Origin of the sequence: Paracoccus chinensis, from assembly GCF_900102885.1 — a bacterium.
GTDB classification, from domain to species: Bacteria; Pseudomonadota; Alphaproteobacteria; order Rhodobacterales; family Rhodobacteraceae; genus Paracoccus; species Paracoccus chinensis.
On sequence record NZ_FNGE01000003.1, the window covers coordinates 1 to 111,930 of the forward strand.

Consider the following 111,930-nt stretch of genomic DNA (forward strand, 5'->3'; position numbering starts at 1 on the left):
ACACTGGCGCCGCCGCCCTGCTGGAAGGTTTGCCCTCAGCGGAATGGTTGCTGGCAGACCGGGGCTACGATGCCAACTGGTTCAGAAATGCCCTGAAAGACAAAGGGATCACTCCCTGCATTCCGGGGCGAAAGTCCCGTGGACGGTCCGTAAAATATGACAAGCGCCGCTACAAACGCCGCAACAGGATCGAGATCATGTTTGGCCGCCTGAAAGACTGGCGGCGCATCGCCACGCGTTACGACAGATGCCCGAAGGTGTTCCTGTCCGCTATCGCACTCGCCGCAACCATCATCTTCTGGCTATGAAACTTAACGAGTCCTGACCCCAGTCGTAGCGAGCACAGGAACGCAAAAGGGCGCCGCTTACACGGGCGCCCTTTCGTTGCCCGTTTAGAACGGGCTGTCGGGGTAATAGAACTGCTCGGCGTTCTCGGGGGTGATCAGCTGGCTGCCGATGATGTAGCGGCCCGCCATCGGCGCGTTGGACATGAAGCGCAACGCGGTCATCTCGATCGCGGACGAGATCAGAGCCGGAGGATAGGTCACGTTCACCGGGAGTTGCGGGTCCTTGTCCATGATCCGCTTGACGATGTCCTTCATCCCCGCGCCGCCGACGACGACCATCTGGTCCTCGCGGCCCGCCTGGGCGATGGCTTCCAGCACGCCCACGGCCATGTCGTCGTCGGCCGCCCAGACGGCGTCGATCTCAGGATACTTGGCCAGATAGTCCTGCATCACCTTGAAGGCGTCGTCGCGGTTCCAGTTGCCGTGCTGCATGTCGAGGATTTCCTTGTCGGACCCCTGAAGCGCCGCCTGGAATGCCTCGACCCGCTCGTTGTCGAGCGTAGTGGGGATGCCGCGCAGCACGACGATCTTCGCGCCTGCGGGCAGGTTGTCGCGGAAATACTCGCCCGCGACGCGGCCGAAGGCGGTGTTGTCGCCCGCGACATAAAGATCCTCGATCCCTTCCTCGGACAGGCCCCGGTCCACGACGGTGACGAACTTGCCCGCAGCCTTGACCTGCTTGACCGGGTCGGTCAGGGGCTCGGACTCGAAGGGCAGCACCACGAGGCCGTCGATGTTGCGGGTGGCCAGCATGTCCTCGATGTCCGAAACCTGCTTGGCGGCGTCACCGGCGGTGGACAGCACGAACTCGATGTTCGGGTAGACTTTGCCCAGCCGCGCGATGGTGTCCTGGGCATGCCAGTTCAGCCCGCCCATGAAGCCGTGGGTGGCCGAGGGGATCGACACGCCGATCACCTTCTTCTCGGCCTCCTGCGCGAGGGCCACGCCCCCCGCTAGCGTCAGCGCGGCTGCGGCCAGCGGCAGCTTCAGCAGATTGCGACGTTCCATTCCCTTGTTTCCTCCCTAGGGCCGGCCCGTTACTCGGCGGACCTTTTTTCCCGCTGCAGCACCACAGCAAGCACGATGATGACGCCTTGGATCGCCCCGTTCAGATAGGGGCTGACCAGGTCCGCCAGGTTCAGGATGTTGTCGATCAGCGACAGGATCAGGACGCCCACGACGGTTCCCCAGACGCGTCCCCGCCCGCCCTTCAGCGCCGTGCCGCCGATGATGACGGCGGCGATGGCTTCCAGTTCCCACAGCACGCCGGTCGAGCCCGAGGCCGAGCCGAGGCGCGGGACATAAAGGATCGTGGCCAGCCCGACCAGCGCGCCCAGAAGGACATAGGTCATCAGCCGCACCCGCTCGACATCCACGGCCGAATAGCGCGCCACGCGGTCATTCGAGCCGATCGCCTCGACGTGGCGGCCGAAGCGCGTGTGGCGCATGGTCCATTCGCCAAGGATCGCGACAATGGCGAAGACGATGATCGGCCAGGTGATCCAGCCGATGCCGCTGAAATAGACGGGCCGGTAAAGCGTCCTGAGACCGCTGTCGAGGCTGAGCGTGCCGCCGTCCGCCAGCCAGGTGACGAGGCTGCGGAAGATGCCCATCGTGCCTAGCGTGACGATGAAGGCCTCGATCCGCGCGCGGGTGATCAGCGCGCCGTTGACGAAGCCCGCCAGCACTCCGCCCGCCATAGCGACGCCCATGCCGATCAGGATCGTGCCCCAGTTTTCGCCCGTGAAGGGGGCCAGCGCGTTCATCGCCATGATGGTGATGCCCGCGAGGAAGGCCGCCATCGAGCCGACCGACAGGTCCAGCCCGCCCTGGGTGATGACAAAGGTCATGCCGACCGCGATCAGCCCGATGAAGGCCGAGCGCGCCAGCACGTTCGACAGGTTCGCGGGCGCAAGGAAGGCCGGGTTCAGCAGCGCGCCTAGGATGAACAGCCCGACCAGAGCGACCAGGGGACCGAGAAGATGCAGGTCGATGCGTTTCATGCAGGCTCCGCCTCGCGGCCGAGGCCCATGGCCAGCCGGACGATGTTCTCCTCGGTGATCCGGGCGCCCTTGACCTCGCCCGCAAGGCTGCCCTGCCGCATGACCAGCACGCGGTCGGACAGGCCCATCACCTCGGGCAGTTCGGACGAGATCACGATCACCCCCTTGCCCGCGCGCGCCAGGGCCCGGACGAAATTGTAGATCTGCTGCTTGGTGCCGATGTCGATGCCCCGGGTCGGTTCGTCGATCAGGATGATCTCGGGCTCGGTCAGCATGGTCTTGGCCAGCAGCAGCTTCTGCTGGTTGCCGCCCGACAGCGCGCCCGCGGGCATCGCGGTTGAGGCGGCGCGGATGTCGAAGTCGCGCGTCGCATCGGCCATCGCCTGCCGTTCACGCGCGCGGTCGATGCGGAAGCCGAAGCGGTCCAGCGCGGCCAGCGTCAGGTTCTCGGTCAGGGGCTTGTCCAGCAGCAGCCCGGCTTCCTTCCGGTCCTCTGTCAGATAGGCGATCCCGGCCGCCGCAGCATCGCGAGCGTGGCGGATCGCCGTCGGCTGGCCCCGGACGGAGATGGTCCCGCTGGACGGACGAAGGCCGGCGATGGCCTCGGCCAGTTCCGTTCGCCCGGAACCCACAAGACCTGCGATCCCCAGTACCTCGCCCCGATGCAGAGTGAGCGAGACATTGCCCACTTGCACCGCGCCCGGCACGCTCAGCCCTTCGACGCGCAGCAGTTCCTCTCCGGCGGGCGTGTCCTTGGGCGGGAAGATGTCCCGAAGCTCGCGCCCGACCATGGCGGTGGCCATGCCGTCATCGGTCAGTTCCCCGCGCAGGGCCCGGCGCACCACCGCGCCGTCGCGCAGGACGGTGATGCGGTCGGCCAGCCGCGCGACCTCGTCCAGCCGGTGCGAACAGAACATCAGCGCCACGCCCTCGGCCCTGAGCCGGTCCACCTGCGCGTAAAGCGCATCCACCTCGCGGTGGGTCAGGGCGGCGGAAGGCTCGTCCATGATGAGAACGCGGGCCTTGCGGGACAGGGCCTTGGCGATCTCGACCATCTGGCGGTCGGGCACGGACAGATCGCGGATGCGTGCCTCGGGGCGGATCGCGGTGCCGAGACGGTCCAGCAGCTCGGCGGCCGCGGCACGCATGGCTGTGTGGTCCAGGCGCACGCCGCGACTGATCTCGCGCCCCAGAAAGATGTTGGCCGCGACCGACAGATCGGGGGCGAGGTTGAATTCCTGGTGGATGACAACGATCCCGGCCGCCTCGGCCTCCGGTCCGCTGCGGAAGGGGGCAGGGTGGCCGTCCAGCAGCACCTGTCCCGAGGTCGGGGTCAGAAAGCCGCCCAAGATCTTCATGATCGTGGACTTGCCAGCGCCGTTTTCGCCGATCAGCGCATGGACCTCGCCCGCGCTCAGCGCAAGGTCGATGCCGTGCAGCACCTCGACGGGCCCGAAGCTCTTCGTGACCTTGTCGAGCGCGAGCACCGGCGTCACGGGTGCACCTCGACCCATGCGCCGTCCCGCGCAGCCGAGGCCTGCGCCGCCGCGATGAAGGCCATGCCGGACAGCCCGTCGGCCAGCCCCGGCAACCGCGCGAGCGGTCCCTCGTTGCCCCGGATCACCGTCGCGATATCGGAGTACAGATTGGCGAAGGCCTCCAGATAGCCCTCGGGGTGGCCGGGCGGGGTGCGGAAGGACGCCGAGCGGTCCTGCGCGCGGGTCAGGATGCGCGGCGGCTCACCCTTCACTGTAAAGATCAGCCGCTCGGGGTCCTCCTGGTGCCATTCCAGCGCACCCTTGGTGCCGAAGATGCGCAGCGACAGGCCGTTCTCGCGCCCAACGGCGACCTGGCTGGCCCACAACCCGCCCCGCGCGCCCGAAGCATAGCGCAGCATCACCCGCACGTCGTCGTCCACGCGCCGTCCCGGCACCATGCTGGACAGCTCGGCGGCAAGCGCCACCGGCGTTTCGCCCGTCACGAAGGCGGCAAGCTGCCAGGCATGGGTGCCGATGTCGCCGATGGCGCCCGCGCCCGCCTGCGCCGGATCGGTGCGCCAGTCGGCCTGTTTGCTGTGCACCTCGTCCGCAAGCCAGCCCTGAAGGTATTCCGCCTGGACTAGCCGCAGATCGCCGATCCCGCCCTCGGCCACGATGGCCTTGGCCTCTCGCACCATCGGATTGGCGCAGTAGTTGTGGGTCAGGAAGAACCGCGCCCGGCTGCGCATGGCAGCCTCGGCGATGGCCTGCGCCTGCTCCGGCGTCGCGGCCAGGGGCTTGTCGCAGATGACGTGGATGCCCGCGTCGAGAAAGGCGACGGCGACGGGCGCGTGCAGGTGGTTGGGGGTCACGACCGACACTGCCCGGATGCCGTCAGGGCGCGCCGCCTCGGCCCGCGCCATCTCGCGGAAATCGACGTAGGCGCGGTCGAGCCCCAGGGCCCTGGCCGAAGCCTCGGCCCGTGCAGCATCCGAGGACAGCGCGCCTGCGACCAGCCGGAAGTGGCCGTCCATCCGCGCGGCGATGCGATGGACCGCGCCGATGAAGGCGCCTTCGCCGCCGCCCACCATGCCCAGCGGGATGGGGCAGGGCGCCTCAGCCATTGGCCGCCAGCCCCAGCGCACGGCGGTTCGCCGCCTCGTCCGTGCGCTGCGATGCGAAGTCGTCGAATGCATGCGGCGTCGTGCGGATGATGTGGCGGCGGACGAACTCCGCCCCCTCGCGCGCGCCATCCTCGGGATGCTTCAGCGCGCATTCCCATTCCACGACCGCCCAGCCGTCGAAGTCATATTGCGCGAGCTTCGAGAAGATCGCGCCGAAATCCACCTGTCCGTCGCCGAGGCTGCGGAACCGCCCGGCGCGCTCTACCCATGACTGATAGCCGCCATAGACGCCCTGCCGCCCGGTCGGCCGGAACTCGGCATCCTTGACGTGGAACATGCGGATGCGGTCGTGGTAGATGTCGATGTTGTCGAGATAATCGAGCTGCTGCAGCAGGTAGTGCGACGGGTCGTATAGCATGTTGGCCCGCGGATGCTGGCCGACGCGGTCGAGAAACATCTCGAAGCTCGCGCCGTCATGCAGGTCCTCGCCCGGGTGGATCTCGTAGCAGATGTCGACGCCGTTCTCGTCGGCCAGGTCGAGCAGGGGCCGCCAGCGGCGCGCGAGTTCGTCGAAGGCAAGGTCCACCAACCCCGGCGCCCGCTGCGGCCAAGGGTAAAGGTAGGGCCACGCCAGCGCGCCCGAAAAACTCGCCATGGCCTTCAGTCCCATCGCGGCGCTGGCGCGGATCGCCTTGCCGACCTGATCGGTCGCCCATGCCTGCCTCGCAGCCGGATTGCCGTGGACAGGGGACGGCGCAAAGGCGTCGAAGGCCACGTCATAAGCCGGATGCACGGCGACCAGCTGGCCCTGCAGATGGGCGGAAAGCTCGGTCACCTCGACGCCGTTCGCGCGTGCCGTGCCGAGGAACTCGTCCCGATAATCCTGCGACCCGGCGGCAAGGTCGAGGTCGATCAGCCGCGCGTCCAGGCTGGGCACCTGCACGCCCTCATAGCCGAGCGACGCGGCCCAGCGGGTGATGCCGTCCCAGCTGTCGAACGGCGCCTGATCCCCGGCGAACTGCGCCAGAAACAGCGCAGGCCCCTTGATGGTCCTCATTCGGATCCTCCCCCTGACAGGAAGGCTAGACCAGCGATGTAATCGTTTGCAACAGTTCTGTTGAAGCCGCCCGCGAATGCTTGCGCCCGGGTTCCCGCACCCCATAGTTCAGGTCATGGGCAATACGGAATCCGAGCGGACAAGACAGGGGGCAGCGCGGCTTGCGGACGTGGCGCGCCTTGCGGGGGTCTCGGTCGCCACCGTGTCGAGGGCGCTTTCCCGGCCCGATCTGCTTTCAACCGACACGCGCGATGCGGTGCAGCGGGCGATCACCGCCACCGGCTATCGCATGAATCACGCCGCGCGGAACCTGCGGAAGGGGCGGACCGGCGCGATCGTGGCGCTGGTCCCCAATCTGGGCAACCCGTTCTTCGCCAAGATCCTTGCCGGGATGGGCGCGGCGCTGAATGCCCAAGGGTACGACCTGCTGGTGGGGGACACGATGGCGCCGGGCGGGCGCCATCGCGCGCTGCGCCGTTTCCTCGACCCCTCGCGCGCGGACGGGATCATCCTTCTGGACGGGCAGGTGACGGCGGGCGACCTTGCGGCGCTTCCCGGCGCGCCGCCGGTGGTGATGGCCTGCGAATGGATCGAGGGCGCGCCCCTTCCGCGCGTCGTCCTGGACAACGCCGCCGGCACGGAACTGGCGGCCCGGCACCTGCTGGCCCTGGGCCATCGCCGCATCGGCTGGATCGGCGGCCCCGGAGACAACGTGCTGCACAAGGCCCGGGTCAAGGGCCTGGCCCGCGCACTGCCCGATCCGGGGTCGGGCTACGCGGGCGATTTCACACTCGAGTCGGGCGTCCGCGCAGCCGAAAGGTGGCTCGACACCCCCGCCGCCGACCGGCCCACAGCCGTGATCGGCTTCAGCGACGAATCCGCCGCCGGGTTCATGGGCGAGCTTCAACGTCGCGGCGTCTCGGTGCCCGAGCAGGTCTCGGTCGTCGGCTTCGACGGGATCGACTGGGTCGCGCATCTGCCGGTCCCGCTCACCACGATCCGGCAGCCCAAGCGAGACCTCGGCAGCACTGCGGCGCGCGTTCTCATGGCGCTGATCGCGGGGCAGCCTGTTGAGCCCTGCACCGTCCTTGCGCCCCAACTGGTGATGCGGAACTCTGCCGGTCCGGCGCCGTCATGAAGGATGCGGGGCAGGAGAGACAGGCTTCGGCATTCCCCGGCAGCAAGATGCGTTCAGCCGGAAAATTCTGTCCAGCTTTCAGGCCCGCAGTGGTCTGGCGAGAAGGGGAGGGTCGATGGACATGACTGTCCTTTTCGCCCGATCTCTGGCCGATCCGACTGCCCGAGGGCAGCCATCCGGCATCATGGTCCGCCGGCCAGTGAGCCGACGATCACGAATGTCAGGGCGTCGAGGTCTATCTCGCCGTTGACGGTAAGCCGGCTGTCAGCCTGGGAAACCTTGAGATTGCATTCGGGATCTTCGGACTGCCGCTTCAGTTCGGTCAGGATTGCGTCTCGAATCTGGTCTTCCATGCCGTCCTCCCTATGATTCCTGAAGGGCGAAGCGCTTCCGCCCGCTCTGAAGCTGAGCCGTCTCAGCCGCAGACGTTTGCTCAATCGGTCAGGCGCGTCCCGGGTTCCTGCGGGTGCGCGTCCCTTGCGGCTTTGTCGAAGGCGCTTCATCTCGGCGCTTGATGCCCGGATGGTCCGCCGCTCAAATCCTTGCCGCAAGGACGCATCGCGGCAAGGTGCGGGATCACGCCCAATAGGCTGCGACAGTGAAGCTCTTCCTGGCACGGCCGAGTTGCAGCAGGTGCTGGCGTGCCATGCGCGCCTGATCGGCGCTGCCCGCGAACCACAGGAAATCGTCACCCTGCAGGGCTTCATGCTGCCGGAAGGCCGACAGAAGATCCTCGCAGCGGGTGACCCGGGGATCGGTGCCCAAGCTGCCTAGATCGTCCGCAGGGCAGCGCAGGACGGCGCGCACCTGCCCCCGCGCAAGCTTCAGCATCCGCGCGATGGCGGGCAGGGCGGTCTCGTCCCCGAACAGGCACAGCCGATCGGCTTCGGGGCACCAGCCGCCACCCGGCCCGATCACTCCGACCTCCTGCCCCTCGGGACTTCCTTCGGCCCAGGCGCAGGTGGGGCTGCCGGGATGGCGGAAGATGTCGAACTCCAGCCAGTCATCCTGCTGATCGGTCACGGTATAGACCGGCCGGTGCAGCGCGTCCGGTCCCTTGGGCCAGGCGGTGCGTCCGCTTTCGGTGACCCTCGGCCATTGGGCGGCGCGGCCTGCGGGCGGCAGAAGCAGGCGAAAATGCAGGCTGCCGCTGCCGAAGCGTGCGGCCTCGGGTCCGGCCAGCCGCACCCGCAGGAAGTTCGGGCCGGGCCGCGAGACGCCGGCGACCCGCATCAGCGACAGCCCCGGCGCAAGCGCCCCCACATCGACATGATCCCAGACGACGCTCAGCCCGACCTCGGCGAACAGCTCGGTGGCGCTTTCGCGCAAGTTGCCGACCAGCCGCTGCTCGGGTCCGGACAGATCGATGCGCAGGCTGTCAGGCAGGGGCGTCAGGCGCAGTTCGCAGTCCCAGACCAGCAGGCTCAGCCGGTCGGCGCTTTCGATCAGCGGCACTTCCCAGGCGGCCGCCCGCGCCTTCAGCGCTGCCACGGCCGCGCCCGAAGGCTGGGGGATCACGCCTCCGCTACGAAAGCTTCGCAGGTCCGACATCAAGTCCTCGATGCTGATCGGCAACGTTGCCAGTGCGCACTTAGCACGGGCCGTTGACATAACCTAGTATTTCGATCAACCAACATCATCCCTGGTTTGAGTAGGCCGCTGCCATGTATCCCGGTTTTCGCACTGCCCTTCTTGCCAGCGCCAGCATCCTTGCGGTTTCGGCCGCGGGCGCTGCCGCTCAGGAAACAGAGGCAGTCACCCTTGACACCATCACCCTGACCGCCACGACCGATGCCTCGGTGCAGGCCGAGGGCTTTGTCAGCGATTATGCGCAGGCCTCCACCAAGTCGGACACGCCGGTCAGCGAGACCCAGCAGTCCGTGTCGGTCGTGACGACCGAGCAGGTCGAACAGCAGGGCGCCGAAAGCCTGGGCGAGGCGCTGACCTACTCGACCGGCGTGCTGGGCCAGCCCTTCGGCGCCGATCCCCGCTTCAACTCGCCGACGATCCGCGGCTTCACCTCGGACAACGCGCAATATGTGAACGGGCTGCGGCAGGGGCGGCTGTTCGGCGCCCAAGCTTATGAGATCTACGGCATGCAGCAGGTCGAGGTGATCCGCGGCCCGTCCTCGTCGCTGTACGGGTCAGGCTCGCCGGCGGGCGTCATCAACCAGGTGCAGAAACGCGCGCAGGCCGGCGACTTTGCCGAAGCCGGGGCAGGGCTGGACAGCAACAGTTCGGGGCAGCTGTTCTTCGACGTCAACCGCAGCCCCAGCGAGGTGTTGTCCTGGCGCCTGACGGGCATCGCCCGCGACGACCAGACCCAGCTTGACGAGCTGACGAACAGGCGCGGCTATCTTGGCGCAGCGATGCGCCTGAACACCGACGGCGCGACGACGATCGACCTTCTGGCCTCGATCACCGACGATTCGCCGATTAGTCCGGTGGGCATCCCCTATGCGCTGACCTCGCTGGGGGACAGCATCTCCCGGGCGACTACGAGGATCTGCGCGACATCTACACGGGCGAGCCGGGCTTCGACGACAGCAACCGCCGGATGTGGAACCTCGGGGTCGAGATCAGCCACGAACTCGACAACGGCTGGACCCTCGCCCAGGGCTTCCGCTACGAGAAGTTCGACTGGGATTACACCGGCACCTCGGTGCAGGGCTTCGAGCCGGTCATCAATCCCGACGGCACCTTCAACCGCACCACCATCGACCAGAGCGAGGAAAGCGAGACCATCAGCCTCGACACGCGGTTGAGCGGCGAGCTGACCACGGGGCAGGCGGTGCACCGGCTGCTGTTCGGCCTGGACGTGCAGAAATACGACGCCAGGGACTTCACCATCTTCGGCTCCGCCCCGGCCTTCGACCTGCGCGACCCGCAGTATGATTCCGACGCCGTCACCCTGAACGGCTTCCGCGGCGGCCGTGACGTCACCTTCAGGCAGATCGGCCTGTATGTTCAGGACGAGGTGGAATGGGGCAACTGGCGCGGCACCCTGGGGCTGCGCCACGACCGGGCCGAGCAGGACGGCCTGGCCTATGGTCAGGACTCCAGCTTCGACGACAGCCAGACCACGGGGCGCGTGGGCCTGTCCTACATCATGGACAACGGGCTGATGCCCTATCTCAGCTATGCGACCTCGTTCGAGCCGCTGCCGGGCAGCGACGTTACCGGCAACGCGCTGGAGCCGACCGAGGGCAAGCAGTGGGAAGCCGGGCTGAAATACAGTCCATCGGCCTTCGAGGGGCTGTTCACGCTGGCCCTTTATGACCTGCGCCAGACCAACCTGACCCGCCCGGTGTCCGAGGTGATCAATGGCGAAACCCGCAGCGGGCTGCGCCAGATCGGCGAAGTCAGGTCGCGCGGCGTCGAACTGTCGGGCCTTGCGTCGCTGACTGAGGCCTGGGACGTCCAGGCCAGCTATTCCTATAACGACACCGAGCAGCAGGAGGGCGCCAACGAGGGCAACGCCCTGCCGAACGCGCCCAGGCACCTCGCCAGCCTCTGGGTGATGCGCGACTTCGGTAACGGGCTGCAGGCGGGCGGCGGCATCCGCCATGTCGGCGAGCGCTTCGGGGACGATGCTAATGCCGATGAACTCGACAGCGTGACGCTTGTCGATCTCGCCGCCAGGTGGGAGCGCGAAAATGTCGAGGCCACGCTGAATGTCTCGAACCTGACCGACGAGGCCTATGTCGCCAGCTGCAGTGCGTTCGGCTGCTTCTATGGCGAGGGCCGCACGCTGTCCGCCAGGGTTGCCTATAAATGGTGAAACGCGGGGCCGCTTCCCTCCGGCCCACACGTCGCACCGTTTTGACCGCCGCCGGCATTATGCTGGCGGCGGGTTTGCCCTTGCAGGCGGCGCCTGCCGCACCGCGCCTTGCCGCCATCGACTGGGCGATGCTCGAAACCGCCGTGGCGCTGGGCCACATGCCGGTCGCCGCCTGCGAGCTGATCCGCTTTCGCGCCGACGCCGTCGAACCGGCGATTGCCGCCGAGGTCGTGGATCTCGGGCTGCGCGGGGCGCCGAACTTCGAGCTTCTGCAACTGACGCGGCCCGACCTGATCCTGACCTCGCCCTATTACACCCGCTACGAGGACCGGCTGGCGAGCCTCGCCCCGGTCCTGAACCTGCCTTTCTACATCCCGGGCGAGCCGCCGCTGCCCAAGGCTTTTGCCGCGCTGCGCGCCTTGGCCGAGGCGATCGGCGACCCGCACACCGCCGTCCGTGCCGAGGCGCGGGCCGAAGCAGAACTGGACCGCTGCGCCGCAGCCTTGGGCGGTTTCGCCGATCGGCCCTTCTGCCTGGTCAACATTGGTGACGCCCGGCATCTGCGCGCCTTCGGCTTCGACAGCCTGTTCGGCAGCACGCTGGTGCGGCTGGGTCTGCGCAATGCCTGGACCGAGGGCACGCAGTTCAGCTTTCTCGCCCCTGTCCCGGTCGAGCGGCTGGCCACCATGCCCGATGCGCGGCTGGTGATCGTCGGCGCCGTTCCCCCCGAGGCACGACGCGCCTTGTCCCGCAGCGTGCTGTGGCAGGCGCTGCCGCAGGTGGCGGAACGGCGAGTCCACCATCTGCCCGAGGTCAATGCCTTCGGCGGAGTCCCCGCCGCGCTGCGCTTTGCCCGGCTGCTGTCGCAGGCGCTCGCCGCCGGATCGGTCGCCGGCATATGACGCCCGCGCTGCGCCTCTGGCTGCCGCTTGCGGCAGTGCTGGCCGGCGGGCTGTGGCTGGGGGCGGCGTTGCAGGCCCTGCCCTGGGCCGAGTGGCCGGGTCTGCCGCTGCAGCCCGGCGCCATGAGCCTCGACCAGATTCTGATGGGCTTCGGGCTGATGCCGCGCGGGGTGATCGCGCTGCTGGCCGGGGCGGCGCTTGGCCTGTCCGGCGCGATCCTGCAGGCAGTGCTGCGCAACCCGGTGGCCGATCCGACGACGCTCGGGATTTCGTCGGGGGCGCAGCTTGCACTGGTGCTGGCGACGATCCTTGCGCCGGATCTGCTGGCGGGGGGGCGCTGGCCTGTCGCCATGACGGGTGCTGGGCTAGCTGCGGCGCTGGTGCTGGCGATCGGCGCGCGGCGGGCCTTCGCGCCGGTGACGATGGTGATCGCGGGGATGCTGGTCGGCATGACCGCCAGTGCCATCGCCGCCGCCGTCACGCTGGCTCAGGGGCAATACCTGCTGTCGCTGGTGATCTGGAACGGCGGCTCGCTGGTCCAGCAGGACTGGTCGGGCGCGCGCGCCCTTGCGCTGGTGCTGGTGCTCGGCGGGTTAGGGGCGGCCTCTCTGGCGCGCCCTCTGCGAGTGCTGTCGCTGGGCGCCGAGGGGGCTTCGGGCCTTGGCATGAACGTGGCCCTCGTGCGGCTGGCTGCCGTGGCGCTGGCCGTCTGGATCGCGGCCAGCGTGTCGGCCGAACTGGGGCTGGTCGGCTTCGTGGGCCTCGCCGCTCCCGCCCTGGCCCGCACCTTTGGCGCCCGCGACATGGTGCAGGTACTGACGCTGTCGCCGCTGATCGGCGCGGTGATCCTGTCGGTCTGCGACGGGCTCGTGCTGCTGGTCGCGGGAACCAGCGGCGAGATGTTCCCGACCGGCGCGCTGACCGGCCTTCTGGGCGGGCCGCTGCTGATCTGGCTGCTGCCGCGCCTGCGGGGCTCGACACCGCCCGGCACCGAGGCCGCCGAGGGTCCGGCGCCACGTCTGACCCGCCCCGGCCGCCTGTTGGGGGCGCTGGCGGCAGGGCTTCTCGCGGCCGTGGTGGTGCTTGTCTGGATCGGCCGGGTGCCCGGGGGCTGGGCGGTGCTGGACTGGCAGAGCTTCCGCGACTTCCTGCCGATGCGCCTGCCAAGGCTGGTCGCGGCGGCCTCGGCGGGGGCGGCGCTGGCGCTGGCGGGCGCGATCCTGCAACGGCTGACCGTGAACCCGCTCGCCTCGCCCGAGGTGCTGGGCGTCTCGGGCGGCGCATCGCTGGGTTTTGCGGCGGTGATCTTTGCCGTTCCCGCGCCCGGCGCGCTGATGCTGAACGCGGGCACCATCGCCGGAGCCATCCTTGCGCTGGCGCTGGTCGCGGCCTTCGTGAGCCGCCGCGAGATGCCTTCGGAACGTATCCTGCTGGCCGGGATTGCCGTGTCCGCACTGGCCTCGTCGGTGCTGTCGGCGATGATGGCCGCAGGCGACGCACGGGCCTGGGCGATCCTCGGCTGGCTCAGCGGATCGTCCTTCACCGTCAGGACAGGCGGCGCGCTGGCCCTGGCCGCCGTGGCCATGATGCTGTGGGCCTCGGCGCTGGCCGCGCGGCGCTGGCTTGGCGTCCTGCCGCTGGGCGCGGGCGTGGCCGGGGGTTTGGGCCTGCCTCTGCGGAACGCAAGGCTGGCGCTGATCCTGCTGGCGGGCGTGGCGACGGGGGCGGCCACGGTCTTCGTCGGGCCGCTGTCCTTTGTCGGCCTCATGGCCCCGCATCTGTCCCGCCGCCTGGGGCTCGCCCGGCCCGGGCATCACGTCACCGGCGCCGCCCTGATCGGCGCGGGGCTGATGCTGGCCGCCGATTTCGGCGCGCGCATGGCCGAGTTCCCCTATGAGTTGCCGCTGGGGCTGTTCGCCTTGTTGATCGGGGCACCGTGGCTGATCTGGCTGATGATGAGGTCCGGGCGATGACGCTGTTTGCCATCGGAAACCTGTCCGTGGACGTCCCCGGCCGCCGCCTGCTGGACGGGATCACGCTGGACCTGCCGGCAGGACAGGTGATCGCGCTGATCGGGCACAACGGGTCAGGCAAGTCCACGCTGCTGAAGGTACTGGCGCGGCAGGTCGCCGCCAGCGGCCGCATCGCCTTCGAGGGCCGACCCCTCTCCGACTGGCGCCCGCGCGACTATGCCCGCAGGCTTGCCTTCCTGCCGCAGACCACGCCCCCGGCCGAGGGGATGCTGGTCCGCGAACTGGTGGCCCTCGGTCGCTATCCCTGGCACGGCGCGCTGGGTCGCTTCGGCCCGCGCGATCATCAGGCCGTGGCCGCTGCGATGCAGGAATGCGGCGTCGCGCCCTTCGCCGACCGGTTGGTGGATACGCTGTCGGGGGGCGAGCGGCAGCGGGTGTGGCTGGCGATGATGGTCGCCCAGCAGGCCGGAACCCTGCTGCTGGACGAGCCGATCAGCGCCCTGGACATCGCCCATCAGGTCGAGGTGCTGGCGCTTATCCGCCGGATGTGCCACGAGCAGACCCGCAGCGCCGTGATCGTCCTGCATGACGTCAACATGGCGGCACGCTTCTGCGACCACATCGTCGCGCTGAAAGGCGGGCGGCTGGTGATGCAGGGCAGCCCCGCCGAACTGATCCGGACCGAGGCGCTTTACCGGATCTATGGCCTGCCGATGCAGGTCCTGACGAAAGACGATGGCACTCCCGTGGCCGTCCCCGCTTGAGAAAACCATGCTGCGCGACTTCTTTTCCTACTATCGCCCCTTCATGGGCCTGTTCTGGCTCGACTTCGGCTGCGCCGTGCTGTCCGGCCTGCTGGAACTGGCCTTCCCGGTGGCGATCACCGGCTTCATCGACCACCTGCTGCCGCAGGGGAACTGGACCCTGACGGTTCTGGCCGCCGCCGGGTTGCTGGTGCTTTACGCGGTCAACGCCGGGCTTTTGACGGTGGTGATCTACTGGGGCCACAAGCTGGGCATCAACATCGAGACCGAGATGCGCGCCCGCGCCTTCGACCACCTGACGCGGCTGTCCTGGCGCTGGTACGACCGCGCCCGCACCGGCAAGCTGGTCGCCCGCGTGACCCGCGATCTGGAAGAAATCGGCGAGGTCGCCCATCACGGCCCCGAGGATGCCTTCATCGCGCTGATGACCTTTGTCGGCGCCTTTGCCCTGATGTTCTGGATCAACCCGCAGCTTGCCCTGATCGTGGCGCTGATCGTGCCTGCGATGCTGGCTCTGGTGATCGTCTATGGCGGGCGGATGACCCGTACCTGGCGCGACATCTATTCCCGCGTCGGCAACTTCAATGTCCGGCTGGAGGAAGCCTTGGGCGGCATCCGCGTCGTGCAGGCCTTCGGCAACGAGGGCCACGAAACCCACCTGTTCGGCCATGACAACGCGCGATACCGGCAGGCCAAGCTCGACGCCTATCGCGTCATGGCGGCAAGCTCGGCCCTGCAGTACATGGGGCTGCGGCTGGTGCAGGTGATCGTCATGGTCGTGGGCGCGGGCTTCGTGCTGTCGGGCGACCTGACCACGGGCGGATTCGTGGGCTTCCTGCTGATGGTCGGCGTCTTCTACCGCCCACTGGAAAAGATCGCCGCCGTGATCGAGACCTACCCGCGCGGCATCGCGGGCTTCCGCCGTTATCAGGAACTGTTGGCAACCGACCCCGAGATCGCCGACGCCCCCGATGCCATCGAGGCCCCGGCGCTAAAGGGCCATATCCGCTTTGAAAACGTCAGCTTCGCCTATAGCGAGGACCGAACGATCCTGCGCGGCATCGACCTGCAGATCGCGGCGGGCGAGACCGTGGCCTTCGTCGGCCCCTCGGGCGCGGGCAAGACCACGCTTCTGGCGCTGCTGCCACGCTTCTACGAACCGACGTCGGGCCGCATCACCATCGACGGACTGCCCTTGGACCGGATGCGCCTGAACAGCCTGCGCCGCCAGATCGGCCTTGTCAGCCAGGACGTGTTCCTTTTCGGCGGCACCCTGCGCGAGAACATCGCCTATGGCCGCCTCGGTGCCACCGAAGCCGAGATCCGCGAGGCCGCCGCGCAGGCGCAGCTGACCTCCATGATCGAGGGCCTGCCCGAGGGGCTGGACACGATCGTCGGCGAGCGCGGCGTCATGTTGTCAGGGGGCCAGAAGCAGCGCGTCGCCATTGCGCGGGCCTTCCTGAAGAACCCGCCGATCCTGATCCTTGACGAGGCGACCAGCGCGCTGGACAGCCAGACCGAACGCGAGATCCAGTCTGCCCTGGACGCACTCGCGGTCGGCCGCACCACGCTGGTGATCGCCCATCGGCTGGGCACGATCCGCAGCGCCGACCGGATCGTGGTCATGAGCGAGGGCCGTATTGCCGAGATCGGCAGCCACGCGGAACTGCTGGCGCGCGAGGGCATCTATACCGCGCTGGCCGGATGATTTCGGCCGGCGCATTCGCCCTGCATGTGGCCTGATGGCGTGGCTGCCGCACAACCTGCGGCGAACCCGAAGCCCTGCAGGGTGACATCGCCATCCGTGACAGGGCCGGTCACCGCACCAGCAGCGCCGGCAGCTGGACCTTCTGCAGGATCGCCGTGGTGGTCGAGCCGACCATCAGGCTGCGGATGCGGGAATGGCCATAGGCGCCCATGATCAGGAAGTCCGAGCCGCTGTCCTGCAGATGGGTCAGGATCGCCTCCTCGGGGGCGCCGGACAGAAGCCGCGTGGTCGCGGCGATACCTGCCCTTGCCAGCACGGCCTGCGCTTCCGCCAGCGAGGCCTCGCCACCCGCACCCTCGCCCGCGCGCACGATCTCGATTTCCAGCCCCCGGTAGGCGGGCAGCCGGGTCACCCGCTCGACCGCCCGCCGTGCCGACGGGCTGCCATCATGGGCGATGGTGGCGCGCCTGATCTCGCGCATCCGACGCGGAGCCATCAGCACCGGCAGCGTCGCGGCCCGCACGATGCGTTCGAAGTTCGACCCGAGGTGTCCCGGCGCGCGGTCGGCGCTTTCGCCGCGCTTGCCGATGACGATCAGGCCCGCCTCGGCCTCTTGCCCCGCGACGCTTTCCAGCAGGACGCCCTGGCGCAGTTGCGCCGTCACGCTGCGGACCCCGGCGGTCTTCAGGACCGCCGTCGCGTCGTCCAGGATGGCGCGGCCCCGCACCATCGCCAGGCGGGCGCGCTGCTCGTCCAGCGCGGCCAGTTCGCTCAGCAGGGTCGAGCGGGCGCCGAGGCCGATCTCGCCCGACAGGTCCACCCTCGGCAGGGATTTCGGTGGCAGCACGTGCAGCAGCCGCACCGCCGCGCGGTTGCGCGTCGCGGCCCAGGCGGCAAGGTCGAGCACCGGACGCGAGAACTCCGACCCGTCGATCAGGGCGAGGATGGTGTTGGTCATGTCGTCCTCCTCAATGCGCCACGAGCCTGTCGGTGGCGCCCGGCTTGTCATGAACCGCCAGCCGGTCAACGATCGTTCCCGAGGCCGCGTTCATGCCGGTGACGTCCACCTCGGACCCGTCACGGCGGAACTTCAGCACCGCCATGTCCAACGCCTGGACCGAGGAAATGTCCCAGATATGGGCGCGGGACACGTCGATGGTCACGCGCTCGACTGCCTCTCGGAAGTCAAAGGCGGCCATGAAGTCCTCGACCGAGGCATAGAAGAGCTGTCCTTCGACGTGATAGGTGCGGTGCTGCCCGTCCTCGCTCAGCGCCGAGGTGACGCGGAACAGTTGCGCGATCTTGGCGGAAAAGAAGATCCCAGACAGCAGCACGCCCACCAGCACCCCGATGGCGAGGTTGTGCGTCCAGACCACTGTCACCACCGTTGCGACCATGACGATCGAGGATGAGCGGGGATGGGTCCGCAGATGGCCGATCGAGGACCACGAGAAGGTGCCGACCGACACCATGATCATGATCGCGACCAACGCGGGCATCGGGATTATGCGCACGAAATCGGACAGGAACACCACGAGGATCAACAGCACCGCGCCGGCCACGAAGGTCGAGAGCCGCCCCCGGCCCCCCGACTTCACGTTGATCATCGACTGCCCGATCATCGCGCAGCCCGCCATGCCGCCGATGAAGCCGGTGGCGGCATTGGCCAGTCCCTGACCGATGCACTCCTGATTGCGATCCGAAGGGGTGTCGGTCAGCTCGTCCACGAGGTTCTGGGTCATCAGGCTTTCCAGCAGCCCGACAATGGCCACGGCAAGCGAATAGGGGAAGATGATCGCCAGCGTCTCGAAACTCAGCGGCACGTCGGGGATCAGGAACACCGGCAGCGTGTCGGGCAGGGCGCCCATGTCGCCCACGGTGCGCACATCCCAGCCGGTCGCCCAGACAAGCGCGGTCAGGACGAAGATCGTGACCAGGGGCGAGGGAACGGCGCGGGTGATCTTCGGGAACAGGTAGATGATCGCCAACCCGGCTGCGACCAGCGCATAGGTGAGCGGGCCCACGCGGGCGGGATCAAGCTCGGGCAGTTGCGCCATGAAGATCAGGATCGCCAGCGCGTTGACGAAGCCGGTCATCACCGACTTCGAGACGAAGCGCATGAAGCGCCCCAGCTTGAGCAGCCCGGCGCCGATCTGGATCAACCCTGCCAGCACGGTCGCGGCCAGCAGGTATTGCAGCCCATGGTCGCGCACCAGCGTCACCATCAGCACCGCCGTTGCGGCGGTCGCCGCCGAGATCATGCCGGGCCGTCCGCCGACGATGGCGGTGATCACGGCGATGGAGAAGCTGGCATAAAGGCCGACCTTGGGATCGACGCCGGCGATGATCGAGAAGGCAATCGCCTCGGGGATCAGGGCCAGCGCGACAACGAGGCCTGACAGCAGATCGGCACGAACATTGCCGAACCACTGGTCGCGATAGTTGGAAAACAGCGTCATGAATTATCCTGTGGCGACACCGTCCGGTGTCGTCTCATGCGTCTTGCGGGAACAGGTTGTCCGGCGGATCGGCGGCCGGAAGAGCCACCCGGAATTGCACCGGGTCCATGCGGATATGCCCGCCTGTTAACGGCTGCAGGTGGCCTTGCCAAGCCGGCGAGCCCCGCAATGGCAAGCCCGTGGCTTACCGCGTCATCCGGCCCGTCACAATAAACGTTGACTAGTATGGTAGTAGAGAGCTAGCTGGCGACAGGGAGCAGGACGGATGGCGAATCCTTCACAGGGTCAGGTGCTGGAACACAGGACGGCAGTAGGGCCGCAGCTTTACCGCATTCTGCGTGACCGGATCATCCGGGGCGACTTCGCCCCCGGCGCGCGCCTGTCGGAAACCGAGATCGCCTCGATCTACGCCGTTTCGCGCCAGCCTGTGCGCGAGGCCTTCATCAAGCTGGCCGAGGAGATGCTGGTCGAGGTGCGCCCGCAGCGCGGCACCTTTGTCAGCCTGATCTCGGTTCCCGCGGTCACCACCGCGCGCTTCATCCGTGAGGCGGTCGAGGCGGATATCGTCCGCCGCGTGGCCCGGACCGCCGATGACGCCGCCATCGCGACCCTGGACGCGCAGATCCGCACGCAGAATGCCCTTGTCACGGCCGGGGGCGAGGCCTTCATGGCCGCCGACGAGCAGTTCCACCGGACGCTGGCCGAGATCGCGGGGCAGGGCGCAGTCGCGGATTACCTTGAGAACCTGAAGATCCAGATGAACCGCGTCCGCTATATCAGCGTCCGGCAGCCGTCCCGCAGCAGGCTGGTTGCGCAGCACACCGAGGTGGTCGAGGCGATCCGCGCCCGTGATCCTTCGCGCGCCGAGGCCGCCATGCGCGCCCACCTGCAGGAGATCCTCGTGGACCTGCCCGGCGTCGTTGCCGCCCATCCCGATTTCTTCACCTCGGCGGAGCTTGTCGGATGAACGCCCCCCCACGTTCCCGCATCGCGGATGAGGCCGCCCAGCGCGCCGACTGGTTCTGGACCGACTTCCTGCCGGTGTGGCTCGATCGTGTGCAGGACCCCGAAGGCGGCGTCCATGACGCGCTGGACCAGGACGGCGTTCCGCGGGCCGAGGGACCCAGGACGGTGCTCGCCCAGGCACGGACGCTGTTCGTGCTGTCGCATCTGGCGCTGCTGTCCGGGGACCCCGCCCTGACCGGGATGGCCGCGCGGCAGCGGCAGTTCCTCGCCCGGCTGCGGAAGGCGCCCGGCCTTTACCGTTTCGCAGCTGCGCCCTCGGGCGTGCCGACCGGCGAGCCCTTGGACGAGCGGGCGCGCAGCTATGACCAGACCTTCCTGATTCTGGCGCTGTCCACTTGGAACCGCCTCTCGCCCTCGGCCGAATGCGAGGCCGAGATAGAAGCCTGCTGGCAGGCCCTGGCGACCACCCTGACCGACCCCGCGACCGGCCTGCTGCTGGAAGATGACGGGCTGGCCGATCCCGCAGCGCCGGAGGCGCCGCCCCGCGCGCAGAACCCGCACATGCATTTATACGAGGCCTGCCTGCAGGCCTTCGAGATGTCGGGATGCAGGGAATGGCTGCACCGGGCGCAGGTCGTCCGGGCGACCGCATTGCGATATTTCCTCGATGAGGACAGCGGCACGGTCGCCGAGTTCCTGACGTCCGGCCTGCAGCCCCTGCCGGACCCGTCCGGCCTGCGCCGCGAGATCGGGCACCAGTGCGAATGGGCCTGGCTGCTGATGCGCGAGGTCGAACTGGGCGGCGACCCGGCGATGAACGGCATCGCCGCGAGGCTGCTTGGTTTTGCATCCCGGCACGGCTTCGCGGCATCGGGGCCGATGGAGGGCGCCTGCTTCGACGCGGTGTCGGCGGAAGGCGGCGTGATGGAGGAAAGCTTCCTTCTCTGGCCGCAGACCGAGGCGATCAAGGCCCATGCCGTGCGCCACATGGCAGGGGAACCCGGCGCGGGCGAAGCCGCGCAGCAGTTGCTGTGCCTCATGTTCCGCCGCTGGTTCGACGGCCGCCCGGCCTATGTGAACCAGCTTGGCGCCGATGCCGAGACGCTTCAGCCCCAGGCGCTGACGCGGCTCATGTATCACGTCGTTCTCGCACTGACGGAGGGAGTGCGGGCGCGGCTCTGGCCCGGAATGGACCGGGCCGGAAACAGACCAGGGGAGGAGAAACCATGATCAACCTGAAGACTACCGGCCTTGCGGCCGTCCTGCTGGCCTCGACCACGGTCGGGGCGCTGGCGGAAATCCAGTTCGCGCTGTCCACGTCGCAGAACGCGACCGATCCGCTGGCCATCGCGATGGACGCCGCGGCGGCCCGGATCGAGGAACGCTCGGGGGGCGAGATCGACGTGACGGTGTACCCGTCCTCGCAGCTCGGCTCGGACAACGACGTGCTTGAACAGATCCGCAACGGCGCGGCGATTGCCGTGCTGGTCGACGCGGGGCGGCTTGCGCCGTTCAAGAAGGAACTGGGCATCCTTTCGGCGCCCTACCTCGTCGAGGACTGGACGCAATACGCGGCCATCACCTCGTCCGAGCCCTACAAGCAGTGGGTCGAGGACATGGCGGCCAGCTCGGGCATCCGGCTTCTGAACTACAACTGGTTCCAGGGCACCCGGCAGATGTTCACCAACGCGCCCGTGACGAAGGCCGAGGATCTGAGCGGCGTCCGCGTCCGCACCATCGACGCGCCCGGCTGGCTTGCCACGGTCAACGCCATGGGCGCGACCGCCGTGCCGATGCCCTGGTCCGAGGTCTATTCGGCGCTTCAGATGGGGGCCATCGACGGGGCCGAAGCCCAGCTGACCGGCGCCTACGGCATCAAGCTGCACGAGGTGACGAAGAACCTGGCCTTCACCGGCCATGTCCAGCTGCTGACCGGGCTCGCGACGTCCGAGTCGTGGTTCAAGGGCCTGACGCCCGAACATCAGGCCATCCTGACCGAGGAACTGCAGAAGGCGGGCGACGAGGCCTCGGCCGCCACCGTCGCCAAGGGCGAGGAGGTCCTGGCCGAGATGAAGGCCGCGGGCGTGACTGTCAACGAGGTCGATCCGGCCGAGTTCAAGGCCCGGACCGAGGGCGTTTATGCCGAGATGGGACTGGTGGAAGCCCGCGCCGCCCTGCAGCCGTTCATCGACGCCGTCAAGCGCTGACACCATGCCCGGGCGCGGCCAATGGTGCCGCACCCGGGTCATGCGCGATCGGAGACATCCCATGTTGAAGAAGCTTGATCGCCTCGAGGAGGTGGTGGCCGTCATTGTCCTGTCGGGAACGGTACTGGCCGTGCTGGTCGGCGCCATCGGCCGCGCCATCGGCCGCCCTTACCCGGCCGCGCCCGAGGTCGCGCAGCTCCTGCTGATCTGGACGGTCATGCTGGGGGCCGACCTAGTGATGAAGCGGGGCGACCACATCCGCATTTCCGCCATCCCGGACGCGCTGCCGCCGGGCGCACGCCGCTTGGTGCACCTGTTCTGCGTCACCTGCATGCTGCTGTTCCTCGGCTATGCGGGCTGGCTCGGCTGGCATCTCGCAATGTCGAACTGGGCGCGCGAGATGGGGGCCTCGGGGCTGTCCTATGGCTGGGTCACGCTGGCGATGCCGGTGGGCTGCCTGCTGATGTCGATCTCGCTGATACGGCGGCTGCTCGGCCACGGCCTGCTTTATTCGATCGAGCCCGAGCATCACCAGCAGGAGTATCCGCTATGACCTCCTTCGTGCTTCTGTGCATCGCGCTCGGGTTCATGGCGATCGGGATGCCAGTGGGCTTTGCCATCGGGGTGGCGAGCCTGAGCTACTTCCTGCTGCCCGCGACCATCATGCCCGACATCACGGCAGTGCAGCGCATCGTCGCGGCCAGCCAATCCTTTCCGCTGCTGGCGGTGCCGCTGTTCATCCTGGTCGGGCACCTGATGAACGGCTCGGGGATCACGCCCAGGATGATGGTTCTGGCCACCACGCTGGCGGGCTGGATGCGCGGCGGGCTGGCGCAGGTCAGCCTGCTGCTGTCGGCGCTGATGGGCGGGATCTCGGGCTCGGCCGTGGCGGACGCGGCCATGCAGTCGCGCATTCTGGGCGGGCCGATGATGAAGGAGGGTTATTCCCCCGGCTTCACCGGCGCGCTGCTGTCCATCGGCGGGCTGATCACGGCCACGATCCCGCCGAGCCTTGGGCTGATCCTTTACGGCTTTCTGGGCGAGGTCTCGATCGGGCGGCTGTTCATCGCCGGGATCGTTCCGGGCGTGCTGCTGACCATCGCCTTGATGATCGCCACGGCTTGGGTGTCGAAGGCGCGCGACTACAAGCCGGTGAACGACCGGCTGCCGACCTTCGCCGAGGTCGTGGCGGCGGTGAAGACCAGCTTCTGGGCAATCCTGTTCCCCGTCTGGCTGATCGTCGGCATCCGCTTCGGTCTTTTCACCCCCTCCGAGGCCGGCGCCTTTGCCGTGGCCTATGCCGTGATCGTGGGCGGGCTGATCTACCGCGAATTGACCTGGGCCGCGATGGTCGAGGCGCTGCTGCTGTCGGTGCGCGACATCGGCATGATCATGATCATCATCCTGCTGTCCGGCGCCTTCGGCTATGTCATCACCTTCGAACGCGTGCCGAGCACACTGGCGGAACTCGCGCTGGGGCTCTTCTCGTCGCAGACGGCGCTTCTGTTCACGATATCGGGCTTCCTGCTGGTCTTCGGGATGCTGGTCGAGGCGACCGTGATCGTGATGCTGCTGACGCCGATCCTTGTGCCGGTGATCACGGCCGCGGGCATCGACCCGGTGCATTTCGGGCTGGTGATGATGACGCTGGTCACCTTCGGCGGCATGACCCCGCCCGTGGGCGTGTCCATGTTCACCGTCTGCGGCATCCTGAAATGCAGCTACAAGGACTATACGGTCGAGGCGATACCGCTGTTCGCGGCGGTTCTTGCGGTCGTGATCATCATGATCCTGTTCCCGGACGTGGTGATGTTCCTGCCCGACGCGATGATGGGGGGCTGATCCGGTGATCCTTCATCCCGACCGCCTGTTCCCGGCGGACCCCGCCACCCGCGCCATCGCCCGCGATCTCTACGCGGCCGTCGCGGAAAAGCCGATCGTCTCGCCGCACGGGCATACCGACCCGCGCTGGTGGGGCGAGAACCCCGCCTTCGCTGATCCCGCCGAGCTGTTCGTCATCCCCGACCACTACGTCGTGCGGATGCTGGTCAGCCAGGGCGTCTCCTACGAAGCGCTCGGCATCGGCGAGGGGGCCGAACGGGACGCGCGCGCCATCTGGCGGACCTTTGCCGCGCATTACCACCTGTTCCGCGGCACGCCTTCGCGCCTGTGGCTGGACCATGCGCTGTCCGAGGTCTTCGGCATGACCGAGCGCCTGTCGCCCGCCAATGCCGATGCGCAGTTCGACGCCATCGCGGAAAGGCTGGCCGACCCGACCTATCGCCCGCGCGCACTTTACGAGCGGTTCAACATCGAGGTGATCGCCACCACGGACTCGGCGCTGGACGACCTGCGCTGGCACCGCATGGCGCGCGACAGCGGCTGGAAGGGCCGTGTCCTGCCGACCTACCGCCCCGACAGCGTGATCGATCCCGAAAGCGACGGCTTCGCCGCCAATCTCGACCGCCTGGGCGAGATCACCGGCTGCGACACGGGCCGCTGGACCGGCTACCTTGACGCGCACCGTGCCCGCCGCGCCTTCTTCCGCGAGATGGGCGCGACCGCCACCGACCACGGCCATCCGACTCCGCAGACCGCCGACCTGCCCGCGGCCGAGGCCGAACGGCTGTTCGACCGCATCCGCAAGGGCACGGCCTCGCGCGGAGATGCCGAGCTTTTCCGCGCTCAGATGCTGACCGAGATGGCCCGCATGTCCGTCGAGGACGGGCTTGTCATGCAGCTTCACGCCGGATCGTTCCGCGCCCACAGCGCCGAAGTCTTGGCGCGCTATGGCCGGGACCGCGGCTTCGACATCCCGGTTCCGGTCAGCTTCACGGCCGCGCTGAAGCCGCTGCTGGATGCGGTCGGGCTGGACCGGAAGCTGCGGCTGATCCTGTTCACGCTGGACGAGACGACCTATTCGCGCGAACTGGCGCCCTTGGCTGGGGCCTATCCCTGCCTGCGTCTCGGCCCGCCCTGGTGGTTCCACGACAGCTTCGAGGGCATCCGCCGCTTCCGCGAGATGACGGTCGAGACGGCGGGCTTCCACAACACCGTGGGCTTCAACGACGACACCCGCGCCCTGTGCTCGATTCCCGCCCGCCATGACGTGAGCCGCCGTTCGGACGCGGCCTTTCTTGCCGGGTTGGTGGTGACGCACCGGCTGGACGAGGCCGAGGCCCATGAACTCGCCCCGTTGCTTGCCTGCGATCTCGCGCGCGAGGGATACCGGCTGGAGAGAGGCGCCCGGGGAGCGCGCCCTGGGGGCATCGACGACATCGGGACTCCGGTCCCGCCTGCCCGTGGTCGGACGGCCACGGCAACGCAGTTTGAAGGATAAGGGAAGTTCAATGCGACACACCTGGCGCTGGTTCGGTCCCAAGGACCGGGTTTCGATTGACGACATGCTGCAGGCCGGCGTGCAGGGCGTCGTCACCGCCCTGCACCACGTCCCGACCGGCGCCGTCTGGACGCCCGAAGAGATCGCCAGGCGCCAGGCCGAGCTTGCGGTCATGCGCGACGGGAGCCCCTCGGGGCTGAAATGGGAGGTGATCGAGAGCCTGCCCGTCAGCGAGGCGATCAAGACCCAGACCGGCGACTGGCGCGAGCATGTCGCGAACTGGATCACCTCGATGCGGCACCTGCGCGACGCGGGGATCGAGGTCTTGTGCTACAACTTCATGCCGGTGCTGGACTGGACCCGCACCGACCTCGCTTGGCGCCGTCCCAACGGGGCCCGCTGCATGCGTTTCGACTTCATCGACTTCGCCGCTTTCGACATCCACATCCTGCAGCGCAAGGGCGCGGCCGAGGACTTCCCCGAGGAGATCCGCGACGAGGCCGCCCGCCGCTTTGCCGCCATGGACGATGCCCGGCGCGAGGAACTGGCCGGCAACGTGGTCTTCGGCTTGCCGGGCGCGGCAGAAAGCTTCAGCCTTCAGGACGTGCGCGACCTTCTGGAAAGCTATGCGCCCGTGACCGACGCGGTGCTGCGCCGGCATTTCCACGATTTCCTCGAACAGGTGGCCCCTGTCGCGCAGGAGATCGGGATGCGGCTCTGCTGCCACCCGGACGACCCGCCCTTCGGCCTGCTGGGCCTGCCCCGCGTCATGTCCACCGAGGCTGACTATGCCGAGCGCATGGCGGCGGTGGACCTGCCCGCGAACGGCATCACGCTGTGCTCGGGCTCGCTGGGGGCGCGGCCGGACAACGACCTGCCCGGCATGATGGACCGGCTGGGCGACCGGGTGCATTTCCTGCACCTGCGGAACGTACGGCGCGACACGGACGCGATCCGGGGCTCGTTCTTCGAGGACGAGCATCTCGGCGGCCAGACCGACATGGTGGCGCTGATGGCTGCGATCCTGCGCGAGGAGGCCCGCCGCCGTGACGCCGGCCGCCCCGATGCCGTGATCCCGATGCGCCCCGACCACGGGCAGGACATCCTCGACGACATCGGCCGTGGCGGCCAGCCCGGCTATCCCGCCATCGGCCGCCTCAAGGGTCTGGCCGAACTGCGCGGGGTCGAGATGGCGCTGAGCCACAAGGGGGCGGCATGAGCAGTCTCCGGCTGACCTCGATCGCGGACCTGCCGCCCCGCGTCCGGCGGCCCGCCTATGACCCGGCGGCGCATGGGGCTGGTATCCTGCATCTCGGCCTCGGCGCCTTCCACCGGGCGCATCAGGCGGTCTGCACCGACGATGCGCTGGCGGCGGGCGGCGGCGACTGGCGCATCATCGGCGCGAACCTCCGCAGCCGCGACATCGCGCAGGCGCTGAACGACCAGAACGGGCTTTACACAGTGCTGGAGCGGTCCGAGCAGGACCGCGCCCGCGTGATCGCCGCCCATGCCCGCGCCATCGGCGGCGACGCGGTCGAGATCCTGCGTGCGGCCTGCGACCCGGCCATCCGTATCCTGTCGCTGACCGTGTCCGAAAAGGCCTATGGTATCGACCGGACAACGATGGATGCGGACACCGGCCATCCGGCGGTGGCCCATGACCTGACGCAGCCGCAGGCGCCACAGGGCGTGCTGGGGATCATCACCGCCGCCCTTGCGGCGCGGCGCGAGGCGGAAACGGCGCCCTTCACGGTCCTTTGCTGCGACAACCTGCCGGACAACGGGGCGCTGCTGCGTGCGGGCGTCACGGGCTTCGCCCGCCGCCTCGACCCCGGCCTTGCGGACTGGATCGCGGACAACGTGGCCTTCCCCGCGACCATGGTGGACCGCATCACCCCGGCCGTGACCGACAAGACGCTGGCCGATGTCGAGGCCCTGACCGGCCGCTGCGACCTCGCCTGCGTCGAGACCGAGCCCTTCAGCCAGTGGGTGATCGAGGACCATTTCCCGCAGGGCCGCCCCGATTGGGAAGCAGGCGGGGCCGAGTTCGTCCGCGACGTGCGTGCGCATGAGGCGATGAAGCTGCGGATGCTGAACGGCAGCCATTCGCTGATCGCCTATGCCGGGCAGATGCTCGGGCTGCCCTATGTCCGGGATGCCGTGGCCGATCCCGATCTCGCGCCGCTGATCCGCCGCCACATGCAGGCGGCCGGCACGACGCTGCCGCAGGGCGCGGGGCTCGACCCCGACAGCTATGCCGTGGCGCTGATGGCGCGTTTCGCCAACCCCGCCATCGCCCACCAGACCCGCCAGATCGCCATGGACGGGACCGAGAAGCTGCCGCAGCGCTGGTTCGCGCCCGCCGCCGAGGTGCTGCAGGCAGGCGCCAACGCCCGTCCCTTCGCGCTGGCCACCGCCATCTGGCTGGCCTGGCTTTCGCAGCTTGCCGCATCAGGTCAGGCCCCCGACGATCCGCGCGGGGCGGCGCTGCTGGATCTCGCCCGCCGGGCAGGGGGCGACGATGCGGCGCTGACGCGCTCGGTGCTGGCGCTGCCGGGGCTGGCGCCGGCGGCCGTGACGGGCAATCCTGCCTTCACCGAAACGGTGCAGGCGATGCTGAGCCGCATCCGCCGCGATGGCCTGCGCCCTGTCCTGAAGGCCGAGTTGACCGCATGAAAGACAGCAAGCTGATCCTGTCCATCGGCGAAGCCATGGTCGAACTGTCCGAGGCGGGGCAATCCAACCTCTGGCGGATGGGGATCGCCGGGGACACGCTGAACACCGCCTGGTACCTGCGGCGCCTGCTGCCCGCCGACTGGCGCGTCGCCTATTGCAGTCGGGTGGGCGAAAGCGAGTTCTCGGGGAAGATGCTCGACTTCCTCGATGCTGAGGGGATCGAAACGACCCACGTCACCCGCGACCCCCGGCGCGAGATCGGGCTTTACGCTATCTCGCTGAAGGACGGCGAGCGCAGCTTCAGCTACTGGCGCGAGACCTCGGCGGCAAAGGGGCTGGCCGACGATCCGCGGCGGCTTGCCGCCGCGCTGGACGGCGTGCGGATCGCCTATGTCTCGGGCATCACCCTCGCCATCCTGCCTGATCCCGGCCGCACCCGGCTGCTCGAGGCGTTGGCGGCGGCGCGGACAATGGGCACGCAGGTGGTCTTCGACCCGAACCTGCGGCCCCGGCTCTGGCCCGATGCCGCGACCATGCGGGACCGGATCGAGGCCGCGGCAGGGATCGCCGACCTCGTCATGCCCAGCTTCGACGACGAGCGCGACCATTTTGGCGACGCCGACCCGCAGGCGACGGTGGCGCGCTATCTCGGGTGCGGCGCCCGGCAGGTTGTCGTCAAGGCCGGGGGTGATCCGATCCGCCATGGCGGGTCCGAGGGCGAGGGGCTGATCGACGGACTGGAACGCGAGCAGCCCGTGGATACCACCGCAGCAGGCGACAGCTTCAACGCGGGCTACCTCGCCGCGCGGCTGCAAGGGGCCGGAATCCCCGACGCCATCCGGGCCGCCCATGACCTCAGCCGCCGGGTGATCCGCCATCGCGGCGCGCTGGTGCGCGAGGCCTTCACGCGGAACTGACGCGCCGATCCAACAACGGAAGCCGGGCAGCGCCGCCCCTTGCTCCACGCCGACTAGGAGACGCAGCATGACCGAGGCCTTTGCACGCATCGCCGTCATCGGGGTGGTTCCCGTCATCGCCATCGACAGCGTGGACCACGCCCTGCCTCTTGCCGACGCCCTGCTGGAAGCGGGGTTGCCGACGGCCGAGATCACATTCCGCACCCACGCTGCCGCTGACGTGCTGGCCCGGCTGCGCGACGAGCGGCCCGAACTGCTGATCGGCGCCGGCACGCTTCTGTCGCCCGCGCAGCTGCGCCAGGCGGTCGAGGCTGGCGCCGCCTACGGACTTGCCCCCGGCTACGATCCGGCGGTGGTGGACGCGGCCCGCCAGTCGGGCCTGCCTTTCATCCCCGGGGTGATGACGCCCTCGGACATCACCCTTGCCGTCGCCCAAGGCTGCCGCTTGATGAAGTTCTTTCCCGCCACCGCAGCAGGCGGCCCGTCCATGCTGAAGAACATCGCCGCGCCCTTTGCCCATCTTGACCTGAGCTTTATTCCGACCGGCGGAGTGAAGATGGAAACAATCGCCGACTGGCTGGCGCTTCCCGAGATCGCCGCTGTGGGTGGCACGTGGATCGCGACCACCCAGCAGATGCACGACGGCGACTGGTCGGGGATCCGCAGCCGCGCCTCTGCCGCCATCGCCAGAGTAAAAGAGCTTCGCGGATAGTCTCCGGGCTGTCGTGAAGGCGTGCGCGCTGCATCGAGGAAAAGGCGCCCTGACAGCCGCCTTCATGCACCGATAGATCCCGGCACGCTGAAGGCCATGCTTGACAGGTATGGCCCTCGTTGCGCTTGATGGCGGCAAACGGGGTGGGATGTGATCAGGCTCCTTGCCGCAGGTGGATTTTGGGCCGTCATGGCGGCCGCGGCCCTCGGGCAGGGCGGTGGCGCTTCCACCGATCTGCCTGCCGGAGGCCAGGCAACAGCAGCGCAAGTGACAGAGCCGGATCGCGGCCTCGATGTCGCGGCGGCCGAGACGCAAACGGCCGAGAGCGATATGCGGGCGCGCCTGGCCGAGTTGCGTGATCAGGCGGCCGAGGCCGAAGCGCGCCTGACGGACCTGAGGCAGCAGAGCGCGGAACTGGAACGGCAGGTCTCCGGCCTGACCGCGCAGCGCGACGCGGCGCGGGAGGAGATCGCCGCGCTGGAGGCGCGCCGGACCGAGGCCGAGGCCGCCCTGGCCCAGGCGCAGCAGCGCGAGGCGGAACTGCGGCAGGGACTCGAGAACGCGACAACCCGGCAGACGGCCGCCGAAGCCGCAGCCCTGGACGCCGAGCGCCGCCAGGCCGAGGCCGAGCAGGGCTTTGCCGAGGCGCAGGAACTGCGCGCCATCGCCGAGGCCGCGCTGGCCGAGACAACGGCGGAGGTTGAACGCGCCACCGCTGCCCGCACCGTGTCCCCGCAGGAGGCCGAGCCAGCGGTCGCGGAAGAACAGCAAGCGGATGCCAGCGTCCCACCGCCCGAGGACACGGTCACAGCGGACCCGCCCCAACAACAGCGCCCGGCCGCCACGGTCGATGCGGCGCTGGCGCGGGCTCCGGCGCTCGGCTCGGGTCCGCAGCGCGCCGAGTTGCGGCAGCGCCTGATCGCGGGGGAATGCCCGGCCGAGGCGCTGAGGGGCGCCTATGGCCAGATCAACCGGCAGAGCCTGCGGGTGCTGGTGGCCGAACTCGGCGCCTGCGGCTGACGAAACCGGCGCATCAAGCCGAAAAGAGGGAGGAAGAGATGGGGAAGACCAGATGGCTCGGCCCGGCGCTTGGCGCGATGCTGGTGCTGGCGATGGGTCCCGCCGCTGCGCAGGAGGAATTCGGCAAGGCGGTGATGACGGGCGGGGCGACCGGCACCTATATCCAGATCGGCCGCGACCTGGCGGGGGTGATGGCCGAATGCGGCCAGACGCTGGACGTGGTCGAATCCGCGGGTTCGCTGGAGAACTTCATGGCTGTGCGCACGCGCGGCAACACCCAGTTCGGCATCGTGCAGAACGACGTGCTGGAATATCTCAAGACCTATTCCGCCGATGATCCGGCCGTGGCGCGCGCGATCCAGGGCGTGCGCATCGCCTTTCCGCTTTATGACGAGGAAGTCCACCTTGTCGCCCGCTCGGACATCGACAGCGTCGCCGATCTCGCGGGCAAGCGCGTGGCGATCGGGGTCGAAAACAGCGGCACCTTCCTGACGGCCTCGCTGGTGCTGGACCTGACCGGCACCCAGCCCGCCGAGCGGCGCAAGATCGCGCCCGCCGATGCGCTGCCGGCGCTGAAGTCGGGGGAAATCGACGCACTCTTCTATGTCGCGGGCGCCCCGACCGCGCTGTTCGCCGAAGGCGATATCGACGGCGAACAGTTCCATCTGGTGCCGATCACCGACAAGACGCTGCAGACGGTCTATGACGCGGTGACCATCCCCGCGAACACCTACCCCTTCCAGCCCGAGGAGGTGAGCGGGATCGCCGTCAAGGCGCTGCTGATGACCTTCGAATACAATCCGCAGGGCAACAGCTATCAAAGGCAGAGCTGCAAGGCGGTGTCCGACCTGTCCCACCTGATCCTGACGCGGCTGCCGCAGTTGCAGGAAGGCGGCCATCCCAAGTGGAAGAACGTCGATCTGCAGGATATCCCGGCCGGCTGGGATATCGGCGGCTGCGTGAATGCGGGTCTGCAACCCGACTATCAGCTTGAATGCACGCGCCCTGCCGCAAGCGCCGCGCCCGAGGAAAGCGAGGCGAACCGCGCCTATCGGCAGTATATCTGCTCGACGCTGGGCTGCTGAGGCCGAAGCCGTATCAATCTTGAGGGCGAGAACCGGCGCCCGGAGCCGGGCAGGCTTCGGGGACTGACGTCCGTGGGCTCGTTACGCTTCCGGCAGGAAGGGCGCGGCTCAGTCGTCGGATGGCCCGGCGCGGCGCCGATAGCGTGAACGCGCCAGCAGCGCCCCCGCAACTGCCCCGGCGCCAAGCGCCCACAGCAGGTGGCGGTTGGTCAGTCCCAGCCGGCTGCGGGCGCTGCGGCGATAGCGCGGGTCGAAGAAGCGGCTGCGCGACAGAAGCCTGCCCAGGGGCCCCGGGTCGCGGGGGATCAGGACCTCAAGCTGCCGCGGGCCTTGGGCGTTCAGCCGGTCGATGGCGCCGATCAGCCCGCCGCATTCCTCGACGGCTGCCTCGACCTCCTCGACCGAGACGCCCAGGTGCTCGGCCAGCAGGGCCGAGCGGATGCCCCGGATGCGGGCGCGGTCCGAGGGTTCGCGCGCGATCAGGGCCACGTCGGCTTCGGTATCGAAGCCCATCGAGCGGCGGTCGATGTTGCTCGATCCCACCCGCAGGTGGACGTCGTCCACGATCAGCAGCTTGGCATGGACATAGATCGCCTCGCCCGCCGCATTGATGGGCGAGACCATGCGGAAGCGGCGGAAGCGGTCGCGCGCCTGCAAGGCCAGCATCATGGTGCTGCGGGTGACATGCATCGCCGCATCCTCGATGGCGCCCTGCGCGGCCTCGGGATTGACGATCACCACCTCGGGCCCATCCGGTTCCACCAGCCGCGCGGCAATGGCGCGAGTGATGCTGCCCGAGGCGAAATACTGCGACTCGATGTAGATGCACCGACGCGCCGAGGCGATGGCGTCGAGGTAAAGGTGCTCGATCTCGGCAACCACAGGCGTGACCCGGTCGGGCGGCTCGGTCCGCGCGATGGCAACGGGCATGTCGTGGAAATCGACGTTTACGCCCTCGGGCCAGAGGTCGGCAGGCTCGGGCACCGGTTCGGGCAGGGGCGCGTCATTGGCGCGCAGCCAGCGGGCGCGGGCCAGTTCGCCCAAGGCACGCGCGGCTGGCCCCGACATCATCGCGGCCGCGTCATGCCAGGGCTGCGCGATCTCGCCCGAGCGTAGCCGACGGCGCGGGTCGCCCGAGCGGTGGTCGCGCGTGTCCCAACGCCCGGCGGTCAGGTCGATGCCGCCGCAGAAGGCCAGCGCGTCGTCCACCACCACGATCTTCTGGTGGTGGCAGGCCCCGATCGGGTGGCGGCCGTCGAAGGCCAGATGGATCTGGTCGGGCGACATCAGCTTGATCTGCAGCGCTGGCAGTGCGCGTCCGGGGGCGATCAGGACGCCCCCGCTCCATTTCAGCAGGTAGATGTCGAGATCGGGGCGCCGCTCGACCAGCGCGTCCAGGAAGGGGCCGATCTGGTTGGGCAGCCCGTCAGGGGCATTGCCCTCGGCATCGCTTTCGCCCGGCAGCATCTCGATCTCGAAATCGAAGTCCCAGCCGATCATCACGACCAGGTGCCGCGCCGCCAGAAGCGCCTGACGCAGGGTGCGGAAATAGGCCTGCCCGTCCACGATCAACGAAAAACGGTCGGCCGGGTCCACGCGCCAGCAGTTGCGACCCGGGGTGAAGGAAAGAGGCGTCATGATCCATGAGGGGAAAGGATGTGCAGGGCGGCAACAAAGCCCGAGGGGTCCGGGTTCCCTGAGGCCGACTTTCGGGTGAGGTTCCGCCAGCGGCCATGAACTGACGGAGGCCCTGCCTTTTCCGGCCCTTGCAGCGCGATATTCAGGCAGGCTGCCACGCGATTGGCCACGCCATGGACGGGCGCGGAAAGGCTCTTACAAATCGTTGCCAGACGCTCGCGCGTCTCGTAACGTCGGGTGGATAGCGGACATCGCACGGCATTCACGCCTGTCACAACCGATCTGGTTGGGCGGGCTTCCTGTTGTTGCGCCTCAAGGGAAGACGAGTGAAGCAGACACTGGACATCGGGCTGGTCTACTCGCGCAGCGGCAGCTACCGGCGCCTGTCGGACGCGGGCCGGGCAGGGGTCCTGCAGGCGGTGGCGCGGGTCAACGCGGACCCGGCGGCGGCATGGACGATCCGCGTCCACGAGGCCGATCCCGGCGGGCACCAGGACCATTACGCCCCCGCCATGCTGGGCCTGCACCGGCAGACCGGCAGCCGGCATTTCTTCGGCGCCATCACTTCCTCCGGCCGCAAGGAGATGATCCCGGCGCTGGAACGCTGCGGGGCGAGCCTGTGGTATGGTGTGCCCTACGAAGGGTTCGAGGCCGCCGATTGCGTCGCCTACATGCATTCCACCGTGAACCAGAACGTGATCCCGCTGCTCGACTGGGCGCTGCCCCGGCTGGGACGGCGGGTGTTCCTGGTCGGATCGAACTACATCTGGGGGTGGGAGATCAACCGCATCGCCCGCGACCTTATCGCGGACTCGGGCTGCGAGGTCGTGGCCGAGCGTCACCTTCCCTTGGGCGACACCGACATCGCCGCGCTGGTGGACGAGATCGCGCGGACGCGGCCCGAGATCGTGCTGAACTCGCTGGTGGGGCAGACGCAGTACTGCTTCCTCCGCGCGCTGCGGGCGGCGGGGCTGTCTTGCCGCGTGCTGTCCTGCAACTTCACCGAGGCCGAGCTGCCCGAGGTCGGAAAGGCCGCCGAGGGGCTGATCTCGGTCGGTCCCTATTTCGCCCAAGAGGGCGACGAGTTCGGCAACTCGCTGGAACGCGCGGGCTACCTGTCGGTAATGAACCTCGTGCGGCTGTTGTCGCTGCCAGGGGCGGATGCCGCGATGACGCTGCCCGAGCTTCTGGCGCTGGACCCCGGCGACATCGATCCGGTCAGCCACCACGTGGCCCAGCCCATCGTGATTGCAGAACTGCGCGAAGGCGCCTTCGCCCCGCTGCTGTCGCTGCCCGTCACGGCGGGCGACCCCTATCTGGCCCGGGCCCCGCGGGCGAAATCCGAGCGTCCAAGGTTAAGGATCGTCAAGTGAGTGCTGCGCGTTCCCCCCGCCGCATGGACAGCGACCTTCGCGGCGCCCGCCTGCTGGTCCTGAACCGTCCCCACGATTCACTGCGCGTGCTGCGGCGGCAGGCCGAGATCATCGGGCTTCAGGTAACCGAATGCTGGCCCGCCCTGCCCGAGGATGCGGCAGGCTACGACTTCCTCGTCCTTGACGCGGACACGGGGCATGACGGGCAACTGCCTTGGGGTGCAGCACCGATGCCGCTGCCCAGTGTGGCGCTGATCGGGTCCGAGGCGCCGGGCCGCATCGACTGGCTCTTGTCGCGCGGGGTGCACGCCACGCTGATGCAGCCCATCGGCGACCGCGGGCTTTATGCCGCGCTGCTGATGGCCCGCTACCGCTTCGCCGCCGAAACCGAGCTTGCCGCGCGGCTGCAGAAGCAGGCCTGGCAGCTGTCCCAGCGCGAAAACGTCCTGCGCGCCGCCCTGCTGCTGGCCGAGGACGACGGATCATCAGACGGCTTTGCGCAACTGCGCCGCGCGGCGACCGCCGGACGCATGACCATCGAGGAGGCGGCGCTTGCGGTGATCTCGCAGACGCAGGCGCCCCGGAACGCCCGGGGTCGCCGGTGAGCGCCCCCACGGATTTGACGAGGAATACGTGACCGAAACCACCAACACCGTCGCGGCGGCCATACCCACGGACATCCGGCCCGGCCTGTTCCGCCGCCTAATGCGCCGCAAGGCGGCCATGTTCGGCGCGGGCGTGATCGCCTTGGTCGTGCTGGGCGCGATCTTCGCGTCGCAACTGGCACAGTTCCCGCCGGACCAGCAGAACTTCGACGGGCTGACGCTGGAAGGCGCGCCGATGCCGCCGAGCGCGACCTACTGGTTCGGGACCGACCTTCTGGGCCGCGACCTCTTCTCGCGACTGCTTTACGGGGCGCAGACCTCGCTGATCATCGGGGTCGTGGCGAACGGGCTGTCGATCCTGATCGGGACGGCCGTGGGTGTGACGGCGGGCTGGCGCAGAGGCTGGGTCGGCGCGGTGCTGATGCGCTTCACCGACCTGATGATGGCCTTCCCGGCGCTGCTGCTGGCGATCTGCCTGGCCGCGATCTTCCAGCCCTCGCTGTGGATCGTGGCGCTGGTGATCGCGCTGGTGAACTGGGTGCAGACGGCGCGGATCATCTATACCCAGACGATCTCGCTGGCCGAGCGCGACTTCATCGCGGCCGAGCGCACGCTGGGCGCCAGCGACTGGCGCATCCTGCGCCACCACATCCTGCCGCATCTGCTGCCGACGCTGCTGGTTTGGGGAACGCTGGGCATCTCGATCACCGTCCTGCTGGAAGCGACGCTGTCCTTCCTGGGCGTGGGCGTGCAGCCTCCCACGCCAAGCTGGGGCAACATCATCTTCGAGAACCAGACCTATTTCCAGTCGGCGCCTTGGCTGGTCTTCATCCCCGGCGCGGCCATCCTGCTGCTGGCGCTGGCCTTCAACCTGGTGGGCGACGCGCTGCGCGAGGAAATGGACCCGACCCAGAAAGGACGTGGCTGAGATGTGGGCCTATCTGCTGCGCCGCCTGGTCCAGGCCGTCCTGATCCTGCTGGGGGTCAGCTTCATCACCTTCCTGCTGCTCTATGTCCTGCCCGCCGACCCGGTGCGCCAGATCGCGGGCCGCTCGGCCACGCCGCAGGTCGTGGAAAGCATCCGGCGGGAGCTGGGGCTCGATCAGCCCTTCCTTGTCCAGTACTGGAACTACCTGACAGGGCTCGTGCAGGGCGACCTGGGCCGCAGCTACCTGCAGAAGGCCGACGTCGCCGGGCTGATCGCCTCGCGCCTGCCGGCCACGCTGCAGCTGATGGCGCTGGCGATCGTCTTCGAACTGATCATCGGCCTCGGCATGGGCATCGCCGCCGCCTTGTGGCGTGGGCGGGCGGTGGACAGCGTGCTGATGATGACCAGCTTTGCCGCCGTTTCGGCGCCGCAGTTCGTCGTCGGGTTGCTGCTGCTCTACCTCTTCGCGGTGCAGCTTGGTTGGTTCCCGATCAGCGGCTACGGGACATTCTCGCACGCCGTCCTGCCGGCGCTGACGCTCGCCGTCACGGGATCGGGCTGGTACGCGCGGATGATGCGCTCGTCCATGATCGACGTGCTGCACACGGATTACCTGCGCACCGCCCGCGCCAAGGGCCTGTCGCGCGGCCGCATCGTCCTGCGCCATGCGGTCCCGAACGCCATCCTGCCCATCATCGCCATGATCGGCATCGACGTCGGCATCTTCATGGGCGGCGCGGTCGTGGTCGAAAGCGTCTTCGGCTGGCCCGGCATCGGCCAGCTGGCCTGGCAGGCGATCCAGCGCGTCGACATCCCGATCATCATGGGCGTCACGGTCGTCTCGGCCGTCGCCATCGTGCTGGGCAACCTGCTGGCCGACATGATCGCCCCCTTCGTCGATCCTCGCATCAAGCTCAGATAAGAACCGGGAGAACACCGCATGAAACTTCGTCATCTTCTTCTCGGCACGGCCATGGCCGCGGCGCTGGCCGGGCCGGGCCTTGCGCAGGAAGAACAGCTGGACCCGAACGCAAAGCCGGGCGGCAGCATCGTCATCACCTACAAGGACGACGTGGCCACGCTGGACCCGGCTATCGGCTATGACTGGCAGAACTGGTCCATGATCAAGTCGGTCTTCGACGGGCTGATGGACTATGCCCCCGGCACAACAGAACTGCGCCCCGGTCTTGCCGAAAGCTACGAGATCAGCGACGACCTGCTGACCTACACCTTCAAGCTGCGCCCCGGGGTCAAGTTCCACAACGGCCGCGAGATGACGGCCGAGGACGTGAAATATTCCCTCGAGCGGGTGCTGACCCCCGCCACCCAGTCGCCGGGCGCGGGTTTCTTCGGCTCGATCAAGGGCGCGGACAAGATGGCCGACGGCTCGGCCACCACGCTGGAAGGCCTGACCGTCGTCGATCCCCAGACCGTCCGCTTCGAGCTGTCACGCCCCGACGCAACCTTCCTGCATGTGCTGGCGCTGAACTTCGCCTCGGTCGTGCCGAAGGAAGCGGTCGAGGCCGCGGGCGGCGACTTCGGCCACCAGCCGGTCGGCACCGGCGCCTACAAGCTGGGCGAATGGCTGCCCGGCCAGCGGGTCGTCTTCCAGAAGAACCCGGACTACTGGCGCGCGGGCCTGCCCTACCTCGACCAGATCACCTTCGAGATCGGGCAGGAGCCGGTCGTGGCCCTGCTGCGGCTTCAGAACGGCGAGGTGGACGTCCCCGGCGACGGCATCCCGCCCGCCAAGTTCCAGGAGGTGATTTCCGATCCCGACCAGGCCGCGCGCGTGGTCGAGGGCGGGCAGCTGCACACCGGCTACATCACCATGAACGTGACGCAGCCCCCCTTCGACAAGGTCGAGGTGCGCCGCGCCGTCAACATGGCGATCAACAAGGACCGCGTGGTCCAGATGATCAACAACCGCGCGGTCCCGGCGAACCAGCCGTTGCCGCCCTCGATGCCCGGCTATTCGCAGGGCTACGCGGGCTATCCCCATGACGTCGAGGGCGCGAAGAAGCTGCTGGCCGAGGCGGGCTACCCGGACGGGTTCACGACCGAGCTTTACGCCATGAACACCGACCCGAACCCGCGCATTGCCCAGGCGATCCAGCAGGACCTGAAGGCCATCGGCATCAACGCCGAGATCCGGGCGCTGGCGCAGGCCAACGTGATCGAGGCAGGTGGCGCGGGCAATGCGCCGATGGTCTGGTCGGGCGGCATGGGCTGGATCGCGGACTTCCCCGACCCGTCGAACTTCTACGGCCCGATCCTCGGCTGCGATGGCGCGGGCGAAGGCGGCTGGAACTGGTCCAAGTACTGCAACGAGGAACTGGACGCCGCCGCCCAGGCCGCCGACGCGATGGCCAAGCCCGAGGAGGCCGAGGCGCGTCTGCAGGCATGGTCCGCCGTCTTCGAGGGCGTGATGGAGGACGCCCCCTGGGCCCCCGTCTTCAACGAGCAGCGCTTCACCATGAAGTCGCCGCGGATGGGTGGGGCCGACGCGCTTTACACCGATCCCGTCTCGATCCCGATCAACTACGACTATGTGTATGTGACCGATGTGCAATAACTGCGACTACACCATCCACGGCGCCCAGCATCACTTCGGCTGGGACCGCTCGCGCCCGCCCGCCCAGCGGGTGGAATCGGGGGCGACCATCCGCTTCGAATGCCTCGACAGCTCGGCCGGGCAGCTTTCGCCCCGCTCGACCGTCGAGGACGTGGCGGCGCTGGACTTCGGGCGGATCAACCCCGTCAGCGGCCCGATCCATGTCGAGGGCGCGATGCCCGGAGACGCGCTGAAGGTGACGATCGACAGCTTCCACCCCCAGGCGCAGGACGGCCGCGGCTGGGGCTGGACGGCCAACATCCCGGGCTTCGGGCTGCTGGCCGACCAGTTCACCCAGCCCGCCCTGACGCTGTGGAGCTTCGATCCCGCCAATCCCGACAGCGCCATGTTCGGCAAGTGGGGGCGGGTGCCGCTGAAGCCCTTTGCGGGCACCATCGGCTGCGCGATGGCGGAACCGGGCGAGCATTCCATCGTCCCCCCGCGCCGGGTCGGCGGCAACCTGGACATCCGCGACCTTGCGGCGGGTTCGGTCCTCTACCTGCCGGTCGAGGTCGAAGGCGCGCTGTTCAGCATCGGCGACACCCATGCGGCGCAGGGTGACGGCGAGGTCTGCGGCACGGCCATCGAAAGCCCGATGGACGCCGTGGTGAAGCTGGAGTTGGTGAAGGATGCGAACCTCAGGTTCCCGCGCTTCACCACGGCGGGTCCCGTGACGCGGCACCTCGACGCCAGGGGCTACGAGGTGACGACCGGCATCGGTCCCGACCTGATGAGCGGGGCGCGCGACGCGGTGGCGGGGATGATCGACCTGCTCTGCGCGCAGCACGGCATGGCGCCCGAGGACGCCTACATGCTCGTGTCCACCTGCGGCGACCTGCGGATATCCGAGATCGTGGATGCGCCGAACTGGGTCGTCAGCTTCTACTTCCCGCGCGTGGTCCTTGAATGACCCTCGCCACGCAAACCGCCGGGGCGCCTGTCGCCCCGGTTTCGTCCGGGGACGCGCCGGTCCTTTCCGTGCGCGACCTCGACGTGTCGGTGATGACTCCCGCGGGCCTGCGGCCGCTGGTCCATGGCATGAGCTTCGATCTGCGCCGGGGCGAGACGCTGTGCATCGCGGGCGAGTCCGGTTCCGGCAAGTCCGTTACATCGATGGCGATCATGGGCCTGCTGCCCAAGCCCGCCGTCCGCGTTACAGGCGGGCAGATCCTCTTCGGTGGCAAGGACCTTGCCGCCCAAGGCGAAGGCGCGATGCGCCGCATCCGGGGCAACCGGATCGCCATGATCTTCCAGGAACCCATGACCGCCCTGAACCCGGTCATGCAGATCGGCACGCAACTAGCCGAGGCCCTGCGCGCCCACACCGGCATGGGCGGAGCCGAGGCTCGCGCCCGCGCGCTGGAGGCCCTGAAGCTGGTCCGCATCAGCCAGCCCGAACGCCGCTTGCGCCAGTATCCACACGAGCTGTCGGGCGGGATGCGCCAGCGCGTCGTGATCGCCATGGCCTTGGCGATGCGTCCCGACGTGCTGATCGCGGACGAACCCACCACCGCGCTTGACGTGACCGTGCAGCGCGAGGTTCTGGACCTGCTGCGCGACCTTCAGCGCGACACGGGCACCGCCGTGATCCTCATCACCCACGACATGGGCGTCGTCGCCGAGATGGCCAACCGCGTGCTGGTCATGCAGTCCGGCCGGGTCGTTGAACAGGGCAGCGTCGATGAGATCTTCCAGGCCCCGCGCGAGCCCTACACGCGCGAGCTTCTGGCCGCCGTGCCCCGCATGGGCGACGGCAGCGGCCCTGTGGCGACACCTGGCGGGCCCTTGGTGCGCTTCGAGGACGTGAGCGTCCGCTTCGACATCCGCAGCGGGCTGCTGCAGCGCGTGACCGAGCGGGTCCACGCGGTGGAACATGTCAGCTTCGACATTCACGCGGGCGAGACCCTGTCGCTGGTCGGCGAATCCGGCTGCGGCAAGTCCACGCTGGCCCGCGCGCTGGTCGGCCTTGTCCCGCACGAGGGGACGATCCGCCTGAACGGCCAGCCCATCCGCGACATGCGGCGGCAGGACCGGCTGCGGCTGCACCGCGAGGTGCAGATGGTCTTTCAGGACCCGATGGCGGCGCTGGACCCGCGCATGACGGTGGGCGAGCTGATCGTCGAGCCGCTGGTCATCCACGGCATCGGCAGCACGCCCGAACGCCGCGCCCGCGCCGAGGACCTGATGCAGCGCGTGGGCCTGACGCCCGAGCATCTGTCGCGCCACCCGCACGAGTTTTCGGGCGGCCAGCGCCAGCGCATCTGCATCGCCCGTGCGCTGGCGCTGAACCCCAAGCTGATCATCGCGGATGAAAGCGTGTCGGCGCTGGACGTCTCGGTGCAGGCGCGGGTGCTGGACCTGCTGGCGACGCTCAAGCGCGAGTTCGGGATCGCCTACCTGTTCATCAGTCACGACATGGCTGTGGTGGAAAACATCTCGGACCGGGTGGCCGTCATGTACCTGGGCCAGATCGTCGAGATGGGAACCCGCGCCCAGGTCTTCGGCAACCCGCAGCACGCCTATACCCGGCGGCTGATGGCGGCCGTGCCTGTGCCCGACCCCGGCTTCCAGCGCCCGCCGATGCCGAGGATGGCGTCCGAGGTGCCCTCGCCCGTCCATCCGGTCGGGCAGGGACCGACGCGTGTGGCCCTGAGGGATGTCGGCGGCGGACATCTGGTCGCTGCCTGAAGGACAGCGCCTTCCGTCTGATGCCGAGGCAGGGCTTGCCGAAGTCCTTTCCTTCGCAGAGCCTCGCAGTCGATACTGGCGCGGCCCGATGGAATGATGCGGAGGGGCGAAGCACCAAAGCTGCCCGACCTCTGGGCAAGACGACGAAACAGGAGGAAGGCGCGGTGTCGTCCGACCTATCAACCGCTGGGGGCGCCGCATCCTCCGACCGCTTCGCGATGCTGGCGCTGATCTGCCTCGGGGTCGTCCTTTCGATGACGCCCTGGTTCTCGGCAACCGCGATCCTGCCCGAGTTGCGCGACACATGGAGCATGTCGCCCGCACTCGCGGCGCTGATGACGATTGCCGTCCAGGCAGGCTTCGTGGCGGGGGCGCTGGGCATGAGCCTGGTCAACCTTGCCGACATCGTGGCCCCGATCCGGCTGATGTCGGCCGGCGCGGCCTCGGCGGCGCTGTTCACCGGCCTGCTGGCGGCGGTGGACAGCGCCGAAGCCGCCGCCGTGCTGCGCTTCCTCACGGGGGCGGCGCTGGCGCTGGTCTATCCGCCCGCGATGAAGCTGACGACGACATGGTTCGTGAAGGGGCGAGGCCTCGCCTTCGGCCTCGTGATCGGGGCGCTGACGCTCGGCTCGGCCATGCCGCACCTGCTGCGGGGGCTGATATCGACGGCGGATTGGCGCGTGGTGGTGATCTCGGCCGCCGGGGTCTCGCTGGCCGGGGCGCTTGTCTTCCTGTTGTTTCTGCGCGAGGGACCCCATCCCTACAGCCGCGCCACCTTCGACCTGCGCCAGGCCGGCCGCGTCTTCCGCAGCCGCCCGGTCCTGCTGGCTAACATGGGCTACTTCGGCCACATGTGGGAGCTTTACGCCATGTGGGCCTGGCTTCTGGTCTATGCGCAGCAGATGCTGTCGGGGCTGGGGGTGCAGTCGCCCGCCCGCATGGCTTCGATGATCGTGTTCATCGCCATTGCGGCGGGCTCGCTTGGGGCCATCGCGGGCGGGGTGCTGGCCGACCGCTTCGGACGGACGCTGACGACAGCGGGGATGCTGCTGACCTCGGCCGCCTGCGCCCTGGGGGTGGGGCTGACCTTCGACGGTCCGCTGTGGCTGTTCATGACCGTCGCCGTGATCTGGGGCGCCTCGATCGTGGGCGATTCCGCCCAGTTCTCGGCCATGGTGACCGAGGTTGCGGACCGCCATCTCGTCGGCACCGCACTGACGGTCCAGATGGGCATCGGCTTCCTGATCACAATTGTGACGATCCAGGTCCTGCCCCTGTTCGCCGAACTGCTGGGCGGCTGGCGCTGGAGCTTCCTGATGCTGATTCCCGGCCCGCTGGTCGGCGCGGCCGCCGTCCTGCGGCTGAGGCAGCTTCCCGAAAGCCTGAAGATCGCTCAGGGCCTCCGCTGAGGACGACAGGGGTCAGACCCACCAGCGCCCGGTCAGCGCCAGCCGGGCCAGCGCCGCCCGTCGGGTAAAGTCCGAGGGCTTGGGCGATGGTTCTCCTGCCATGATGGCTCGCAGGGCCTGCATCGGCGCGGGGCCGGGGAACAGCGCAGGCGCGGCGGCGCGGGGCAGGGTGCGGCGCTCCTCGGCCGCGTCCCGCAAGGCCTGCGCCGCGATCCGGGCCAGCGCGGCAAGCTGCGCGGGTTCTGCCACGGCAAGTCCCAGGCCCAGTGGCTGCAACGCGGGATGGGCGCGCAGCCAGGCGGTCAGCGCGGCGCCCCGGCCCTGCGCGTGCAGCGCCGGCACGTCGGGCGCACCCAGGGCCTGCGCGGCATGGGCCATCAGGGCGCCCCCGGTCGCGTCGGCATAGGCGACGACCTCCTCGACAGTCTCGAACGGCTCGCGCGCGGCGTCGTGGCGGCGCGCCTCGGCCAAGGGTGCGAGGGCGGCGGCCCGCGGACCCCAAGCGGACCAGAGGGGCGACAGAAGCTCGTGCGGCGGCGGAGGCGCGACGGCCATCGCGCCAAGCAGGTCGATCCACCACTGGACCCGCATCTCGGCGATCAGGGGATCGCGCGCCGACAGCGCCGTGCGCGCGAGTTCCGCGTTCAGCGCGTAAAGCGTCACCAGCCTTGCCTGAGCCTCGGTGCGTGCCAGCATTGCCATGGCAAGCCGGTCGGGGTCCTCCTGACGCAGCCGCTCGGCCAGCCGGCGGGTCGCGGGGTCGGACAAGCCGCTCATGCCGCGCCGTCGCGGATCAGCTTCCAGCGGATCGCGTCCACCAGCGCCTCGAAGCTGGAATCGACGATGTTGGGCGAAACGCCCACCGTGGACCACGCCGCACCCCGGCTGTCCGTGAAGTCGATCGTGACGCGCGTCACGGCGTCGGTGCCCGCGCCGATGATGCGCACGCGGAAGTCGGCCAGCGTCATCTCGTCGATGGAACTCTGCCAAGACCCGAGGTCCTTGCCCAGGGCCCGCCACAGGGCGTTGACCGGACCCGCGTCCTCTCCGTTCGCGCCGATGCTGTCGCTGACGGACATCACACGCTGATCGCCCAGGCGGACGACGACAACTGCCTCGCTGACCGAGATGCGGCGACCCATCGCGTTCATCCGCCGCTCGACCGTGACGCGGTAACGCTCGACCTCGAAGAAGGCGGGCAGGGCGTTCAGCTCCGCCCGCGCCAGCAGTTCGAACGAGGCTTGGGCTGAATCGTAGGCGTAGCCCTGGTCCTCGCGGTCCTTCACGGTGGACAGGATGCGCGCCGGCGCCGGATCGTCCGGCGCAACCTTGATCCCCGCGTCCGCCAGCCGTGCGCGCAGGTTCGACTGGCCCGCCTGGTTCGACATGGGGATGATGCGCGCGTTCCCGACGGTGGAGGGATCGACATGCTCGTAGGTCTGGGGCGCCTTCAGGATCGCGCTGGCGTGCAGGCCCGCCTTGTGGGCGAAGGCCGAGGCGCCGACGTAAGGCGCGGCCCGCAGCGGCGCGCGGTTCAGGATCTCGTCCAGGCGGCGCGAAACGCGGGTGAGGGTGGCCAGCGCCTCGGGCGTGATGCCGGTGGTCAGGGTGGACCGGAAGGGCTCCTTCAGCATCAGCGTCGGGATCAGGCTGGTGAGGCTCGCGTTGCCGCAGCGCTCGCCCAGGCCGTTCAGCGTCCCCTGCACCTGCCGCGCGCCCGCCGCGATGGCGGCCAGCGAACAGGCAACCGCGTTGCCCGTGTCGTCATGGGCATGGATGCCGAGGCGCTCGCCGGGAATGCCGGCGTCGATCACCAGACGAGTGATCTCGCCCACACGGTCGGGCAGGGTGCCGCCATTGGTGTCGCAGAGCACGATCCAGCGGGCGCCCGCGTCATGGGCGGCGCGCAGGCAGTCCAGCGCGTAAGAAGGGTTAGCCTCGTAGCCGTCGAAGAAGTGCTCGGCGTCGAAGATCGCCTCGCGTCCCTGCGCCACGACATGGGCGACAGAGTCGGCGATGTTTGTCAGGTTTTCGTCAGGAGCGATCCCCAGCGCCTCGGTCACGTGATAGTCGTGGGTCTTGCCGACAAGGCAGACGGCCCTAGTCCCGGCATCCAGCACCGCCGCCAGCACGTCGTCATTCGCGGCTGACCGGCCCGCCCGCTTGGTCATGCCGAAGGCGGTCATGGTGGCCCGGGTGCGGGGGGCAGAGGCGAAGAACTCGCTGTCAGTCGGGTTCGCGCCGGGCCAGCCGCCCTCGATGTAGTCCACGCCCAAAGCGTCCAGCATCGCCGCGATCTCAGCCTTCTCGGTGGCCGAGAACTGGACACCCTGCGTCTGCTGCCCGTCGCGCAGGGTCGTGTCGTAGAGGGTGAGGCGGCTCATGATTCCTGCTGCGCCTCTAGATCGGCCAGTCCTCTCAGCAGGTCTTTGCCCCATCGCGACGAGTCGGAGGGGCGCACGAAGTCTACTGCCGCGCCTGAAGGGGTAACACGGAAGCGCACGCCCAATCGGTCAGCCTCGTTCTTAAGGGTGTCCGCGCGCTCAAAGTTCTTTTGGCGGCGCAAGTCCATCCAAAGACTGAGAAGGCGCTCAACTGCTGCCGTAATGTCGGGAGAGTCCGTGATAGAGTCTGCCCAACTACCCATACCGGGTTCAAGAAGACCTAGAACTCGTGCTGACGCAATAAACTGCGCCGTCAGCCTCGGCCGATCATTTGGGTCACCAGTGGTAATGTCGTTGGATAACTGATGAAGGCGTCCAAGTGCCGCTGGCGTGTTGAGATCATCTGCAAGCATTTCCAAAACTTCTGGGTCTGGAGTGCTGGGGAGGTAAGATGAGCCAATAACGGCACGCCAGCGACCCAAGTGTCCTTCTGCCTCCCGTACCTTCTCCGCCGTCCAGTCCATCGGCTTCCGATAATGCGTCATCAGGAAGACATACCGGATGACCTCGCCCGGGATTCCCTGGTCCAGCAGATCCCGGACGGTGAAGAAGTTGCCCAGCGACTTCGACATCTTCTTACCCTCGACCTGCAGCATCTCGTTGTGCAGCCAGACGCGGGCAAAATCCTCGCGCGGGTGCGCGCAGCAGCTTTGGGCGATCTCGTTCTCGTGGTGGGGGAACTGCAGGTCGATGCCGCCGCCGTGGATGTCGAAGCTTTCGCCCAACAGCGCGGCCGACATGGCCGAGCACTCGATGTGCCAGCCCGGACGGCCGCGGCCCCACGGGCTGGCCCAGCCCGGCTCTTCGTCCGACGAGGGCTTCCACAGAACGAAATCCATCGGGTCGCGCTTGAAGGGCGCGACCTCGACGCGGGCACCGGCGATCATGTCGTCCACCGACCGGCCGGAAAGCCGCCCATAGGCCGGGAAGGACCGCACGTCGAACAGCACGTGCCCCTCGGCCGCATAGGCGTGGCCTTTCGCGATCAGCGCCTCGATCATGGCGATCATCTGCGGGATATAGTCGGTCGCACGCGGTTCGTGGCCGGGGCGCAGGGCACCCAAGGCGTCCATGTCGGCGTGATACCAGCCGATGGTTTCCTCGGTCCGCTCGCGGATCAGTTCTTCCAGCGGGCGCGGGTCGCCGGATTGCTGGCGCGCCAGGGCCGAGGCGTTGATCTTGTCGTCCACGTCGGTGAAGTTGCGGACATAGGTGACGTGGTCATTGCCGTAAACGTGCCGCAGCAGGCGATAAAGCACGTCGAAGACCACCACTGGCCGCGCGTTCCCCAGGTGGGCGCGGTCATAGACCGTGGGTCCGCAGAGATACATCCGCACGTTCTGCGGATCGATCGGAGCGAACCGCTCTTTCGATCGGGTGCGGGTGTTCGTCAGCTTGATCTCGACCATGAGGTTCCCCAGAGGCGGGGTCCATGTCGCGCGTGAACGGCCCGCCTGTCGCGTGTCAGACGGTAATGCAGCGGATGGTGCGGCGGCGGTTCATGGCGCCCCGCATAGCAGCGTGTCCGCCATCCGGCAAGCGCCACGATCCCGCGTCACGCGGCGGCCCCGACGCCCGAGATCATGACTTGGTCGCGTCCGCTGCGCTTGGCCCTGAGCAGTGCATGATCGGCCTGCTGCAGCAGGTCCTCGGCCCGCGTTCGCGCGTCCTGCCATCCCGGCTTGAGGCCCGCGACCCCGGCCGAGATCGTGATCCTGAGCCCGATCCCTGCCTCGCGCCCGGGCAGCGGGATCGGCGTCCCCGAAACCAGGGCGCGCATGTGCTGGGTCAGGGCTGCTGCGGTTGCTTCGGAGGTGTCCGGTAGGACGGCCAGGAATTCCTCGCCCCCGACCCGCGCAACGAAGCCATGCGCCGGCACCACGCGGTCGAGCCGGGCCGCGACCTCGGCCAGGACGGCGTCGCCTGCCGCGTGGCCGTGGCAGTCGTTGACCTCCTTGAAGCGGTCGATGTCGATGGCCACGACCGCGCAGCTGCCTTGGCCGCCGCGGCAGAACTCGACAAGGCGGGGCAGGGCGAAGCGGCGGTTGGGCAGGCCCGTCAGCGGATCGGTCCACGCGAAGGAGCGTTCGCGTTCTTCGGCGGCGCGGTGGCCGTCGGCAGACATCTTGTGCCGGATCAGCGCGGTCAGCCGCAGCGCGGCCTCGTCCGCCACCTCGGGCGATCCCAGCACCGAGGGCAGCGCATCGCCGGCGCCAAGGTCCAGCGCCACCGACATCATGTCCTGCCGGTCGGGTTCAAAGGCCACGGCGAAGGCCGCGTTGCGCGACGACCGACGCGAGCGCAGTTCTGACAGCAGCCGCAGGCCGTCACCAGGCCGCACCATGTCAGCCGCAATCAGATAAAGGTCCGGCACCAGCCCGATCGCCCCCTCGGCCAGTGCCCGCTCGGGATCGGCAAGTCGAAACTGCGCCGAAAGGCGTGGCGCGAGCGCCTGGCGCCACCCCCGCGCGACGCCGAGGTCGCTGGCGATCAGCATGATTGTCGGGGCGGTGGCAGACTTGGCGGGCAGGAACGCCTGCTGTTCCTCGGCAAGCCCGGGGCCGGGCGAGGGGGCGACATGGTGCTGACGGTCGCGCATCAGGCCACGGATGCGCGCGAACAGGCTGCCATCGTCAAGCGGCAGGTCCAGAACCGCCTCGGCGCCCGCCTGAAGTGCTGCGATCCGCCGATGCTGGGGCACCGCCATCACCACCGGAAGGCCCGGCGCCTGCCTGCCGATCCGCGCGCAAAGTTCGATCGCATCCATGTCGCCGGGTGAACCCCCGATCAGCACCATGCTGGGGCGGCAGCGCGCCAGAATCCCCAAGGCCTCGGCCCCCGTGCGGGCAGTCAGGGGGTCATAGCAGGCCGCCGCGAGACGCACCTTCAGGGTGATGCGGTTCGTGGCCGTGCCATCGACCACCAGAATCTGCCCCTCCATCGCTGTGCCTCGCGGATTGCGTCAACAAGGCCACTCTGCCCCAAACTGATTAACAAAGCGTTTCCACCCAAGCTATTCACCGATGTGTGCTTGCGGACGGCGGCCGGTCGCGGCAAGGATCGGCGCATGATCTCTCGAAACTCTCTCGACACGCTGGCCGCGGCTATCCTGGCCCATCTGGCGGACAATCCCGACCTGGTCGAGGCGCTGGTGGCAGAAACCGGTCTGATGCCGGACGACCTGCGCCGGCTGGCAGCAGAACCGACCACCGATTTCGCAACAGCGCTGCTGGATTTCATCTGCGCCACCGATGCTCGCCTGACAGGCTTTGCCGCGGCCTCGGGCTGGTCGGTAACTACGGTTGCCCATACGCGCGAGGCGCTCGCCGCCGGTGTGCTGCGCTGATCTTTACCTGCCCTTAACGCCCGCCAGGCTATGGACGGCCCAAAGCAGGAGAGTCGCATGCACGGGCTGGTCAACCGCGCGATCGAGGAGTTCGCCCGCGTCACCTATGGCGAGCCGGTCTGGGCTACGGCGGCGGCCGTCGCGGGTGTCGATCCGCGCGGCTTCGAGCTGATGGGGGATTACGAGGACCGGGTCACGGCTTGCCTGCTGTCCAGCCTCGCTGCGCGTCTGGGTCGCTCGACCGAGGAATTTGCCGAGGATCTGGGGGCCTGGGTGGCGCAGCGCCCATCGGTGCGGCGCCTTTTGCGCTTTGCGGGCAGCGACTTTGCCGCCTTCATGATGACGCTGGAGGAGCTGCGCGGGCGGGGCCAGCTGGTTGCACCGGGCCTTGAGCTGCCTGCGCTGGCGGTCACGGTGACAGGGCAGGGCTGGCGGGTCGCTTCGGATTGCCACGTGCTGTGGCTGCATGCGGTCACTGGGATGCTGCACGCGATGGCCGACGATTATGGCGTCCTGGCCGTGATCGAGGTCGCGGACAGCGGCATTCTGGTGGACGTTCCGGTCGTGGATTTCAACGAGGCGCGCCCGTTCTCGATCAGCGATCCGGCCGTGGGGGCCGCATGACGCTTGCCGAGGCTACACTGGCGCTGATGCCCATGCATCTGCAGGTGGATGCCGCGGGGCAGATCCTGTCGGCCGGGCCGACGCTGCGGCGGCTGGTCGGCGACGCGGCAACGTTCGAGGAGGCCTTCGAGGTGGTCGGCCAGACGCCGACCGGTCCTCTGCTGCGGCTGGCCCACGCTGAACGGGTGTTCCTGCGCACCCGCACCCAGCCGGCGCAGATCCTGCGGGGGCGGGCCGTTGCCCTGCCGGATGGAGGACTCGTTCTCAATCTCGGGCTCGGGATCGGGCTGGTCGAGGCAATCCGCGGCTTCGGCCTGACCGACCGCGATTTCGCCCCGGCCGACCTGGCTATGGAGTTCCTGTTCCTGCACGAGGCCAACAGCGCCATGACGCAGGAACTGTCGCGCGCCAACCGGAGGCTCGAGGACGCACGCTCCCGCGCCGAGGCCGAGGCCTTCACCGACCCACTCACCGGGCTTTACAACCGCCGTGGGCTGCACCTGTCCTTCGAGGCGCTGCGGCAGGGCACGCTGCACGCCGATCCGCAGCACTTCGCGTTGCTCGTGATGGATCTGGATCACTTCAAGACGCTGAATGACAGCCAGGGCCACGCGGCGGGCGACGCCATGCTGCGCCATGTGGCCGATGGCCTGCGGGCGATCACGCGGGGGATCGACACACTGTCGCGCATCGGCGGCGACGAGTTCGTGCTGTTGTTGCCGGGGCTCTGCGATCCTGCGGTGCTGGAGGCAATGGGGCGGCGGATCATCGCGCAGGTCGAGCGTCCGGTCGAGATCGGCGGCGAGATGTGCCGCGTCTCGGCCAGCCTCGGGGCCGCCATCTCCTCGCGCTGCCGCCGGATCGATTGGGATTGCATGGCGGCCGAGGCTGACGGCGCGCTTTACGCCGCCAAGCACGCAGGGCGCGGCTGCATCCGCATCGCGGCGGCGGATGAGGCCGAGGGAAGTTAGCCGGGACGGAAAGCCGTCGCGACAAAGCCTGTGCAGGTCCCGTACGGCGGTCTCGGACCGTATGCGGGCAAGTATGTCAAGAGTGGATGCCTCCACACCGTTGCAGCGCAGAAAAGGAGAATGGAAGCTGGAACTGCACGGCAGGCCGTTGTCACGGAGCCTGCGCAAGATCGCCGCTCGCCATTCTCGCGTCTGCTGCAGAGCATGACAGGAGCATCCAATTGTGGCGAGGAGAGAAAGACGAGGGCTCGCCTGACCAAGGCCGCTGCAGCAGAGGAGGCGCAGGACCGCGCCGCACTTGCCACAGCGTCCAAGGTTCGAAGGCTCCGGGTGCAACCGACCCGAAGCCTTGGCGCCAAGCTCAGCCCCCGGCCTTCAGCACCTTGCCCAGCGTGGCGATCAGTTCGTCGATCTGCGCCTCGGTGATGATGAGGGGCGGGGACAGGGCGATGATGTCGCCGGTCACGCGGATCAGGATGCCCGCCTCGAAGGCGCGCAGGAAGGCGTCGAAGGCGCGCTTGCCGGGCTGGCCCTCGATCGGAGCAAGCTCGACCGCGCCGATCAGGCCCATGTTGCGGATGTCCACGACATGCGGGTGGTCGGCCAGACCGTGCAGCGCCTTTTCCCAATGCGCCTCGAGTTGGGCCGCGCGGGTCAGCAGCCCTTCCTCGGCATAGGTTTCCAGCGTCGCGATCCCCGCTGCCGAGGCGATGGGGTTGCCAGAGTAGGTATAGCCGTGGAACAGCTCGATCACATGCTCGGGACCCTGCATGAAGGCGTCGTGGATCGCCGCCGAGGTCAGGACGGCGCCCATCGGGATCACTCCGTTCGTCAAGCCCTTGGCGCAGGTGATCATGTCCGGCACCACGCCGAAATGCTGCGCTGCAAAGGGAGAGCCGAGGCGGCCGAAGCCCGTGATGACCTCGTCGAAGATCAGCAGGATGCCGTGCTTGCGCGTGATCTCGCGCAGGCGTTCCAGGTAGCCCTTGGGCGGCAGCAGGACGCCGGTCGAGCCCGCCATGGGTTCAACGATCACGGCGGCGATGGTGTCGGCGCCGTGCAGGGCGACAATGCGCTCCAGCTCGTCGGCCAGATGCGCGCCATGTTCCGGCTGTCCGCGCGTCATGCGGTTTTCCGGCAGATGCGTGTGGGGCAGGTGGTCCACCCCCGCCAGCAGCGACCCGAAAACACGGCGGTTGTTCACGATGCCGCCGACCGAGATGCCGCCGAAGCCCACGCCGTGATAGCCGCGCTCGCGCCCGATCAGGCGCGTCCGGCTGCCTTCGCCGCGTGCCCGGTGATAGGCCAGCGCGATCTTCAGAGCCGTGTCAACGGCCTCGGAGCCCGAGTTGGTGTAGAACACATGCTCCATCCCCTCGGGCGCGATGTCCACGAGGCGGTTGGCAAGCTCGAAGGCGGTGGGGTGACCCATCTGGAAGGCCGGGGCATAGTCCAGCGTGCCGACCATTTCGCTGACCGCTTGGGTGATCCTGGGACGGCAATGGCCCGCGTTGCAGCACCACAGGCCCGCGGTCCCGTCCAGCACGGTCCGCCCGTCCGCCGCCGTATAGTGCATGTCCTGTGCCGAGACGAGCATCCGCGGCGCCTGCTTGAACTGCCGGTTCGCCGTGAAGGGCATCCAGAAGGCGCTCAGGTCGTTCGGCGCGGGCTTGCGGTCCAGGGGCATCGGAAACCTCGGGTTGGAAAAGCCCGTGCGGGCAGGATCGCCGGACGCTACCATGGGGCGTTGCCCAGTCAAGCGAACCAGAATGGGGGCTTGCCAAAGCTCTGCGGCAGGATCAGAAGCCGCGCCACGTGCTCAAGAGGGCGATTCCATGTCCGAGCCTGCCGTCACCGACCCGCGTGACCTCGAGTTTTCCGACCCGCTTGGCCATCCCCCGCAGGACGCGCTCAGCGCGGGGCTGGTGCTGTCCTGCCTGGGCGTCGTCTTCGGGGACATCGGCACCTCGCCGCTTTACGCGCTGCGGGAGTCCCTTGTGCATGCGCACGAGCATCACATGGCCGAGACCGCGGTGATCGGGATCGTGTCGATGCTGTTCTGGACGGTCCTCCTGATCGTCACCGTGAAATACGTCTTCCTGATCCTGCGCGCCGACAACAACGGCGAGGGCGGCACCCTGTCGCTGGTTGCCAAGGCGCAGGGGGCGCTGGGCAGCCAACCCGCATGGTGGCTGTATCTCACCGGCATCGTCGGCGTTTCGCTGTTCTTCGGCGACGCGATGATCACGCCCGCCATGTCGGTGATGTCGGCCATCGAGGGGATGGAGCTTGTCGTCCCCGGGTCAGGGGACTGGGTGGTGCCGATCACGCTGGTGATCGTGATCGCCCTGTTCTGGGTGCAGCGCTCGGGCACCGAGGCGGTTGCCCGCCTGTTCGGCCCTGTCATGCTGGTCTGGTTCGTCGTGATGGGGGTGCTGGGCGCCTCGCATGTCATGGACGACACGCGCATCCTGCAGGCGCTGAATCCGCTGCGCGCGGCCAGCTTCATCGCGGAAAACGGCTTTGGCGCGCTTCCCGTCATGGGTTCGGTCTTTCTGGCTGTGACAGGCGCCGAGGCGCTTTACGCCGACATGGGCCATTTCGGACGCCGCTCGATCCGGGTGTCCTGGCTGTGGATCGTCCTGCCCGCGCTGACCCTGGCTTATGTGGGGCAGGGCGCAATGGTGCTGTCGCACCCGGAACGCGCGGTGAATCCGTTCTTCCTGATGGCACCGGGCTGGTTCACGCTGCCGCTGATCCTGCTGGCGACCGCCGCGACCGTGATCGCCAGCCAGGCGGTGATCTCGGGCGCCTTCTCGGTCGCGCAGCAGGCGGTGCAACTGGGCCTGGTGCCGCGGCTGGAGATCCAGCACACCTCGGACCGGCAGGCGGGGCAGATCTACCTGCCGCGCGTGAACACGATCCTGATGGTCGGGGTCTGCGCGCTGGTGCTGGCCTTCGGCTCGTCCGCGCGGCTGGCCAGCGCCTATGGCATCGCGGTGACCGGGGACATGGTGATCACCTCGATTCTTGCCATCGTCGTCTTCCGCTATGCCTGGAAATGGAGCTGGCCGCTCGTGCTGGCCATCATGCTTCCGATCCTGTCGATCGAGCTGATCTTCCTGTTCAGCAACCTGCTGAAGGTGCCCGATGGCGGCTATATCCCGCTGCTCTTCGCAGTCGTGGTCGTGACCTTCATGGTGGTCTGGATCCGGGGCACGCTGGTGATCCAGCGCAAGCTGTCGAACGAGTCCGTGCAGCTGGACTTCCTTGCCCCCAAGCTGGCCGCCAGCCCGCCGACCATCGTGCCGGGAACTGCGGTCTTCCTGACCGCCGACCCGACCATCGCGCCCCCTGCCTTGATGCACAACCTCAAGCACAATCGCGTCCTGCATGAGCGCAACTATGTCGTAAAGGTGGACACGGCGACCACCCCTACCGTCCCCGACGACCAGCGCTTCCGCGCCGAGGAGGTCGCGCCCCGGTTCTGGCGCGTGCGGCTGCGCTTCGGCTACATGGAGCAGCCGAACGTTCCCCGTGCGCTGGCCTTCGGCCGAAGCCAGGGCCACCGCTTCGACGTGATGGCGACGTCCTATTTCCTCAACCGCCGCTCGCTGCGGGTGGGCAAGGGGCGGATGATGCCGCTCTGGGCCTCGCGGCTTTACGCCGGGATGTACCGCTCCTCCTCCGAGCCCACGAACTTCTACCGGCTGCCGTCCAACCGGGTGGTCGAACTGGGCCAGCAGATCAATATCTGAGGCCCCGTCGCTCAGGTCCGGGCATAGGCATCCTCGTAGCGGATGATGTCGTCCTCGCCCAGGTAGACGCCGGTCTGCACCTCGATCAGGACCATCGGCACCTTGCCGGGGTTCTCCATCCGGTGCACGGCGCCCAGGGGGACGTAGATCGACTGGTTTTCCGTCACCAGCGAGACCTTGTCGTCCACCGTCACCTTGGCGGTGCCGCTGACGACGATCCAGTGTTCCGACCGGTGGACGTGGCTTTGCAGCGACAGCGAGGCGCCGGGGTGGACCACGATGCGCTTGACCTGGAAGCGCTCGCCCATGACCAGCGTCTCGAACCAGCCCCAAGGACGATGGTCGCGAAGAAAGCTTTCAGCCTGTCGCGCGCCCTTGGCCTTCAGCGCGGTGACGGCCTGCCGCACGTCCTGCGCCCGGTCCATGCCGGCGACCAGCACGGCGTCGCCCGTGGCCACGACCATCATGTCCTTGAGGCCGATGCCCACGATTTGCATGTCCTCGTCATCCGAGCGCAGCAGGACATTGTCGCAGTCGATGGCGGTGGATCGGTCGTCCGCGATCACGCCGCGCCAGGCAGGCGCGTCCACCTGCGCCTCGCGCCAGACGGCGTCCCAGCCGCCGAGGTCCGACCAGTGCTCGGCGAAACGGACAACCGAAAGGTTCCCGGCCTTTTCCATCACCGCATAGTCGATGGACAGGTCGGGCAGGCCGTTCCATGGCTCGGGGGCAAGCCGCAGGAAGCCTAGGTCCTGCCTGGCCTGCGCAAGGGCGGCTTGGACGGGCTCGAGGAACTCGGGCGCATGGGCGCGGAAGGCCTCGATCATGGTGCGGGCGGTAAACAGGAAGATGCCCGCGTTCCACAGGAAGCGGCCTTCGGCCAGCATCGCGCGAGCGGTGTCGGCATCGGGCTTTTCCACGAAGCGGCGTAGAGGGGCGGGGCCGTCACGCGGATCGTCGTCCAGTTCCAGATAGCCGTAGCCGGTTTCGGGGCGGTCTGGCTCGATCCCGAAGGTGACGATCCGCCCCTCGCGCGCAAGGGGCAGGCCTCGGTCCACCGCGCGGCCGAATGCTTCCGCATCGGGAACGACGTGGTCCGAGGGCGCGACCAGCAGCAGCGCCTCGGGGTCGCTTTCCGCAAGATGCAGGGCGGCGGCCAGGATCGCGGGCGCGGTGTTGCGGCCCGCAGGCTCGATCAGGATGGCGGCGGGGGTGATTCCAACCTCGGCCAGCTGCTCGGTCACGATGAAGCGGAAATCGGCGTTGGTCAGCACCAGCGGTTCGGCATAGCGCGGCCCCGACAGGCGGCAGGCCGAGGCCTGGAACAGCGATTGCTCGCCCACCAGCGGCGCGAACTGCTTGGGAAAGGACTTGCGCGACACGGGCCAGAGCCGCGTTCCCGAGCCACCGGACAGAAGGACGGGAATCACGCGGGTCATGGTCGGGTCGTTCCTTGGCAGGGCGGGCGATTCGCCCGGGTGTCGGTCGCGCAACCTAAGCCTGTCCCGCGCCAGAACGCCAAGGCCGGATCGCCTGCGGGCCGAACATGCGAAAGCCCGCGCGAGGGCGGGCTTGGCGCAGGCTTGGAACTGGAAGGCTCAGCCGCCCCAGGTGCGCAGGGGACCGCAATCCATGTGCACGAAGTTCGACGAGGAATACTTGCCAACGCCGCCCGCACGGCAGGCGCTGGCCGCCTTGTACATCTGGTTCACGGACCGCGACTTCAGCCGCAGGTCGGCGGCCTTGCCGGTCATGTGCAGCGAGTTGCGGGCCACGCCGCCGCTGCGCGAGCGCAGCATGGCGTTGGTCTTGGGCGAGCGATAGCCCGACAGCATCATGTAGGGTTCGTTGGTCTGCAGCATCCGGTGGCTGGCGGCAGCGATGTCGACCATGCGCGGGTCGATGCCGATGACCTGGCCCGTGCGCCAGTCGCGCATGAAGATGTTGAGTTCGTTCAGGGCGTCCCGGACATATTTCCCATCGACCCAGTAGACGGTGTCGATGCTTTCGCCGGTCCGGCCCGAATACATGCGGATGCGGCGATAGTCGCCCGCCCCGCGAATGACACCAAAGGCATTGGCCATCACAGGAGCCGCCGCGACGGTCGTCGCTGCGAACACGCCGAGAATGCCGCGTCGCGAGAATTCGAAGGTCATGTTCAGATCCGCCTGTCCTACGCGTTTGTCTATGCCAGCTTCTGGCTTGTCCGGGTTTGCCCCGGATTGCTTAAGAATATGTCACTCTCCGGCCGGTTGCGGAACTGTGAGTTCCAGAGGGCGGCGATTAAGCGCCAGTATAGGCGAAAACTCGCCGAGGCCCTAGGATGGGTCCGAAGAGCAAGGGGCAGGGTGTCACCTGGTCGCCACGGGATCGGCAGAAATGCTGCACTCGGCGGGGTTCAGGCCGGCGGCAAGACCCCATAAGGAAGAAGCACAAGCCTGCGGGGTCGAGTCAGTTGCTGTCGTCCAAGTCCATCCTGTCGCGCCTCGTCCGCGCGATTCTGCTGTCCGCCGCGCTGCCCTGGGCGGCGCAGGCTGCCGCGCCTGCGCCGCGGCTCGACTTCACCCCCGAGCAATGGGAACTGGCCCGCGGCGTCGCCCGCCAGCCGGGGCTGGCTGCCTGGTACGGCTCGACGGCGCTTGCGCCCGTCTTCACCGCCCCCGAGGCCGCGTCCCGCCGCGTCGCGCTGATCGAGGCGGTGGCGCAGGCCCCGGCCCACGGCCTGCCTTCGATCTATGGCGTCGAGCAATTGCAGGGGCTGGAGGGCCGCACGGACTCTGAGGCCGAGATCGCCTTTGCCAAGGCCTTCGCCAGATGGACCCATGACGTGGGCGGCGGCATCCTGACCCCTCGCCGCGTTGACCCTGAAAACAAGCGGGACGTGATCCGCGTCCCGACTGAGGAGCTTCTGGCGCGCTTCGTCGCCGCCTCTGATCCCGCCGCCATGCTGGCCGAGGTGCCGCCCCGGAACGGCGGCTATCTCGCCTTGCAGCAGGCCCTTGCCGCGCGCATCGGCCCGGTCGTCGGCGCCGATGTGCCCACGGTACCGGAGGGTGTCTGGCGCGAAGGGATGCGCGACGAGGCCGTGACCCGCCTGCGCGCCCGCCTGGCCGCGATGGGCTTTGCCGCCGAGGGCACCGAGCCCGACCTGTTCGACGAGCCCCTTGCCCGTCAGGTCGCCGCCTACCAGGCCCGCGTTGGGCTGGGTCCGGATGGGATCGCGGGCCCCCGCACCGTCCAGCGCCTGAACGGCGGCCCGGGCTCGGCCCCCCGCGACCTGCTGATCGCGCTTGAGCGGATGCGCTGGCTGAACGGCCACGACCTGAACGCACGCATGATCTGGGTGAACCTGCCCGAGTTCAACGTGCGCGTGATGGAGGGTGGCCGCACGATCTTCGAAAGCCGCGCCGTGATCGGCAAGGACAAGGAGGACTGGCGCACGCCCGAGTTCTCGGACGTGCTGCAGAACGTCGTCGTCAATCCCAGCTGGAACGTGCCGCGGTCCATGGCGATCCGCGACTACCTGCCGAAGCTGCAGCAGAACCGCTACGCCGCCGCGCATCTCGACGTGGTGGACAGCCGGGGCAGGGTGGTCGCCCGCGACGGCATCGACTTCTCGCGCTTCACGGCGAAGACCTTCCCTTACCGGCTGCGGCAGAAGCCCAGCGACGACAATGCGCTGGGCGAGGTGAAGTTCATCTTCCCGAACCCCATGAACATCTACCTGCATGACACGCCCTCGAAGGGGCTCTTCGGGGAACGCACCCGCGCCTTTTCCAACGGCTGCATCCGGGTGCAGAAGCCGGTGGACCTGGCCCATGTCCTGCTGGAAGGTGCCGCTGCCGACCCCGCCGCGACCTATGCCAGCGCGCGCAAGTCCGGCCGCGAGCGGTTCCTGAAGACCGAGCCCCTGCCGGTGCACCTGGTCTATTTCACCACCATCGCGGACGAGGACGGCGCGATCCGGCGTTTCCCCGATGTCTACGGCCGCGACGACATGGTCTGGGCCGCGCTGCAGAAGGCGGGCGGGGTGGAAACGCTCGCCTCGAACCGGTAGGACCGTTCCTGCAAGGAGGGCATCCATGGCGATAACCCTGGCGGAACTGGCCCACGCGCTGGACGCGCAACTGTGGGGCGATGGCGCGCTGAGGATCACGGGCGCGGCCGAGCCCGCGCAGGCGGGTGCCGCAGCAGGTGGCAGCGCAGTGATCGCCATGGCGATGGCGCCCCAATATGCGGCGGCGCTGGCGCCCGGCGCGGCGGCCCTGATCGCCGATGGAATGGACCCAGAGGCGCTGGGCCTGTCCGGTGCCGTGATCGTCGCGCGTCCGCGGCTGGCCATGGCGGGGCTGACCCGCGCGCTGGACCCCGGCCCCGAGCTTGCGCCCGGCATCCATCCGACCGCCGTGATCGACCCCTCGGCCGAGATCGGCGAGGGTGCGGCGATCGGCCCCTTCGTGGTGATCGGCCCCCGCGTCCGCATCGGCGCGCGGGCCCGCATCGCCGCCCATGTCACCATCGGCGCGGACAGCGTGCTGGGCGAGGACGCGCTGATCCACGCGGGCGCCCGCATCGCCCATGGCGTGACCGCCGGCGCGCGCCTGATTCTGCAGCCCGGCGCGGTGATCGGCGGCGACGGCTTTTCCTTCGTCACGCCCGAAGTCTCGGGCATCGAGGAGATCCGCCACACTCTCGGCCACCGCGGCGACGTCCGCGAGCAGCACTGGGTCCGCATCCACTCGCTTGGCGGCGTGCGCCTGGGCGACGATGTCGAGGTCGGCGCCAATGCCACCATCGACCGGGGCACGATCCGGGCGACGTCGGTCGGCTCGGGCACCAAGATCGACAACCTGGTCCAGATCGGCCACAACGTGCAGATCGGGCGCGACTGCCTGCTGTGCGGGCTGGTGGGCGTCGCGGGCTCGGTCCGCATCGGCGACCGGGTGGTGCTGGCCGGACAATGCGGGGTCAGCGACAACATCTTCATCGGTGACGACGTGATCGCGGGCGGTGCCAGCAAGATCTTCACCAACGTGCCGGCGGGCCGCGTGATCCTCGGCTCGCCAGCGGTGAAGATGGAAACCCAGGTCGAGATCAACAAGGCGATCCGCCGCCTGCCGCGCCTGGCCGCGCAATTCGCGGAACTGCAGAAAACCGTCGCCCGGCTGGTGCAGAAGGACTGAAGGGGCGATCCCATGAGCCACAGTGTCCGGGACCGCGTCATCGCCATCGTCGCCGAACAGGCGATGCTGGACCCCGGTCAGATTACCCTTGCGTCCACACAGGCCGATCTGGGCATCGACAGCCTCGGCCTCGTGGAAGCCGTGCTCGCCCTTGAGGAAACCTTCGGCATCTCGATCCCCTTCAACGCCAACGAGCCCGAGCAGTCGGACTTTGACATCTCGTCGGTGGGCGCGATCATCGCCGCGGTGGAAAAGCTAATGGCCGAGAAGGCCTGAGCCTTCGGCGGGCGCCATGCGCGGGTGACAGGCAAGCTCGGATCTTTTCATCCGCGGGCGCATCGCCTATCCCCATCGCGGCAGACAAAGGACAGCGCTGATGGCCAGGATCACCTATATCGAATGGAACGGCACCCGGCACGAGGTGGATGTTCGTCCAGGCATGACCGTCATGGAAGGCGCCCGCGATAACGGCATCCCGGGCATCGAGGCCGACTGCGGCGGCGCCTGCGCCTGCTCGACCTGCCATGTCTATGTCGCGCCCGAATGGGTGGAAAAGCTGCCGCCCAAGGACCCGATGGAAGCCGACATGCTCGACTTCGCCTGGCAGCCCGACGCGGAACGTTCGCGCCTGACCTGCCAGATCAAGGTCACGCCTGAACTGGACGGCCTGGTCGTCCAGATGCCCGAGAAGCAGATCTGATCCGGGGCAGGCGTTGACCGATTTCGTCCTGACCGTCACCTGCGTCTCGCGTCGCGGGATCGTGGCCGCTGTTGCGGGTTTCCTGGCCGAGAACGGCTGCAACATCACCGACTCGGCGCAGTTCGACGATCAGGCGAACGGCCGCTTCTTCATGCGCGTGAGCTTTCGCAGCGAGACCGGTGCCACCACCGTGCAACTGCGCGAGGCCTTCCCCGCCATCGCCGGTGCCTTCGACATGGATTGGGCGATCCACGAGGCCGCGCACCGGATGCGCGTGCTGCTGATGGTGTCGGGCTTCGGCCATTGCCTGAACGACATCCTCTATCGCTGGCGCATCGGCGCGCTGCCGATCGACATCGCGGGCGTCGTCTCGAACCACCTCACCTATCAGAAGCTGGTGGTGAACCACGACATTCCCTTCCACCACATCCGAGTCACGCCGCAGTCCAAGCCCGAGGCCGAGGCGCGGCTGATGGCGCTGATCGACGAGACGGAGACCGAGCTTGTGGTGCTGGCCCGCTACATGCAGGTTCTGTCGGAAGCCGTCTGCGCGCGGATGGAAGGCCGGGTCATCAACATCCACCATTCCTTCCTGCCCTCGTTCAAGGGCGCGAACCCCTACCGGCAGGCTTATGACCGGGGCGTCAAGCTGATCGGGGCGACGGCGCATTACGTCACGCCCGACCTCGATGAAGGCCCGATCATCGAACAGGACACGATTCGCGTCACCCATGCGCAAAGCCCCGAGGACTACGTGAGCCTTGGCCGCGATGTCGAGGCGCAGGTGCTGTCCCGCGCCATCCACGCGCATATCAACCACCGCGTCTTCCTGAACGGGAACCGGACGGTCGTGTTCCCGGCAAGTCCTGGTGGCTATGCCTCGGAACGGATGGGCTGATCGGGGTTCCAGCCGACCAGGAGGATGTCGGCCATCGTCTCCAGGGCCATGTTCAGCCGGGCGTTCTCTTCGAGATCGTCCTGGTTCGGCAGCCAGAAGTTCAACTGGTCGTCCACGCAAAGCCGCGCCAGCCCATAGGTGAAGGCACGCGCCACCAAGGATAACAGCAGCGGATCGATGTCATTGCGCAACTGCCCCTGATCGCGGGCGCGGCCAAGCATCGAGATGGTCAGCTGCTGCAACGCCTGGTGATAGCGCCGGATCTCGTCCTCGGCGATCACGCGGTTCAGCAGGGGAGAGTTCAGCAGGCGGAAGTCGTCCTTGTTCTCGGCCGCCCAGCCGACAAAGGCCCGGCCCAGTGCGATCAGCTGCTCGGCCGGGCTGTCGCTTGAAACGGCGCCCAGCTTGCGGGTGATGTGATCGAGCTGCCGCCGCAATGCGCTTTCCGCGATCGCCTTCAGCACCGCCTCGGTCGAGGGCAGAAGCGCGCGTGCGAGGTCCGGGTCCACGCCCGTTTCTGCCGCGAGGCTTTCGGGCTCGCAGCACGGCGGCTCGGCCGCGATCACCCTGCGCACAGCCGCGCGCATAAGAAGATCCATTGCCATTCTGGCCGGCATCTCGTCACCCGTTCATATCTACCAGAAGAATCGGGGTGCGTTTTCGTTCCCGAAAACGCACCCGGCGACTCAGCTGTCGGCGCGAGCCTGCCGCTTGCGTTCGTGCGGGTCCAGGTAGCGCTTGCGCAGGCGCACGATCTTGGGCGTCACCTCGACCAGCTCGTCGTCGTCGATATAGGCAATGGCCTCTTCCAGGCTCATCCGCACAGGGGGCGTCAGCCGCACCGCCTCGTCCGTGCCCGAGGCGCGGACGTTGGTCAGCTTCTTGCCCTTGAGCGGGTTCACCTCAAGGTCGTTATCGCGCGAGTGCTCGCCGATGATCATGCCCTGGTAGACCTGTTCCTGCGCGCCGATGAACAGCTTGCCGCGCTCTTCCAGGTTCCACAGCGCGTAGGCCACGGAAACCCCGTCCTCCATCGAGATCAGCACGCCCTGGCGGCGGCCCTGGATCGGGCCCTTGTAGGGGGCCCAGTCGTGGAAGATGCGGTTCAGCACGCCGTTGCCGCGCGTGTCGGTCATGAACTCGCCCTGGTAGCCGATCAGGCCGCGCGACGGGACGTGGGCGACGATCCGGGTCTTGCCGTGACCGGCCGGGCGCATCTCGACCAGGTCACCCTTGCGGTCGCCGGTAAGCTTCTCGATCACGACGCCGGTGTAGTCGTCATCCACATCGATGATGACTTCCTCGATGGGTTCCAGACGCTGGCCGTCCTCCTCGCGGAAGATCACGCGGGGGCGGCTGATGGACAGCTCGAAGCCCTCGCGGCGCATGTTCTCGATCAGGACGCCCATCTGCAGTTCGCCGCGGCCCGAAACGACGAAGGCCTCGCCGCTGGGGGTGTCCTCGACGCGGATGGCGACGTTGGTTTCCGCCTCGCGCATCAGCCGCTCGCGGATGACGCGGGACTGCACCTTGTTGCCGTCGCGGCCCGCCAGGGGCGAGTCGTTGATGCCGAAGGTCACGCTGATCGTCGGCGGGTCGATGGGCTTGGCCTGCAGGGGCGTTTCCACCTCGGGCGCGGCCAGCGTATCGGCAACGGTCGCCTTGGCCATGCCCGCGAGGGTCACGATGTCGCCGGCGACCGCCTCGTCGATGGCGGTCTGGGTCAGGCCGCGGAATGCCAGGATCTTCGAGACACGGAACTGCTCGATCCGGTCGCCCTCGCGCGACAGGGCCTTCAGCGTGTCGCCCGCGCGCGCGGTGCCCGCCTCGACCCGGCCGGTCAGCAGACGGCCCAGGAAGGGGTCGGCGCCAAGGGTCACGGCCAGCATCTGGAAGGGCTCGTCCTTGCGGGCCAGCTGCGCGGGCGAGGGGACGTGGCGCAGGATCAGGTCGAAGAGGGCGCTCATGTCCTTCTTCGGGCCGTCCATGGTCTCGTCCGCCCAGCCGTTCACGCCCGAGGCATAGACGTGGGGAAAGTCGAGTTGCTCGTCCGAGGCGCCGAGGTTCGCGAAAAGGTCGAAGACCTCGTTCAGCGTCTGGTCGGGCTCGGCGGCGGGCTTGTCGACCTTGTTCAGCACAACGATGGGACGCAGCCCCAGCGCCAAGGCTTTCGAGGTCACGAATTTCGTCTGCGGCATCGGCCCTTCGGCCGCGTCCACCAGCAGGCAGACGCCGTCCACCATGGACAGGATGCGCTCGACCTCGCCACCGAAATCGGCGTGGCCGGGCGTGTCCACGATGTTGATGCGGGTGCCCTTCCATTCGACCGAGGTGGCCTTGGCCAGGATGGTGATGCCGCGCTCACGCTCGATGTCGTTCGAATCCATGACCCGTTCGGCGACGGCCTGGTTTTCGCGGAAGCTGCCGGACTGCCTGAGAAGCTGGTCCACCAGCGTCGTCTTGCCGTGGTCGACGTGGGCGATGATGGCGATGTTGCGGATGTCCATGTCGGGAGGCCTGTGTTCGATTTTGGCGCCGACTAACCCAGCCAGCCCCCAAGCGCCACCCGCAAAACCGGCAAAGATGGAAACGGGCCGCACAGGGGCGGCCCGCCCGGTCATGCGGCGGTTCCTCAGCGGGGCCGCAGGGGCCGGTGGGTGAGCCCGCCCCAGATGCGGCCCTCGTCGCGGGCCCGGCCGCCCTTCTGCGCGCCGATGAAGGCCGCGGCCGCCGCGATCAGGGCCGAGGCCGCCAGCGCAAAGGCCGACAGGACGCCCGCACGGCGCGCGGTTTCCGCCGCCTCGATGGCCTGCTGCTTCAGCTGCTCGGCCTGGGCCGCTGCCTCGTCGCGCAGGCGCTGCGCCTCGGCGCGTGCCTCCTCCACCGCGCGCTCGGCGTCGGAACGCAACTGCTGGGCCGATGTCACGGCCTGGTCGATTCGGGCGGTGACCTCGGGCTGGCTCAGGTTGGTGCGCGCGGCGATGGCGCTTTCCAGATAGGCGCGGTCCTGGTCGGTGATCTCGCCCGTGCGGATGACATTGGCCAGGATGTTGCCGATCTCGCTCCGGATGTTCTCGTTCGAGAACTGGTCGGGCGCGGCGGCCTGGCTGCGCAGCAGGTTGTCGGTGACATAGTCGACGGGATTGGGCAGGCCGGACAGCAGGTCCCCACCGCCTTCTCCACCGGCGGCGCTCGCCGCGCCCGCCCCGGCGGCCGCACCGCCAAGTGCCTGCGCGGCGCCGCCGACCAACTGGCCCGCACCCTGCACCACGCCGCCCGCGACGGCGCCCGCGCCCTGCGCGACGCCGCCCACGGCGGAGCCTGCGGCCTCGACTGCGGTGGAGGCGGCCGAGCCCGCGGCGTTCAGCGTTCCGGACACGACGCTCGCCAGCATGATCGAGCCGATGATCGTGCCCACGCCCCAGACGGCAAGGCCATGGATGCCGTCGCGCGCGGCCGATTCCTCGGGCGAGGCGCCGTCCACGCGCCGCCGCATCCGTCCGGCGATGTAGCCGCCCGCCATGTAGGCCAGCACCATTGTCACGACGATGAACAACCCGGCCAGAATGACCGAGCCGAAGCCCAGCCCTTCACCGGGCTGCGCCGAGATCGAGCCAAGGCCGACCGCCGCCCCGAAGGCCGTAAAGACGGCCGACAGCGCCACGGCGATCACAGTGCCCGCCAGGATCGCGCCCCAATCGACATAGGATCTGTCAGAGGCGGCAGCGGGCGCGGCCGCCGACCGGATCCTCTGCTCGTCCCGGTCCATCACCGCAGGCCCAGAAGCGACAGGATGAACAGGACGACGACGACCAGGCCGACAAGATAGATGATCGAGTTCATGACGGCTTTCCTTTTCTCATGAGAGGCTTGCTTCGTCATGCCAACCGCGCGAGGCAGCGCAGGGTTCCGGCGGCAAGGATCGGAAAGGCGGTTCAAGGCCCCGGAAGCGGACCGGCACCACGCCACAGGCCGCCTGCGGTTGCCATTTCAAGCTGTCATTCAGGGGGAAGCTGGCGCACCCGACAGGATTCGAACCTGTGACCTCTGCCTTCGGAGGGCAGCACTCTATCCAGCTGAGCTACGGGTGCAGTGGGGTCCGTTTAGTGCAAGGCTGTCCCCCTCGCAAGCCCTGATGAAGGGCAGAGGAGCGCTTGCAATTCCCGCCGTTTGCCCCTATCTGGCGCGCACTTCACAGGCGAGGGCGGGCCTTGGACGGGAGAAATCCGTCCGGGTCCACCGGTTGGGGGCGCTGCCCCTGAGATCCCTTGCCCCAGGCGCAAACCGGAAAGGAATGGACATGGCGCTTCCTGAATACTCCATGCGTCAGCTCTTGGAAGCTGGCGTTCACTACGGTCACCAGACCCAGCGCTGGAACCCGCGGATGGCCGAATACATCTACGGCGACCGCAACGGCATCCACATCCTCGACCTGACGCAGACCGTTCCGCTGCTGGACCGCGCGCTGCAGGTGATCCGTGACACCGTCGCTAAGGGCGGCCGTGTGCTGTTCGTCGGCACCAAGCGCCAGGCGCAGCGCGCCGTGGCCGATGCGGCCGAGAAATCGGCGCAGTTCTACATGAACCACCGCTGGCTCGGCGGCACGCTGACCAACTGGAAGACCGTTTCGCAGTCGATCCAGCGCCTCAAGGCGATCGACGAGGCGATGGCGGCCGGTGCCGAGGGCCTGACCAAGAAAGAGCGTCTCGGGATGGAGCGCGAGCAGGCCAAGCTGCAGGCCAGCCTCGGCGGCATCCGCGACATGGGCGGCCTGCCGGACCTGCTGTTCGTGATCGACGTGAACAAGGAAGACCTGGCCGTCCAGGAAGCCAACAAGCTGGGCATCCCGGTGGTCGCCATCGTCGACACCAACTGCTCGCCCAAGGGCATCGACCACGTGATCCCGGGCAACGACGACGCGGCCCGCGCGATTGCGCTGTATTGCGACCTGGTCGCCCGCGCCGCGCTGGACGGCATGACCGCGCAGATGGGCGCCGCCGGCGTTGACCTGGGCGCGCTGACCGACGCCCCGGTCGAGGAACTCGACGGCATCGACGCGGAAGATCCCGCGGCCGAGCAGACCGCCGCCGACGCCTGATCGGCCTTCATCACCAGACCTTCATCAGGCGGGGATATGCCCCGCCTGACCTGTTCCAAGACAAGGGAGACAACCACATGGCTATCTCGGCCGCGATGGTGAAAGAGCTGCGCGAATCGACCGGCGCGGGCATGATGGACGCCAAGAAGGCGCTCGAGGAAACCTCGGGCGACATGGAAGCCGCCGTTGACTGGCTGCGCACCAAGGGCCTGGCGAAGGCCGCCAAGAAATCCGGCCGCATCGCCGCCGAAGGCCTGGTCGCGGTCGCCGTCGAGGGTGGCAAGGGCGTGGCCGTCGAGGTGAACTCGGAAACCGACTTCGTCGCCAAGAACGAAGCCTTCCAGGGCATGGTCCGCGACATCGCGCAGGTTGGCCTGACGGCTGACTCGACCGAAGCGCTGGCCGCGGTCCAGCTGAACGGCAAGCCCGTCAGCGAGGTCCTGACCGACGCCATCGCCAAGATCGGCGAGAACATGACCCTGCGCCGTCTGGTCACAGTCGAGGGCGAGAACGTGGTTTCCTACGTCCACAACGCCGCTGCCCCGAACATGGGCAAGATCGGCGTTCTGGTCGCGCTGAAGGGCGACGCCGCCAAGGCGCAGGAGATCGGCAAGCAGATCGCCATGCACATCGCCGCGACCTCGCCCGCCTCGCTGTCCGAGGCTGACCTGGACCCGGCGCTGGTCGAGCGCGAGAAGACCGTCCTGACCGAGCAGGCGCGCGAGTCGGGCAAGCCCGAGGCCGTCATCGAGAAGATGATCGTGGGCCGCATGTCCAAGTTCTTCGAGGAAGTGACCCTGCTGGGCCAGAAGTTCGTCATCAACCCCGATGTCACCGTGGCCCAGGCCGCGAAGGACGCGGGCGTCGAGGTGACCGCTTACGCCCGCGTCGCCGTGGGCGAGGGCATCGAGAAGAAAGAGGAAGACTTCGCCGCCGAGGTCGCCAAGACCCTCAAGGGCGCCTGAGTTTCCCTCAGCATGACAGAAAGGCCGGTCCTTCGGGGCCGGCCTTTTTCATTGGCGGGTTGCCCCGAACGACCCTGCGACCAAAGGCTGAGGCTTTTTCACGGCGATTGACAACGGGCGGTCCCGCCCCGACCCTGCAGCCTCATGCCATAGGAGGAGCAACGCATGACCTGGTCGAAACCCAAGGCGCGCGAAGTGAAGTGCGGGATGGAAATCAACATGTACGGTCCGGCCGAGGATGACCGCGACGCCCGCGACGTTCTCTGACGCGCCTTCGGAATGAAGCTCACGATACTTGGGGCAGCCGCCGGTGGGGGGCTGCCCCAATGGAATTGCGGCTGTGCGAATTGCAATGACGCGCGCGCGGGCCGCATCGCGCCGATGACGCAGTCCTCGGTCGCTGTCAGTTCGGGCGGGCAGGCCGTGGTCCTGAACGCCTCGCCCGACATCCGCGCGCAGCTTGAAACCTGTGGCCTGCATCCGCCCGCCTTGCGCGGCAGTCCGGTGAAGTCCGTGGTGCTGACGAACGGCGACGTCGATCACGTCGCGGGGCTGCTGAGCCTGCGCGAAAGCACGCCCTTCACGGTCCATGCCACGCCCACGACGCTGGAGATCCTGGACCAGCCCATCTTCCGCGTGCTGAACCCCGATCACGTCTGCAAGTCCCCGATCGCGCTGGCCGAGGCCTTCGAGCCGCTGCCGGGCCTGCGCGTCACCGCCTTTGCCGTCCCCGGAAAGGTCGCGCTGTATCTTGAGGAAGGCGCGCCCGACACCGCCCTGCTGGGCGAGCAGACGGTGGGCCTGATGCTCGAAGCTTTGGGCCGCCGCGTCTTTTATGTTCCCGGCTGCGCCCGGGTGACGGACGAGCTGCTGGCGCGGCTCAAGGGCGCCGACCTGCTGCTGTTCGACGGCACCGTCTGGGCCGATGATGACATGGCCCGCAGCGGGACGGGCGCCAAAACCGGGGCGCGCATGGGGCATCTGGCGATGTCCGGTCCCGAGGGCAGCATCGCGCGGCTGGCGGGCCTGACTGGCACTCGCCGCATCTTCGTCCATATCAACAATACCAACCCCGTGCTGCAACCCGGATCGCCCGAACGCGCCCAACTGGACGCGGCGGGCTGGGAACTCGCCTGTGACGGGATGGAGATCATCCTTTGAACGACGCCACGCCCGACCGCTCGGCCTTCGAGGCCCGCCTGCGCCGCATCGGCGCCGAGCGCTATCATGACAAGCACCCCTTTCATGCGCTGCTGCACGGCGGCGGCTGCACCATCGACCAGGTGCGGGCCTGGGTCATCAACCGCTATTACTATCAGTCCCGCATCCCCATGAAGGACGCGGCCTTCATGAGCCGCGTGGAGGACCCCCGGCTGCGGTGCGCCTGGCGGTCGCGGATCGAGGATCACGACGGCACCGCCGACCAGCCGGGCGGCATCTGGCGCTGGCTGCGGCTGGCCGAGGGGGTGGGGCTCGACCCCGATTACGTCGCCTCGACGCGCTGCGTCCTGCCCGCGACCCGCTTTGCCGTGGATGCCTATGTGCGCTATGTCCGCGAACAGCCGCTGCTGGCGGCAGTGGCCTCGTCGCTGACGGAACTTTTCGCGCCCGCGATCCACGAACAGCGCATCGCCGGGTTGCTGGCGCATTACGATTTCGCCAATCCGCAGACGATCAGCTATTTCCAGCACCGCCTGTCCGAGGCACCCAAGGACGTGGCCTTCGGCCTTGCCTGGGTGCTGGAGAACGCCCGCACCAGCGAGCAGCAGGACATGGCCGCTGCCGCGCTGACCTTCAAGACGGATGTGCTGTGGGCGCAGCTCGACGCGCTGCATTCGGCCTATGTGGCGCCGGGCCGCATCCCGCCGGGCGGCTGGCAGCCCGGCGAGGGGCTGCTGGAGGGCAGGGGATGACACCCGCCGACCGCCCCTTCCTGCCCCGGGGGGTGCGGTTGCACCACGATCGGGTGCGCGGCGTGCCGGTCCTCTTGGGCCCGGAAACCGCGCTGATCCTCGATCAGGTGGGGCAGGCGGTGCTGGGCGAGGTTGACGGAACGCGCGACATCGCCACAATCAGCGCGGCCCTTGCGGAACGCTATGCCGCGCCGGTCGAGATGATCGAGGCCGACGTGATCGAGTTCCTCGACGACATGGCCGCGCGCCGGCTGGTGGAGGCGACATGACCGTGGTGCATCCCACTCCCATCCCTGTTCAGCCGGTCAGGCCCCGGCCCGAGCCTCCGCTGGCGATGCTCGCCGAACTGACCCACCGCTGCCCGCTGGCCTGCCCCTATTGCTCGAACCCGCTGGAATTGACGCGGCGCGAAGGCGAGCTGACGACCGAGCAATGGGCCGAGGTCTTCCGGCAGGCCGCCGACCTCGGTGTGCTGCAACTGCATCTCTCGGGTGGAGAGCCGGCCTCACGTCCCGACCTCGTCCAGATCGTCGCGGCGGCGCGGCAGGCGGGACTTTACACGAACCTCATCACCTCGGGGATCGGGCTGACGGGCAGGCGGCTGGACGAACTGGATGCGGCCGGGCTCGACCACGTGCAACTGTCGGTGCAGGGGGTGAACGCCGGGATCGCGGATCATGTCGGCGGCTACAAGGGCGGCTTCGACCGCAAGATGATGGTTGCCGCCGAAATCGCCCGGATCGGCTTTCCGCTGACGATCAACGCGGTGATGCACCGCCACAACCTCGGCGACCTGGCCGCCACCATTGCGCTGGCGCACCAGCTCGGTGCCCGGCGGATCGAGATCGCCTGCGTGCAGTTCCAGGGCTGGGCTCTGCGGAACCGCGCCGCCCTGCAGCCCACGCGCGAGCAGGTCGAGGAAGCCAAGCGCACCGTCGCGCAGGCGCGGGTGGATTATGCCGGCAGGCTCGCCATCGACTTCGTGCCGCCGGATTACTTCGCCGACTTCCCCAAGGCCTGCATGAACGGCTGGGGCTCGACCGGGCTGAACATCGCCCCCGATGGCAAGGTGCTGCCCTGTCACGCGGCCGAGATCATTCCGGGGCTTCAGTTCCAGAACGTCCTGACGACTCCGCTGGCCGAGATCTGGAACGGTGGCCCGGCCTTCAATGCCTTCCGCGGCACCGACTGGATGCCCGAACTGTGCCAAGCCTGCGACCGGCGCGACATCGACTATGGCGGCTGCCGCTGTCAGGCGATGGCAATCGCCGGGGACGCACGGGCGACCGATCCGGTCTGCCGCCGCTCTCCCCACCGCGCGGCGCTGGATGCGCTGATCGCGGCGGAAACCAGCGTGGCGCCACCACCCTTCGAATATCGCCGGATGCCGCGCTAGCGCATCCGGCGGGTCGCAGCCAACAGATGGGCGTGGCCAAGGGTGAAAAGCCCGAAGGCCGCGAGCCATGACAGCCCTGCCACCATGACAAGGGCATCGTAAGCCATGAAATCCGCCGCCGCTCTCGCCACGGCGGCGAGGATGATGGCGACGAAGCTGAGGATCGCGAGCAGGTCGGCGTCGGTGTCCGCGCCCGTATGGCTGCGGCTGGCGCGGGTCATCACGGCCAGCATCTCGCCGCCGATCCCGCCGATGGCGAAGACATGCAGGGCTGCGGCATGGCTCATCCCGCCGAGGGCGGCAGCGGCAATGGCCGCGAAGCCGAGGGCGACCATCAGGTAGCCCCCGTGCAGCGCCAGCACCATCGGCTCGGCGACGCGCCAGCCCTGCCAGCGCGCCAGCCGCAGCAGGTTCAGCGCCGCCGCCGCAAGCCCGCCCAAGCCGACCGCCACGCTGTCGGGCCGGACCACCCACAGCGTCAGCACCGCCGAGGACAGCGCCACTGTCATTGCATCCAGGCGGCCTGCCTGGGTCGGCCGCGCCTTGCGCCGGTTCTTCGCCAGCCAGTTGCGGGTGAAGCTGGGCGTGATCCGCCCGCCGACGATCAGGATCAGGACCACAAACCCTGCGACAGCTGCGCGAGCGGCAAGCCTCGGGTCGCCTCCGCCAAGGACCGCTGCGTGAAAGCCGAAGTTGGTCAAGGCGATCAGCGCCATCAGCGCCACGACCTTGAGGTCACGCCATTTCCGGCCCGCGACGATCTGGGTCAGGAACACCGCTGCCATGACCGGCAGGAACAGCGCCTCGACGGCGAGCGCCAGCCATAATGCATCCAGCGGAACGGCCAGCATCAGCCGCCCGGCCAGCCACAGTGCGGCCAGTGCCGCCAGAGGCGCCCCGGACACCGGCATCCGCCCTGTCCAGTTCGGCACCGCCGTCATAAGGAACCCTGCCAGCCCGGCCGAGGCGAATCCGAACAGCATCTCGTGCATGTGCCAGTTCGCGGCGCCGTAGGCTCCGCCCGGCTGCGGTCCGCCTGACAGCGCCCAGATCCACAGCGCCATCGCCGCGACGGCCCATATCCCAGCGCCCAGGAAAAAGGGCCGGAAGCCGTAGGACAACAGCACCGGCCCGCCCTGCGCCAGCCCGCGAGGGATGCCGCCCGAAGGACGCCTGGGTGCGCTTGCCATTGCCGTCAACCTGCCCTGCAAAGACGCGAAAGCGACCCCGAAGGGCCGCTCCTGCATTCCACCGAAAGGGCTCAGCGCGTGACCTTGGCCAACTGCGCGTCCAGCCGCTCGCGGGCGCGCTTGGGCAGCTTGCCTTCGGTCAGCGCGTCATAGTTCGAAGCATCGCCGCCAGCCTGGATCAGCGCGACCATCCCCATGGGAGTGTGGGGCGTGCAGCGGACGCCATAAAGGCCGGGCTCGCTGACGGTCAGGACATATTCCTCGTTCACCTTGGATTTGAACTCCTCGACCCCCTCGGGCAGCATGCCCTTGATCGAGGCGACGTCATGGCTCTTGTCCGTGGGCACGAAGGTGATGGTGTCACCGACCTCGGCCTGCACGAAGGCGGGCTGGAAGACCATCGGACCGTCCTCGCCCTTGTTCAGCATCTCGACGCGGTGGTCGGCAGCCATGACCGGAGCGGCGAACAAAGCCAGCGCCAGCGCGACGGGAATGGAACGTTTCATTCGTCTTGTCTCCTTCATACGGGGAATCACCCGTTGCGAAGGACCATAGGCCTTTGAGGTCGGCCCTTGATTGCGCTGCCGCAAACTAGTCGTCGAATCCTGCAAGCTGCTTCAGCGCATCCAGGTCGGCGATCACGACCTTGCGCCGGCCGCGTCCCAGAACGCCCTGCGTTTCCCAGGCGGCCATGATGCGGGACACGGTGTGCAGGGTATTGCCGCTCATGTCGGCGATGTCCTGGCGGGTCAGGGGATAGGGCAGCTCGATCCCGCCGTCGGTGTCCAGGGCACTCTCGCCCGCCTCGGACCAGAGCCGCAGCAGCAGGTTCGCGACCCGGCGGGCGGCTTCCTCGGTCGTCATCTCGCGCAGGCGGACATGGGCCTCGTCCAGCTTGCGCCCGATCGCCTGCACGATCGACAGCGTGACCGAGGGGGCGGCTCCCAGGACGGCCTTCCAGCGGTTGCGCGGCCAGACCAGCGCCACGCTGTCCACGATGGCCTCGCAGCTGCCGGGATACTCGTCGCGCTGCAGCGCCGGGGCGAAGCCGAAGAACTCGCCTGGGTGAACTATGCGGACGATCAGCTTCTGGCCGTCGGCCGTGACCTGCGTGACCTTCAGCCAGCCCTGCTTGAGCAGGAAGAAGCGGTCGGCCGGGTCGCCCTGCAGGAACAGCAGATCGCCGGGCGCCAGCCGGACGGTGCTGGTGCCCGACAGGATCGTGCGGACCTCTTCGGGGCTGAGGCCCTCGAACGCGCCGAGGTCGCTGGTCTGGTCATTGGGCATGGAAGGGCCGCAGCCTCGCCGCTGGGAACTGACGCGCCCCTTTTAGCCCGCACGAAAAGGAAAAGTAACCGTGGCTCAGGCGCGCATCCGCGACACGTCCCAGGGCGGGTCCCAGGTCAGGTTGACCCGCGCGGTCCGAATGCCGGGCACCGAGAGCAGCGCGTGTTCGACGCCGGTGGACAGCAGCCCGGTCAAAGGACAGCCGCGCGTCGTGGTGGTCATCGTGACCTCGACCTCGGCTCCCCTGATTTGCGTGTCGTAGATCAGGCCCATCGCGGGCAGGCTGAGGCCGGTTTCAGGGTCCATGACGGATTCCAGCGCCACAGACACGGCGCGCCGCAGCGTTTCAGGCATTGGCCCCCCTCCGCACCAGCAGCCGATAACCGCTGGCATCGGCGGCGTGGTTGCCGACCCAGGCGTGACCGCGCGCCTTGAGCTGAGGCAGCAGGAACAGTGGCTCCCGGTCCAGAAGGGCGAAGACCACCTCGCCGGGCTGCGCCGCCTCAAGTGCGGCAAGGATCCGGGTCATCGGCTCGGGCGGCTCGAGCCCCGTCAGGTCCAGAAGCTGCGAGGGCGCCGGCCAGTCTGCCGCCTCGAGCGAACTGCCCGCCGACAGCGCGCCGGGGGGCGGGCTGAAATCGACCTGCCAGACGTCGCCGCCAAGCGGATGCTCGGCAAAGGAAAAGCCGCGCTGGCGCATGACGCCGATCAGCGGCACGGGCCGGAAGGGCGCGATCAGGCGCAGCGTCTGGTCGGGCCCGAGCGCGTCGGCGGCCTGCATGATGGCCGAGAAGGGCTCTTGCCCCGAGGCGAGCATCGCGCGCACGTCCAGGGTGACGATCGTGCTCATCTGGTCCTCCGGTCGGGTCATGGGGTGATCTGCAGGATGCGGGGCGGGATGGACAAGGGGTCGGGCGGCAGATGCGCCAGGCGCCGCACGGCCAGGGTTTCCCGCGCGATCACGCCCGCGCCTGCCAGCAGCAGGATCGTGGCGCCTTGAGCGGGTACGGAAAGGCCAAGCGCAAGCGAGGCGGCAAGGACCGCAGTTCCCATGGCCCAGAGGGAAAGCCCAAGCGCGATGCGACGGGCGTCGGTCAGGGCGGCCGTGGGCGGAACTGGGCCGAGGCCCATGCGGGGACCGAAAACCTCCATCCAGGTCAGGAAGCCGATGATCTTCGGAATGAAGGCCAGCGTCAGCCCCGACAGCCAGCCCAGCAGCAGAAGCGCGCCGCCCGCCACCGCCAGCGCCTGCGATCCGGCAAGCGCGGCCGCGACCAGCACCATCGCCGCAGGTCCGAGCGTGACCGCAGCCCACAGGCCGCCGCGCAGCGACACGTCGGGCTTCTTCAGCTTGCGCTGCCTGTTCATGCGCGCGCCCGTTCCAAGATACTGCCCCACCGCCGCGACGGCGGCGCCCAGCATGGGCCACGGCCCGACCGCAGGCAAGGCAAGGGCGGCCAGCGTTGCGATGGCTGCAAGCGCCCCCGGCGCCGCAAGGCTTCGGCGCGAGGGCTGAGGGGCAAGGCCGAACATGGCAAGGAACTGGAACGATACCGCCATTGCGCCAAGCGTGAACCACAACCCCAGCCCGAGAAAGCCGTGCAGCAGGCGCAGCGCAGGGCCGGGCGCCAGCGGGACGACTCCTGCGCGCGCCAGGGCGAAGGCCACGCCTAGCGCCACCGCCGCGGCCATGCCTGCCAGAGACAGCGCCAGTAGGCGGGACAGCGGCAGGCGGGCAAGCGCATGGGCCACGCAGGGCGCCAGCATCGCCAGCGCCATGGCCGCCGCCATTGCCAGCAGCACCGCAGCCAGCGTGAAGGGGCCGGGCTGGGCCTTCCAGAAGCCCAGCGCCAGCGACAGGGCGCCGCCGCTCCAAAAGCCCAGTGCCAAGGGCGACAGCCAGTCCAGCGCCAAGGGGACTGCGGTCAGCACCGGCACGAACTGCAGCGAGGCGCCGATCATCAGCGTCCCGATCCACCCCACGGCCAGCAGATGCAGGATGGCGCGGCTCTCGCCGGCTTCCCAGGCGGCGAAGGGGGCGCCGTGGCCCGTGGCCATCAGGGCAAGCGCCAGGAACAGCATTCCGAGACCCGCTGCGAACCAGGCGGGCGTCCAGCGGGCCATGTGGATCTCGCCCGACATGGTGGCCTCAGCCGAACAGGCTCTCGCGGCCCTGCGCGTCCAGCGCGCGGACCTGGATGCCAGGCAGGGTGCCGACGGCCTTACCGATCACGGGTGCCGGGGCGAGGGCCAGACCCGTGGACAGGGCATCGGCCAGCCCCGCCTGAGACGCGATCACGGCGACCCGCCGCCACTCGGCCCGAGGGGCGCCCGAGGCGGGATCGATGAGGTGGGGCAAGTGGCCTTCGGCGTCGAAGGTGAAGCCCGAGGGCTCGGTCACGGCCAGCGCGCGGTCGGCAAGCTCGACCTCTCCGCCGCCCGACAGGCCGACCCGCCAGGGGGCTGCGGCGCTGCGGCCGCCTATGGCGCTGATCTCGCCCATGTTCACCAGCGTGTTCACCGCGCCTTCCGCCCGCAGCATCGCGGCAATGCGGTCGGAAATGTAGCCCTGCGCGATGCCGTTCAGCGTCAGTTCCATCCCGCGCGGCAAAACGACGCGGTCGCCGCCCATGGTGATGCGATGGAAGCCGACCAGGCTGCGTGCGCGAGTCAGGGCCGCTGCATCCGCGCCCGTCGCGTAAGCGCGCCACAGCGGCTGGATGGTCGGATCGAAGCGCCCGCCCGTCGCCTCATGCGCGGTTTGCGCCAGCCGCAGCGCCTCGACCAGTTCGGGCGAGGGGGCAGCCAGCGCGCCTGTCCGGTTCAGTTGCGACAGCTCGGACTCGGCGCGGTAAAGCGTGAAGATGCCTTCCAGCCGCCGCAGCTCGGCTTCCACCCGTCGCAGGATGGCGGCGGCGCGGGCAGGATCGGGATGGCTCAGGATCAGCGTGGCCTCGGCCCCCATCGCCTGACCGCGCCATGTGACAGGCTGCGGCGCGGCGAGGACAGGGCGCCCGGCCAGCGCCACGCCCATGGCGGCGGCGATGGTGATGAACCGGCGGCGGTCAATGCGCGGCATGGGCCTGCTCCTCGGGATCGTCCATCGGCGCGTCGCCGTTCTCGTCGCCGCCGCCCAGAACCTGCTCGGGCGTCAGCTCGGCATAGGCTAGGACCGTGCCGCCCTGCTCGGCGGCAAAGGCCTCGGCGGCCTCGCGGGTGGAAAAGGGCACGATCTCGGACCCGCCCATGCCGCCCCGCGCCTCCGATCCCTCGACATAGAAGGCCTGCCGCGCCTCGACCCAGTTGTCGGCGCCCGGCTCGGCCCAGCTTGCCGCGCGGCCCATGTCCGAGACATAGACGGCGGCATAGTCCTTGGGCTCGTCCGGCATCATGGTGAAGGCCAGCGTGTCGCGGGCCGAGGAGAACCAGAAGGGATCGTGCCCCTCGGCCAGGATCACCTGCCCCTTGGGGCCCTCGTGCTCGGACAGGTTCATGCCGCAGTAGCGGCCGACCGCGTCCGCCGTCAGCGTCACCGGCGGGGCCGAGGCCACGGTCTCCTCGCGGCAGCCAGCCAGCGAGAGGGCCAGAAGCGCGGCAAGGGCAAGGCGTTTCATCAGAGGTTCCTTCGCGAAAAGACGGCCATCGCAAGGCCAAGCGGCAGGGCGCACCACAGCACCAGCGCGCCGACCAGGATGCCGGGGGTCAGGGCCGAGTTGTCGAAGACCCCGCCCATGCCCGACAGCATCGCCGACGAGCCCTCGCCCAAGGTCAGCAGCCGGTAGGCGTCGGTCGGGTTCAGCACCAGTGCCAGGTCCATGGTCCAGCCGGGGATCGCATGGCCCCCTTGGGCCACCAGCACCGCCAGCAGCGCCATGTCGTAGATCGCCACGAACAGCAGCCACAGGCCGATGGAAATGCCGGCGGCGGTCGAGCTTTCCTGAACCGAGGCCGAGGCCAGCAGCCCAAGCGACAGGAACACCGCGCCCAGCAGGATCGAGGCCCCGGTCATGGCGCCGAAGGCCTGCCAGCCCTCGGTCCCGTGCTGCCAGACGACGAAGCCGGCGGCGAAGGTGAAGCCGATGACCGTGGCGAAAGCCATGATGCCAAGCTGGCCCAGGAACTTGCCCGCGATCACCTGCCAGCGCGACAGCGGGTGGCTGAGCAGCAGCAGCAGCGTGCCGCCCTCGGCCTCACGCGTGATGGCGTTGTGCGAGATCAGCAGCGCGATCAGCGGCACAAGGAAGATGGTCAGGCTGGCAAGCCCCACGACGACAACGTCAAGCGCCCCCGTCGAGGTCGAGCCGGTCGGCGCCGATCCCAGCGCCGCGATGGCTGAGGCCAGCGCCGCCAGCAGGACGGTGGTGGACACGACCCACCGATTGCGGAGGCCTTCGGCGAGTTCGCGTCGGGCGATGGTCAGGACGGGCGAGGTCGGCATGGTAGGGCGGCGTGTCGCAGCGGGCAGGGCGAAGGATGTGGTCTCGGTGGTCATGCGGCCTCCCGGCGCAGGAAATGCGCGTAGATGTCGTCGAGGCTGGGGTCTTCCAGCGTGATGTCGCGCGCGCCTGCGTCAAGCGCGGCGCGCAGGGCGGCGGATTTCTCGGACTCGGACAGTTCGACTTGCCAGTGATCGCCGATGCGGGTGCCCGCTCGCGGCGCGGCCTCGCTGCGGAAACGCAGGACCGAGGGCAACCCGGCCAGCCGGCGCAACTCCTCCATCGTGCCGTCGGCGATCAGGCGGCCGCGGTTCATCACGAGGACGCGACCCGCCTCACCTTCCAGTTCGGTCAGCGCGTGCGAGGACAGAAGGACCGTCGCGCCCTCGCGGGCGAGGTCGGCGACGATCCCGTAAAGCTCGCGCCTGAGCGCGGGGTCGAGGCCCGAGGTCGGCTCGTCCAGCAAAAGCAGGCGCGGCTGGCCCAGGATAGCCTGTGCGAGGCCCAGCCGCTGCCGCATCCCCTTGGAATAGCCGCGCACCGGCCGGTCGGCGGCATCGGCCAGCCCCACGCGGGCAAACAGCGCGTCATGGCCCTGCGCGGGCAGGCCCTTGAGGCGGGCATAGAAAGCCAGCGTCTCGCGGGCGGTGAAGCTGGGATGGAACTGGACGCTTTCGGGCAGGTAGCCCAAGGCCTGCCGGGCATGGCGGCCCTGCGCGGGATCGGCGCCCAGCACCTGCAGCAGCCCTCCGTCGGGGCGGACAAGGCCCAACATCATCTTGATCTGCGTGGTTTTTCCCGCGCCATTATGGCCGACCAGCGCCACCACCTCGCCCGGCGACAGCCGGTAGCTGAGATCGTGGACCACCTCGCGCCCGCCATAGGACTTGCGGACGCCGTCGAGGATCACGGTTGCATCGCTCATGGCAGCGGCCTTTCGGAGTTGGGGAACATCAGGGGCGCGCTGTCGGTGACACCCCCCGGCAGCACGGCGGGAAAGCGGCTTTGCGCGAAGCGGATGATCTGCACGGCGGGGCTGGTCAGCAGCATCCGCGCCTGCGGGGCCGTCCACATCACCTTGTCCACCATGTCGTTCGGGCGGTAGACCGAATCCGCCAGCCCGTCGCCGTCCAGGTCGAAGGCCGCATTGTCGGACCAGTAGTTGCCCACGCCATCCTCGGACCATTCGAGGGTCCGGGTGCCCACGTATTTCACCTGCACCCGGTTGTTCACGAAGTCATTGCGCGAGACCTTGTTGCCCTCGGCCCCGGCAGTGAAGTGGATGCCGGTGCCGCAACCCTGAAAGCGGTTGCCGGTGAACCTGTTCTTGTTGGCGTTGTAGATGAAGACGCATTTCTGCGGCGCGACATGGTCGCTGCCGGGTTCCGCGGCGGGCACGCCTTCCTCGCTCGACTGTCCCATGTCGCGCCACCGGTCGGGCGAGGCGGGATGGCCGATCACCGTGTTGCCGGTCAGGACCGAGCGGTTGGCCGAGTTGAACAGGAAGCCGTAATCGCGGTCGTTCTCGCTGCGGTTGCCGGTCACGCGCAGCCGGTCCGAGAACATGATCGCGTAGCCCATGCTGTTGTCGCGCGAGTCGTTGTCGATCACCTCGCTGTCCGAGGTGTTCATGTAGTGGATGGCGAAGCGGGTGTTCCGCATCCGGTTGGCACGGAAGACGTTCTTCTTGGACACCGTGACGAAGATGCCGTCGCGCCCCTGGGTGATGTCGTTTTCCTCGATCACCGCGCCGGGGGCGTTCCAGACGGTGACGCCATTGCCAAGCTCGGCCTGCCGCCCCAACCGCCCCACGATGGTGTTGCGCGCGACCAGCGAGTCCTTTGCGCCCTGCACGCGGATGCCATGCAGGTTGTCGGTCAGGCGGTTGCCCTCGACCCGCGCCCGCGTGGCCTTCTTCGTCAGGAAGACGCCGGAATCCATCCGGTCGAGGTCGGCGCCGGAACGGGTGATCTCCAGCCCCGTGACGGTGCTGTCGGGGGCATCGACCTCGATGACATGGCCTGCATGGCCACCATCCACCACCGCGCCGGGCTCTCCCTTCAGGACCAGCGGCTTGTCGAGAACGAGGGGGCCGGACCACCGGCCCTCTCGCAGGATGATTTCGTCGCCCGCCGCCGCCCCGGCCAGCGCGTCCGCCAGTTCGGCGTCCGAGCCGGGCCGCCAGGTGGCGGCTGCCAGCGGGGCGGCCCAGAGGACCGCGGCCGTCAGCATCAGGGCAAGGGGGGACAAGCGGGTCATGCCGAGGCAGGCTCCACCAGCATGCGGCCCTTCATCTCCATGTGCATCGCATGGCAGAACCACGAGCAGTAGTACCAGTAGACGCCGGGCCGGTCGGCCTTGAACGTCACCGAGGCCGTGGCCTGCGGCGCCACCTCGAAGTTGATGCCGTAGTTCACGATCGAGAAGCCGTGGGTGAGGTCCTCGATCTCGTCGATGTTGGTGATGTAGACCGTCACCTCGTCGCCCTGCCGGACGTTGAAGCTGTCCAGCCCGAAGGCCGGCGCGGACGAGGTCATGTAGACGCGGACCTTGCTCGGGTCGGCCGCGTCGCGGATCACCTCGCTGTCCATGGTCAGGTCGATGCCATCCGCCTCGGCCTGCTTTACCGCATCCGCGAAGAAGGGGTCGTTGCGGTCCCAGACATGGACGGGGTTGATCTTCGACGCATGGACGATGGTCGCGTCATGGGGTTCGGCAAAGGTCGGGTTGTCGTGGACGATCCGCATCTCGTCGCCCGAGATGTCGATCAGCTGGTCGCATTCCGGCTTCAGCGGGCCCACGTTCAGGAAGCGGTCCTTCGAGAACTTGTTGAGCGAAATGAGCCACTTGCCATCCGCCTCCTTGGTCTGGCCCATCGAGGTGTGGTTGTGGCCCGGCTGGTAGTGAACGTCCAGCTTCTGCCGGATGGGGTCCACCTGCTCGCCGTTGTAGGCGCGGATCGCGTCCTCGATGTTCCACTTGCAGACCTGGCTGTCGATGAACAGCGTGGTATAGGCGTTGCCGCGCCCGTCATAGGCGGTGTGCAGCGGGCCGAGGCCCAGTTCGGGTTCCGCCACCACGCAGTCGCGCCCGCTGATCTTGCCCGCGAACAGGTCGTCGAAGCGGCGCACGTCGAAGACGGTCACGGTCGGGGCCAGCTTGCCGTTTGCCACGATGTGGATGCCGTCGGGCGCCGTGTTGATCCCGTGCGGCCCGTTCGAGACGGGGATGTAGCGGGTCAGCTTGTTGTTCTCGCCCCGCCCGTCCAGCACGCGCACGCCGTTCAGCATCTGGCCTTCGCCCGCAGCCACCGCATCTTCGATGGCCTTGAGGTTGAAGATGGTCAGCCAGTCCTGCTCCTTTTCCATCATCTCGGGCAGGGTCACGCCCTTCTCCGAGTTGTAGCAGGTCGCGAAGGCGTACTTGCCCTGATAGTCGGCGTCCACGTTGTCGAGGTTGCCGTCCACGATGATTTGCCAGGCGACCTCCATCGTGTCGCCGTCGATGGCCGAGAAGATCGAATAGTACTGCGACGGATCGTCCAGCACCGAGCCGTCGTTCTGCAGCGGCACCCCGTCCTCGCCATTGGCGAAGACATAGCCGGTGCGCGGGTATTTCTGCACGCGCAGCCCGTGGACCGTGTGCTGGTTCGGCAACTGGATGATCTTGTCGGTCTTCATCACGTCCAGCCGGATGCGGGCGACGCGGGTGTTGGCCTTGTCGTTGATGAAGAGATAGCGCCCGTCATAGGTCCCGTCGGTGAAGGACGGATGCGGGTGGTGGGCGTCGCCGTTCAGGTAGATGCCGCCCTTGTCCTCGAGATAGGCGCGGGTTTCGGGCGTCAGGCCGTCGGTCAGGATCTTGCGCGACTCGTTGGTCTGGCCCCAGCCGGTGGCGCTTTCGCGGTTGAAGACGGGGATGCGGATCAGTTCGCGCATCGAGGGCGCGCCGACGACGCGGACCTCGCCCGAATGGCCGCCGGACAGGAAGACGTAGTATTCGTCAAGCTCGCCCGGGCCCACGTGATAGGGCTGGCCGCCGGCCTCGCCCTGCGCGGCGGCCTGGGTGGCGATGCCGCCCGCGACAAGCCCCGCACCTGCGCCCAGCAGGGCGCGCGGCGCCACGGTGCCCGCGCCTGCGGCCAGCGCCATCGTGCTGCCCAGCAGTTGGCGGCGGTTCAGCCCCGTTCTGGTTTCTTCGGTCATCTCAAGCTCCTTGAGGGTTTGGAGTGGTGGGTTCCGCCGCCTGCTCGGCCAGACGCTTCTGCGCCCGGAAGGCCGGAGGCTCCTTGCCGGCAGGCTTAGGGGTGGTGGTTCTGGCGACGGGAGTGCCGCCGACGGCGCCGGTCGCGGGCTTCAGCGCGGGCTTGGCGCCCTTGAGGTCAGGCATCTTCGGGCCGGCGCTGCGGGCGATCTTCTCGCGCCGCGCCTTGACGGTCATCATGTGCGGGCAGCGTTCATCGTCGTGGTAAAGCACCTGGCAATGCATGCAGTAGATGCATTCGTTGACGTTGATGTTGCCTTCCGGGTGGATCGCCTGCACCGGGCATTCCTTGGCGCAGCGGTGGCAGGGCGAGCCGCATTCCGGCCAGCGTTTGAGCCATTCGAACATCCGCATCCGTCCCGGGATCGCCAGCGCCGCGCCCAGCGGGCACATGTAGCGGCAGTAGAAGCGCTCGATGAACAGCCCCGGCAGCAGGCAGGCCAGCGCGAACAGCACGAACCACCATTCCCGCATGAAGTTCAGGATGATCGCGGTCTTGAAGGGCTCGACCTCGGCATAAACTTCGGCGCGGGCAAGGGAATACAGCGACAGCCCGAAGAGGCCGAGGAAGATCATGTATTTCAGCGGCCAGAGCCGTTCGTGCAGCGCCCAAGGAACGGTGAACTGGGGCACGCGCAGCTTGCGGGCGATGGTGTTCGATAGTTCCTGCAGTGCGCCGAAGGGGCAGAGCCAGCCGCAGAACGGTCCCCGGCCCCAGAACAGCAGCCCCGCCGCCACGGCGACCCACAGGATGAAGACCAAGGGCGCGGTCAGGAAATATTCCCACGAGAAATTGCCCGACAGCAGCGAGTTGAAGAACGTCAGCACGTTCACGACGGACAGCTGCGCGTTCACCAGCCAGCCCAGCCAGACCAGCGTGAAGGTCAGGTAGGCCCGGCGGACCCAGGTGAACAGCACGGGGCGGCGCACCAGCAGGTCCTGGAAGAAGAAGATCAGCGTCAGCACGCCCAGTGCCACGGCCGCGATGGCGACATTGACGCGGTTCATGTCCCAGATCGTCTTCCACAGCGCGGGGCCGTCGTCCTCGGGGAGGGGCTCGCCCACGGTGGTCTGGGTGGCGGGCTCGGGGACAGGCTGCGCCACCGGCTCAGGCTCGGGCGCGGGCAGCAGGTACTGCTCGGGCAGTTGGTAGCCGAGGTTGAAGGGCAGGGTGGCCTTGTCGCGGCCCTGCGTTGTCCGCTGCACCAGCAGTTGAAGCTCGAAAGGCTTGGTTACGTCGAGGCCGGCGCCCTCGGGGACGACGAACAGGGCGATCTCGCGCAGGCGCGGGGCGCCCTTGGCGGCCAGCGCGGGCAGGCGGGTGTGGTCGCGGTCGTGGAAGCGGATGCCCTGGCCGTCCTGCAGGATCTCGATGCGGTCGAAGATGCCGCCGCGCACATAGCCCGAGCCCTTGAAGGAATAGGCCCCGTCGCCCGCGACAAGGATCGCCGCCTGGCCGGGTTTCAGCCGCTGGGCCAGGCGCTCATAACCCTGCTGGCCCAGCAGGCTGGTGCCGATGGCGGGCACCGACACGGGCGCCATGTAAAGCTGGATGAAGCTGTCCTCGGGGGTCTTTGTCTCGGGGTGGGCAGCGGCCTGGGGCTGGCCTGCGGCCTGAAAGGCTTCGCTGACCTCGCCCACGGTCATCACCAGCGACCGGACCGAGCCGTCGCCGACCAGCGTTTCCCAGTCGTCGGGGGCGGTCGCGCCGGGGTCCAGTTCGCGCTGCACCTCGGGCGCGACGGTGGCGGGCTCCACGCCGCCCAGCCGCCCCGAGCGGATCAGCTGCACGGCCGAGCGCACGACGCTGTCGCCCATCACCAGAACGGTCACGGTCGCGCCCGCGACGATGTCCACCTGCGGCGGGCGAGCCTCGCTGGCCGCGACGCGGCCCAGGTCGGCGCCGATCAGGCCGTTGATGGCCTTCAGAACCCGCTCCTCGGGGATGCCGATCAGGACGATGGGCTCGTGATGCTCGATCAGGCTGAGGCCCTGCACGACGCCCTTGGGGTCGATGCCGACAAGGATATGGATGGGCTTGCCGGAATAGCCGGTCGAGGCCGTGAAGTCCGAGGCGAGATAGGCGTAGCCCAGCGTCTCGGTCCCGCGCATGACCGGCACGATGGCGGGGCTGCCCTGCGGTGTGCCATACGCATCGGCCCCCTGAAACAACGCCGAGACCGGCGTCTTGGCAAGCGCCTCGGCCAGCGTCGCCGCCTGCGCGGCCGAGACGAAGCCCAGCCCTGCCACCACGAGAATCATCATGCGGAGCAGGCAGAGAAGGGCAGGGCGAATGGGCATCACGGACTCCGGCCAGGTCTTGGCTGCCCGCTTCTCGCGCAGTCCGGCGCGCCAAACGTTGCGATGGGGCAATGTTCGGGAGAAAGGCTGGCCCGAACGGGCGCGGGGTTCAACCCATGGAGTTGTTGCGCCGGATCTGGCGCTGCCTGCGGTAGAAGGCGGCGACAAAGATCGCGGACAGGATCAGGATGATCGTGGGGGCGGGCGCGCTGTCCAGGAAGAAGCTGGCGTAAACGCCGCCCAGCATCGCCGCCATGCAGACGGCCACCGCGACGGCCAGCATCCGCCCGAAGCTGCGCGCCAGCAGGAAGGCGATGGCGCCGGGCGCGATCAGCAACCCGACGGCCAGGATCAGCCCGGTCGCGGTCAGCGTCGCCACGATGGTCAGCGAGAGGATCGTCAGCAGTCCGTAATGCAGCAGCCCCACCGGCAGCCCCGAGGCTCTCGCCTGCGCCGGGTCGAAGGCGTGCAGCATCAGGTCCTTCCATTTCAGGACCAAGGCCCCTGCGACGGCGGCCGAGATCACCCCCGCCGTCCACAGGTCGGCGGGCTGCACCCCCAGCATGTTGCCGAACAGGATGTGATCCAGGTGCACGTCCGAGGTGATCGCCGTGTAAAGCACGATGCCCAGTCCGAACATGCCGGAAAAGACGACGCCCATCACGGTGTCCTGCTTGATCCTGCTGTTCTCGGCCAGAAAGCCCGTCGCAACCGCCGTCAGCATCCCCGCGCCAAATGCGCCGAGCATCAGGGGCAGCCCCAAGACATAGGCCAGCACGATTCCGGGCAGGACCGCGTGGCTGACCGCGTCGCCCATCAGCGCCCAGCCCTTCAGCACCAGGAAGCAGGACAGAAGAGCGGTCGGCACCGACACGATCAGCGCGATCAGGAAGGCGCTGCGCATGAACTCGAAGTGAAAGGGCAGCAGCAGCGTCTCGATCACGGCGCGGCCCCGTCCCTCAGGGCCGCTGCAGCCTTGGCGCGCGAGGCCAGCAGCCCGTGCTTGGGCGCCCAGACGAAGGCCGCGAGGAACACCAGCGTCTGCAGGCAGACGATGATCCCCCCCGTGGCGCCGTCCAGGAAATAGCTGAGATAGGCGCCGACGAAGCTGGTCACAGTTCCGATGGCGACCGACAGCGCGATCAGGCGCGGGAAGCGGTCGCAGAGCAGATAGGCCGTGGCGCCGGGCGTCACGACCATGGCGATGACCAGGAAGGCGCCGACCGTCTGCATCGCCGCCACCACGCAGGCCGACAGCAGGACGAAGAAGACGCCCTTCAGCAGACCCGGCCGCAGACCGATGGACCGCGCGTGGGTTTCGTCGAAGAAGACGACCATCAGATCCTTCCACTTCGCCAGCAGCACGGCCAGCGAGACGAAGCCGATGATGGCCAGTTGAGCCGTGTCCCCCGGCGTGATCGCCAGAATGTTGCCCATGGTGATCGTCTGGACCGAGATCGCCACCGGATTCAGCGAGACCATGAACAGCCCCAGCCCGAAGAAGCTGGTGAAGATCAGCCCGATCACCACGTCGGGCTTGAGCCCCGAGCGGTCTGACAGGAACAGCATCGCCGCCGCCGCCAGCCCACCGGACAGGAAGGCTCCCAGCGCGAAGGGCAGGCCCAGCATGTAGGCCCCGGCGACGCCGGGCACGACGGAATGGGACAGCGCGTCCCCGATCAGCGACCAGCCCTTCAGCATCAGGTAGGCCGAGAGGAAGGCGCAGACGCCCCCGACCAGCGCGGAAACCCACATGGCCGTGGTCATGTAGCTGTAGTCGAAAGGCTCCAGCAGGATCACGGTCCGTCCCCCGGCTCGCGCGTGCGGGTGCGGTTGCCGTAGCGCACCAGCGGGCGTTCGTCGTCGGTCAGGATGGTGACGTGGCGGGGGTCGTCGTCATCGTGCAGCACGTCCCCGCCCAGCGTGAAATGCCGCAGGACGCCGCCGAAGGCGCGTTCGAGGTTTTCCCGCGTGAAGGTCGTCTCGGTCGGGCCGTGAGCCAGGACGGTGCCCTTGACCAGCACCACGCGGTCGCAGAACTCGGGCACCGAGCCGAGGTTGTGGGTGGACACCAGCATTACCCGGCCCTCGTCCCGCAGCTCGCGCAGAAGAGCGATGATCTGGTCCTCGGTTCCCACGTCAACGCCGGTGAAGGGTTCATCCAGCAGGATCACGCGGCCGTCCTGCGCCAGTGCGCGGGCCAGGAAGACGCGCTTGCGCTGCCCGCCCGACAGCTCGCCGATCTGGCGGTGGCGCAGGTCGGCCATCCCGACGCGGACCAGCGCCGCCTCCACCGCCGCGCGGTCGGCGGCCGAGGGACGGCGCAAAAAGCCCATGTGGCCATATCGGCCCATCATCACCACGTCCTCGACTAGCACGGGGAAGGACCAGTCCACCTCTTCGGACTGCGGCACATAGGCGACGAGGTTGCGTTTCAGCGCCTGCGGCACCGTCATGCCCAGCAGCCGGATCTCGCCCGAAGCCACGGGGACGAAGCCCATGATCGCCTTGAACAGCGTGGACTTGCCCGCGCCGTTCACCCCCACCAGCGCCGTGACGGTCCCCTGCGGGATCTCGAAGCTCGCATGGCGCAGCGCCGTATGGCCGTTGCGATAGGTCACGGTCACGTCGCGGGCGGCGATCCCCTGGCCGGCGGTAGGGAGTGGGGCGAGCATGGGGTCAGTCCTGTTCCGCAATCCCGGCGGCCAGCCCGTCCGCGATCGTCCGGGTCGTGACGCGCATCAGGTCCAGATAGCTCGGCACCGGCCCGTCCGGTTCCGACAGGCTGTCCACGTAAAGGACGCCGCCGTAATGCGCGCCCGTCTCGCGGGCGACCTGCTGGGCGGGGGCCTGGCTGACGGTGCTTTCACAGAAGACGGCGGGGATGTCGTTCTCGCGCACCGTGTCTATGACGGTCCGGACCTGCCGGGGCGTGCCCATCTGGTCGGCGTTGATCGGCCACAGGTAAAGCTCGCGCAGCCCAAGGTCGCGGGCGAGATAGCTGAAGGCGCCCTCGCAGGTGACAAGCCAGCGCTGCGCCTCGGGGATCTCGGCGATCTCGGCGCGCAGGGGTTCCAGTGCGGCGGCCAGTTCGGCCTTGTAGGCGTCAGCGTTGGCCTTGTAGGTCGCGGCATTCGCCGGGTCGGCTCCGGCCATGGCTGCCGTGATGTTGTCCACGTAGATGCGGGCGTTCTCCAGTCCCATCCAGGCATGGGGGTTGGGCTTGCCCTCGTAGTCGCCGCCCGAGATTGGCAGCGGCTCGATCCCCTCGCTGACCGTGGCCGAGGGCACGTCCTTCAGGTTCCCCAGGAACTGCTCGAACCAGCGTTCCAGGTTCAGCCCGTTCCACAGGATCAGGTCGGCGTCCTGCGCCCCCACAATGTCGCGGGGCGTCGGCTCATAACCATGCACCTCGGCGCCGGGACGGGTGATGGACACGACGTCGGCCGCGTCACCCGCCACGTTGCGGGCCATGTCGGCGATGACGGTGAAGGTGGTCGCGACCTTCAGGCGGTCCTGCGCCTGGACCGGCCCGGCGCCCAGCACCAGCGTTGCGGCGAGAAGACCAGCCACGCGGAAAGTCATGTTCACTCCTCTGCAAACTCTCCTCGACGTAAATGCAACGCATTCTCATCTGTCAAGTTCCTTGCGAACCATTCTCATTTACTTGCCCCGACCGGGGGACCGGGCTACATTCCGGCCATTGGCAGCAGGAAAGGCGGGATGAGCGCCCATACGACCGATTTTGCCCAGGCCCTGCGAGATGCAGGGCTGCGCGTGACGCCGCAGCGGCTGGTGCTGCTGGCGATCCTGATGGATTCGGCCGACCACCCGAACGCCGACGAGCTGCTGGCGCGGGCGCGGGCGGTGGACGACTCCGTCTCGCTGGCGACGGTCTACCGCACGCTTTCGGCGCTGGAAGAAGCCGGGCTCATCCGCAAGCTGACGCTGGAAAGCGAGTCCTCGCGTTACGAGATCACGCCCTTGGCCGAACACGACCACGTGGTGGACATCGACACCGGCGAGGTCATCGAAATCCCCAACGACGAGATCGCCCGCCTGCGCCGCGAGGCGCTGGAGCGTCTGGGCTACGAAATCGTCAGCCAGCACACGCTGATCCGCGCCCGCCGGATCCGGAAAAGCTGAGCTCCCGCCGAAGTCTTTCTTCTTTGTCCAAATATCCTCGGGGGTCCGGGGGCAGACAGCCCCCGGTCCAGCCGTGCCAGAAGGCGCAAGCTCAGCCGAGCGGAACCCCCTCGAAGCGCGCAATGGTCATTCCCGCCCCGGTCAGCGCCTCCCGCACCGCCCGCGCGATCTCCACCGCGCCCGGCGTGTCGCCATGCAGGCAGATCGTGTCGATGCGGGTGGGGATCGGGCCGCCTTCGTCCGGCAGGATCGCGCCCGCGCTGACCATGCGGAGCATCCGCTCGGCCGCCTGCGCGGGATCGTGGATCACCGCGCCGGGCAGGCGGCGGTCCACCAGCGTCGCGTCGGTGTTGTAGGCACGATCCGCGAAGATCTCGCAGGCGACCCGGGCACCAAGCTTCCGTGCCGCTTTCTGCTGCGCGGTTCCGGCCAGCACCACAAGGATGAGGTCAGGTGCGGCTGACAGCGCGCCCTCGAAGCAGGCGGCGGCCAGCGCCTCGTCGCGCGCGGCCATGTTGGCCAGCGCCCCGTGCAGCTTCAGGTGGCGCACCTCGCCGCCCACCGCCCGCGCCATGGCCTGCGCCGCGCCAAGCTGCCAACGGACGAGGTTAGCGGCGCTGGGCAAGGGCATCTGCATCTCGCGCCGACCGAAGCCCTGCAGGTCGGGAAAGCCCGGATGCGCGCCGATGCCGACGCTGTTCCGCACCGCCCGCGCCATCGTCTGCGCCATCACGTCCCAGTCGCCCGCATGGACCCCGCAGGCCACGTTGGCCGAGGAGATCACCTCCAGCAGCGCTTCGTCATTGCCCATGGGCCAGGGGCCGAAGCTTTCGCCAAGGTCCGCGTTCAGGTCCACCGACAGGGTCATGGGGCGTCCTCGTGATGATGGGCGCTGACCACGCCGCCGATGAGATTGTAGCTGAGCAGGTCGGCCATCGCCGCCGGATCGCGCAGCCTCGGCCGCAGGCTGTCGCGCAGCGAGGCCAATGCCCGCGCATGGTCTGCCATGGCCTCCCGGCCCTCGGCGCGGCTGACGAAGCGGAAACTCAGCGCCGCGCCGGGGGGCGCCTGCGCGACGCGCGGCAGGTCGCAGGGCAGGACGGTGGCGATGCGGGGATAGCCGCCGGTCGTCTGGCATTCGCACAGCAGGACATAGGGCGTGCCGTCGCCGGTGATCTGGATGTCGCCGGGCTGGACGATCTCGGACAGGATCGACAATCCGCCCGGTGCCTCGAAGCCCATGCCGTTCTCCGGGTTCAGCCGGACGCCCATGCGGTTCCCCCGCGCGTCGCGCCGGAAGGTGGTGCGGCGGAACCGTTCCATCTGCTCGGGCGGGAAGGCCGAGGTCTGGAGGCTTTCGACGACACGGACTTCCCCGCCGCCGAAGCGGGGCAATGGCTCCAGCACCATGTCCACGGGTCCGCCCGGATCGGGGCCGAGGGCCAGTTCCTCCTCAGCCTTCAGCGCCCTGCCGATCCCGGCCGCGAGATGCGCCGACCGGGCGCCAAGGACCAGCGGCGCCTCGATCCCACCCGCCGGGGCGAGATAGGCAAAGCCGCCCTCGGCGGGACTTAGGGACAATTCCGCGCCGGGCGGCAGGGCGTGGCTCGTGTTCCAGGTTAGGGGCCGGTCCTCGCCGCTCTCGCGCAGGGTCGCGCGGAAAGGGGCGCCTGTCAGCGCGATCCGCAGCGTCTTGGTCGTCCGGAAGCGGGCGGGAACATTGGCCAGTTCGACCACGGCCAGGCCCGTGGACTGGCCCAGCAGGGCCGCGCCCTCGGCCAGAGCCACGGGATCGGCGGCGCCTCCGCGCGACAGGCCCTGTGCCAGCCAGCCCGGCCGGCCCTCGTCCTGCAGCGTGACGCCCGCCGAGGAGGCAAGGACGATCAGGCCCATGCCGTGGGCTCGATACTGATCCCGCCGCTGGGGTCGCGCATCAGCGCGGCCAGCCGGTCGGCATCGACCGGCGGGAAGGCCACCGCGTCCCCCGGCCGCAGCAAAAAGGGTTGCGCGGCGGCAGGATCGAACAGCCGCGCCGCTGTCTGGCCCACCTGCCGCCATCCCGTCTGCGCCGCGACCGCGAACAGCACCAGTTGTCGGATCGCCACCGTCAGCGCGCCCGCCTTCACGCGCGGCGTCAGCTGGCGCAGGCGCGGAATGTCCCATTCGGACGGAAGCTCTCCGATATAGGGCTGGCCGGGGGCGAAGCCGATGGTCAGCACGCGGAGGGGAGCGCTCGCCAGCGCGTCGACGGCCTGGGCGCGGGTCAGCCCGGCCATTTCGGCGGCCTCGTCCAGTTGAGGCGCATGGTCGCCGTCGTAGCAGGTCGGGATGCGGATCAGACGGCGCTCGCCCGGCAAGGGCTCGGCCATCCAGTCGCGCGCGCCGACCAGCCGCCGCAGCCGTTCCTCCAGCCCCGAGGGATCGGCCAGCGGGTCCAGCCGCAGGTAGGTGGAGACCAGCGACACGGCGGTTTCCTGCACCTCGGGCCAGCGGGCCGCCTCGATGGCTCCCCGCAGGGCCAGCGCCGCGCGGTTGGCAGGCTCGCTGAGCCGGGGGGCGAAGGTGACGACCATGCCGTCCACGCCCGCAGGCGCGATCCTGGGCCAGTCGCTCATCGCAAAGTGAGATCAATCCGCGTCATGTGGGCAGGATCACGATCCCGAGGCCGGACGGCAAGGCCCCTCGCAGGCGCCGAGCGCTTCCACGAACTCCAGCACCTGCGGGCCGATGGCCTGCACGACCAGTTGAACCCCGCGGGCATTGGGATGAATGCCGTCGGGCTGCATGAGCGACAGGGGATCGCGCGCTGCTGCGATGGCACCCAGCATCGAGGGGATCACGGGAATGTCATAGGCGGCGCCAAGCTCGGGGTAGATGGCGTTGAAGGCCGTTCGATATTCGCCCCCATAGTTCGGCGGTGCCTCGAGCCCGACCAGCAGCGCCGGAACTTGGGCCTTTCGGGCGGCGCCCAGGATGCCCGAAAGGTTCGCACGCGTCACCTCGGGGTCGATGCCGCGCAGCAGGTCGTTCCCGCCCAAGGCCACGATCAGCCCGTCCACCTCGGGCGCCAGCGTCCAGTCCACGCGGCTGAGCCCGCCCGCCGAGGTGTCGCCCGATACCCCCGCGTTGATCAGCGTCACCTCGGCCCCGCTTTCGCGCAGCCATGCCTGCAGTTGGGGGACCAGCCCCTCATCTTGGGGCAGGCCATAGCCCTGTGTCAGGCTGTCGCCCAGCGCGGCCACGGTGACGGGCTGGGCAAAGGCGGGCAGGGCGGTCAACAGCAGCGCGGCGAGACTTCTGGCGAACATTGCGGTCCTCTGCATTTCCTTGTGATCTGTTGGCGCCGCGACGGGCTTGGGGGCGTTGTCGTCCATCCGCCGCGGCCCCTGAAAGGAAACGCCCGATGCCCGAACCGGTTCTGTCGCTGGACGACGTGCGCCTGACACTGCGGTCGAACGCAGGCCCTGTCGAGATCCTGCGCGGCCTTACCTTGGCGGTGGACAAGGCCGAGACGGTCGGGCTGGTCGGGCCCTCGGGCTCTGGCAAGTCGTCGCTGCTGATGCTGATGGGGGGCTTGGAACGCGCGACCGGGGGCCGGGTCCGCGCGCTGGGCCAGGACCTGTCCGCGATGGGAGAGGACGCGCTGGCGCGGTTCCGCCGCGACAACCTCAGCGTCGTGTTCCAGAGCTTTCACCTGATCCCGACCATGACCGCGCTGGAAAACGTCGCGATCCCGCTGGAGCTGGCCCGGCGCACAGATGCGATGGAGCAGGCGACGGCGGGACTTGAGGCCGTGGGCCTGCGCGACCGTGCCCACCATTACCCGTCCCAGCTTTCGGGCGGCGAGCAGCAGCGCGTGGCGCTGGCCCGCGCGCTGGCGCCGCGTCCGGCGATCCTGCTGGCGGACGAACCGACGGGGAACCTCGACGAGGCCACGGGTCGGCAGATCTCGGACCTGCTGTTCGGCATGGTGCGGGACAGCGGCACGACGCTTGTGCTGGTCACCCACGCGCCGGAACTGGCCGCCCGCTGCGACCGCACCATCCGCCTGCGCGACGGCCGGCTGGAGCAGGCGGCGTGAGCGGCCTGTCCCTGGCATGGCGCATCGCCGCGCGCGAGATGCGGGGCGGCCTGCGCGGCTTCGGCGTCTTCCTGACCTGCCTTGCGCTGGCTGTTGCGGCGCTGGCGGCGGTCGGAACGGTGCGCGCGGCCATCCAGGCGGGGCTGGAGCGCGACGGCGCGGCGCTGCTGGGCGGCGACGCCGAGGTGCAGCTGACCTACCGTTTCGCCAGCAAGGACGAGCGGGCGGTGCTGGACCGCCTCGCCACCGCCGTCTCGGAAACGGCCGAGTTCCGGTCCATGGCCACTGTCGAGGGGGGCGAGCGCGCGCTGACGCAGGTCAAGGCCGTGGACGACGCCTATCCGCTGGTCGGTGCCGTCACGCTGTCGCCGCCGATCCCGCTGGATCAGGCGCTTGCGTCCGATGGCGGCATTCCCGGCGCGGTGATGAAGCAGGCGCTCGCCACGCGGCTGGGTCTGTCGGTGGGCGACCGCTTCCGGCTGGGGGTGCAGGATTTCACCCTGACCGCGATCCTTGACCGCTTCCCGGACGACACGGGCGAGGGCCTCGCTCTGGGGCCCGTCACCATCGTGCGGACCGCCGACCTTGCGGATAGCGGGCTGCTGGGGCCGGGGACGCTGTTTTCCTCGCAATACCGGCTGCTGCTGCCGCCGGGTACCGACCTGGACGCCGCGCAGGCCGAGGTGACAGAGGCACTGGGAAACGCCGCCCCGCGCTGGCGGGACGCGCGGGAAGGTGCGCCGGGGCTTTCGACCTTTGTCGAGCGGCTGGGGTCCTTTCTGGTCCTGATCGGGCTCTCCGGCCTTGCCGTGGGCGGCGTGGGCGTGGCTGCGGCGGTGCGCGCCTACCTGGATGAAAAGCTGCCGGTGATCGCCACGCTCAAGACGCTGGGGGCCAGCCGGGGCACGGTCTTCCTTGTCTACCTGCTGCAGGTTGGCCTTCTGACGCTGGCGGGCGTCGCCATCGGCCTTGTGCTGGGCGCGGGCCTGCCGCTGGCGCTGGCGTCGCTGATCCAGTCGCGCCTGCCCATGCCCGCTTCTTTCGGGATCTACCCCGGGCCGCTGGCCGAGGCCGCGCTTTACGGCATCCTGGCCGCGCTGGTCTTCGCCCTGTGGCCGCTGGCGCTGGCGGCCGAGACGCGGGCAGCAGTGCTGTTCCGATCGGCCGTCGCGGGCGGGCGCCGCCTGCCGCGCGCACCCTATCTGGCGATGACCGGCGCCGCCGCCCTGGCGCTGGTGGTGGTTGCGGCCGTGTTCTCGGGCAACTGGCGGCTGACGCTGTGGACGCTGGGCGGTATCGCGGGCGCCTTGGGCCTGCTCGCGCTGTCGGCCCAGCTTGCGGCCCCGCTGGCGCGCGCGCTGATGCGGCTGGCCCGTGCCCGCCCGGCGCTGCGGCTGGCGCTGGGCGCGGTCAGGACACGGCGGGCCGAGGCTTCGGCCGTGGTCCTGTCGCTGGGACTGGGTCTGGCGGTGCTGGCCGCCGTGGGGCAGATCGACGGCACCCTGCGCGGCGCCATCGCGCGCGAGATGCCGGAGGTCGCGCCCTCGTTCTTCTTCGTGGACCTGCAGCCCGACCAGATCGACGGCTTCAGCGCCATGATGGCCGAGAATCCCGCCGTCAGCCGCGTCGAGGCCGCCCCCATGATGCGGGGCGTCGTCACCCGGATCAACGGCCGCCCGGCCGAGGAGGTCGCGGGCGACCATTGGGTCGTCCGGGGCGACCGGGGCGTGACCTATTCCGACAACCCGCCCGCGCGCACCACGATCACGGCGGGCGAATGGTGGCCGGCCGATTATAACGGCCCGCCTCTGATCAGCTTCGCGGAAGAGGAAGCCGCCGAGATCGGTCTGTCCCTGGGCGACACCCTGACCGTCAACATCATGGGCCGCGACATCACGGGCATCATCGGCTCGTTCCGCAAGGTGGACTTCCGCAACGCGGGGATCGGCTTCGTCATGTCCATGAACCCCGCCGCACTTCGGGGAGCGCCGCACACCTGGATTGCCACCGTCTATGCCGAGCCCCGGGCCGAGGACGCCATCCTGCGCGATGTCACCAACCGCTGGCCCAATGTCACGGGCATCCCCGTGGGCGAGGCGATCGAGCGGGCCTCGGACCTGCTGGGCGGGATCGCGGTCGCGGTGCGCTGGGGGGCGGCGGCCACGCTGGTCACGGGCTTCGCCGTGCTGGTCGGCACCGCCCTGGCGGGGGCGCGTTCGCGCCGCTACGAGGCTGCGATCCTCAAGGCCCTTGGCGCGAGCCGCGCCGTGATCCTGGCCAGCTTCGCCCTGCGGGCGGCGATCCTCGGCGCACTGGCGGGCCTTGCCGCCATCGCCGCCGGCGTGGTTGCGGGCTGGGCCGTAGCGCGATTCGTGCTCGAGGTGGACCATGCCGTGATCTGGTCCAGCGCCATCCTTCTGGTCGTCGGCGGCGTGATTGCGGCACTGGCGGCGGAACTGGGCTTCGCGCTGCGGGCGTTAGGGGTCAAGCCCGCCACGCTGCTGAAATCCGAGTGAGCGGCCCGAACCCAAGCCCCGCAACCTGCAAGGAGGGCGTTCCCCTTTGCATTTCGACGACATGAACCGCCGCGCCCGGCTGGCGCCGCCCCCCTCGCTGGGATCGTTCCCGGCCAGCCCGGCAGTCACGTTGTGCCTGGGCATCCTGCTGGTGAACGGCGCCGTCGTGCTGTGGCTGCTGATGCTGGGCCGCGGTTTCCTGCCTGCGGCCGTTCCGCTGGAATGGTGGAGCGCGAGCACGCTGGCCGACCACAACTCGCAGCACCTGACGGATTACTACTCGGCGCTGCACGCCATCTCGGGGGCGGGGCTCTACTTCGCCGCGTGCTGGGTGTGTCCGCTCTGGCCGCTGCACAAGCGGCTGGTCATGGTCCTCGCCTGCAGCGGCGTGTGGGAGGTGGTCGAGAACACCCCTTGGGTCATTGCCATGTTCAACGACCCGGGCAGCCTCGGCGTTTATCGCGGCGACAGCATCGTCAATGCGCTCAGCGACACCGCGTTTGTGGCCTTGGGCTTCATTGCGGCGCATGTGTTGCCGCGCCGGGTCCTTGTCATGGCGGGCATCATGGCCGAAATCGGCGTGGCGGTGATGATCCATGACGGCTTCATCCTGGGCACGGCCCGGATCGTCCTGCGTTGAGAAACCGGAAAGGCGGCCAAGGGGCCGGGAAAGGACGACGGGGTGAGGTCAAAGGGCGCCCGCAATGCGCGCTTCGACGAGCGCCGGGCCGAGCTTCTGGACCGGCTCAGGGCGCGGCTGACGCAGCGCGGCGCCATGCGGCCGACGCTGCGGGAACTGGCAATGTCGGCCGAGTGCAGCGTCTCGACGCTGAACCACTATTTCGGGCGGCGCGACGACATCGTCATGGCCGTGTTCGAGGATTCGGGCCAGCGCGGGCAGGGGCAGTTCCAGGTCACCCGCAAGGCCGGGCCGGAGTTCGAGAACTCGATCCGAGACGCGGTGATCCTGTCCTGGACGGTCATGACGCGCCACGGCGTCGCCGCGATGCTGGCGATGGGCATGGTCGAGGGGATGCGCGACGACCTGCTGGGACCCGCCTTCATCGACACCATGTTCGAGCCCTTCGTGATCGCCCTGGCCGAGCGGCTGGATACCCATGTGGCGCGGGGCCAGATGCGCGACGTGGACACCCGCATGGCCGCGCTGGCGCTGGCATCTCCGCTGCTGCTGGGGGCGCTGCACCAGGGAGAACTGGGCGGGGCGAAGGCTTATCCGCTCGACGGCGAGGCTTTCGTGGATCATGTGGTGCAGGGCTTCGTGCGCGCCTATCGTGCGGACTGAGGGGCATCCGGGGTGTGCATGGACGACATCGCTGACCGCAAGTCCGAGCATCTGGCGATCGTAACCGAAGGGCGCGGCGTGCAGGAAACACGCGGCACCGGCTTCGATGCCGTGCGCTTCGTCCATGACGCGCTGCCCGAGTTGTCCTTCGACGCCATCGACATGGGGACGACCTTCCTTGGCCGCAGCCTGTCCGCGCCGCTGATGGTGTCCGCAATGACCGGCGGCACGGCCGAGGCCGGGCGCATCAACCTGTCCATTGCCGAGGCCTGCGGCGCGCTGGGGCTGGCGCTGGCCGTGGGGTCGCAGCGCATCGCCATCGAGGGGCGCGGCACGGGCGGCCTCGGGGCCGAACTTCGGGCGCGGGCGCCCAGTGTCCCGATCCTCGGCAACCTCGGCGCGGTGCAGCTTGCGCGCGGCATGGGCGTGGACGAGGCGCGCCGCGCCGTCGAGATGCTGGAAGCCGACGCGCTGATGCTGCATCTTAACCCCCTGCAGGAGGCGATCCAGCCCGGCGGCGACCGCGATTTTTCGGGCCTGCTGGCGCGGATCGAGGCGCTGGCCCGCGCGCTGCCGGTGCCGCTTGGCGTCAAGGAGGTCGGTGCGGGCCTGTCCGCCGCCGTGGGGCGGCGGCTTCTGGATGCGGGCGTGGTGATCCTGGACGTGGCCGGTGTCGGGGGCACGAGCTGGGCGCGGGTCGAGGCCGAGCGCGGCGATGACCGCCTGCGCCGCATCGCTGCGCCCTTCTTCGACTGGGGGATTCCTACCGCCGAGGCCGTGGCCGCGCTGGCGCCGCTGATGCCCTCGGACGCGACGCTGATTGCCTCGGGCGGGCTGCGGCACGGGCTGGACGTGGCCCGCGCGATCCGGCTGGGCGCGGACCTTGCCGGGCAGGCGGCCGGCGCGCTGCCCGCCGCACGCGAGGGCGCCGAGGCGCTGGCCGCGCATCTGTCCGAGGTCGTCGAGCAGCTTCGCATCGCCATGTTCTGCACCGGCTCGCGCGATCTTGCGGCACTGCGCCGCGCCCCTTTTGCGTGACAGCCGGCACAGGTGACTACTGGAAGCGGTCGGGCTGCTGCTATACTCTGGCACAAACGTTACAGGATGAAGAAGGGAGAGCCGGCTTGTCCCAGGCGTTGCGACGACCCCTTGCCACCAGTCTTGTCAGCCTGACCCTTTCGGCAGGGGTGATCGGCGCATGGCTGGCCCTGCACATCTTTGCCGTCTGGCACTTGGACGCTGTGACGCATCCGCTGCTGGCGGTCCTGTGCCTTGTCGGCCTGACCTGGCTGTCCGTCGGGCTGTTCATCGTCGCCCATGACGCCATGCACGGGGCGGTCGCGCCGGGGCGCCCGCGCCTGAATGCAGCCGTGGGCGGGCTGGCTCTGATGCTCTATGCCGGGTTTTCCTGGCGCAAGCTGATCGTCAAGCACATGGCCCACCACCGCCACGCGGGCACCGACGACGACCCCGACTTCGGCCATGGCGGCCCGGTGCGCTGGTATGCGGATTTCGTCCGCACCTATTTCGGACTGCGAGAGGTGCTGGTGCTGGGCGGCTCGGTCATCCTCTACGCGCTGATCCTCGGCCCGCGCTGGCCCTATGTGGCCTTCTGGTCGGTGCCTTCGATCCTCGCGTCCATGCAGCTTTTCGTCTTCGGCACTTGGCTGCCGCACCGGCCTGGCCATGACGAGTTCCCCGACCGCCACAACGCGCGGTCCACCCGCGTCAGCGATCCGGTGTCGCTGCTGACCTGCTTCCACTTCGGCGGCTATCACCACGAACACCACCTGCACCCCTCGGTGCCGTGGTGGCGGCTGCCCTCGACCCGCAAGACGCGCGCATGAGCATTCTCGGCCCCGCCCTGATCGTTGTCATGACCGTCGTCGTGATGGAGGCCGTGGCCTATTCCGTCCACCGCTGGATCATGCACGGTCCCCTGGGCTGGGGCTGGCACAAGTCCCATCACGAGGACCGCCACGGCCCCTTCGAGAAGAACGACCTCTACGCCGTCGTCTTCGCGGGGCTTTCGATCGTCCTGTTCATGGTGGGCAGCCACTGGTGGCCCTGGCTCTGGTGGGTCGCCGTGGGGATGAGCGTCTATGGCGTGATCTATTTCATCGTCCACGACGGGCTGGTGCACCAGCGCTGGCCCTTCCGCTATGTCCCCCGGCGCGGCTATTTCCGCAGGCTCTATCAGGCGCACCGGCTGCATCACGCGGTGGAAGGCCGCGACGACTGCGTTTCCTTCGGCTTTGTCTATGCGCCGCCGGTGGACGACCTCAAGGCGCGGCTGAAGGCCTCGGGCGTTCTTGCGCAGCGCCAGTCGCGCCACCAGGATGCCTGGCGGCCCGACCGCGGCGAAGACTGACAACCAGCATGGCCCGCATCGCCTTCTGCCTGCCCGCCCTGTCCAGCCACGCCGCCGTCCACGGGGCACTCGCCCGGGTTCTGGCAAGGCGCGGGCATGACTGCCGTATGGTCGGTGGCGAAGGTCTTGGGCCTCTGGCTGCGCGTGAGGGCTTGCGGTTCGAGAGCCTCGGAACGCGCGAGCCGGACCTGCACAATGCCGGGCTTCTGCGGACGCTGACGGCCACTGCCGCCGCCACCCGCGCCTTCGTCCGCCACGGACCCGAGGCGCTGGGTCGCCTGAGCCCCGACCTCGTGGTGGCCGATCAGGCGGAACCGGGCGCCAGCCTTGCCGCCGAGGCGGCGGGCATCCCCCGCGTGACGCTCGCCTCGGCGCTGCCATTGGACCGGGACGAGGCGATCCCGCCGCCCTTCGTCGGCTGGCCCTTTCTTGCTGGCGCGGAAGGCCGCAAGCGCAACCGGGGCGGCTGGCGGGTGTCGGATGCGCTGATGGTGCTGCAAGCGGGCGCCTTGGCGCAGGGCTGCCGCGATTACCGGCTGCCGATGCGGCAGCGGATCGACGACTGGATCTCGCCCGACCTCGACCTGCGGCAGATGGTGCCTTCGCTGGACTTTCCCCATGCGGTAGGTGCGGGGGCAAGGGCGGTCGGGCCGCTGCGCGACGGGGCACCCGACGAGTTCGACTTGAACACCGGGGGCAGGCCGCTGGTCTTTGCCTCGCTTGGGACGCTGCAGGGCGGCAGGCGGGCGCTGCTTGCCGCCATCGCCGGGGCCACCGAGGACCTGAACGTCTGCCTCGCGCTTGCCCATTGCGGCGGGCTGACCGAGGCCGAGGCGCAGGCGCTGCCCGGCCGCGCCATCGTCCGCGACTTCTTCCCGCAGCGCGCGGTGCTGGCCCGGGCGGATGCCTGCGTCACCCATGCCGGGCTGAATACGGTGTTGGACTGCGCGGCGGCTCAGGTGCCCATGGTGGCGATCCCGCTGGCCTTCGAGCAGCCCGCCACCGCCGCCCGGCTGGCCTTCCACGGCGCGGCCCGCGTCCTGCCTCCGCGCCGCGCCAACCGCGCCACGATCCGCGAGGCGCTGAAGGCGGTCCTGTCCGATCCCTCCTATCGCGCCGCACTGGCGGGCCCCGCCGCCGAGATCGCCGTTGCAGGTGGCGTCACCCGTGCCGCCGACCTGATCGAGGCGCGGCTTGTCCGCAGGGCGGCCGCATGAACCCGGACCTGATCCTCGCCGGCGCGGGCCTCGCCAATGCGCTGATCGCCTTGGCGGTGGCAGAACGGCGACCGGGCACGCGCATCCTGATGCTGGACCGGGCGCCGGGCCCGTCTGACTCTCATACCTGGTCCTTTCACGACCCCGACCTGCGGCTTTCCTGGCACCGCCGCCTTGCCCCCGCGATCCGCTGCCGCTGGCAGGGGCAGGAGGTCCGCTTTCCCGACCACGCCCGAATCCTGCGAGCAGGCTATGCCTCGCTGGACGGCGCTGGGCTGGCGCGGCTTCTGGAGGAGACCCCCGGCGTCACGCTGCGCTGGAATGCCGAGATCACCACGCTGGACTCGGGCGGCGCGACCCTTGGTGGCGAACGGATCGAGGCGCCCTGCGTGATCGATGGACGGGGGGCCGTGCTCTCGCGCCATCTTGTCACCGGCTATCAGAAGTTCGTGGGACTCGAGTTCGAGATGGACGCCCCCCACGGTGTCACCCGCCCGGTGATCATGGACGCAACCGTGCCCCAGCAGGACGGCTATCGCTTCGTCTACCTGCTGCCCTTTTCCCCCACGCGCCTGCTGATCGAGGACACGCGCTACAGCGACGGCGCGGCGCTGGACGAGGTGGCGCTTGCCCGCGCCATTGTCGACTATGCCAAGGACAAGGGCTGGCGCGGCCGCGAGGTGCGACGCGAGCGCGGCGTCCTGCCCATCGCGCTGGCCCATGACGCGTCCAACCTGTGGGCCGAGGCACAGGGCGGATCCGTGCCCGTGGGGATGCGCGCGGGCCTGTTCCACCCTGTCACCGGCTATTCGTTGCCGGTTGCCGCGCAGGTGGCGGATGTGGTCGCCGCCAGCGAACCAACCACCGCCGCCGTCTTCCGCGCCGTCCGCGCCCATGCGCTGGCTCGTGCCGGGGACGACCGCTTCCTGCGCCTGCTGAACCGGATGCTGTTCCATGGCTGCGCGCCAGAGGAACGCCACCGCGTGTTGTCCCGCTTCTACCGCTTGCCCGAGCCGCTGATCGAACGCTTCTATGCCGGCAAGCTGACCCGGCTGGACCGGCTGCGGATCGTCACCGGCAAGCCCCCCATTCCCATCCGCGACGCGCTGCCCTGCCTGCGCGAAGCGCCGCTGCTGAAGGAAACTACGTGACGTCAGGCACCTCTCCCCGCTCGGCCATCGTGATCGGCGCGGGCTTCGGCGGGCTCGCGCTCGCCATCCGCCTGCAGTCGGCGGGCATCGCCACGACGCTGCTGGAAGCGCGCGACAAGCCCGGCGGCCGCGCCTATGTCTGGCGCGAGGAAGGCCATGTGTTCGATGCCGGCCCAACTGTCATCACTGATCCAGATGCCCTGCGCGAACTCTGGGCGCTGTCAGGACAGGACATGGCGCGGGACGTGACCCTGCTGCCGGTCAGCCCCTTCTACCGGCTGCTCTGGCCCGACGGGAAACGCTTCGACTACGTCAACGACGGCGACGCGCTGGAGCGTGAGATCGCCGCTTTCAACCCCGCCGACCTCGACGGCTACCGCCGCTTCCACGACTATTCGGAGCAGGTTTACCAGGAAGGCTACCTGCGCTTGGGCACGGTGCCCTTCCTGAAGCTGGGCCAGATGCTGCAGGCTGCGCCTGCGCTGGTGCGGCTGGAGGCCTATCGCTCGGTCCACAGCGTCGTCGCACGCTTCATCAAGGACCCGCACCTACGGCAGGCCTTTTCCTTCCACACGCTGCTGGTGGGGGGCAATCCGTTCTCGACTAGTTCCATCTATGCGCTGATCCACGCACTGGAACGGCGCGGGGGCGTCTGGTTCGCCAAGGGCGGCACCAATGCGCTGGTCTCTGGCATGGTCGCACTGTTCGAACGCTTGGGCGGCACGCTGCGCCTGAACGCCAAGGTGGCGCGGATCGAGACGGAAGGTGCGCGGGCCACCGGCGTCACGCTGGCGGACGGCACGCGCCTGAGCGCCGACATGGTCGCCAGCAATGCCGACGTGATGCACAGCTACCGCGACCTTCTGGGCGGCACCCGGCGCGGCCGCACCAAGGCCGCGCTGCTGAAACGCCAGCGCTGGTCCATGTCGCTGTTCGTGATCCATTTCGGTCTGTCGCAGCGCCCTGAAGGGCTGGCACACCACACGATCCTCTTCGGCCCCCGCTATCGCGAACTGGTCAACGAGATCTTCCGCGGCCCGAAGCTGGCCGAGGATTTCTCGCTCTACCTCCACTCGCCCAGCGTGACCGACGACAGCCTTGCCCCGCCGGGGATGTCCACGCATTACGTCCTCGCCCCCGTCCCGCACCTGGGCCGCGCGGCGATCGACTGGGCGAGCGAGGGCGAGGCCTATGCCGACCGCATCCTCGCCAGTCTGGAAGACCGGCTGATCCCGAACCTGCGCGCCAACCTGCGGGTAAAGCGCATCTTCTCTCCCTCCGATTTCGCGTCGGAACTGAACGCCCATCACGGCAGCGCCTTCTCGGTCGAGCCGATCCTCGCCCAATCCGCCTGGTTCCGGCCCCACAACCGTGACCGCAGCATCCGCAACTTCTATATCGTCGGCGCGGGGACGCACCCGGGCGCGGGCATCCCTGGAGTCGTGGGTTCCGCCAAGGCCACGGCGGGCGTGATGCTGGCCGACGCGGGCGCGGCATGAGCGCGCCTGTCGCGGAGTCGCAAGCTGCCATCGCGGCAGGGTCGCAAAGCTTTGCCGCGGCGGCGAAGCTGATGCCGGCGGGCATCCGCGAGGACACCGTGATGCTTTACGCCTGGTGCCGTCACGCCGACGATGTGGTGGACGGGCAGGAGCTTGGCAGCACGCCCGTCGCACAGGGCGACCCGGCCGAGCGGCTCGCGCGGCTCAAGGCCGAGACTTTGGAGGCGCTGCATGGCAGCGGCCCGATCAGCCCGCCTTTCGCCGCGCTGCGGGCGGTGGCGCGGCGGCATGACTTCCCTGACCGCTGGCCGCTGGACCTGATCGACGGCTTTGCAATGGACGTGGCGGGGCGGGACTATCGCACGCTGAACGACACGCTGGATTACAGCTACCACGTCGCGGGGGTCGTGGGGGTGATGATGGCGCGCGTCATGGGAGTGCGCGACCCGGCGGTGCTGGACCGGGCCTGCGATCTGGGGCTGGCCTTCCAGCTGACCAACATCGCCCGCGACGTGATCGACGACGCCCGCATCGGACGCATCTACCTGCCAGGCGACTGGGTGGAAGAAGCGGGCGCGAAGGTCGAGGGCGACATCCCTTCCCCCGAGCTTTACGCCGTCATCCTGCGCCTGCTTGACGCGGCCGAGCCCTATTACGCCTCGGCCTTCGCGGGGCTTCCGGCGCTGCCCATGCGCTGCGCCTGGTCGATCGCGGCGGCGGCGCGCATCTATCGCGCAATCGGCACGCGCATCCGGCGCGGCGGACCCGAGGCTTATCAGGCGCGCATCGGCACCTCGGGCGCGGCCAAGGCGGGGCTCGCGCTGCGGGCGCTGGGGGATGCAGGCGTCTCGCGCGTCAGGGCCAGAGCCATGCCGCGCGACGGGTTGTGGACGCGGCCCCGCGCCTAGGCGGCGACGCTGGCGCGGCCGGGCAACACGCGGGCGATATGCGCGGCCAGAGCCAGGCTGTCGAAGCCGCAGCCGCCCAGAAGATCGTCCACCTCGGTCCGCAGGGCGTCGTAATGCGCCTGCGCCTGTGGCAGGCTGCGGACCGCAAGGACCCCTCGCGCCAGCCCCGGAGCCTGCGTGTCGCGGCGCGTGTCCTTGCCGATCGCGCTCGCCTCGGCCTGCACGTCCAGAAGATCGTCGTAGGACTGGAAGGCGCGGCCCAGCGTCTGCCCCAGCGCGGCCAGCCGGTCCATGTCGGCCGCGCCAAGATGCTGCAGCAGGCCGAACATCTCGAACCCCGCAGCGAACAGGGCGCCGGTCTTGAGATCCTGCTCGCGCTGCACCCCCGCCGCGTCCTTGGGCGCGTGGATGTCGAGGTCCTGGCCCGCGCAAAGCCCTGCCGGGCCGATGGCGGCGGACAGCAGGGCAACCAGCCGGGCGCGCGTGTCCGGGTCCGCCCCGCGCGCGGTGGCCAGCAGCCGCATCGCCTCGGTCACCAGCGCGATCCCCGCCAGGATGGCGCGGCATTCGCCATGGACAAGATGCGTCGTGGGCCGCCCCCGCCGTGCCTGTGCGTTGTCCATGCAGGGCAGGTCGTCGAAGACCAGCGAGGCGGTATGCACCAGCTCGATCGCGCAGGCGGCATCGACAAGCGCGGGGGAAACGCCGCCTGTCGCCTCGCCCGCGATCAGCAGGACCATGGCGCGGAACCGCTTGCCAGGCGCCAGCACCGCCTCGGCCATCGCCCGGCCAAGGGCCGGAGAGGCCATCCCGAAGTCCGCCGCGACCTCGGCCAGACGGTCATCCACGACACAGCGCCAGTCGGCGGGTCGGGTCACGTCACGCATGCACTTGTCATCCATCCAAACCGCTGCCGCTTTGCTGTCGCACATCTGATCCAGAATATCAGACATCAGGGGCCGGACGGGAAGCCGCAACCGTGACCCTCGGCAAAGAAAGCGCCGAAGGCCGCCGCCGGTTCAATGCGACCTGAAATGCCGTGCCCTCAGGCCGCCCGCAGTCCGAGGATCTGCCGCGCCTGCTGCCAGGTGGCGACGGGACGCTCGTGGCGTTCGCACAGTTCCACCACCCGCCGCACCAGCGCCGCGTTGGACGGGGCAAGGGTGTCGCGGTCCAGGCGGACGTTGTCCTCCATCCCCGTCCTGGTGTGGCCGCCCTTGGCGACGGCCCATTCGTTGATCCGCAACTGCTCGGTCCCAATTCCGGCCGCGCACCATTGCGCATCGGGCGCCAGGCGCTTCAGCGTTTCAATGTAGAAGTCGAAGATCGGCTCGTCGGCGGGCATGGCATTCTTCACCCCCATGACGAACTGCACGTAAAGCGGCCCCCTGAGCCGCCCGTCCCGCGCCATCCGCGCGGCCTGCACGATATGGGACAGGTCAAAGGCCTCGATCTCTGGCTTGACGTCGTGAACCTTCATTTCCGAGGCGAGCCAGTCCACCAGGTCCGGCGGGTTCTCGTAGACGCGGGTCGGGAAGTTGTTGGACCCCACCGACAGCGAAGCCATGTCGGGCCGCAGCGGCAGCATTCCCCCGCGTGCGCGCCCCGCGCCCGAGCGGCCTCCAGTCGAAAGCTGGATGATCAGGCCGGGGCAGTGCTTCTCCAGCCCTTCCTTCAGCGCCGCGAAGCGGTCGGGGTCCGAGGTGGGCTGGCCCTGGTCGTCGCGGACATGGCAGTGGACGATGGTGGCGCCGGCCTCGAAGGCCTCCTGTGTCGATTCGATCTGTTCCGCGACCGTGATCGGGACGGCGGGGTTGTTGTCCTTGGTGGGCAGGCTGCCAGTAATCGCCACGCAGATGATGCAGGGGGTATCGGCAGGATTGGTCGTCTGGGTCATGCTTTCCATTTCCGTCATGAGATGCGTGATGATGCGGGGGACCGTTTCAGCCGCGCGGCCAGCGCCGAAAGCGCCACTGCCGCCATTCCCACGGCGACGCCCCAGAAGGCCGCGCCGATTCCCAGCAGCGACACGCCCGAGGTCGTGACCATGAAGGCCAGCAGTCCCGCCTGCCGGTCCGAGGGGGTGGTGCCCTCGGGCGACAGGGTGTCGCCGAGGCTTTTCGCGATCGCCCCCAGCAGCGCGAGGCCCGCCAGCAGCGCGATCACCGCGACCGGCAGTAGGGTCAGCAGCTGGACGATGGTGCCCGCCAGCAGCCCGCCGACGCAGAAGAACAGCCCGCAGGCCACGCCCGCCGCGTATCGCCGCGAGGCGTCAGGATGGGCATCGGGTGCCGCGCAAAGCGCCAGCGTGATCGAGGCCAGCGCCGTCGTGATCCCCCCGAACAGCGCCGAGGGCAGGGACGCCAGCGCGCAGATCACCACAATGGGCCGCGCCGCCACCTGGTAGCCATTGGCCCGCAGGATCGCCATGCCGGGCAGGAACTGCCCCGTCAGCGTGGTCAGGATCAGAGGCAGCGCCAGCCCCGCGAGTGCCTGAACCGAGAAGGTGGGCCAGGTCAGGACAGGATGGGCAAGCGACAGGCGGATCTCACCCATCGGGACGCCCTCGACCAGCCAGGCGAGCAGCAGCCCCACCGCCAGCATGATGACCACGGCATAGCGCGGCAGCAGCACGGTGAAGACCAGGTAGGCCGTGACCAGCACCGCGAAGATCACCGGCGCGCTGCCGATGGCGCCCATGGCCGTCAGCCCGAAGCCGAACAGGATGCCCGCCATCATGCCGCTGGCGACAGGCTTCGGGATTGCCGCGACCAGCCGGTCAAACAGGCCCGTGATCCCCAGCGCAAGGATCACCAGCGCCGACACGAGGAAGGCGCCCACGACATCGGAAAAGGGCAGGTCCGACCCGATCGAGATCAGCAGTACCGTACCCGGCGCCGACCAGGCGGTGACGATGGGCGCGCGGGTCAGCAGGCTCAGCCCGATGCTGGTCACGCCGGCTGCAATCGAGATCGCCATCACCCAGGAAGAGAACCCGGCGTCGCTTGCCCCCATCGCGCGGGCGGCCTGAAGATAGATCAGCAGCGGCCCGGCATAGGAGACCAGCACCGACAGGAACCCCGCCGTGACGGTCGAAGGCGACATGGCCGCCGCAGCCTCGCGCCAGGCGGGCAGGGCGGTTCGTTCGCCGGCCACGGCCATCGGCTCAGTGCCCCGCCGGGGCGACAAGCGCCCGTGCCTGCAATCCTGCCCGCAATTCCGTTCCTCCCGCTTGCCCGCAAGGCGCGCAACAGGGCCCGAGACTGGTCCGCCCCCCGCCGCCGCGGCAATGACGCGGGAAGTATCCCCCGATACCCGGCGCGGCATTGGTGCGGACGGGCTTCATCGGGAATATGGCGGCATGCGGGGGAGGAGAGTGCCACCCGTTTCATTCCGGCCAACCGGACAGGAGGAGGACGCAGCTATGCGCGACGTGACAATCGACAACGTGACCGACGTGGTGATCGCCTCGCTGGGCGACAAGGCGCCCATCGGCGACCGCCAGCGCGAGGTCATGACCAGCCTGATCAAACACCTGCACGGGTTCTGCAAGGACGTGAGCCTGACGCATGGCGAGTTCCTGTATGCCTGCGACTACCTGGCCCGCGCGGGCCGGATCTGCGATGACAAGCGCCAGGAGTTCATCCTGCTCGGCGACATCCTTGGCGTCGAGGTGCTGGTGGACATGCTGACCCACCCGGTCGAGGGCAACGAAAGCGTCTCGACGGTGCTGGGCCCGTTCTACCGCGAGAACCCGCCGGTCCTGCCCAAGGGCGCCTCGATCATCCAGAAGCACTTCCCCAACGAGGAAACCGTCTGGTTCGAGGGTTACGTGCGCGACGCCCAGGGCAAGGGGATCGAGGGCGTGACCCTGGACGTCTGGGAAGACGCGCCGAACGGCCTTTACGAAAACCACGACCCCGACCAGCCCGACTACAACCTGCGCGGTCGCCTGGTCACGGACGCGGACGGCCATTTCGCCTTTGTCGCCGTCCGCCCGGTTCCCTATCCGATCCCCGATGACGAGACCGCGGGCGAGCTGCTGCGCTTCATGGGCCACCATCCCTACCGGCCCGGCCACATCCACTTCATCCTGGCCAAGGACGGCTATCGCACCCTGGTCAGCCAGGTGTTCGATGCCGACAGCGACTGGCTGGACGACGACAGCGTCTTCGCCGTCAAGGACAGCCTGGTTGCCCGGTTCGAGCCTGCGAGTGACAGCCGGACCGACCTGAAGGTGCGCTTCGATTTCGTCATGAAGGCGCAGGCCGCCACCGCCCAGCTGGCGGCCGAATAAGCGACAAAACGAACCAAATTGATTTGTCCCCGGCCGCGCCGGGGGCATTATGCGTTTCAGGGCCGCAGTCGGGGCTTACAGTGAGGACGCATTGAACCTGCGGCAGCTCAGCTATTTCATCGCCGTGGCCGAGGAACTGCATTTCGGCCGCGCGGCCGAGCGGCTGGACATGGCCCAGCCGCCGCTGAGCCGCCAGATCAAGCAGCTCGAGGACGAGCTTGGCGCAGTCCTGTTCAACAGGGGCCGCAACGCGATCACGCTGACCCAGGCCGGGTCGAGGCTGCTGGAGCGCGGACGCGCCGTGCTGGCCGAGATCGAGGACATCAAGCTGGAACTGCGCCGGATCGGGCAGGGGGCCGAAGGGCGGCTGCGGATCGGCTTTGTCGGCTCATCGACCTTCGGGATCATGCCCAACATCATCAAGTCCTTCCGCGCGAACTATCCGGTGGTGAACCTGACGCTGCTGCCCATGAACAACGCGCGCCTGCACCGCGCCCTGATCTCGCGCGAGATCGACGTGGCCTTCACCCGGCCTGCGCTGAAGGACAGCGACTTCGTGACCCGCAAGCTGCTGGAGGAGCCGCTGGTCCTGGCCGCGCCCGACACCTTCGAGACGGCGACGCGCGGCCAGGTCACGCTGGAAGAGCTGCGCAAGATCGAGCTGGAGATGATCCTTTACCCCGAGTTCCCGCGCCCCAGCTTCGCCGACTCGGTGATCGAGGCCTGCCGCGCGCAGGGGGTGGACATCCGCCGCCGCAGCTTCACCATGGACCTGCAGACGGCGCTGAGCCTTGTGGCGATCGGTGAGGGTGCGTGCATCGTCCCCGCCTCGGTCGGCTCGGCCCCGCGCAACGGCATCCGCTTCCTGCGCTTCTCGCCGCATCTGGCGAATACCGAACTGGCGCTGAACCACAGGATCGACGAACAGGGCGTGCATCTGAAGAACTTCGTCCGCATCGCCCAGTCGGTCGCGCGCCGGACGCTGGGCTGAACCCCCGGGAAATGGATTGGGGGGCAGAACCCTGCCCCCGGCCCCTCTGCCGCAGGGCGAAGGTCTGCCCGGCCATGACACTTGTGCTGGTCGTCAGACCCCCAGCCAGCGGTGCTGCGCCTCGGCGTCGGCGCGGATCTCGTCGGGGGTGCCGGTCCAGACGACCTGCCCCTTGCTGACGATCACCACGTCGTCGGCCAAGCTGGTGGCGAAGCCGAAGTTCTGCTCCACCAGGATCATCGACAGGCCCGTGCGCTTGAGGTCCATCAGCCGGTCGTGGATCAGCTTGACGATGATCGGCGCCAGACCCTCGGTCGGCTCGTCGAGGATCAGAAGCCGCGGGTTCATCAACAGCGCCCGCGCAATGGCGAGCATCTGCTGCTCGCCCCCCGACAGTTGCATCCCCCCGTTCGCCATCCGCTCGCCCAGACGCGGGAAGAGTTCCAGCACCCGCGCCATCGTCCAGCCGCCGGGGGGCGCGGGGAAGCGCTTGGCGGCAAGCTCGAGGTTCTCGCGCACGGTCAGCGAACGGAAGATGTCGCGCGTCTCGGGCACATAGCCCAGCCCCATGCGAGCGATGTCATAAGGGCGCCCGCTTCCGATCGCGCGGCCCTCGAAGGTGATCTGCCCGGCCTTGGCAGGCAGCAGGCCCATCACCGTCTTCAGCGTGGTGGACTTGCCCGCGCCGTTGCGGCCCAGGATCGCCAGCACGCGGCCCGCCTGCGCGGTCACGGTCATGCCGTGCAGGACCTGGGTCTCGCCATAGCCCGAGTCGACTGCGTTCAGTTCAAGCATCTTCCCAGGCTCCCAGATAGATGTCCTTCAGCAGGCTGCTGCCGCGCGCCTCTTCGGGCGAGCCGTCGAAGACGACCTCGCCATAGTTCAGGACGGTGATGCTGTCGGCCACGGCGAAGGCCAGGTCCATGTCATGCTCGATGATCAGCAGCGTCAGGTCGCGCGGCAGGTCGTTAAGCAGATCGTGGAAGCCCTTGGCCATCTCGGGGCCGACGCCCGAGGTCGGCTCGTCCATCAGCAGGACCAGCGGGCGGGTGGCCAACGCCACGCCGACCTCGAGCTGCCGCCGCACACCGTAGGACACGTCGCTGACGCGGGCGTGCAGATAGGGCATCAGCCGCACCTGTTCCGCCACTTCGCGCACCGTGTCCTGCACGTCGCGCCGCGTCAGGCTGTCGTAGCGGATGTTGTGCCAATGGCCATGCGTGACCGAGGCGGCAAGGCCGAGGTTCTCCTCGACCGTCAGGCCGTCGAACAACGTATTCTTCTGGTAGCTGCGCGACAGGCCCCGGCGGGCGCGGGCCTGGACGGACAGCGCGGTCACGTCCTCGCCCGCCAGGAACACCTGACCCTCGTCGGGGGTGATCTCACCCACCAACTGGTTGAACAGCGTGGTCTTGCCGGCGCCGTTCGGCCCCAGGATTACCCGCCGCTCGCCGCGTTCCAGCTTCAGCGAGACGTTCCGGGTGACGTGGATGGCCCCGAAGCTTTTCGACAGGTTGCGTGTTTCAAGCATCTTCCAGCGCTCCTTGAGCGGCGAGGTCCTTGCGGACCTGGTGGGCGATGACGTCGCGGGCAGAACTGGGACGAGCGCGGGACAGGCGCTGTTCCAGCCAGCCGAAGATCCCGTTGGCGCGGCTCATGACGACGGCGATCAGGATTAGGCCCACGACAAGATGCCAGTAGTCCGTGTGGGCGCTGACCTCGTGCTTGAGCATGACAAAGGCGATGGCGCCGATCACCGGGCCGATGATGGTGCCAAGCCCGCCGAGGATGACGACCACCAAGGCCTCGCCCGAGACGGTCCAGTTCAGAAGGCCGGGCGAGACGAACATGACGTGCTGCGCAGCCAGCGCACCGGCGGCGGCGGCGATCATGCCCGACAGGCCGAACATGTCCGCCTTGATGCGCCAGACGTTGACGCCCAGCGCCCGCATCCGCTGCTCGTTGTGCATGATGCCCGTCAGCGTGCGCCCCAGCCCCGCCTGCAGGACATGGGTGGCGAACCAGTAGACGAGGCCCAGGACGAACAGGCAGGCGAAGGCGAAGGTGCGGGGATCGTTCAGGTCCAGCCCGATCAGGGACAGGTCGATCCGCGGCACGCCCGAGACGCCGTCGTCGCCGCCGAAGACCGGCTGCTCGAAGACCAGCGAATAACCCATCTGCCCGAAGGCCAGCGTCGCCATGATGAAATAGATGCCGTGGCTGCGGCCGCAGACGGCCCCGATCAGCCAGGAGGCCGCGCCGGTGATGGCGATGGCGCCCGCAAAGGCGGCCGAGGGCGCCAGCCCGACCTTGACCGTCAGCATGGCATAGGCATAGGCCCCCGCCCCCATCAGCGCGCCGTGGCACAGCGACACCATGCCGCCGAAGCCCGCGACCATGTCCAGCGCGATCACCAGGATGGCCAGGATGGCGATCTCGGCCACCATCTCGACCCCGAAATATTCGGCCGTCAGCGCCCGCAGCACGGCAGCGGCGGCGATCAGGCCCAGCGCCCAGAAGCGCAGGCTCGTGTGTCGGAACATCGGTTCAGCCCTTTGCCGGGAACAGGCCCGCCGGGCGCAGGATCAGCACCGCGGCCAGAAGCCCGTAGATGAGGATCGAGGCGAACTGCGGGAACAGCACCGCGCCGAAGGTCTGCACGACCCCATAGATCAGCGACCCCGCGATCGCGCCCTTGAGCGAGCCGAGGCCCCCGATCACGATGACGATCAGCGTCGGGATCAGGATCTGCAGCCCCATGTCGGGCGTGACCGACAGCAGGGGTGCGGCGACCGCGCCCGCCAGCCCCGCCAGCGCGCAGCCCACGCAGAAGACGAGGAAGAACATCTTTTCCACGTCGATGCCCATGCAGGCGGCCATCGAGTCGTTGTCCACGCCCGCGCGGATCATCGCGCCGATCTGGGTGCGGCCCAGGACCAGCGCCAGCACGCCCCAGATGGCCAGCCCCAGCGCGATCACGAACAGCCGGTAGGCCGGGTATTCGACGCCGAGGATCGTCAGCCGCCCGTCCAGCAGCGCCGGGACGGGGGCCGACAGCGCCTGCGCGCCCCAGACGATGCGGGTCAGGTCCAGCATGACGAAGATCAGGCCGAAGGTGACCAGCACCTGCGCCATCGGCCCCGCCCGCCGCATCCGGCGGATGAAGACCAGATACAGCACCACCCCCAGCGCGGCGACCGCGAAGGGCGCGACCAGAAGCCCGCCCCAGAAGCCGATGGCCGCGCCCGCGGTGGCCGCCGCATAGGCGCCCAGCGCGTAAAGCGAGCCATGCGCCAGGTTGACGAAATGCATCAGCCCGAAAATCACCGTCAGGCCGACCGACAGCAGAAACAGCAGCATGGACAGCTGAAGCGCGTTCAGCCCCTGCAGCACCCAGAAGCCGAGATCGGCCTGCATGGCGCTTTCCTCCCCTAAAAGCGAAAAGGCCCCGCCGGAGCATCTGCTCAGGCGGGGCACGGGATCAGTTGATCAGGGCCATCTCGCAGCCGTTGACCGGGTCGGCCTCGGCCGGCAGCTGGGACAGGACCTTCTGGGTCTGCGCGCCGCCCTCGCCCGCGACGATCTGGTAGACATAGATCGGCTGGACGATGTTGTTGGTGGCCGGGTCGATGGCGGTCGCGCCGCGCGGCCCGTCGAAGCTGGTCTTCTGCAGCGCCGCGCCAAGGGTTTCCCGGTCGGTCGCGCCGGACTTGACGGCCTCGACCAGCGCGCGGGCGGCGTCATAGCCGTGGACCGCGTATTCCG

General features: G+C 68.7%; 106 protein-coding genes, 1 tRNA gene, 1 pseudogene and 1 other annotated feature (1 of these 109 only partly in view). Of the genes and pseudogenes, 58 read left to right on the top strand and 50 right to left on the bottom strand.

Annotated elements, in window-relative coordinates:
* On the top strand, positions 1–308 hold a 308-nt coding region (locus tag BLQ03_RS03745), incomplete at its 5' end, for a transposase (protein ID WP_139166620.1).
* An 84-nt stretch (positions 309–392) separates the two neighbouring features.
* On the opposite strand, the gene BLQ03_RS03750 is transcribed toward BLQ03_RS03745, so the two are convergent.
* From BLQ03_RS03750 to BLQ03_RS03770, 5 genes are read right to left on the bottom strand one after another with little or no spacing between them, the layout of a single operon-like run.
* Positions 393–1,355, bottom strand: a complete 963-nt coding sequence (locus BLQ03_RS03750; protein WP_090753090.1) for an ABC transporter substrate-binding protein — start codon at positions 1,353–1,355, stop codon at positions 393–395.
* A 29-nt stretch (positions 1,356–1,384) separates the two neighbouring features.
* Positions 1,385–2,350, bottom strand: a complete 966-nt coding sequence (locus BLQ03_RS03755; protein ID WP_090753092.1) for an ABC transporter permease — start codon at positions 2,348–2,350, stop codon at positions 1,385–1,387.
* Complete coding sequence (locus tag BLQ03_RS03760) at positions 2,347–3,846, bottom strand: sugar ABC transporter ATP-binding protein (protein WP_245688668.1); 1,500 nt, start codon at positions 3,844–3,846, stop codon at positions 2,347–2,349. Before BLQ03_RS03760 ends, BLQ03_RS03755 begins: the two co-directional genes overlap by 4 nt.
* Complete coding sequence (locus BLQ03_RS03765; RefSeq protein ID WP_245688669.1) at positions 3,843–4,952, bottom strand: Gfo/Idh/MocA family protein; 1,110 nt, start codon at positions 4,950–4,952, stop codon at positions 3,843–3,845. Before BLQ03_RS03765 ends, BLQ03_RS03760 begins: the two co-directional genes overlap by 4 nt.
* Positions 4,945–6,009 carry a sugar phosphate isomerase/epimerase family protein gene (locus tag BLQ03_RS03770; protein ID WP_090753097.1) on the bottom strand — a complete coding sequence of 355 codons (1,065 nt, stop codon included), beginning with the start codon at positions 6,007–6,009 and terminating at the stop codon, positions 4,945–4,947. The genes BLQ03_RS03765 and BLQ03_RS03770 overlap by 8 nt, the downstream gene beginning before the upstream one ends.
* Before the next feature lie 76 nt (positions 6,010–6,085).
* Between BLQ03_RS03770 and BLQ03_RS03775 the strand changes: the two genes are divergently transcribed.
* The gene (locus BLQ03_RS03775) at positions 6,086–7,147 is read left to right on the top strand and encodes a LacI family DNA-binding transcriptional regulator (RefSeq protein WP_245688670.1); all 1,062 of its coding nucleotides are present in this window, start codon (positions 6,086–6,088) and stop codon (positions 7,145–7,147) included.
* 182 nt (positions 7,148–7,329) lie between these two features.
* Here the strand turns inward: BLQ03_RS03775 and BLQ03_RS18235 are convergent, their stop codons facing one another.
* Positions 7,330–7,500: a hypothetical protein gene (locus tag BLQ03_RS18235; RefSeq protein ID WP_090753102.1), complete on the bottom strand. Its 171-nt coding sequence runs from the start codon at positions 7,498–7,500 to the stop codon at positions 7,330–7,332.
* A gap of 223 nt (positions 7,501–7,723) precedes the next feature.
* Positions 7,724–8,698, bottom strand: coding sequence for a siderophore-interacting protein (locus tag BLQ03_RS03785; RefSeq protein WP_090753671.1), 975 nt, complete (start codon positions 8,696–8,698; stop codon positions 7,724–7,726).
* 113 nt (positions 8,699–8,811) lie between these two features.
* Between BLQ03_RS03785 and BLQ03_RS18785 the strand changes: the two are divergent.
* From BLQ03_RS18785 to BLQ03_RS03810, 6 genes and pseudogenes are all read left to right on the top strand, one after another.
* Positions 8,812–9,252, top strand: a pseudogene (locus BLQ03_RS18785) (TonB-dependent receptor plug domain-containing protein); the annotation flags it as partial.
* Positions 9,253–9,662: 410 nt separating this feature from the next.
* The gene (locus tag BLQ03_RS18790) at positions 9,663–10,928 is read left to right on the top strand and encodes a TonB-dependent siderophore receptor (RefSeq protein WP_342672006.1); all 1,266 of its coding nucleotides are present in this window, start codon (positions 9,663–9,665) and stop codon (positions 10,926–10,928) included.
* On the top strand, positions 10,922–11,830 hold the full coding sequence (locus tag BLQ03_RS03795) for an iron-siderophore ABC transporter substrate-binding protein (protein ID WP_090753105.1): 909 nt from the start codon (positions 10,922–10,924) through the stop codon (positions 11,828–11,830). The genes BLQ03_RS18790 and BLQ03_RS03795 overlap by 7 nt, the downstream gene beginning before the upstream one ends.
* A complete protein-coding gene (fhuB, locus tag BLQ03_RS03800; RefSeq protein WP_090753107.1) occupies positions 11,827–13,803 on the top strand; it encodes a Fe(3+)-hydroxamate ABC transporter permease FhuB in 1,977 nt (658 codons plus the stop codon). Before BLQ03_RS03795 ends, fhuB begins: the two co-directional genes overlap by 4 nt.
* Positions 13,800–14,567, top strand: coding sequence for an ABC transporter ATP-binding protein (locus BLQ03_RS03805; RefSeq protein ID WP_090753111.1), 768 nt, complete (start codon positions 13,800–13,802; stop codon positions 14,565–14,567). The genes fhuB and BLQ03_RS03805 overlap by 4 nt, the downstream gene beginning before the upstream one ends.
* 7 nt (positions 14,568–14,574) lie before the next feature.
* Positions 14,575–16,275 (top strand): ABC transporter ATP-binding protein, encoded by a 1,701-nt coding sequence (locus BLQ03_RS03810; RefSeq protein WP_090753113.1) that lies wholly within the window; start codon positions 14,575–14,577, stop codon positions 16,273–16,275.
* 109 nt (positions 16,276–16,384) lie between these two features.
* Here BLQ03_RS03810 and BLQ03_RS03815 read toward each other — a convergent pair whose 3' ends face one another.
* Positions 16,385–17,233 carry a universal stress protein gene (locus BLQ03_RS03815; protein WP_090753116.1) on the bottom strand — a complete coding sequence of 283 codons (849 nt, stop codon included), beginning with the start codon at positions 17,231–17,233 and terminating at the stop codon, positions 16,385–16,387.
* Between the two features lie 10 nt (positions 17,234–17,243).
* On the bottom strand, positions 17,244–18,734 hold the full coding sequence (locus BLQ03_RS03820) for a SulP family inorganic anion transporter (RefSeq protein ID WP_090753119.1): 1,491 nt from the start codon (positions 18,732–18,734) through the stop codon (positions 17,244–17,246).
* A gap of 54 nt (positions 18,735–18,788) precedes the next feature.
* Positions 18,789–18,844 (bottom strand) — a sequence feature (sul1 is cis-regulatory element that is thought to sense ions involved in sulfur or methionine metabolism; They are found in Alphaproteobacteria).
* Between the two features lie 155 nt (positions 18,845–18,999).
* Here BLQ03_RS03820 and BLQ03_RS03825 point away from each other — a divergent pair.
* The 12 genes from BLQ03_RS03825 (at position 19,000) to BLQ03_RS03880 (ending at position 31,657) form a co-directional block, all read left to right on the top strand.
* Positions 19,000–19,701: a GntR family transcriptional regulator gene (locus tag BLQ03_RS03825; RefSeq protein ID WP_090753122.1), complete on the top strand. Its 702-nt coding sequence runs from the start codon at positions 19,000–19,002 to the stop codon at positions 19,699–19,701.
* Positions 19,698–20,930, top strand: coding sequence for an AGE family epimerase/isomerase (locus BLQ03_RS03830; protein WP_090753124.1), 1,233 nt, complete (start codon positions 19,698–19,700; stop codon positions 20,928–20,930). Before BLQ03_RS03825 ends, BLQ03_RS03830 begins: the two co-directional genes overlap by 4 nt.
* Complete coding sequence (locus BLQ03_RS03835; protein WP_090753126.1) at positions 20,927–21,907, top strand: C4-dicarboxylate TRAP transporter substrate-binding protein; 981 nt, start codon at positions 20,927–20,929, stop codon at positions 21,905–21,907. Before BLQ03_RS03830 ends, BLQ03_RS03835 begins: the two co-directional genes overlap by 4 nt.
* A 61-nt stretch (positions 21,908–21,968) precedes the next feature.
* Complete coding sequence (locus BLQ03_RS03840; protein WP_175558764.1) at positions 21,969–22,460, top strand: TRAP transporter small permease; 492 nt, start codon at positions 21,969–21,971, stop codon at positions 22,458–22,460.
* The gene (locus BLQ03_RS03845; protein ID WP_090753133.1) at positions 22,457–23,749 is read left to right on the top strand and encodes a TRAP transporter large permease; all 1,293 of its coding nucleotides are present in this window, start codon (positions 22,457–22,459) and stop codon (positions 23,747–23,749) included. The genes BLQ03_RS03840 and BLQ03_RS03845 overlap by 4 nt, the downstream gene beginning before the upstream one ends.
* Before the next feature lie 4 nt (positions 23,750–23,753).
* Positions 23,754–25,247, top strand: coding sequence for a glucuronate isomerase (gene uxaC / locus BLQ03_RS03850; protein WP_090753136.1), 1,494 nt, complete (start codon positions 23,754–23,756; stop codon positions 25,245–25,247).
* 10 nt (positions 25,248–25,257) lie between these two features.
* Positions 25,258–26,466: a mannonate dehydratase gene (gene uxuA / locus BLQ03_RS03855; RefSeq protein WP_090753139.1), complete on the top strand. Its 1,209-nt coding sequence runs from the start codon at positions 25,258–25,260 to the stop codon at positions 26,464–26,466.
* A complete protein-coding gene (locus BLQ03_RS03860) occupies positions 26,463–27,923 on the top strand; it encodes a mannitol dehydrogenase family protein (protein WP_090753141.1) in 1,461 nt (486 codons plus the stop codon). Before uxuA ends, BLQ03_RS03860 begins: the two co-directional genes overlap by 4 nt.
* A complete protein-coding gene (locus BLQ03_RS03865; protein ID WP_090753144.1) occupies positions 27,920–28,840 on the top strand; it encodes a sugar kinase in 921 nt (306 codons plus the stop codon). Before BLQ03_RS03860 ends, BLQ03_RS03865 begins: the two co-directional genes overlap by 4 nt.
* A gap of 67 nt (positions 28,841–28,907) precedes the next feature.
* Complete coding sequence (gene eda, locus BLQ03_RS03870; protein WP_090753147.1) at positions 28,908–29,552, top strand: bifunctional 4-hydroxy-2-oxoglutarate aldolase/2-dehydro-3-deoxy-phosphogluconate aldolase; 645 nt, start codon at positions 28,908–28,910, stop codon at positions 29,550–29,552.
* Between the two features lie 267 nt (positions 29,553–29,819).
* Positions 29,820–30,572: a hypothetical protein gene (locus tag BLQ03_RS03875; RefSeq protein ID WP_090753150.1), complete on the top strand. Its 753-nt coding sequence runs from the start codon at positions 29,820–29,822 to the stop codon at positions 30,570–30,572.
* A gap of 38 nt (positions 30,573–30,610) precedes the next feature.
* A complete protein-coding gene (locus BLQ03_RS03880) occupies positions 30,611–31,657 on the top strand; it encodes a TAXI family TRAP transporter solute-binding subunit (RefSeq protein ID WP_245688672.1) in 1,047 nt (348 codons plus the stop codon).
* Positions 31,658–31,765: 108 nt separating this feature from the next.
* Here the strand turns inward: BLQ03_RS03880 and BLQ03_RS03885 are convergent, their stop codons facing one another.
* Positions 31,766–33,295: a phospholipase D-like domain-containing protein gene (locus BLQ03_RS03885; protein ID WP_090753153.1), complete on the bottom strand. Its 1,530-nt coding sequence runs from the start codon at positions 33,293–33,295 to the stop codon at positions 31,766–31,768.
* 326 nt (positions 33,296–33,621) lie between these two features.
* Here BLQ03_RS03885 and BLQ03_RS03890 point away from each other — a divergent pair, with 326 nt between their 5' ends.
* From BLQ03_RS03890 to BLQ03_RS03925, 8 genes are all read left to right on the top strand, one after another.
* The gene (locus BLQ03_RS03890; RefSeq protein WP_090753155.1) at positions 33,622–34,668 is read left to right on the top strand and encodes a transporter substrate-binding protein; all 1,047 of its coding nucleotides are present in this window, start codon (positions 33,622–33,624) and stop codon (positions 34,666–34,668) included.
* On the top strand, positions 34,665–35,273 hold the full coding sequence (locus tag BLQ03_RS03895; RefSeq protein WP_217629649.1) for an ANTAR domain-containing response regulator: 609 nt from the start codon (positions 34,665–34,667) through the stop codon (positions 35,271–35,273). Before BLQ03_RS03890 ends, BLQ03_RS03895 begins: the two co-directional genes overlap by 4 nt.
* Before the next feature lie 100 nt (positions 35,274–35,373).
* Positions 35,374–36,201, top strand: a complete 828-nt coding sequence (locus tag BLQ03_RS03900; protein ID WP_090753675.1) for an ABC transporter permease — start codon at positions 35,374–35,376, stop codon at positions 36,199–36,201.
* A gap of 1 nt (position 36,202) precedes the next feature.
* On the top strand, positions 36,203–37,123 hold the full coding sequence (locus tag BLQ03_RS03905; protein ID WP_090753160.1) for an ABC transporter permease: 921 nt from the start codon (positions 36,203–36,205) through the stop codon (positions 37,121–37,123).
* 18 nt (positions 37,124–37,141) lie between these two features.
* Complete coding sequence (locus tag BLQ03_RS03910) at positions 37,142–38,776, top strand: ABC transporter substrate-binding protein (RefSeq protein WP_090753162.1); 1,635 nt, start codon at positions 37,142–37,144, stop codon at positions 38,774–38,776.
* Complete coding sequence (locus tag BLQ03_RS03915) at positions 38,766–39,725, top strand: acetamidase/formamidase family protein (protein WP_090753165.1); 960 nt, start codon at positions 38,766–38,768, stop codon at positions 39,723–39,725. Before BLQ03_RS03910 ends, BLQ03_RS03915 begins: the two co-directional genes overlap by 11 nt.
* Positions 39,722–41,503 (top strand): ABC transporter ATP-binding protein, encoded by a 1,782-nt coding sequence (locus tag BLQ03_RS03920; RefSeq protein ID WP_090753167.1) that lies wholly within the window; start codon positions 39,722–39,724, stop codon positions 41,501–41,503. Before BLQ03_RS03915 ends, BLQ03_RS03920 begins: the two co-directional genes overlap by 4 nt.
* Before the next feature lie 164 nt (positions 41,504–41,667).
* Positions 41,668–42,912, top strand: coding sequence for an MFS transporter (locus tag BLQ03_RS03925; protein ID WP_245688673.1), 1,245 nt, complete (start codon positions 41,668–41,670; stop codon positions 42,910–42,912).
* 12 nt (positions 42,913–42,924) lie between these two features.
* Here the strand turns inward: BLQ03_RS03925 and BLQ03_RS03930 are convergent, their stop codons facing one another.
* From BLQ03_RS03930 to BLQ03_RS03945, 4 genes are all read right to left on the bottom strand, one after another.
* Complete coding sequence (locus tag BLQ03_RS03930) at positions 42,925–43,689, bottom strand: squalene/phytoene synthase family protein (RefSeq protein WP_090753173.1); 765 nt, start codon at positions 43,687–43,689, stop codon at positions 42,925–42,927.
* Complete coding sequence (gene cimA, locus BLQ03_RS03935) at positions 43,686–45,296, bottom strand: citramalate synthase (protein WP_090753176.1); 1,611 nt, start codon at positions 45,294–45,296, stop codon at positions 43,686–43,688. Before cimA ends, BLQ03_RS03930 begins: the two co-directional genes overlap by 4 nt.
* Positions 45,293–46,765, bottom strand: a complete 1,473-nt coding sequence (cysS, locus tag BLQ03_RS03940; protein ID WP_090753179.1) for a cysteine--tRNA ligase — start codon at positions 46,763–46,765, stop codon at positions 45,293–45,295. Before cysS ends, cimA begins: the two co-directional genes overlap by 4 nt.
* A gap of 146 nt (positions 46,766–46,911) precedes the next feature.
* Complete coding sequence (locus tag BLQ03_RS03945) at positions 46,912–48,297, bottom strand: diguanylate cyclase (protein ID WP_090753182.1); 1,386 nt, start codon at positions 48,295–48,297, stop codon at positions 46,912–46,914.
* 126 nt (positions 48,298–48,423) lie between these two features.
* Here BLQ03_RS03945 and BLQ03_RS03950 point away from each other — a divergent pair, with 126 nt between their 5' ends.
* From BLQ03_RS03950 to BLQ03_RS18985, 3 genes are read left to right on the top strand one after another with little or no spacing between them, the layout of a single operon-like run.
* Entirely contained in the window at positions 48,424–48,702 is a 279-nt protein-coding gene (locus BLQ03_RS03950; RefSeq protein WP_090753184.1) for a DUF3572 family protein, read from the top strand.
* A gap of 57 nt (positions 48,703–48,759) precedes the next feature.
* Positions 48,760–49,326 (top strand): heme NO-binding domain-containing protein, encoded by a 567-nt coding sequence (locus BLQ03_RS03955; RefSeq protein ID WP_175558765.1) that lies wholly within the window; start codon positions 48,760–48,762, stop codon positions 49,324–49,326.
* Positions 49,323–50,297 (top strand): GGDEF domain-containing protein, encoded by a 975-nt coding sequence (locus BLQ03_RS18985; RefSeq protein ID WP_090753190.1) that lies wholly within the window; start codon positions 49,323–49,325, stop codon positions 50,295–50,297. Before BLQ03_RS03955 ends, BLQ03_RS18985 begins: the two co-directional genes overlap by 4 nt.
* Positions 50,298–50,658: 361 nt before the next feature.
* Here the strand turns inward: BLQ03_RS18985 and aptA are convergent, their stop codons facing one another.
* The gene (gene aptA / locus BLQ03_RS03965) at positions 50,659–51,984 is read right to left on the bottom strand and encodes an omega-aminotransferase AptA (protein ID WP_090753192.1); all 1,326 of its coding nucleotides are present in this window, start codon (positions 51,982–51,984) and stop codon (positions 50,659–50,661) included.
* A gap of 148 nt (positions 51,985–52,132) precedes the next feature.
* Here aptA and BLQ03_RS03970 point away from each other — a divergent pair, with 148 nt between their 5' ends.
* A complete protein-coding gene (locus BLQ03_RS03970) occupies positions 52,133–54,055 on the top strand; it encodes a potassium transporter Kup (RefSeq protein ID WP_175558766.1) in 1,923 nt (640 codons plus the stop codon).
* An 11-nt stretch (positions 54,056–54,066) separates the two neighbouring features.
* On the opposite strand, the gene BLQ03_RS03975 is transcribed toward BLQ03_RS03970, so the two are convergent.
* Positions 54,067–55,494 (bottom strand): mannose-1-phosphate guanylyltransferase/mannose-6-phosphate isomerase, encoded by a 1,428-nt coding sequence (locus BLQ03_RS03975; RefSeq protein WP_090753197.1) that lies wholly within the window; start codon positions 55,492–55,494, stop codon positions 54,067–54,069.
* Positions 55,495–55,653: 159 nt separating this feature from the next.
* Entirely contained in the window at positions 55,654–56,211 is a 558-nt protein-coding gene (mepK, locus tag BLQ03_RS03980; protein ID WP_090753199.1) for a peptidoglycan L,D-endopeptidase MepK, read from the bottom strand.
* Positions 56,212–56,510: 299 nt separating this feature from the next.
* Between mepK and BLQ03_RS03985 the strand changes: the two genes are divergently transcribed.
* The 5 genes from BLQ03_RS03985 to purU all read left to right on the top strand — a co-directional run bounded on the left by BLQ03_RS03985 (position 56,511) and on the right by purU (position 60,836).
* Positions 56,511–58,112 (top strand): L,D-transpeptidase family protein, encoded by a 1,602-nt coding sequence (locus BLQ03_RS03985; protein ID WP_245688674.1) that lies wholly within the window; start codon positions 56,511–56,513, stop codon positions 58,110–58,112.
* 25 nt (positions 58,113–58,137) lie between these two features.
* Positions 58,138–59,238: a UDP-3-O-(3-hydroxymyristoyl)glucosamine N-acyltransferase gene (lpxD, locus tag BLQ03_RS03990; protein WP_090753202.1), complete on the top strand. Its 1,101-nt coding sequence runs from the start codon at positions 58,138–58,140 to the stop codon at positions 59,236–59,238.
* Between the two features lie 12 nt (positions 59,239–59,250).
* Positions 59,251–59,514, top strand: a complete 264-nt coding sequence (locus BLQ03_RS03995) for an acyl carrier protein (protein ID WP_090753205.1) — start codon at positions 59,251–59,253, stop codon at positions 59,512–59,514.
* 100 nt (positions 59,515–59,614) lie between these two features.
* On the top strand, positions 59,615–59,938 hold the full coding sequence (locus tag BLQ03_RS04000) for a 2Fe-2S iron-sulfur cluster-binding protein (RefSeq protein WP_090753208.1): 324 nt from the start codon (positions 59,615–59,617) through the stop codon (positions 59,936–59,938).
* 13 nt (positions 59,939–59,951) lie between these two features.
* Positions 59,952–60,836 (top strand): formyltetrahydrofolate deformylase, encoded by an 885-nt coding sequence (purU, locus tag BLQ03_RS04005; protein ID WP_090753211.1) that lies wholly within the window; start codon positions 59,952–59,954, stop codon positions 60,834–60,836.
* Here purU and BLQ03_RS04010 read toward each other — a convergent pair.
* The 4 genes from BLQ03_RS04010 to BLQ03_RS04025 all read right to left on the bottom strand — a co-directional run bounded on the left by BLQ03_RS04010 (position 60,812) and on the right by BLQ03_RS04025 (position 64,927).
* On the bottom strand, positions 60,812–61,423 hold the full coding sequence (locus BLQ03_RS04010; RefSeq protein ID WP_090753214.1) for a TetR-like C-terminal domain-containing protein: 612 nt from the start codon (positions 61,421–61,423) through the stop codon (positions 60,812–60,814). The two genes, purU and BLQ03_RS04010, sit on opposite strands and share 25 nt — an antisense overlap.
* A 99-nt stretch (positions 61,424–61,522) precedes the next feature.
* Entirely contained in the window at positions 61,523–63,343 is a 1,821-nt protein-coding gene (gene typA / locus BLQ03_RS04015; RefSeq protein ID WP_090753216.1) for a translational GTPase TypA, read from the bottom strand.
* Positions 63,344–63,468: 125 nt separating this feature from the next.
* Positions 63,469–64,605: a F0F1 ATP synthase subunit B gene (locus tag BLQ03_RS04020; RefSeq protein ID WP_090753219.1), complete on the bottom strand. Its 1,137-nt coding sequence runs from the start codon at positions 64,603–64,605 to the stop codon at positions 63,469–63,471.
* A 245-nt stretch (positions 64,606–64,850) separates the two neighbouring features.
* Positions 64,851–64,927 (bottom strand) — tRNA-Arg (locus BLQ03_RS04025).
* A 209-nt stretch (positions 64,928–65,136) separates the two neighbouring features.
* On the opposite strand from BLQ03_RS04025, the gene rpsB reads away from it, so the two are divergent.
* From rpsB to pqqE, 7 genes are all read left to right on the top strand, one after another.
* Positions 65,137–65,934, top strand: coding sequence for a 30S ribosomal protein S2 (gene rpsB, locus BLQ03_RS04030; protein WP_175558767.1), 798 nt, complete (start codon positions 65,137–65,139; stop codon positions 65,932–65,934).
* 77 nt (positions 65,935–66,011) lie between these two features.
* Positions 66,012–66,899, top strand: coding sequence for a translation elongation factor Ts (gene tsf, locus BLQ03_RS04035; RefSeq protein ID WP_090753224.1), 888 nt, complete (start codon positions 66,012–66,014; stop codon positions 66,897–66,899).
* Positions 66,900–67,064: 165 nt separating this feature from the next.
* Positions 67,065–67,166: a pyrroloquinoline quinone precursor peptide PqqA gene (pqqA, locus tag BLQ03_RS04040; protein ID WP_090753227.1), complete on the top strand. Its 102-nt coding sequence runs from the start codon at positions 67,065–67,067 to the stop codon at positions 67,164–67,166.
* 12 nt (positions 67,167–67,178) lie between these two features.
* Positions 67,179–68,060: a pyrroloquinoline quinone biosynthesis protein PqqB gene (gene pqqB, locus BLQ03_RS04045; protein WP_090753228.1), complete on the top strand. Its 882-nt coding sequence runs from the start codon at positions 67,179–67,181 to the stop codon at positions 68,058–68,060.
* Complete coding sequence (gene pqqC, locus BLQ03_RS04050; protein WP_090753230.1) at positions 68,057–68,812, top strand: pyrroloquinoline-quinone synthase PqqC; 756 nt, start codon at positions 68,057–68,059, stop codon at positions 68,810–68,812. The genes pqqB and pqqC overlap by 4 nt, the downstream gene beginning before the upstream one ends.
* Positions 68,809–69,081: a pyrroloquinoline quinone biosynthesis peptide chaperone PqqD gene (gene pqqD, locus BLQ03_RS04055; protein ID WP_090753232.1), complete on the top strand. Its 273-nt coding sequence runs from the start codon at positions 68,809–68,811 to the stop codon at positions 69,079–69,081. The genes pqqC and pqqD overlap by 4 nt, the downstream gene beginning before the upstream one ends.
* Entirely contained in the window at positions 69,078–70,208 is a 1,131-nt protein-coding gene (gene pqqE / locus BLQ03_RS04060; RefSeq protein ID WP_090753234.1) for a pyrroloquinoline quinone biosynthesis protein PqqE, read from the top strand. Before pqqD ends, pqqE begins: the two co-directional genes overlap by 4 nt.
* Here pqqE and BLQ03_RS04065 read toward each other — a convergent pair.
* From BLQ03_RS04065 to BLQ03_RS04145, 17 genes are all read right to left on the bottom strand, one after another.
* Positions 70,205–71,398: an NnrS family protein gene (locus BLQ03_RS04065; RefSeq protein ID WP_090753236.1), complete on the bottom strand. Its 1,194-nt coding sequence runs from the start codon at positions 71,396–71,398 to the stop codon at positions 70,205–70,207. The two genes, pqqE and BLQ03_RS04065, sit on opposite strands and share 4 nt — an antisense overlap.
* Positions 71,399–71,469: 71 nt before the next feature.
* Positions 71,470–71,904: a pseudoazurin gene (locus BLQ03_RS04070; protein WP_090753238.1), complete on the bottom strand. Its 435-nt coding sequence runs from the start codon at positions 71,902–71,904 to the stop codon at positions 71,470–71,472.
* Between the two features lie 85 nt (positions 71,905–71,989).
* Positions 71,990–72,685 carry a Crp/Fnr family transcriptional regulator gene (locus BLQ03_RS04075; protein ID WP_090753240.1) on the bottom strand — a complete coding sequence of 232 codons (696 nt, stop codon included), beginning with the start codon at positions 72,683–72,685 and terminating at the stop codon, positions 71,990–71,992.
* 75 nt (positions 72,686–72,760) lie between these two features.
* Positions 72,761–73,039 carry a metal-sulfur cluster assembly factor gene (locus BLQ03_RS04080; RefSeq protein ID WP_090753242.1) on the bottom strand — a complete coding sequence of 93 codons (279 nt, stop codon included), beginning with the start codon at positions 73,037–73,039 and terminating at the stop codon, positions 72,761–72,763.
* Complete coding sequence (locus tag BLQ03_RS04085) at positions 73,032–73,535, bottom strand: DUF2249 domain-containing protein (protein ID WP_090753244.1); 504 nt, start codon at positions 73,533–73,535, stop codon at positions 73,032–73,034. Before BLQ03_RS04085 ends, BLQ03_RS04080 begins: the two co-directional genes overlap by 8 nt.
* Before the next feature lie 17 nt (positions 73,536–73,552).
* The gene (locus tag BLQ03_RS04090) at positions 73,553–74,827 is read right to left on the bottom strand and encodes a hypothetical protein (RefSeq protein WP_090753246.1); all 1,275 of its coding nucleotides are present in this window, start codon (positions 74,825–74,827) and stop codon (positions 73,553–73,555) included.
* A 7-nt stretch (positions 74,828–74,834) separates the two neighbouring features.
* Complete coding sequence (locus BLQ03_RS04095) at positions 74,835–75,764, bottom strand: FAD:protein FMN transferase (RefSeq protein WP_090753248.1); 930 nt, start codon at positions 75,762–75,764, stop codon at positions 74,835–74,837.
* Positions 75,751–76,299 (bottom strand): nitrous oxide reductase accessory protein NosL, encoded by a 549-nt coding sequence (locus tag BLQ03_RS04100; RefSeq protein ID WP_090753250.1) that lies wholly within the window; start codon positions 76,297–76,299, stop codon positions 75,751–75,753. Before BLQ03_RS04100 ends, BLQ03_RS04095 begins: the two co-directional genes overlap by 14 nt.
* A complete protein-coding gene (locus BLQ03_RS04105) occupies positions 76,299–77,177 on the bottom strand; it encodes an ABC transporter permease (protein WP_245688675.1) in 879 nt (292 codons plus the stop codon). Before BLQ03_RS04105 ends, BLQ03_RS04100 begins: the two co-directional genes overlap by 1 nt.
* Positions 77,174–78,046 (bottom strand): ABC transporter ATP-binding protein, encoded by an 873-nt coding sequence (locus BLQ03_RS04110; RefSeq protein ID WP_090753252.1) that lies wholly within the window; start codon positions 78,044–78,046, stop codon positions 77,174–77,176. The genes BLQ03_RS04105 and BLQ03_RS04110 overlap by 4 nt, the downstream gene beginning before the upstream one ends.
* The gene (locus tag BLQ03_RS04115; RefSeq protein WP_090753255.1) at positions 78,043–79,380 is read right to left on the bottom strand and encodes a nitrous oxide reductase family maturation protein NosD; all 1,338 of its coding nucleotides are present in this window, start codon (positions 79,378–79,380) and stop codon (positions 78,043–78,045) included. Before BLQ03_RS04115 ends, BLQ03_RS04110 begins: the two co-directional genes overlap by 4 nt.
* A complete protein-coding gene (nosZ, locus tag BLQ03_RS04120) occupies positions 79,377–81,326 on the bottom strand; it encodes a TAT-dependent nitrous-oxide reductase (RefSeq protein WP_090753257.1) in 1,950 nt (649 codons plus the stop codon). Before nosZ ends, BLQ03_RS04115 begins: the two co-directional genes overlap by 4 nt.
* A 1-nt stretch (position 81,327) precedes the next feature.
* On the bottom strand, positions 81,328–83,685 hold the full coding sequence (locus BLQ03_RS04125) for a NosR/NirI family protein (protein WP_090753259.1): 2,358 nt from the start codon (positions 83,683–83,685) through the stop codon (positions 81,328–81,330).
* Positions 83,686–83,794: 109 nt separating this feature from the next.
* Positions 83,795–84,628, bottom strand: a complete 834-nt coding sequence (locus BLQ03_RS04130) for a metal ABC transporter permease (RefSeq protein ID WP_090753262.1) — start codon at positions 84,626–84,628, stop codon at positions 83,795–83,797.
* Complete coding sequence (locus BLQ03_RS04135; protein WP_090753679.1) at positions 84,625–85,452, bottom strand: metal ABC transporter permease; 828 nt, start codon at positions 85,450–85,452, stop codon at positions 84,625–84,627. Before BLQ03_RS04135 ends, BLQ03_RS04130 begins: the two co-directional genes overlap by 4 nt.
* 29 nt (positions 85,453–85,481) lie before the next feature.
* A complete protein-coding gene (locus BLQ03_RS04140; protein ID WP_090753264.1) occupies positions 85,482–86,360 on the bottom strand; it encodes a manganese/iron ABC transporter ATP-binding protein in 879 nt (292 codons plus the stop codon).
* A 4-nt stretch (positions 86,361–86,364) separates the two neighbouring features.
* Positions 86,365–87,270: a metal ABC transporter substrate-binding protein gene (locus BLQ03_RS04145; RefSeq protein ID WP_090753266.1), complete on the bottom strand. Its 906-nt coding sequence runs from the start codon at positions 87,268–87,270 to the stop codon at positions 86,365–86,367.
* A gap of 138 nt (positions 87,271–87,408) precedes the next feature.
* Between BLQ03_RS04145 and BLQ03_RS04150 the strand changes: the two genes are divergently transcribed.
* Complete coding sequence (locus tag BLQ03_RS04150; protein WP_090753269.1) at positions 87,409–87,831, top strand: Fur family transcriptional regulator; 423 nt, start codon at positions 87,409–87,411, stop codon at positions 87,829–87,831.
* Positions 87,832–87,922: 91 nt separating this feature from the next.
* Here the strand turns inward: BLQ03_RS04150 and BLQ03_RS04155 are convergent, their stop codons facing one another.
* From BLQ03_RS04155 to BLQ03_RS04170, 4 genes are read right to left on the bottom strand one after another with little or no spacing between them, the layout of a single operon-like run.
* Positions 87,923–88,699 (bottom strand): LamB/YcsF family protein, encoded by a 777-nt coding sequence (locus BLQ03_RS04155; protein WP_090753271.1) that lies wholly within the window; start codon positions 88,697–88,699, stop codon positions 87,923–87,925.
* A complete protein-coding gene (locus BLQ03_RS04160; RefSeq protein WP_090753273.1) occupies positions 88,696–89,724 on the bottom strand; it encodes a 5-oxoprolinase subunit C family protein in 1,029 nt (342 codons plus the stop codon). The genes BLQ03_RS04155 and BLQ03_RS04160 overlap by 4 nt, the downstream gene beginning before the upstream one ends.
* A complete protein-coding gene (locus BLQ03_RS04165) occupies positions 89,715–90,446 on the bottom strand; it encodes a 5-oxoprolinase subunit B family protein (RefSeq protein WP_090753275.1) in 732 nt (243 codons plus the stop codon). The genes BLQ03_RS04160 and BLQ03_RS04165 overlap by 10 nt, the downstream gene beginning before the upstream one ends.
* Positions 90,447–90,482: 36 nt before the next feature.
* Entirely contained in the window at positions 90,483–91,139 is a 657-nt protein-coding gene (locus BLQ03_RS04170) for an arylesterase (protein ID WP_090753277.1), read from the bottom strand.
* 95 nt (positions 91,140–91,234) lie between these two features.
* Between BLQ03_RS04170 and BLQ03_RS04175 the strand changes: the two genes are divergently transcribed.
* The 11 genes from BLQ03_RS04175 to BLQ03_RS04225 all read left to right on the top strand — a co-directional run bounded on the left by BLQ03_RS04175 (position 91,235) and on the right by BLQ03_RS04225 (position 102,877).
* The gene (locus tag BLQ03_RS04175) at positions 91,235–91,912 is read left to right on the top strand and encodes an ABC transporter ATP-binding protein (RefSeq protein ID WP_090753279.1); all 678 of its coding nucleotides are present in this window, start codon (positions 91,235–91,237) and stop codon (positions 91,910–91,912) included.
* Between the two features lie 38 nt (positions 91,913–91,950).
* Complete coding sequence (locus BLQ03_RS04180) at positions 91,951–94,428, top strand: ABC transporter permease (RefSeq protein WP_090753681.1); 2,478 nt, start codon at positions 91,951–91,953, stop codon at positions 94,426–94,428.
* Between the two features lie 46 nt (positions 94,429–94,474).
* On the top strand, positions 94,475–95,068 hold the full coding sequence (locus tag BLQ03_RS04185) for a DUF2585 family protein (RefSeq protein WP_090753281.1): 594 nt from the start codon (positions 94,475–94,477) through the stop codon (positions 95,066–95,068).
* Between the two features lie 42 nt (positions 95,069–95,110).
* Positions 95,111–95,731, top strand: a complete 621-nt coding sequence (locus tag BLQ03_RS04190) for a TetR/AcrR family transcriptional regulator (RefSeq protein WP_090753283.1) — start codon at positions 95,111–95,113, stop codon at positions 95,729–95,731.
* An 18-nt stretch (positions 95,732–95,749) separates the two neighbouring features.
* Positions 95,750–96,769, top strand: a complete 1,020-nt coding sequence (gene fni, locus BLQ03_RS04195; RefSeq protein WP_090753285.1) for a type 2 isopentenyl-diphosphate Delta-isomerase — start codon at positions 95,750–95,752, stop codon at positions 96,767–96,769.
* Positions 96,770–96,855: 86 nt separating this feature from the next.
* Complete coding sequence (locus BLQ03_RS04200) at positions 96,856–97,578, top strand: fatty acid desaturase (RefSeq protein ID WP_217629650.1); 723 nt, start codon at positions 96,856–96,858, stop codon at positions 97,576–97,578.
* Complete coding sequence (locus BLQ03_RS04205; RefSeq protein ID WP_090753289.1) at positions 97,575–98,102, top strand: sterol desaturase family protein; 528 nt, start codon at positions 97,575–97,577, stop codon at positions 98,100–98,102. The genes BLQ03_RS04200 and BLQ03_RS04205 overlap by 4 nt, the downstream gene beginning before the upstream one ends.
* Positions 98,103–98,110: 8 nt before the next feature.
* On the top strand, positions 98,111–99,319 hold the full coding sequence (locus tag BLQ03_RS04210; RefSeq protein ID WP_090753291.1) for a glycosyltransferase: 1,209 nt from the start codon (positions 98,111–98,113) through the stop codon (positions 99,317–99,319).
* Positions 99,316–100,470, top strand: a complete 1,155-nt coding sequence (gene crtY, locus BLQ03_RS04215) for a lycopene beta-cyclase CrtY (RefSeq protein ID WP_090753292.1) — start codon at positions 99,316–99,318, stop codon at positions 100,468–100,470. Before BLQ03_RS04210 ends, crtY begins: the two co-directional genes overlap by 4 nt.
* Positions 100,467–101,969, top strand: a complete 1,503-nt coding sequence (locus BLQ03_RS04220) for a phytoene desaturase (RefSeq protein ID WP_090753294.1) — start codon at positions 100,467–100,469, stop codon at positions 101,967–101,969. The genes crtY and BLQ03_RS04220 overlap by 4 nt, the downstream gene beginning before the upstream one ends.
* Positions 101,966–102,877, top strand: coding sequence for a phytoene/squalene synthase family protein (locus BLQ03_RS04225; protein WP_090753295.1), 912 nt, complete (start codon positions 101,966–101,968; stop codon positions 102,875–102,877). Before BLQ03_RS04220 ends, BLQ03_RS04225 begins: the two co-directional genes overlap by 4 nt.
* Here the strand turns inward: BLQ03_RS04225 and BLQ03_RS04230 are convergent.
* The 3 genes from BLQ03_RS04230 to BLQ03_RS04240 form a co-directional block, all read right to left on the bottom strand.
* The gene (locus BLQ03_RS04230; protein WP_175558768.1) at positions 102,874–103,764 is read right to left on the bottom strand and encodes a polyprenyl synthetase family protein; all 891 of its coding nucleotides are present in this window, start codon (positions 103,762–103,764) and stop codon (positions 102,874–102,876) included. The genes BLQ03_RS04225 and BLQ03_RS04230 overlap by 4 nt on opposite strands.
* A 158-nt stretch (positions 103,765–103,922) precedes the next feature.
* Positions 103,923–104,774: a 3-oxoadipate:acetyl-CoA acetyltransferase gene (locus BLQ03_RS04235; protein ID WP_090753683.1), complete on the bottom strand. Its 852-nt coding sequence runs from the start codon at positions 104,772–104,774 to the stop codon at positions 103,923–103,925.
* Between the two features lie 14 nt (positions 104,775–104,788).
* A complete protein-coding gene (locus BLQ03_RS04240; protein ID WP_217629651.1) occupies positions 104,789–106,039 on the bottom strand; it encodes a benzoate/H(+) symporter BenE family transporter in 1,251 nt (416 codons plus the stop codon).
* Positions 106,040–106,301: 262 nt separating this feature from the next.
* Here BLQ03_RS04240 and BLQ03_RS04245 point away from each other — a divergent pair, with 262 nt between their 5' ends.
* Both BLQ03_RS04245 and BLQ03_RS04250 read left to right on the top strand, forming a co-directional pair.
* Entirely contained in the window at positions 106,302–107,174 is an 873-nt protein-coding gene (locus tag BLQ03_RS04245) for a dioxygenase family protein (RefSeq protein ID WP_090753299.1), read from the top strand.
* 91 nt (positions 107,175–107,265) lie between these two features.
* Complete coding sequence (locus tag BLQ03_RS04250; RefSeq protein WP_090753302.1) at positions 107,266–108,165, top strand: LysR family transcriptional regulator; 900 nt, start codon at positions 107,266–107,268, stop codon at positions 108,163–108,165.
* Positions 108,166–108,258: 93 nt separating this feature from the next.
* Here BLQ03_RS04250 and BLQ03_RS04255 read toward each other — a convergent pair whose 3' ends face one another.
* The 5 genes from BLQ03_RS04255 to BLQ03_RS04275 form a co-directional block, all read right to left on the bottom strand.
* Positions 108,259–108,960, bottom strand: coding sequence for an ABC transporter ATP-binding protein (locus BLQ03_RS04255; RefSeq protein WP_090753304.1), 702 nt, complete (start codon positions 108,958–108,960; stop codon positions 108,259–108,261).
* On the bottom strand, positions 108,953–109,696 hold the full coding sequence (locus BLQ03_RS04260; RefSeq protein WP_090753306.1) for an ABC transporter ATP-binding protein: 744 nt from the start codon (positions 109,694–109,696) through the stop codon (positions 108,953–108,955). The genes BLQ03_RS04255 and BLQ03_RS04260 overlap by 8 nt, the downstream gene beginning before the upstream one ends.
* Positions 109,689–110,708 (bottom strand): branched-chain amino acid ABC transporter permease, encoded by a 1,020-nt coding sequence (locus BLQ03_RS04265; RefSeq protein WP_090753308.1) that lies wholly within the window; start codon positions 110,706–110,708, stop codon positions 109,689–109,691. Before BLQ03_RS04265 ends, BLQ03_RS04260 begins: the two co-directional genes overlap by 8 nt.
* Before the next feature lie 4 nt (positions 110,709–110,712).
* Complete coding sequence (locus tag BLQ03_RS04270) at positions 110,713–111,582, bottom strand: branched-chain amino acid ABC transporter permease (RefSeq protein WP_090753310.1); 870 nt, start codon at positions 111,580–111,582, stop codon at positions 110,713–110,715.
* Positions 111,583–111,646: 64 nt separating this feature from the next.
* Positions 111,647–111,930 carry the 3' end of an ABC transporter substrate-binding protein gene (locus BLQ03_RS04275; protein ID WP_090753312.1) on the bottom strand. It continues 895 nt past the right edge of the window, so only the last 284 of its 1,179 coding nucleotides appear in the window; the start codon falls outside the window, past its right edge — the gene reads right to left on this strand; it ends in the stop codon at positions 111,647–111,649.

Excerpts from the sequence above, each read along its gene's own strand:
- BLQ03_RS03750 (WP_090753090.1), bottom strand. The coding sequence starts at position 1,355 with ATGGAACGTCGCAATCTGCTGAAGCTGCCGCTGGCCGCAGCCGCGCTG.
- BLQ03_RS03755 (WP_090753092.1), bottom strand. The coding sequence starts at position 2,350 with ATGAAACGCATCGACCTGCATCTTCTCGGTCCCCTGGTCGCTCTGGTC.
- BLQ03_RS03765 (WP_245688669.1), bottom strand. The coding sequence starts at position 4,952 with ATGGCTGAGGCGCCCTGCCCCATCCCGCTGGGCATGGTGGGCGGCGGC.
- BLQ03_RS03770 (WP_090753097.1), bottom strand. The coding sequence starts at position 6,009 with ATGAGGACCATCAAGGGGCCTGCGCTGTTTCTGGCGCAGTTCGCCGGG.
- BLQ03_RS03775 (WP_245688670.1), top strand. The coding sequence starts at position 6,086 with ATGCTTGCGCCCGGGTTCCCGCACCCCATAGTTCAGGTCATGGGCAAT.
- BLQ03_RS18235 (WP_090753102.1), bottom strand. The coding sequence starts at position 7,500 with ATGGAAGACCAGATTCGAGACGCAATCCTGACCGAACTGAAGCGGCAG.
- BLQ03_RS03785 (WP_090753671.1), bottom strand. The coding sequence starts at position 8,698 with ATGTCGGACCTGCGAAGCTTTCGTAGCGGAGGCGTGATCCCCCAGCCT.
- BLQ03_RS03795 (WP_090753105.1), top strand. The coding sequence starts at position 10,922 with ATGGTGAAACGCGGGGCCGCTTCCCTCCGGCCCACACGTCGCACCGTT.
- fhuB (WP_090753107.1), top strand. The coding sequence starts at position 11,827 with ATGACGCCCGCGCTGCGCCTCTGGCTGCCGCTTGCGGCAGTGCTGGCC.
- BLQ03_RS03805 (WP_090753111.1), top strand. The coding sequence starts at position 13,800 with ATGACGCTGTTTGCCATCGGAAACCTGTCCGTGGACGTCCCCGGCCGC.
- BLQ03_RS03810 (WP_090753113.1), top strand. The coding sequence starts at position 14,575 with ATGCTGCGCGACTTCTTTTCCTACTATCGCCCCTTCATGGGCCTGTTC.
- BLQ03_RS03815 (WP_090753116.1), bottom strand. The coding sequence starts at position 17,233 with ATGACCAACACCATCCTCGCCCTGATCGACGGGTCGGAGTTCTCGCGT.
- BLQ03_RS03820 (WP_090753119.1), bottom strand. The coding sequence starts at position 18,734 with ATGACGCTGTTTTCCAACTATCGCGACCAGTGGTTCGGCAATGTTCGT.
- BLQ03_RS03825 (WP_090753122.1), top strand. The coding sequence starts at position 19,000 with ATGGCGAATCCTTCACAGGGTCAGGTGCTGGAACACAGGACGGCAGTA.
- BLQ03_RS03830 (WP_090753124.1), top strand. The coding sequence starts at position 19,698 with ATGAACGCCCCCCCACGTTCCCGCATCGCGGATGAGGCCGCCCAGCGC.
- BLQ03_RS03835 (WP_090753126.1), top strand. The coding sequence starts at position 20,927 with ATGATCAACCTGAAGACTACCGGCCTTGCGGCCGTCCTGCTGGCCTCG.
- BLQ03_RS03840 (WP_175558764.1), top strand. The coding sequence starts at position 21,969 with ATGTTGAAGAAGCTTGATCGCCTCGAGGAGGTGGTGGCCGTCATTGTC.
- BLQ03_RS03845 (WP_090753133.1), top strand. The coding sequence starts at position 22,457 with ATGACCTCCTTCGTGCTTCTGTGCATCGCGCTCGGGTTCATGGCGATC.
- uxuA (WP_090753139.1), top strand. The coding sequence starts at position 25,258 with ATGCGACACACCTGGCGCTGGTTCGGTCCCAAGGACCGGGTTTCGATT.
- BLQ03_RS03860 (WP_090753141.1), top strand. The coding sequence starts at position 26,463 with ATGAGCAGTCTCCGGCTGACCTCGATCGCGGACCTGCCGCCCCGCGTC.
- BLQ03_RS03865 (WP_090753144.1), top strand. The coding sequence starts at position 27,920 with ATGAAAGACAGCAAGCTGATCCTGTCCATCGGCGAAGCCATGGTCGAA.
- eda (WP_090753147.1), top strand. The coding sequence starts at position 28,908 with ATGACCGAGGCCTTTGCACGCATCGCCGTCATCGGGGTGGTTCCCGTC.
- BLQ03_RS03880 (WP_245688672.1), top strand. The coding sequence starts at position 30,611 with ATGGGGAAGACCAGATGGCTCGGCCCGGCGCTTGGCGCGATGCTGGTG.
- BLQ03_RS03885 (WP_090753153.1), bottom strand. The coding sequence starts at position 33,295 with ATGACGCCTCTTTCCTTCACCCCGGGTCGCAACTGCTGGCGCGTGGAC.
- BLQ03_RS03900 (WP_090753675.1), top strand. The coding sequence starts at position 35,374 with ATGCGCCGCAAGGCGGCCATGTTCGGCGCGGGCGTGATCGCCTTGGTC.
- BLQ03_RS03905 (WP_090753160.1), top strand. The coding sequence starts at position 36,203 with ATGTGGGCCTATCTGCTGCGCCGCCTGGTCCAGGCCGTCCTGATCCTG.
- BLQ03_RS03910 (WP_090753162.1), top strand. The coding sequence starts at position 37,142 with ATGAAACTTCGTCATCTTCTTCTCGGCACGGCCATGGCCGCGGCGCTG.
- BLQ03_RS03915 (WP_090753165.1), top strand. The coding sequence starts at position 38,766 with ATGTGCAATAACTGCGACTACACCATCCACGGCGCCCAGCATCACTTC.
- BLQ03_RS03920 (WP_090753167.1), top strand. The coding sequence starts at position 39,722 with ATGACCCTCGCCACGCAAACCGCCGGGGCGCCTGTCGCCCCGGTTTCG.
- BLQ03_RS03930 (WP_090753173.1), bottom strand. The coding sequence starts at position 43,689 with ATGAGCGGCTTGTCCGACCCCGCGACCCGCCGGCTGGCCGAGCGGCTG.
- cimA (WP_090753176.1), bottom strand. The coding sequence starts at position 45,296 with ATGAGCCGCCTCACCCTCTACGACACGACCCTGCGCGACGGGCAGCAG.
- cysS (WP_090753179.1), bottom strand. The coding sequence starts at position 46,765 with ATGGTCGAGATCAAGCTGACGAACACCCGCACCCGATCGAAAGAGCGG.
- BLQ03_RS03945 (WP_090753182.1), bottom strand. The coding sequence starts at position 48,297 with ATGGAGGGGCAGATTCTGGTGGTCGATGGCACGGCCACGAACCGCATC.
- BLQ03_RS03950 (WP_090753184.1), top strand. The coding sequence starts at position 48,424 with ATGATCTCTCGAAACTCTCTCGACACGCTGGCCGCGGCTATCCTGGCC.
- BLQ03_RS03955 (WP_175558765.1), top strand. The coding sequence starts at position 48,760 with ATGCACGGGCTGGTCAACCGCGCGATCGAGGAGTTCGCCCGCGTCACC.
- BLQ03_RS18985 (WP_090753190.1), top strand. The coding sequence starts at position 49,323 with ATGACGCTTGCCGAGGCTACACTGGCGCTGATGCCCATGCATCTGCAG.
- aptA (WP_090753192.1), bottom strand. The coding sequence starts at position 51,984 with ATGCCCCTGGACCGCAAGCCCGCGCCGAACGACCTGAGCGCCTTCTGG.
- BLQ03_RS03970 (WP_175558766.1), top strand. The coding sequence starts at position 52,133 with ATGTCCGAGCCTGCCGTCACCGACCCGCGTGACCTCGAGTTTTCCGAC.
- BLQ03_RS03975 (WP_090753197.1), bottom strand. The coding sequence starts at position 55,494 with ATGACCCGCGTGATTCCCGTCCTTCTGTCCGGTGGCTCGGGAACGCGG.
- mepK (WP_090753199.1), bottom strand. The coding sequence starts at position 56,211 with ATGACCTTCGAATTCTCGCGACGCGGCATTCTCGGCGTGTTCGCAGCG.
- lpxD (WP_090753202.1), top strand. The coding sequence starts at position 58,138 with ATGGCGATAACCCTGGCGGAACTGGCCCACGCGCTGGACGCGCAACTG.
- BLQ03_RS03995 (WP_090753205.1), top strand. The coding sequence starts at position 59,251 with ATGAGCCACAGTGTCCGGGACCGCGTCATCGCCATCGTCGCCGAACAG.
- BLQ03_RS04000 (WP_090753208.1), top strand. The coding sequence starts at position 59,615 with ATGGCCAGGATCACCTATATCGAATGGAACGGCACCCGGCACGAGGTG.
- BLQ03_RS04010 (WP_090753214.1), bottom strand. The coding sequence starts at position 61,423 with ATGCGCGCGGCTGTGCGCAGGGTGATCGCGGCCGAGCCGCCGTGCTGC.
- typA (WP_090753216.1), bottom strand. The coding sequence starts at position 63,343 with ATGGACATCCGCAACATCGCCATCATCGCCCACGTCGACCACGGCAAG.
- BLQ03_RS04020 (WP_090753219.1), bottom strand. The coding sequence starts at position 64,605 with ATGGACCGGGACGAGCAGAGGATCCGGTCGGCGGCCGCGCCCGCTGCC.
- rpsB (WP_175558767.1), top strand. The coding sequence starts at position 65,137 with ATGGCGCTTCCTGAATACTCCATGCGTCAGCTCTTGGAAGCTGGCGTT.
- tsf (WP_090753224.1), top strand. The coding sequence starts at position 66,012 with ATGGCTATCTCGGCCGCGATGGTGAAAGAGCTGCGCGAATCGACCGGC.
- pqqA (WP_090753227.1), top strand. The coding sequence starts at position 67,065 with ATGACCTGGTCGAAACCCAAGGCGCGCGAAGTGAAGTGCGGGATGGAA.
- pqqB (WP_090753228.1), top strand. The coding sequence starts at position 67,179 with ATGAAGCTCACGATACTTGGGGCAGCCGCCGGTGGGGGGCTGCCCCAA.
- pqqD (WP_090753232.1), top strand. The coding sequence starts at position 68,809 with ATGACACCCGCCGACCGCCCCTTCCTGCCCCGGGGGGTGCGGTTGCAC.
- pqqE (WP_090753234.1), top strand. The coding sequence starts at position 69,078 with ATGACCGTGGTGCATCCCACTCCCATCCCTGTTCAGCCGGTCAGGCCC.
- BLQ03_RS04065 (WP_090753236.1), bottom strand. The coding sequence starts at position 71,398 with ATGGCAAGCGCACCCAGGCGTCCTTCGGGCGGCATCCCTCGCGGGCTG.
- BLQ03_RS04070 (WP_090753238.1), bottom strand. The coding sequence starts at position 71,904 with ATGAAACGTTCCATTCCCGTCGCGCTGGCGCTGGCTTTGTTCGCCGCT.
- BLQ03_RS04075 (WP_090753240.1), bottom strand. The coding sequence starts at position 72,685 with ATGCCCAATGACCAGACCAGCGACCTCGGCGCGTTCGAGGGCCTCAGC.
- BLQ03_RS04080 (WP_090753242.1), bottom strand. The coding sequence starts at position 73,039 with ATGCCTGAAACGCTGCGGCGCGCCGTGTCTGTGGCGCTGGAATCCGTC.
- BLQ03_RS04085 (WP_090753244.1), bottom strand. The coding sequence starts at position 73,535 with ATGAGCACGATCGTCACCCTGGACGTGCGCGCGATGCTCGCCTCGGGG.
- BLQ03_RS04090 (WP_090753246.1), bottom strand. The coding sequence starts at position 74,827 with ATGTCGGGCGAGATCCACATGGCCCGCTGGACGCCCGCCTGGTTCGCA.
- BLQ03_RS04095 (WP_090753248.1), bottom strand. The coding sequence starts at position 75,764 with ATGCCGCGCATTGACCGCCGCCGGTTCATCACCATCGCCGCCGCCATG.
- BLQ03_RS04100 (WP_090753250.1), bottom strand. The coding sequence starts at position 76,299 with ATGAAACGCCTTGCCCTTGCCGCGCTTCTGGCCCTCTCGCTGGCTGGC.
- BLQ03_RS04105 (WP_245688675.1), bottom strand. The coding sequence starts at position 77,177 with ATGACCACCGAGACCACATCCTTCGCCCTGCCCGCTGCGACACGCCGC.
- BLQ03_RS04110 (WP_090753252.1), bottom strand. The coding sequence starts at position 78,046 with ATGAGCGATGCAACCGTGATCCTCGACGGCGTCCGCAAGTCCTATGGC.
- BLQ03_RS04115 (WP_090753255.1), bottom strand. The coding sequence starts at position 79,380 with ATGACCCGCTTGTCCCCCCTTGCCCTGATGCTGACGGCCGCGGTCCTC.
- nosZ (WP_090753257.1), bottom strand. The coding sequence starts at position 81,326 with ATGACCGAAGAAACCAGAACGGGGCTGAACCGCCGCCAACTGCTGGGC.
- BLQ03_RS04125 (WP_090753259.1), bottom strand. The coding sequence starts at position 83,685 with ATGCCCATTCGCCCTGCCCTTCTCTGCCTGCTCCGCATGATGATTCTC.
- BLQ03_RS04135 (WP_090753679.1), bottom strand. The coding sequence starts at position 85,452 with ATGACCACGGCCATGTGGGTTTCCGCGCTGGTCGGGGGCGTCTGCGCC.
- BLQ03_RS04140 (WP_090753264.1), bottom strand. The coding sequence starts at position 86,360 with ATGCTCGCCCCACTCCCTACCGCCGGCCAGGGGATCGCCGCCCGCGAC.
- BLQ03_RS04145 (WP_090753266.1), bottom strand. The coding sequence starts at position 87,270 with ATGACTTTCCGCGTGGCTGGTCTTCTCGCCGCAACGCTGGTGCTGGGC.
- BLQ03_RS04150 (WP_090753269.1), top strand. The coding sequence starts at position 87,409 with ATGAGCGCCCATACGACCGATTTTGCCCAGGCCCTGCGAGATGCAGGG.
- BLQ03_RS04155 (WP_090753271.1), bottom strand. The coding sequence starts at position 88,699 with ATGACCCTGTCGGTGGACCTGAACGCGGACCTTGGCGAAAGCTTCGGC.
- BLQ03_RS04160 (WP_090753273.1), bottom strand. The coding sequence starts at position 89,724 with ATGGGCCTGATCGTCCTTGCCTCCTCGGCGGGCGTCACGCTGCAGGAC.
- BLQ03_RS04165 (WP_090753275.1), bottom strand. The coding sequence starts at position 90,446 with ATGAGCGACTGGCCCAGGATCGCGCCTGCGGGCGTGGACGGCATGGTC.
- BLQ03_RS04170 (WP_090753277.1), bottom strand. The coding sequence starts at position 91,139 with ATGTTCGCCAGAAGTCTCGCCGCGCTGCTGTTGACCGCCCTGCCCGCC.
- BLQ03_RS04175 (WP_090753279.1), top strand. The coding sequence starts at position 91,235 with ATGCCCGAACCGGTTCTGTCGCTGGACGACGTGCGCCTGACACTGCGG.
- BLQ03_RS04180 (WP_090753681.1), top strand. The coding sequence starts at position 91,951 with ATGCGGGGCGGCCTGCGCGGCTTCGGCGTCTTCCTGACCTGCCTTGCG.
- fni (WP_090753285.1), top strand. The coding sequence starts at position 95,750 with ATGGACGACATCGCTGACCGCAAGTCCGAGCATCTGGCGATCGTAACC.
- BLQ03_RS04205 (WP_090753289.1), top strand. The coding sequence starts at position 97,575 with ATGAGCATTCTCGGCCCCGCCCTGATCGTTGTCATGACCGTCGTCGTG.
- BLQ03_RS04210 (WP_090753291.1), top strand. The coding sequence starts at position 98,111 with ATGGCCCGCATCGCCTTCTGCCTGCCCGCCCTGTCCAGCCACGCCGCC.
- crtY (WP_090753292.1), top strand. The coding sequence starts at position 99,316 with ATGAACCCGGACCTGATCCTCGCCGGCGCGGGCCTCGCCAATGCGCTG.
- BLQ03_RS04225 (WP_090753295.1), top strand. The coding sequence starts at position 101,966 with ATGAGCGCGCCTGTCGCGGAGTCGCAAGCTGCCATCGCGGCAGGGTCG.
- BLQ03_RS04230 (WP_175558768.1), bottom strand. The coding sequence starts at position 103,764 with ATGCGTGACGTGACCCGACCCGCCGACTGGCGCTGTGTCGTGGATGAC.
- BLQ03_RS04235 (WP_090753683.1), bottom strand. The coding sequence starts at position 104,774 with ATGACCCAGACGACCAATCCTGCCGATACCCCCTGCATCATCTGCGTG.
- BLQ03_RS04240 (WP_217629651.1), bottom strand. The coding sequence starts at position 106,039 with ATGGCCGTGGCCGGCGAACGAACCGCCCTGCCCGCCTGGCGCGAGGCT.
- BLQ03_RS04245 (WP_090753299.1), top strand. The coding sequence starts at position 106,302 with ATGCGCGACGTGACAATCGACAACGTGACCGACGTGGTGATCGCCTCG.
- BLQ03_RS04255 (WP_090753304.1), bottom strand. The coding sequence starts at position 108,960 with ATGCTTGAACTGAACGCAGTCGACTCGGGCTATGGCGAGACCCAGGTC.
- BLQ03_RS04260 (WP_090753306.1), bottom strand. The coding sequence starts at position 109,696 with ATGCTTGAAACACGCAACCTGTCGAAAAGCTTCGGGGCCATCCACGTC.
- BLQ03_RS04265 (WP_090753308.1), bottom strand. The coding sequence starts at position 110,708 with ATGTTCCGACACACGAGCCTGCGCTTCTGGGCGCTGGGCCTGATCGCC.
- BLQ03_RS04270 (WP_090753310.1), bottom strand. The coding sequence starts at position 111,582 with ATGCAGGCCGATCTCGGCTTCTGGGTGCTGCAGGGGCTGAACGCGCTT.